The sequence below is a fragment of the Levyella massiliensis genome (assembly GCF_000308275.2).
GTDB classification, from domain to species: domain Bacteria; phylum Bacillota; class Clostridia; order Tissierellales; family Peptoniphilaceae; genus Murdochiella; species Murdochiella massiliensis_A.
The window spans coordinates 337,695-453,037 of sequence record NZ_HG529490.1 but is presented as its reverse complement, the minus strand read 5'-3'; the positions used below and the strand labels follow the sequence as shown (position 1 = coordinate 453,037).

At 49.3% G+C, this 115,343-nt stretch carries 103 protein-coding genes, 2 tRNA genes, 1 rRNA gene, 4 pseudogenes and 2 other annotated features (2 of these 112 cut by a window edge); of the genes and pseudogenes, 16 read left to right on the top strand and 94 right to left on the bottom strand.

What is annotated here, in order from left to right:
- The 4 genes and pseudogenes from BN98_RS02110 to folK all read left to right on the top strand — a co-directional run.
- A pseudogene (locus BN98_RS02110) lies at positions 1–22 on the top strand (integrase core domain-containing protein); its annotated part reaches 347 nt to the left of the window's first position; the annotation flags it as partial.
- A 295-nt stretch (positions 23–317) separates the two neighbouring features.
- The gene (folE, locus tag BN98_RS02105) at positions 318–872 is read left to right on the top strand and encodes a GTP cyclohydrolase I FolE (protein ID WP_040942625.1); all 555 of its coding nucleotides are present in this window, start codon (positions 318–320) and stop codon (positions 870–872) included.
- Positions 872–1,345, top strand: a complete 474-nt coding sequence (locus BN98_RS02100) for an HD domain-containing protein (protein WP_019189974.1) — start codon at positions 872–874, stop codon at positions 1,343–1,345. The genes folE and BN98_RS02100 overlap by 1 nt, the downstream gene beginning before the upstream one ends.
- Before the next feature lie 27 nt (positions 1,346–1,372).
- The gene (gene folK, locus BN98_RS02095) at positions 1,373–2,188 is read left to right on the top strand and encodes a 2-amino-4-hydroxy-6-hydroxymethyldihydropteridine diphosphokinase (RefSeq protein WP_019189975.1); all 816 of its coding nucleotides are present in this window, start codon (positions 1,373–1,375) and stop codon (positions 2,186–2,188) included.
- 98 nt (positions 2,189–2,286) lie between these two features.
- On the opposite strand, the gene folP is transcribed toward folK, so the two are convergent.
- The 28 genes and pseudogenes from folP to rpmF all read right to left on the bottom strand — a co-directional run bounded on the left by folP (position 2,287) and on the right by rpmF (position 30,987).
- Positions 2,287–3,264 (bottom strand): dihydropteroate synthase, encoded by a 978-nt coding sequence (folP, locus tag BN98_RS02090; RefSeq protein ID WP_019189976.1) that lies wholly within the window; start codon positions 3,262–3,264, stop codon positions 2,287–2,289.
- A gap of 1 nt (position 3,265) precedes the next feature.
- Positions 3,266–4,570 (bottom strand): bifunctional folylpolyglutamate synthase/dihydrofolate synthase, encoded by a 1,305-nt coding sequence (locus tag BN98_RS02085; RefSeq protein WP_019189977.1) that lies wholly within the window; start codon positions 4,568–4,570, stop codon positions 3,266–3,268.
- Between the two features lie 84 nt (positions 4,571–4,654).
- Positions 4,655–8,653, bottom strand: coding sequence for a PolC-type DNA polymerase III (locus BN98_RS02080; RefSeq protein WP_019189978.1), 3,999 nt, complete (start codon positions 8,651–8,653; stop codon positions 4,655–4,657).
- Position 8,654: 1 nt separating this feature from the next.
- Positions 8,655–9,707 (bottom strand): flavodoxin-dependent (E)-4-hydroxy-3-methylbut-2-enyl-diphosphate synthase, encoded by a 1,053-nt coding sequence (ispG, locus tag BN98_RS02075; RefSeq protein WP_019189979.1) that lies wholly within the window; start codon positions 9,705–9,707, stop codon positions 8,655–8,657.
- Between the two features lie 52 nt (positions 9,708–9,759).
- Positions 9,760–10,758, bottom strand: coding sequence for an RIP metalloprotease RseP (gene rseP, locus BN98_RS02070; RefSeq protein WP_019189980.1), 999 nt, complete (start codon positions 10,756–10,758; stop codon positions 9,760–9,762).
- A 9-nt stretch (positions 10,759–10,767) separates the two neighbouring features.
- Positions 10,768–11,559, bottom strand: coding sequence for a phosphatidate cytidylyltransferase (locus tag BN98_RS02065; protein ID WP_019189981.1), 792 nt, complete (start codon positions 11,557–11,559; stop codon positions 10,768–10,770).
- Positions 11,559–12,248 (bottom strand): polyprenyl diphosphate synthase, encoded by a 690-nt coding sequence (gene uppS, locus BN98_RS02060; protein ID WP_019189982.1) that lies wholly within the window; start codon positions 12,246–12,248, stop codon positions 11,559–11,561. The genes BN98_RS02065 and uppS overlap by 1 nt, the downstream gene beginning before the upstream one ends.
- A 46-nt stretch (positions 12,249–12,294) precedes the next feature.
- On the bottom strand, positions 12,295–12,846 hold the full coding sequence (frr, locus tag BN98_RS02055) for a ribosome recycling factor (RefSeq protein ID WP_019189983.1): 552 nt from the start codon (positions 12,844–12,846) through the stop codon (positions 12,295–12,297).
- Positions 12,847–12,867: 21 nt separating this feature from the next.
- Positions 12,868–13,578, bottom strand: coding sequence for a UMP kinase (gene pyrH, locus BN98_RS02050; RefSeq protein ID WP_412581484.1), 711 nt, complete (start codon positions 13,576–13,578; stop codon positions 12,868–12,870).
- A gap of 108 nt (positions 13,579–13,686) precedes the next feature.
- Positions 13,687–14,355 (bottom strand): translation elongation factor Ts, encoded by a 669-nt coding sequence (gene tsf, locus BN98_RS02045; RefSeq protein WP_019189985.1) that lies wholly within the window; start codon positions 14,353–14,355, stop codon positions 13,687–13,689.
- 17 nt (positions 14,356–14,372) lie between these two features.
- Positions 14,373–15,155: a 30S ribosomal protein S2 gene (gene rpsB, locus BN98_RS02040; RefSeq protein WP_040942506.1), complete on the bottom strand. Its 783-nt coding sequence runs from the start codon at positions 15,153–15,155 to the stop codon at positions 14,373–14,375.
- 184 nt (positions 15,156–15,339) lie between these two features.
- Positions 15,340–17,397: a type I DNA topoisomerase gene (gene topA, locus BN98_RS02035; RefSeq protein ID WP_019189987.1), complete on the bottom strand. Its 2,058-nt coding sequence runs from the start codon at positions 17,395–17,397 to the stop codon at positions 15,340–15,342.
- A gap of 13 nt (positions 17,398–17,410) precedes the next feature.
- Entirely contained in the window at positions 17,411–18,505 is a 1,095-nt protein-coding gene (gene dprA, locus BN98_RS02030; protein WP_019189988.1) for a DNA-processing protein DprA, read from the bottom strand.
- Positions 18,493–18,867: a YraN family protein gene (locus BN98_RS02025; RefSeq protein WP_040942622.1), complete on the bottom strand. Its 375-nt coding sequence runs from the start codon at positions 18,865–18,867 to the stop codon at positions 18,493–18,495. The genes dprA and BN98_RS02025 overlap by 13 nt, the downstream gene beginning before the upstream one ends.
- 82 nt (positions 18,868–18,949) lie before the next feature.
- On the bottom strand, positions 18,950–19,594 hold the full coding sequence (locus tag BN98_RS02020) for a ribonuclease HII (protein ID WP_019189990.1): 645 nt from the start codon (positions 19,592–19,594) through the stop codon (positions 18,950–18,952).
- Positions 19,591–20,472 (bottom strand): ribosome biogenesis GTPase YlqF, encoded by an 882-nt coding sequence (ylqF, locus tag BN98_RS02015; protein ID WP_019189991.1) that lies wholly within the window; start codon positions 20,470–20,472, stop codon positions 19,591–19,593. The genes BN98_RS02020 and ylqF overlap by 4 nt, the downstream gene beginning before the upstream one ends.
- Before the next feature lie 49 nt (positions 20,473–20,521).
- Positions 20,522–20,869, bottom strand: coding sequence for a 50S ribosomal protein L19 (rplS, locus tag BN98_RS02010; protein WP_019189992.1), 348 nt, complete (start codon positions 20,867–20,869; stop codon positions 20,522–20,524).
- Positions 20,856–21,572, bottom strand: a complete 717-nt coding sequence (gene trmD / locus BN98_RS02005) for a tRNA (guanosine(37)-N1)-methyltransferase TrmD (protein ID WP_019189993.1) — start codon at positions 21,570–21,572, stop codon at positions 20,856–20,858. Before trmD ends, rplS begins: the two co-directional genes overlap by 14 nt.
- Entirely contained in the window at positions 21,569–22,066 is a 498-nt protein-coding gene (gene rimM, locus BN98_RS02000; protein WP_019189994.1) for a ribosome maturation factor RimM, read from the bottom strand. The genes trmD and rimM overlap by 4 nt, the downstream gene beginning before the upstream one ends.
- Positions 22,063–22,296, bottom strand: a complete 234-nt coding sequence (locus BN98_RS01995; protein WP_019189995.1) for a KH domain-containing protein — start codon at positions 22,294–22,296, stop codon at positions 22,063–22,065. The genes rimM and BN98_RS01995 overlap by 4 nt, the downstream gene beginning before the upstream one ends.
- A 184-nt stretch (positions 22,297–22,480) precedes the next feature.
- Positions 22,481–22,723 (bottom strand): annotated as a pseudogene (gene rpsP, locus BN98_RS08555) (30S ribosomal protein S16); the annotation flags it as partial.
- Positions 22,724–22,754: 31 nt separating this feature from the next.
- Complete coding sequence (ffh, locus tag BN98_RS01985; protein WP_019189997.1) at positions 22,755–24,098, bottom strand: signal recognition particle protein; 1,344 nt, start codon at positions 24,096–24,098, stop codon at positions 22,755–22,757.
- Positions 24,091–24,462, bottom strand: a complete 372-nt coding sequence (locus BN98_RS01980; protein ID WP_019189998.1) for a sigma factor-like helix-turn-helix DNA-binding protein — start codon at positions 24,460–24,462, stop codon at positions 24,091–24,093. Before BN98_RS01980 ends, ffh begins: the two co-directional genes overlap by 8 nt.
- A 94-nt stretch (positions 24,463–24,556) precedes the next feature.
- Positions 24,557–25,474, bottom strand: a complete 918-nt coding sequence (gene ftsY / locus BN98_RS01975) for a signal recognition particle-docking protein FtsY (protein ID WP_019189999.1) — start codon at positions 25,472–25,474, stop codon at positions 24,557–24,559.
- Entirely contained in the window at positions 25,474–29,028 is a 3,555-nt protein-coding gene (smc, locus tag BN98_RS01970) for a chromosome segregation protein SMC (protein WP_019190000.1), read from the bottom strand. Before smc ends, ftsY begins: the two co-directional genes overlap by 1 nt.
- A gap of 39 nt (positions 29,029–29,067) precedes the next feature.
- The gene (gene rnc / locus BN98_RS01965; protein WP_019190001.1) at positions 29,068–29,769 is read right to left on the bottom strand and encodes a ribonuclease III; all 702 of its coding nucleotides are present in this window, start codon (positions 29,767–29,769) and stop codon (positions 29,068–29,070) included.
- Positions 29,759–30,748 (bottom strand): phosphate acyltransferase PlsX, encoded by a 990-nt coding sequence (gene plsX, locus BN98_RS01960; RefSeq protein WP_019190002.1) that lies wholly within the window; start codon positions 30,746–30,748, stop codon positions 29,759–29,761. The genes rnc and plsX overlap by 11 nt, the downstream gene beginning before the upstream one ends.
- Positions 30,749–30,804: 56 nt before the next feature.
- Positions 30,805–30,987: a 50S ribosomal protein L32 gene (gene rpmF / locus BN98_RS01955; protein WP_019190003.1), complete on the bottom strand. Its 183-nt coding sequence runs from the start codon at positions 30,985–30,987 to the stop codon at positions 30,805–30,807.
- Positions 30,988–31,137: 150 nt separating this feature from the next.
- Here rpmF and BN98_RS01950 point away from each other — a divergent pair, with 150 nt between their 5' ends.
- Entirely contained in the window at positions 31,138–32,277 is a 1,140-nt protein-coding gene (locus tag BN98_RS01950; protein ID WP_019190004.1) for a nucleotidyltransferase family protein, read from the top strand.
- Here the strand turns inward: BN98_RS01950 and BN98_RS01945 are convergent.
- The 7 genes from BN98_RS01945 to BN98_RS01915 are packed head-to-tail and all read right to left on the bottom strand — an operon-like array spanning position 32,249 to position 39,430.
- Complete coding sequence (locus BN98_RS01945) at positions 32,249–33,754, bottom strand: Mur ligase family protein (protein ID WP_019190005.1); 1,506 nt, start codon at positions 33,752–33,754, stop codon at positions 32,249–32,251. The genes BN98_RS01950 and BN98_RS01945 overlap by 29 nt on opposite strands.
- A 58-nt stretch (positions 33,755–33,812) precedes the next feature.
- The gene (locus tag BN98_RS01940) at positions 33,813–34,283 is read right to left on the bottom strand and encodes a hypothetical protein (protein WP_019190006.1); all 471 of its coding nucleotides are present in this window, start codon (positions 34,281–34,283) and stop codon (positions 33,813–33,815) included.
- Positions 34,284–34,306: 23 nt separating this feature from the next.
- On the bottom strand, positions 34,307–34,780 hold the full coding sequence (gene coaD / locus BN98_RS01935) for a pantetheine-phosphate adenylyltransferase (RefSeq protein ID WP_019190007.1): 474 nt from the start codon (positions 34,778–34,780) through the stop codon (positions 34,307–34,309).
- Positions 34,777–35,337 carry an RsmD family RNA methyltransferase gene (locus BN98_RS01930; protein WP_019190008.1) on the bottom strand — a complete coding sequence of 187 codons (561 nt, stop codon included), beginning with the start codon at positions 35,335–35,337 and terminating at the stop codon, positions 34,777–34,779. Before BN98_RS01930 ends, coaD begins: the two co-directional genes overlap by 4 nt.
- A gap of 28 nt (positions 35,338–35,365) precedes the next feature.
- Positions 35,366–37,417, bottom strand: a complete 2,052-nt coding sequence (locus BN98_RS01925; protein ID WP_019190009.1) for an ATP-dependent DNA helicase RecG — start codon at positions 37,415–37,417, stop codon at positions 35,366–35,368.
- A gap of 2 nt (positions 37,418–37,419) precedes the next feature.
- On the bottom strand, positions 37,420–39,066 hold the full coding sequence (locus BN98_RS01920; protein WP_019190010.1) for a DAK2 domain-containing protein: 1,647 nt from the start codon (positions 39,064–39,066) through the stop codon (positions 37,420–37,422).
- 10 nt (positions 39,067–39,076) lie between these two features.
- Positions 39,077–39,430 carry an Asp23/Gls24 family envelope stress response protein gene (locus BN98_RS01915; protein WP_019190011.1) on the bottom strand — a complete coding sequence of 118 codons (354 nt, stop codon included), beginning with the start codon at positions 39,428–39,430 and terminating at the stop codon, positions 39,077–39,079.
- A gap of 182 nt (positions 39,431–39,612) precedes the next feature.
- Between BN98_RS01915 and rpmB the strand changes: the two are divergent.
- Positions 39,613–39,798: pseudogene (gene rpmB, locus BN98_RS08550) on the top strand (50S ribosomal protein L28); the annotation flags it as partial.
- Positions 39,799–39,965: 167 nt separating this feature from the next.
- Here rpmB and BN98_RS01905 read toward each other — a convergent pair.
- The 13 genes and pseudogenes from BN98_RS01905 to gmk form a co-directional block, all read right to left on the bottom strand.
- On the bottom strand, positions 39,966–40,643 hold the full coding sequence (locus BN98_RS01905) for a thiamine diphosphokinase (RefSeq protein ID WP_019190013.1): 678 nt from the start codon (positions 40,641–40,643) through the stop codon (positions 39,966–39,968).
- Positions 40,640–41,296: a ribulose-phosphate 3-epimerase gene (gene rpe, locus BN98_RS01900; RefSeq protein ID WP_019190014.1), complete on the bottom strand. Its 657-nt coding sequence runs from the start codon at positions 41,294–41,296 to the stop codon at positions 40,640–40,642. Before rpe ends, BN98_RS01905 begins: the two co-directional genes overlap by 4 nt.
- Before the next feature lie 35 nt (positions 41,297–41,331).
- Complete coding sequence (gene rsgA, locus BN98_RS01895; RefSeq protein WP_019190015.1) at positions 41,332–42,219, bottom strand: ribosome small subunit-dependent GTPase A; 888 nt, start codon at positions 42,217–42,219, stop codon at positions 41,332–41,334.
- 14 nt (positions 42,220–42,233) lie between these two features.
- The gene (pknB, locus tag BN98_RS01890) at positions 42,234–44,192 is read right to left on the bottom strand and encodes a Stk1 family PASTA domain-containing Ser/Thr kinase (RefSeq protein ID WP_019190016.1); all 1,959 of its coding nucleotides are present in this window, start codon (positions 44,190–44,192) and stop codon (positions 42,234–42,236) included.
- The gene (locus BN98_RS01885) at positions 44,170–44,916 is read right to left on the bottom strand and encodes a Stp1/IreP family PP2C-type Ser/Thr phosphatase (protein ID WP_019190017.1); all 747 of its coding nucleotides are present in this window, start codon (positions 44,914–44,916) and stop codon (positions 44,170–44,172) included. The genes pknB and BN98_RS01885 overlap by 23 nt, the downstream gene beginning before the upstream one ends.
- Entirely contained in the window at positions 44,916–45,950 is a 1,035-nt protein-coding gene (rlmN, locus tag BN98_RS01880; RefSeq protein WP_019190018.1) for a dual-specificity RNA methyltransferase RlmN, read from the bottom strand. Before rlmN ends, BN98_RS01885 begins: the two co-directional genes overlap by 1 nt.
- Positions 45,951–45,994: 44 nt before the next feature.
- The gene (locus tag BN98_RS01875) at positions 45,995–47,287 is read right to left on the bottom strand and encodes a transcription antitermination factor NusB (RefSeq protein ID WP_019190019.1); all 1,293 of its coding nucleotides are present in this window, start codon (positions 47,285–47,287) and stop codon (positions 45,995–45,997) included.
- Positions 47,284–48,234: a methionyl-tRNA formyltransferase gene (gene fmt, locus BN98_RS01870; RefSeq protein WP_019190020.1), complete on the bottom strand. Its 951-nt coding sequence runs from the start codon at positions 48,232–48,234 to the stop codon at positions 47,284–47,286. The genes BN98_RS01875 and fmt overlap by 4 nt, the downstream gene beginning before the upstream one ends.
- Positions 48,235–48,353: 119 nt before the next feature.
- Positions 48,354–48,794, bottom strand: a pseudogene (gene def / locus BN98_RS01865) (peptide deformylase); the annotation flags it as partial.
- Positions 48,795–48,852: 58 nt separating this feature from the next.
- On the bottom strand, positions 48,853–51,039 hold the full coding sequence (priA, locus tag BN98_RS01860) for a replication restart helicase PriA (protein ID WP_019190022.1): 2,187 nt from the start codon (positions 51,037–51,039) through the stop codon (positions 48,853–48,855).
- Positions 51,036–52,217 carry a bifunctional phosphopantothenoylcysteine decarboxylase/phosphopantothenate--cysteine ligase CoaBC gene (gene coaBC, locus BN98_RS01855; RefSeq protein ID WP_019190023.1) on the bottom strand — a complete coding sequence of 394 codons (1,182 nt, stop codon included), beginning with the start codon at positions 52,215–52,217 and terminating at the stop codon, positions 51,036–51,038. Before coaBC ends, priA begins: the two co-directional genes overlap by 4 nt.
- Positions 52,218–52,424, bottom strand: coding sequence for a DNA-directed RNA polymerase subunit omega (gene rpoZ / locus BN98_RS01850; RefSeq protein WP_019190024.1), 207 nt, complete (start codon positions 52,422–52,424; stop codon positions 52,218–52,220).
- Positions 52,417–53,028 (bottom strand): guanylate kinase, encoded by a 612-nt coding sequence (gmk, locus tag BN98_RS01845; protein ID WP_019190025.1) that lies wholly within the window; start codon positions 53,026–53,028, stop codon positions 52,417–52,419. The genes rpoZ and gmk overlap by 8 nt, the downstream gene beginning before the upstream one ends.
- Before the next feature lie 137 nt (positions 53,029–53,165).
- Here gmk and BN98_RS01840 point away from each other — a divergent pair, with 137 nt between their 5' ends.
- Positions 53,166–54,938 carry an Rqc2 family fibronectin-binding protein gene (locus tag BN98_RS01840; RefSeq protein ID WP_019190026.1) on the top strand — a complete coding sequence of 591 codons (1,773 nt, stop codon included), beginning with the start codon at positions 53,166–53,168 and terminating at the stop codon, positions 54,936–54,938.
- 28 nt (positions 54,939–54,966) lie between these two features.
- Here the strand turns inward: BN98_RS01840 and BN98_RS01835 are convergent, their stop codons facing one another.
- The 25 genes from BN98_RS01835 to hflX all read right to left on the bottom strand — a co-directional run bounded on the left by BN98_RS01835 (position 54,967) and on the right by hflX (position 82,429).
- Positions 54,967–56,154 (bottom strand): peptidase U32 family protein, encoded by a 1,188-nt coding sequence (locus BN98_RS01835; RefSeq protein WP_242826669.1) that lies wholly within the window; start codon positions 56,152–56,154, stop codon positions 54,967–54,969.
- 34 nt (positions 56,155–56,188) lie between these two features.
- The gene (locus BN98_RS01830; RefSeq protein WP_019190028.1) at positions 56,189–57,889 is read right to left on the bottom strand and encodes a ribonuclease J; all 1,701 of its coding nucleotides are present in this window, start codon (positions 57,887–57,889) and stop codon (positions 56,189–56,191) included.
- Complete coding sequence (locus tag BN98_RS01825) at positions 57,886–58,146, bottom strand: DUF1292 domain-containing protein (protein WP_019190029.1); 261 nt, start codon at positions 58,144–58,146, stop codon at positions 57,886–57,888. Before BN98_RS01825 ends, BN98_RS01830 begins: the two co-directional genes overlap by 4 nt.
- Positions 58,143–58,562, bottom strand: coding sequence for a Holliday junction resolvase RuvX (ruvX, locus tag BN98_RS01820; RefSeq protein ID WP_019190030.1), 420 nt, complete (start codon positions 58,560–58,562; stop codon positions 58,143–58,145). The genes BN98_RS01825 and ruvX overlap by 4 nt, the downstream gene beginning before the upstream one ends.
- Positions 58,563–58,599: 37 nt before the next feature.
- Complete coding sequence (locus BN98_RS01815; protein WP_019190031.1) at positions 58,600–58,884, bottom strand: IreB family regulatory phosphoprotein; 285 nt, start codon at positions 58,882–58,884, stop codon at positions 58,600–58,602.
- A gap of 22 nt (positions 58,885–58,906) precedes the next feature.
- Complete coding sequence (alaS, locus tag BN98_RS01810; RefSeq protein ID WP_040942610.1) at positions 58,907–61,531, bottom strand: alanine--tRNA ligase; 2,625 nt, start codon at positions 61,529–61,531, stop codon at positions 58,907–58,909.
- A gap of 72 nt (positions 61,532–61,603) precedes the next feature.
- On the bottom strand, positions 61,604–62,020 hold the full coding sequence (locus tag BN98_RS01805) for an RrF2 family transcriptional regulator (protein ID WP_019190033.1): 417 nt from the start codon (positions 62,018–62,020) through the stop codon (positions 61,604–61,606).
- A 26-nt stretch (positions 62,021–62,046) separates the two neighbouring features.
- Positions 62,047–64,479 (bottom strand): leucine--tRNA ligase, encoded by a 2,433-nt coding sequence (gene leuS / locus BN98_RS01800; RefSeq protein ID WP_019190034.1) that lies wholly within the window; start codon positions 64,477–64,479, stop codon positions 62,047–62,049.
- Between the two features lie 67 nt (positions 64,480–64,546).
- Positions 64,547–65,926: an asparagine--tRNA ligase gene (gene asnS, locus BN98_RS01795; protein ID WP_019190035.1), complete on the bottom strand. Its 1,380-nt coding sequence runs from the start codon at positions 65,924–65,926 to the stop codon at positions 64,547–64,549.
- A 15-nt stretch (positions 65,927–65,941) separates the two neighbouring features.
- A complete protein-coding gene (locus tag BN98_RS01790) occupies positions 65,942–67,300 on the bottom strand; it encodes a replication-associated recombination protein A (RefSeq protein ID WP_019190036.1) in 1,359 nt (452 codons plus the stop codon).
- Positions 67,301–67,350: 50 nt separating this feature from the next.
- Positions 67,351–67,827, bottom strand: coding sequence for a transcriptional regulator NrdR (nrdR, locus tag BN98_RS01785; RefSeq protein ID WP_019190037.1), 477 nt, complete (start codon positions 67,825–67,827; stop codon positions 67,351–67,353).
- A 1-nt stretch (position 67,828) separates the two neighbouring features.
- The gene (ftsZ, locus tag BN98_RS01780) at positions 67,829–68,914 is read right to left on the bottom strand and encodes a cell division protein FtsZ (RefSeq protein ID WP_019190038.1); all 1,086 of its coding nucleotides are present in this window, start codon (positions 68,912–68,914) and stop codon (positions 67,829–67,831) included.
- Positions 68,915–68,923: 9 nt separating this feature from the next.
- Entirely contained in the window at positions 68,924–69,841 is a 918-nt protein-coding gene (locus BN98_RS01775) for a cell division protein FtsQ/DivIB (protein WP_084765233.1), read from the bottom strand.
- 9 nt (positions 69,842–69,850) lie between these two features.
- Positions 69,851–70,978: a putative lipid II flippase FtsW gene (gene ftsW, locus BN98_RS01770; RefSeq protein ID WP_019190040.1), complete on the bottom strand. Its 1,128-nt coding sequence runs from the start codon at positions 70,976–70,978 to the stop codon at positions 69,851–69,853.
- Between the two features lie 30 nt (positions 70,979–71,008).
- Positions 71,009–72,358: a UDP-N-acetylmuramoyl-L-alanine--D-glutamate ligase gene (murD, locus tag BN98_RS01765; RefSeq protein ID WP_019190041.1), complete on the bottom strand. Its 1,350-nt coding sequence runs from the start codon at positions 72,356–72,358 to the stop codon at positions 71,009–71,011.
- A 57-nt stretch (positions 72,359–72,415) separates the two neighbouring features.
- On the bottom strand, positions 72,416–73,384 hold the full coding sequence (gene mraY / locus BN98_RS01760; protein ID WP_019190042.1) for a phospho-N-acetylmuramoyl-pentapeptide-transferase: 969 nt from the start codon (positions 73,382–73,384) through the stop codon (positions 72,416–72,418).
- Positions 73,385–73,431: 47 nt separating this feature from the next.
- Positions 73,432–75,624 (bottom strand): peptidoglycan D,D-transpeptidase FtsI family protein, encoded by a 2,193-nt coding sequence (locus BN98_RS01755; RefSeq protein ID WP_019190043.1) that lies wholly within the window; start codon positions 75,622–75,624, stop codon positions 73,432–73,434.
- A gap of 18 nt (positions 75,625–75,642) precedes the next feature.
- Positions 75,643–76,245 carry an FtsB/FtsL family cell division protein gene (locus BN98_RS01750; protein ID WP_019190044.1) on the bottom strand — a complete coding sequence of 201 codons (603 nt, stop codon included), beginning with the start codon at positions 76,243–76,245 and terminating at the stop codon, positions 75,643–75,645.
- 1 nt (position 76,246) lies between these two features.
- Positions 76,247–77,200 carry a 16S rRNA (cytosine(1402)-N(4))-methyltransferase RsmH gene (rsmH, locus tag BN98_RS01745; protein ID WP_019190045.1) on the bottom strand — a complete coding sequence of 318 codons (954 nt, stop codon included), beginning with the start codon at positions 77,198–77,200 and terminating at the stop codon, positions 76,247–76,249.
- 9 nt (positions 77,201–77,209) lie between these two features.
- Positions 77,210–77,647, bottom strand: a complete 438-nt coding sequence (gene mraZ / locus BN98_RS01740) for a division/cell wall cluster transcriptional repressor MraZ (RefSeq protein ID WP_019190046.1) — start codon at positions 77,645–77,647, stop codon at positions 77,210–77,212.
- Between the two features lie 624 nt (positions 77,648–78,271).
- Positions 78,272–79,021: a prolipoprotein diacylglyceryl transferase gene (gene lgt / locus BN98_RS01730; protein WP_019190048.1), complete on the bottom strand. Its 750-nt coding sequence runs from the start codon at positions 79,019–79,021 to the stop codon at positions 78,272–78,274.
- A gap of 44 nt (positions 79,022–79,065) precedes the next feature.
- Complete coding sequence (locus tag BN98_RS07805) at positions 79,066–79,713, bottom strand: TIGR01906 family membrane protein (RefSeq protein WP_019190049.1); 648 nt, start codon at positions 79,711–79,713, stop codon at positions 79,066–79,068.
- Positions 79,710–80,435: a YebC/PmpR family DNA-binding transcriptional regulator gene (locus BN98_RS01720; RefSeq protein ID WP_019190050.1), complete on the bottom strand. Its 726-nt coding sequence runs from the start codon at positions 80,433–80,435 to the stop codon at positions 79,710–79,712. Before BN98_RS01720 ends, BN98_RS07805 begins: the two co-directional genes overlap by 4 nt.
- Before the next feature lie 5 nt (positions 80,436–80,440).
- Positions 80,441–81,085, bottom strand: coding sequence for an IMPACT family protein (locus BN98_RS01715; protein ID WP_019190051.1), 645 nt, complete (start codon positions 81,083–81,085; stop codon positions 80,441–80,443).
- Between the two features lie 33 nt (positions 81,086–81,118).
- Positions 81,119–82,429: a GTPase HflX gene (hflX, locus tag BN98_RS01710; protein ID WP_019190052.1), complete on the bottom strand. Its 1,311-nt coding sequence runs from the start codon at positions 82,427–82,429 to the stop codon at positions 81,119–81,121.
- Positions 82,430–82,598: 169 nt separating this feature from the next.
- Between hflX and BN98_RS01705 the strand changes: the two genes are divergently transcribed.
- From BN98_RS01705 to BN98_RS01695, 3 genes are read left to right on the top strand one after another with little or no spacing between them, the layout of a single operon-like run.
- Positions 82,599–85,592, top strand: coding sequence for a transglycosylase domain-containing protein (locus tag BN98_RS01705; protein WP_019190053.1), 2,994 nt, complete (start codon positions 82,599–82,601; stop codon positions 85,590–85,592).
- Positions 85,593–85,613: 21 nt separating this feature from the next.
- Positions 85,614–86,312 carry a response regulator transcription factor gene (locus BN98_RS01700; protein ID WP_019190054.1) on the top strand — a complete coding sequence of 233 codons (699 nt, stop codon included), beginning with the start codon at positions 85,614–85,616 and terminating at the stop codon, positions 86,310–86,312.
- Complete coding sequence (locus BN98_RS01695; protein WP_019190055.1) at positions 86,302–87,660, top strand: sensor histidine kinase; 1,359 nt, start codon at positions 86,302–86,304, stop codon at positions 87,658–87,660. The genes BN98_RS01700 and BN98_RS01695 overlap by 11 nt, the downstream gene beginning before the upstream one ends.
- Before the next feature lie 64 nt (positions 87,661–87,724).
- Here BN98_RS01695 and dusB read toward each other — a convergent pair whose 3' ends face one another.
- The 12 genes from dusB to BN98_RS01635 form a co-directional block, all read right to left on the bottom strand.
- Positions 87,725–88,735: a tRNA dihydrouridine synthase DusB gene (gene dusB, locus BN98_RS01690; RefSeq protein ID WP_019190056.1), complete on the bottom strand. Its 1,011-nt coding sequence runs from the start codon at positions 88,733–88,735 to the stop codon at positions 87,725–87,727.
- A complete protein-coding gene (locus tag BN98_RS01685; protein WP_019190057.1) occupies positions 88,728–89,594 on the bottom strand; it encodes a type III pantothenate kinase in 867 nt (288 codons plus the stop codon). Before BN98_RS01685 ends, dusB begins: the two co-directional genes overlap by 8 nt.
- Positions 89,595–89,618: 24 nt before the next feature.
- Entirely contained in the window at positions 89,619–90,239 is a 621-nt protein-coding gene (locus BN98_RS01680; RefSeq protein WP_019190058.1) for an ECF transporter S component, read from the bottom strand.
- Between the two features lie 66 nt (positions 90,240–90,305).
- Positions 90,306–91,928, bottom strand: coding sequence for a CTP synthase (locus BN98_RS01675; protein ID WP_019190059.1), 1,623 nt, complete (start codon positions 91,926–91,928; stop codon positions 90,306–90,308).
- 18 nt (positions 91,929–91,946) lie between these two features.
- Entirely contained in the window at positions 91,947–92,618 is a 672-nt protein-coding gene (locus BN98_RS01670) for a DUF5673 domain-containing protein (protein WP_019190060.1), read from the bottom strand.
- Positions 92,615–94,483 (bottom strand): ATP-dependent zinc metalloprotease FtsH, encoded by a 1,869-nt coding sequence (gene ftsH, locus BN98_RS01665; RefSeq protein WP_019190061.1) that lies wholly within the window; start codon positions 94,481–94,483, stop codon positions 92,615–92,617. The genes BN98_RS01670 and ftsH overlap by 4 nt, the downstream gene beginning before the upstream one ends.
- Positions 94,484–94,507: 24 nt before the next feature.
- A complete protein-coding gene (gene hpt, locus BN98_RS01660; protein ID WP_019190062.1) occupies positions 94,508–95,068 on the bottom strand; it encodes a hypoxanthine phosphoribosyltransferase in 561 nt (186 codons plus the stop codon).
- The gene (gene tilS / locus BN98_RS01655; RefSeq protein WP_195891098.1) at positions 95,065–96,564 is read right to left on the bottom strand and encodes a tRNA lysidine(34) synthetase TilS; all 1,500 of its coding nucleotides are present in this window, start codon (positions 96,562–96,564) and stop codon (positions 95,065–95,067) included. Before tilS ends, hpt begins: the two co-directional genes overlap by 4 nt.
- On the bottom strand, positions 96,564–97,223 hold the full coding sequence (locus BN98_RS07800; protein ID WP_019190064.1) for an FtsB family cell division protein: 660 nt from the start codon (positions 97,221–97,223) through the stop codon (positions 96,564–96,566). The genes tilS and BN98_RS07800 overlap by 1 nt, the downstream gene beginning before the upstream one ends.
- Positions 97,220–97,471: an RNA-binding S4 domain-containing protein gene (locus BN98_RS01645; protein WP_019190065.1), complete on the bottom strand. Its 252-nt coding sequence runs from the start codon at positions 97,469–97,471 to the stop codon at positions 97,220–97,222. Before BN98_RS01645 ends, BN98_RS07800 begins: the two co-directional genes overlap by 4 nt.
- Positions 97,472–97,504: 33 nt before the next feature.
- Positions 97,505–97,969, bottom strand: a complete 465-nt coding sequence (gene dut, locus BN98_RS01640; RefSeq protein ID WP_019190066.1) for a dUTP diphosphatase — start codon at positions 97,967–97,969, stop codon at positions 97,505–97,507.
- Positions 97,966–98,823: an HAD family hydrolase gene (locus BN98_RS01635; protein WP_019190067.1), complete on the bottom strand. Its 858-nt coding sequence runs from the start codon at positions 98,821–98,823 to the stop codon at positions 97,966–97,968. The genes dut and BN98_RS01635 overlap by 4 nt, the downstream gene beginning before the upstream one ends.
- A 242-nt stretch (positions 98,824–99,065) precedes the next feature.
- Between BN98_RS01635 and ypfJ the strand changes: the two genes are divergently transcribed.
- Entirely contained in the window at positions 99,066–99,935 is an 870-nt protein-coding gene (ypfJ, locus tag BN98_RS01630; RefSeq protein WP_040942503.1) for a KPN_02809 family neutral zinc metallopeptidase, read from the top strand.
- Between the two features lie 200 nt (positions 99,936–100,135).
- Positions 100,136–101,536: a sodium-dependent transporter gene (locus tag BN98_RS01625; protein WP_207636721.1), complete on the top strand. Its 1,401-nt coding sequence runs from the start codon at positions 100,136–100,138 to the stop codon at positions 101,534–101,536.
- A gap of 58 nt (positions 101,537–101,594) precedes the next feature.
- Here the strand turns inward: BN98_RS01625 and pip are convergent, their stop codons facing one another.
- Entirely contained in the window at positions 101,595–102,521 is a 927-nt protein-coding gene (gene pip, locus BN98_RS01620) for a prolyl aminopeptidase (RefSeq protein ID WP_019190070.1), read from the bottom strand.
- A gap of 159 nt (positions 102,522–102,680) precedes the next feature.
- Positions 102,681–102,908: a binding site (T-box leader), on the top strand.
- Between the two features lie 70 nt (positions 102,909–102,978).
- On the opposite strand from pip, the gene brnQ reads away from it, so the two are divergent.
- Together brnQ and BN98_RS01610 are read left to right on the top strand one after the other, a co-directional pair.
- The gene (gene brnQ / locus BN98_RS01615) at positions 102,979–104,334 is read left to right on the top strand and encodes a branched-chain amino acid transport system II carrier protein (protein ID WP_019190071.1); all 1,356 of its coding nucleotides are present in this window, start codon (positions 102,979–102,981) and stop codon (positions 104,332–104,334) included.
- Between the two features lie 142 nt (positions 104,335–104,476).
- Positions 104,477–104,549, top strand: a tRNA-Thr gene (locus BN98_RS01610).
- A 64-nt stretch (positions 104,550–104,613) separates the two neighbouring features.
- On the opposite strand, the gene BN98_RS01605 is transcribed toward BN98_RS01610, so the two are convergent.
- The 3 genes from BN98_RS01605 to BN98_RS01595 form a co-directional block, all read right to left on the bottom strand.
- Positions 104,614–105,129: a peptidylprolyl isomerase gene (locus BN98_RS01605; protein WP_019190072.1), complete on the bottom strand. Its 516-nt coding sequence runs from the start codon at positions 105,127–105,129 to the stop codon at positions 104,614–104,616.
- Between the two features lie 649 nt (positions 105,130–105,778).
- On the bottom strand, positions 105,779–107,833 hold the full coding sequence (locus BN98_RS07795) for a Cna B-type domain-containing protein (protein ID WP_019190073.1): 2,055 nt from the start codon (positions 107,831–107,833) through the stop codon (positions 105,779–105,781).
- 376 nt (positions 107,834–108,209) lie between these two features.
- Positions 108,210–109,172: a D-alanyl-D-alanine carboxypeptidase family protein gene (locus BN98_RS01595; RefSeq protein WP_019190074.1), complete on the bottom strand. Its 963-nt coding sequence runs from the start codon at positions 109,170–109,172 to the stop codon at positions 108,210–108,212.
- Positions 109,173–109,435: 263 nt separating this feature from the next.
- Here BN98_RS01595 and BN98_RS01590 point away from each other — a divergent pair.
- Positions 109,436–109,508 (top strand) — tRNA-Ala (locus BN98_RS01590).
- A gap of 200 nt (positions 109,509–109,708) precedes the next feature.
- The gene (rbr, locus tag BN98_RS01585) at positions 109,709–110,248 is read left to right on the top strand and encodes a rubrerythrin (RefSeq protein ID WP_019190075.1); all 540 of its coding nucleotides are present in this window, start codon (positions 109,709–109,711) and stop codon (positions 110,246–110,248) included.
- A 64-nt stretch (positions 110,249–110,312) separates the two neighbouring features.
- Here rbr and BN98_RS01580 read toward each other — a convergent pair whose 3' ends face one another.
- The 5 genes from BN98_RS01580 to rrf all read right to left on the bottom strand — a co-directional run bounded on the left by BN98_RS01580 (position 110,313) and on the right by rrf (position 114,891).
- Complete coding sequence (locus tag BN98_RS01580; protein WP_019190076.1) at positions 110,313–111,563, bottom strand: glycoside hydrolase family 3 protein; 1,251 nt, start codon at positions 111,561–111,563, stop codon at positions 110,313–110,315.
- Positions 111,553–113,205 carry a VWA domain-containing protein gene (locus BN98_RS01575; protein WP_019190077.1) on the bottom strand — a complete coding sequence of 551 codons (1,653 nt, stop codon included), beginning with the start codon at positions 113,203–113,205 and terminating at the stop codon, positions 111,553–111,555. Before BN98_RS01575 ends, BN98_RS01580 begins: the two co-directional genes overlap by 11 nt.
- A gap of 9 nt (positions 113,206–113,214) precedes the next feature.
- A complete protein-coding gene (locus tag BN98_RS01570; RefSeq protein WP_019190078.1) occupies positions 113,215–114,165 on the bottom strand; it encodes an SHOCT domain-containing protein in 951 nt (316 codons plus the stop codon).
- 13 nt (positions 114,166–114,178) lie between these two features.
- Positions 114,179–114,544, bottom strand: coding sequence for a zinc ribbon domain-containing protein (locus BN98_RS01565; RefSeq protein WP_019190079.1), 366 nt, complete (start codon positions 114,542–114,544; stop codon positions 114,179–114,181).
- A gap of 230 nt (positions 114,545–114,774) precedes the next feature.
- Positions 114,775–114,891: ribosomal RNA gene (gene rrf / locus BN98_RS01560) — 5S ribosomal RNA — on the bottom strand.
- Positions 114,892–115,008: 117 nt separating this feature from the next.
- Positions 115,009–115,343, bottom strand: a sequence feature (mutual gap in cmsearch alignment for this rRNA model is longer than 100) (it continues 1,620 nt past the right edge of the window).

Sequence of the window (115,343 nt, the reverse complement as noted above, 5' to 3'; positions counted from 1 at the left end):
CGCCCTATTGATGGCGGGTTAACCCGCCATCAATAGAGTAGCATACAGGAAATTCTCTCTCCTGTTTTTGGTCTCACATCATTTACAAATATACAAGAAGGCGTATCTGTTCGATAGCGATGCTTTCTCTCCGCCTGTCCCGACCAAATGCTCTCCTTGCTTCTTACTTCGACGCTTATTATTCTATAATTCTTTAAAGTTTATAAGTGTCATTTTTCCTTATTGGGAAAATCGTGTACAATGAAACCACTTCAGAGGTCGAATGGCATCATAGTGCGATTTTCGGCCTGAGCGGACGAAAGGAATTGGAAAACAATATGGATAAAAACAAAATTGAGCAGGGCGTACGGGCGATCCTGGAAGGTATCGGAGAAGATCCGAATCGTGAAGGGCTGTTAGAAACACCGGCACGTGTAGCACGTGCTTGCGAGGAGCTCTTTGCGGGGCTTCATACCACCGCAGAAAATCATCTTTCTAAAACGTTTGAATTTGTCAATGAAAATATCGTCATTGAGAAAAATATTCATTTCTATTCGCTTTGCGAACATCACCTTCTTCCCTTCTATGGCGAAGTAGACATTGCTTATATTCCGAACGGCAAGGTAGCCGGTTTGTCAAAGCTGGCACGTACCGTGGAGGTCTATGCAAAGCGTCCCCAAATCCAGGAACGCATGACGGAACAAATTGCTAATGCTTTACAGGATTATTTGGATGCTAAGGGCGTTTTGGTTGTTGCAAAGGCCGAGCATATGTGCATGACGATGCGCGGCATCAAGAAACCGGGAACGCAAACGGTGACGGCGTGTGCCTTAGGTAGCATTAAGGACGATGAGAACCTGAAGACCGAAGTATATCGTCTGATGAAAATGTGATGGAAAACACGAATCGCATCTATCATTCGCCTGCCTACGGGCAATATCTTAAACAATTAGAGCGCTTAGAGGCGGATCGCGTTTTTTGCCATCATGACCTGGCGCATTTTCTTAGCGTAGGCCGTATTGCTTATATCCTCAGCTTGGAACAGGGGCTCTCCGTTTCCAAAGATTTGCTTTATACGGCAGCACTTCTGCATGATTTGGGACGCGTGGATCAATATGAAAAAGGCATCCCCCATGATGAAGCTTCGGTGGAGATTGCCAAGGAATTTTTAAAACTTTGCGACTTCTCGTACGAGGAAAAGCAGCGTATATTACGCCTGATCGGTGGCCATCGCCATATGTCGGACGATCCTTTAGAGGCATTGTTTTATCAGGCGGATAAGCTTTCCCGTCCCTGCTTTTTCTGCCCTGCGCAACAGGATTGTCATTGGCCGGAAGAACGCAAAAACATCACGCTGCGCTATTAAGCAGGCACACGGTAAAGAGGAGGAACCATGGATCATTTATACATTAAAGATCTGGAAATCATGGCTAAGCACGGCGTTTTTCCGGAAGAGAAAGCGTTGGGGCAAAAATTTCTGGTTTCCGTGGACTGCGCCTATGATATGAAAACTGCGGCAAAGGATAATGCTTTAGAAAGTTCGGTTCATTATGGTATTTTATGTGCGGAGATTCATCGTCTGCTGACGGAAAATACCTATGATCTGATAGAAACCTGCGCTTACGTCATCGTTGAACATATCTTTTCTCATTACCGCTACGTATGCGAAGTCAGTGTATCCATAAAAAAGCCCTTTGCTCCCATCGGTCTTCCCCTTCGCTATCCGGAGGTGTGTATTACGCGCAAAAAACGTACCGCTTGGATTGCGTTAGGCAGCAATATGGGCGAACGAAAAGAACTGCTTGCCGAAGCCATTAAGGCCATGCAAGAAGCCGGACTTGTGGTGAAAAAAGAATCCTCGCTATATGAAACCAAAGCGTGGGGAAAAACGGATCAACCCGATTTTCTGAATCAGGTAATCGAGATAGAGACCTTTGAAGAACCGGAAGATCTGCTCTTGCTGTTGCAAAAGATCGAGCGGGACATGGGCCGCGTGCGTCACGAACATTGGGGGCCGCGCCCCATCGATTTGGATATCCTCATGATTGATTCATTGGTACTCTACAGTGACACGTTAAAAGTACCGCATCCCTACATGGAGGAGCGTGCGTTTGTATTAGACCCGTTATCGGAGATTGCTCCCTATCTGATCCATCCGGTGCTGCATCAGCAAATTCGTCAATTGCAAAAGGCGCTAAAAGAGAAATGAGAGATCGGGATTACGCGAATACTCGACACAAAAACGGCGGCGTTTCCTTATGAAACGCCGCCGTTTTTTCTCTTGACTTAAATTGAACGCCACATTTCTTACTTCTGATAGCTTCCGAAATTAATATCTTCCTGCGCATCCGCCAGGCGCACGGCATCCGCTACCAATGCAGCCATACGATGTTCCTCTACAGAATGGACACGCACGACTTCAACCCCTTCGCGTGCAGCGAGCGCGGTTAAAACCGCCGAAGCGGCATCACGATTGCGAAAACCGGCTTCGGTCTCTGCATCCACGTTAAATTCAGCTTCCTGCAGCATATTTACGATGAAGCGTTTACGCGAAACACCTAAGAACACGGCATAGCCCTGCGCATGAAGATCCGGCAAATGCTGAATCAGCCGCAGATTATCGCGTTTGGATAAACCGAAGCCGATGCCCGGATCCAGCATGATGTGTTCCTTCGGAATGCCGGCATCTTTTGCTAATGAAAGGCTTCTATCCAAATACTGTTTCAGCAGCACGAGAATATCCTTTTCTTCTGCAGCCGCTTTCTTCTCCTCCTTTGTAAAGGCGGCACCATCGCCAAAGGATGGGAATTTTTTACTGTTCGGATGATCGGGGCGAAGGACAACCGGATTAAACATAGCAATGAGTCCGGCATTATGTTCTGCCACCACCTTTGCCATGTCGGGATCCCCAATGAGACCCGTAATATCGTTAATAATATCAGCCCCTGCTTCGAGCGCTGCTTTGGCCACCGGCGCCTTCCAGGTGTCTACGGAAATCAGACAATCCGTTTTCTTGCGCAGTGCTTCAATGACCGGAACAACGCGGTGAATCTCTTCATCAATTTCCACATAATGCGAACCGGGTCGCGTGGATTCACCGCCGATATCCAAAATATCCGCTCCCTGTTGCAAAACCGATAAGGCATGCTGTACCGCTTTTTCCGTGGTATCCCATTGTCCACCATCCGAAAAAGAGTCCGGGGTGACGTTCACAATCGCACAAATCCGGCACGGATCCTCCGGGCGGAAGCAATGCCTTCCCAATTTAAATCGCAAATTCTCCACTTTATTTCTCCTTCTTGCAAAGGTAGCTGCGCACCACACCGATCATATAGAGCGATCCGACAAACACGATACCGCCGTTTTCTTTCGGGCAAAGCGCCTTTGCTCTCTCCCAAGCCTGCTCCAATGAATCAAACGCTTCGGCCGGTTTGCCCGTTGCTTCAATTTGTTTTGCCAAGTCCTTGGCGTCCATCGCCCGCGGATTATCCGGAGTAATGGTCAGCACGTGATCAGCCAGCGGCAGGAATTGCGCAAGCATTTCATCGATTTTCTTATCCGCTAAAATGCCAAGCACAAAGACCAGCTTGCGTCCCTCTAAAAAATCGCGCACGGATTGCGCAAATACCTTTGCGCCGCCCGGATTATGCGCTCCATCCAAGATGGTAAGCGGAGCATCCAGAATCTTTTCAAAGCGCCCCTTCCAGCGGGTCTTCTCCACTCCCGTAAGCATTTCCTCGTCCGTGAGCGAAAGCGCTCCATTTTGACGCAGCAGATCCAACGCCGTAAAAGCGACGATCGCATTGGCCACCTGATAATCTCCCATGACGGAAAGCTTGAGATGGCGTTTCTTTTCATGGTTATCCATCCAATCAAAGGCCTGTCCGTCGAGCGATGTGGTGTGATTTTCCACTGATGAAAAATCCGGAAGCACTAGCGCCGCATGATGCGACGTTGCTACCGCCTTAACCACTTCCTCCACTTCCCTCTCCTGCGGATAAAGTACAACCGGGCAATTGTCCTTAATAATACCGGCTTTTTCTCCGGCTATGGCGCCCAGCGTATTGCCCAGGAATCTTGTGTGATCTAACGAAATCGAGCAGATGACGCTGACCAAGGGAGCAGTGATGACATTTGTGGCATCCAATCTGCCGCCCATGCCGACTTCCAATACCACGATGTCCGTTTTTTCCGCTTGGAAGCACAAAAAAGCAAGCGCCGTTTCCAGTTCAAATTGGCTCGGCACATTCGCTCCTTCCGCCTCCATCTGCGCCACCGCTTCCGCAATGCGCGTGGTATTCTCGGCAATCAGAGCGTCCGATACGGGCTTGTTATTGATTTGAATGCGCTCGTTAAAACGCTCCAATGCCGGTGACGTATATAGTCCCGTCCGATAGCCGGCTTCTCTCAACATATTGGAGCAGAAAGCTGCCGTGGATCCTTTACCATTCGTACCGGCAATATGAATATATTTCTGTCCCAGCTGCGGATCGCCAAGGCGATGCAGCAGATCCGACACCGTCTCCAACCCCAGCTTTACGCCGAATTTTTCTCGTTGCTCATAAAAAGCAACGCTTTGTTCGTAATTCATGCAAGGCTCCTTTCAAAATCATTTCCTATTATATGCAGAGCGCGGAAAAAGGCGAAGGTGTTTTACAATAACAACAGTCTCGCCTTAAAACCCCGGGAAAAAGCTCATTTGATTACTTTCCGGCAAATCATCCAAGAGGCCGCGGTTAATCAGTGCCTGCATCGCACTGCGCGGAATGCCCGTGCGCTTTTTAAAATCGGCGCGAGAGATAAATTCACCATCCTGCATGGCTTCTTTGATCGCACAAGCATTGCTTTCCGAAACATCATCCAAGGCGGCAAGCGGCGGCAGCACCTCCATAGGACTTGCCGTACGGAAGACGGCGGCATCCGACGTTTCACGACGGATGGGCGCAAAGGAGAGTCCACGGGCGTACATCTCTTCAATGAGCTCCCACAGCGCGAATTTCCCGCCATCGACATTTTCATTTCTTTGCTTGGCAGCGCGCAGTTCTTCTAAATGCTGTTGTGCCTCTTCCAAGGAGGACACAAAAAACTCGGAGGAGAAAAGGCTCAGATGCTGGGTAAAGTAGGTCGCATAAAACGCCGCGGGTTGATGGACTTTAAACCAGGCAATGCGGTAGCTCATCATCACATAGGCAGTCGCATGAGCCTTGGGGAACATGTACTTGATGCGCTCGCAGGATTCAATGTACCAATCCGGCACGTTATGCGCTTTCATTTCTTCCGTAATACCGTCGGGAATGCCTCTGCCCTTTCGCACCGCTTCCATGGTTTTGAAGCTGTCCTTATCCTTGAGCCCCATGGAAATCAGATACGTCATAATATCATCTCGCGTACAGATGGCATTGCGCAGCGTTGTCTTGCCTTCGCGCACCAATTCCTGTGCATTATTGAGCCATACATCCGTTCCATGCGATAAGCCGGAAATACGGCACAATTCCCCGAAAGTGGTGGGATTCGTATCTTTTAGCATACCTCGCACAAAATTGGTGCCGAATTCGGGAATACCGAGTGTCCCGTCTTCGCTGTTGGAATAAGGTGCCTTAGCATGCAGAGCGTCCGTGGAACAGAAAATGGACATAGTTTCTTTGTCATCAAAGCGAATCGTCAAGGGATTGATATCGGTCATCTCTTCCAGCTGACGAATAATGGTCGGACTGGTGTGTCCCAGCTCATCCAGCTTCAACAGGCAATGATCCAGGTTATTGTAACTAAAGTGCGTCGTGCGGACATCGCTCTTAACATCATCGGCAGGATATTGAATGGGCGTGACATCCGTAATATCCATCTCCTTTGGCACGATCATTAGGCCGCCGGCATGCTGACCGGTAGTGCGCTTCGTGCCTTCCATGATGTGTTGCAACGAGCGGATCCGTGCCGGAGACAGATTCTTCTCTTCGTCGGGCACATAGAGTTGCTCTAAATATTTTTTTATAATCCCATACGCGGTTTTCTCCTGCACACCGGAAATGGTGCCGGCACGAAATACCTTCCCTTCGCCGAAGAGCTCCTCCGTATACTTGTGAATGGTGGGCATGTAGACGCCGGCGAAGTTCAAGTCAATATCCGGTTCCTTATCCCCGTCAAAGCCCAAAAAAACTTCAAACGGAATGGTGTGTCCGTTACGCTCCATTTCCGTGCCGCATTCCGGACAATTCTTGGGCGGCAAATCAAATCCGGATTCCACCGATCCGTCTTGGATAAATTCGCTGTGCTTGCAGTGAGGACAAACATAGTGCGGTATCAGGGGGTTAACTTCCGTAATGCCCGACATCGTCGCCACAAAGGAGCTGCCGACAGAGCCTCGCGATCCGACAAGATAACCATCGCTATTGGATTTCTGCACCAGTCGGCGTGCAATCACATAAAGCGACGAATAGCCGTGTCCGATAATGGAGGTGAGTTCACGTTCCAAGCGCTTACTGACGATATCCGGCAACGGTTTGCCGTATATCTTTTCCGCATTTTCATACGAAGAACTTCGCAATTCTTCTGCGGCGCCTTCCAGTTCCGGCGAATAGGTTTGACCGGGGACAGGAATAATCGTATCAAAGGAATCCGCAAAGCGACGTGGTGCTTTCACGACAATTTCTTCCGCCACTTCCGGAGGCAGGAAAGAAAAGGCCTTCAGCATCTCTTCTGTATTTAACAAGCGATAGCGACCGTTATAATCGAAATCAACATTGCGCTGGTAATTGACCAAAATATTGCGTGCGGCACGATCCCCATTATCAAGATAGCTGGGCGTTCCTACGGCAATAACGGGCTTGTTGAGCTCCTTTGCCAAAGCCAGCAGCTTGATAATGACCTGCTGGTAGTGTGCTTCATCGGCGACAAGCTCATGACGTAAAGCCAATGGCGTAAAGGAAGGCGGCTGCACGACAAAAAAGTCCACGGCATTGCCCAGTTCGTAAAGGGTATCCGACGGCATATCTGACGCAACCGCTTCAAACAATTTAGAGCCAAGAAGGCCTGACGCTGTCAATAAGCCGCGCTTAAGCTTTTCTAGGAGAGACGCCGGTAATCCCGGGCGGCCGTAATCAAAATAATCGATATTGGCGGCAGAAACGAGCTCATACAGTTTTTTGAGGCCGTCTTCTTTTTGACAGTACACGAGCAATTCGGATTCCGGATAACGTGATTTCGGATACTCGGTGGGAGTACTGTTCATCGTCTCAAACGATACGTCTTTGGCCTTCCACTCTTCCCAAAGGGTGAGAAAAGCAAAGCCCGTAGCCGTTGCATCGTCAATGGCACGGTGATGATGAAACTGCGGCACGTGTAATTCCTTGGAAATGGTATCCAGCTTATGATTCTTAAACTCCGGGTGCAGACAACGAGAAAGCCACAGCGTATCCATCCATATCGGTTCAAATGGCAAGGACAGACGTTTAGCGTTCTCACGAATAAAGCCCACATCAAACTGTGCATTGTGTGCCACCAAAACGCTACCTTCCGCAAATTTCAAAAACGCAGGCAGCACGGTATCAATGGAATCAGCATCGGCTACCATCGCATCGGTAATCGATGTCAACTCCGTTATACGAGGCGGGATGGAGCGATTGGGATTGACAAATTCCGAAAATTCGCCGACTTTAATTCCTTTTTCATAGCGTACGGCACCGATTTCGATAATGGCTTCGGTATAGCGGGAAAAGCCCGTGGTCTCCAAGTCAAAGACCGTAAAGGATTGCGGGTCTTCCTCGACAGAAACGTGATAGGGATTGGACAGGATGGGCAGCGTGTCGTCCAACAGCTTCGCCTGATATCCATAGAGTATCTTTATGTCACTCCCCTTTGCCGCCTTCGCTATGAGCGGATAGGCCTGTAATGACCCGACATCGGTAATGCCCACGGCGTTATGGCCCCATTGGCTGAGGCGCTTAACCAGCGCTTCGGCCTCAATGGTGCCTTCCATCAGGCTCATTTGCGTATGAACAGCGCATTCCACGCGCTTCTCGCGCGCAGGATCCGTACTCATCGGTGCATCGGAAAGTCGGGCTGCATTCACTAAAAAAAGCAACTGATTCGCATACGTGTCAAATTGCAGCTGTCCCCGCACACAGACGTATTGACCGTTGTGTAAAACATCATGGACGGCATCCAGTTCCTTCTCCTTGCAAAAAAACTTGGCACCCAAAGCGCCACCATCGCTATCAAAGAGATCAAAAAGCAAAATGACCGTACCGGACTTTGTCATTCTTTCCGTTAAATTCTGTACGGTACCACAGGTACAAATTTTTCCGCTCGTTTGCGTCACAGCGGACAACGCAACGGTTTCATCCTTCTTGCCAAAACGGCCAAAACTTGCAGCTTGTGTGGGGCTCTCCTTCTTTTCCATGGCCTCGATATGAACGGGAGCATCATAAAATTGATAAGCGGGCGACGGCTCTTCTTCATACCAATCCACTTTAACCGAGGCTTTAAAACGATCGGTGAGCGCCCGCGTGATGGCAGAAGCCTCGTTGGCTCCCGGGTGCTTACCGATCAAGAGAAAACGTGCCGTTTGATTTTGTGCATCGTATTGCACTTTTTTCAGGGGATAGTCGCAAAAAGGTTTCGCTTCCTTATTCCCCTGCGCAGAAGCATCGGAAAGCGCCAGTAACTCATAAAGTTGCATGTCAATTCTCCGTTTTTTCTATTTCTTGCAACAGGGCGTCTAAAAGCTGCTCCTCGGGCACTTGACGCAACACCTTTCCCTTTTTAAAAATTACGCCGCTGCCTTTACTGCAAGCTATGCCCAGATCCGCCTCCTTGGCTTCGCCCGGGCCATTCACGGGGCATCCCATAATAGCAATGCGCAAATTTTTATGCAGATGGGTCATTTCCTTTTCTGCGCGCGATACCAAGCCCACCAGATCCACCTTCGTTCGGGCACAGGTAGGACAGGAGACCAGATCAATGCCGCTTTGCCGTAATCCCAGAGATTTTAAAATTTCATTGCCCACGCGAACTTCGTCCACCGGATTGCCGGTAATCGAAACACGAATCGTATCGCCAATGCCCCTTAACAAGAGGGAACCGATACCGATTGATGACTTCACGCTGCTTGTAAAGAGAGGGCCTGCCTCTGTTACGCCAAGATGTAGCGGATAATCGGAAAGAGAAGAAAATAATTCATTCGCTTCCACCATGGTCTGTACATCGCTGGATTTAATGGAAACCTTCATTTGGTCGTAGCCGAAACGCTCCACCAGACGAATTTCCTCCAAGGCGCTATAAACCAACGACTCCACATTCACACCATGATATTTTTCAATCATTTGTTGATGCACAGAGCCGGAGTTGACGCCGATGCGAATCGGAATATTTTTGGCTTTGCAGGCGCGGACCACTTGTTCCACACGGTCCTCGTCTCCGATGTTACCCGGGTTGATCCGCAAGCAGTCGCACCCGTACTCCACCGCATAGAGCGCCAAACGATAATCGAATTGAATATCCGCAATAAAAGGTATATGCGTCTGTTCTTTAATGGCGACTATGGCCTTTGCATCTTCCAAGGAGTTTACAGCACTGCGAGATAGGTCACAGCCCGCTTCTTCCAGTGCCAATATTTGTGCCACCGTGGCTTTCACATCTTTGGTATCGGTATTGGTCATGGACTGCACCGTGATCGGTGCATCCCCTCCCACGGCAACACGGCCAACATGAATCTGTTTTGTATGAGAACGCATGGATCCTCCCTTATCTTCCATCCGTATAGAAAATCTGTATTAAAAGGTCACATCAAATGAGACGTAACACATCCTTAAAAGAGACAAATAAAATTAATCCCATCAAGAGCGCAAAGCCTGCTATTTTAATCCTCGATTCTACCTTCTGACTGAGCGGCTTCCCGCGCAATTTTTCCAGAACAACAAGCCACAGCGTAAAACCATCCAGTGCCGGAATCGGCAAAATATTGAAAAAGCCCAGGTTTAAAGAAATATAACCCGTAAAAAATAGCACATTCATCCAGCCCTGCTGTGCCGCCTTCCCTATCATGGAGACTACACCAATAGGACCGGAAAGCGCATTAATGGAGAGCGTTCCCGTGATGAGTTTCTGTAAGATGCCAAAAAGTGAAAAGAACGTATCCCACAGCATGGACCACGCTGCGCCGACAGCAGCCAAGAAATCAGTTTTTCGCGCCATCGATATGCCGATCAGGGCTTTGCCCTGCTCATGATTAGGACGTACCCCGAAAGTTTGCGAGGTATTATCGCGCAATACCGTAACCTGCAACGGTTTATTCTTCTGCCCGTACTTTTGTACCAATGTCTGCAGTTGCTCGGAGCCTTGTACTGTTTCTCCGTTTATGGCCGTGATACGATCACCCGCCAGCAGTCCTGCTTCGCGAGCGGGAGAGGATTGTGGAAAGCTCTCCACCACCGGCACCGGAATGCCTTGAAATCCCAGAAACAGCATGAAGCAGAGATACGCGATGATAAAATTCATCATCGGTCCGGCCAATATCGTGACAAAGCGTTGCCATGGCTTGGCATGCATGAAACTGGCTTCATCGTCAGATTCTTCATCTTCCCCTTCCATGGCGCAATAACCGCCGAGAGGGAATGCACGCAAAGAATACATGGTTTCTCCCTTCTGTTTTTGCAACAGAGCAGGTCCCATGCCGACCGAAAACTCCAAGACACGAATGCCGACGCGTTTTGCGGCGGCAAAATGGCCGAATTCATGAAATAAGATCACCACCAGAAAAACAAGCAGTGCAATGATGATAGTCATAAAGGCTCCTCAATGTTTTGTAAAAATGCGCACCATGAGCCAAACTGTGGGCAGCGCAAACTGCACCGAATCGAAACGATCCATAATCCCACCGTGCGCTTTCAGTAACGTCCCAAAATCTTTGATATTCATTTTACGCTTTAATCTTGAAGCGAATAAGTCGCCCACTTGGGCGGCTATAGATCCCGCCAGCGCAATCAAAAAAACTTTGTCGGCGGAGAGGGAGATATAGAAGAAAGGACGCAGTAATAAAGACAGCAGTATAGCTCCAATCAGTCCTCCGATGGCTCCTTCTCGCGTTTTTTTCGGGCTGATCTCTGTCAACGGCGTTTTCCCGAAGAAAAAGCCTGCCAAATACGCGAAGGTATCGGTGCCCCAGGAGACACATAAGATCAGCAACAAATAATTTTGTTTGACGGCCGGAAAGTTCAAGGTAAAGGAACTGAAGAAGGAAATGTAGATGGACACAAAGAGTGTGATAAACAAATCCTCAAATTCTCGATACGGATGCACCACGGATAGTACAAATAAATACATAAAGAATAAGACCGCCACGGCAAGTTGCAGTTCCGGCACTGCCAGATAAGCGCAAAACTGAAACAGAGCGTTCCCGATCAACATAATCCAGTGATTACGACCCGTTTTGGACGGATCCAGACAGTGAAACAGCTCTACAATCTCGAGAGAACTCAATACCAAAACAAAGAGAAACAGCAGTAGACGAGAGGAGGACAGAATCACGGAAAGAGTGACGGATAATATAATTGCTCCGACCAACAACCGTTCCTTAAAGCTTTTCATCAAACACCTCCAAAACGTCGGTTACGCTGTCCGAACCATTCGATCGCCCGATCCAGATCGGCAGGCTTAAAATCAGGCCACAACGTATCCGTAAAATAAAATTCCGTATAGGCCAATTGCCACAGCATAAAATTCGAAAGGCGCTTTTCACCGCCGGTACGAATCAAAAGATCCACAGGCGGCAGCCCTGCCGTATCCAAATAGCGTTCCAGCACATCAGAAGTCATGGCCTCCGAGGAGATACCATCTTCCATGGCGCGACGCGCTGCCCTTGCAATTTCGTCTCTTCCTCCGTAATTCAGGCCAATATTCAGCACAACGCCGTCATTCTCTGCAGTTTTTTCGATCCCCATCTTAACGCTTTGACGCGTAGCAAAAGGTAAGCGACGGATGTCGCCCATCACGCGCAATTGCACATGGCGCTGCATGAATTCATCGATATAGACTTTGAAAAAGCGAACGAGAAGTCGCATCAGAGCGCTCACTTCCTGTTGTGAGCGTTTCCAATTTTCCGTAGAAAATACATAGAGACTGAGTACGGATATTCCCTTTTCCTGCGCATAGCGAGCAATGCGCACAATATTATCCGCCCCGGCTTCATGACCGGCGGTGCGCTCTTGCCCTCTTGCGGTCGCCCAGCGTCCGTTTCCGTCTAATATAATTGCCACATGTTTCGGCGTGTCAGCCATTGTCTTCCCCTCTGGATAAGAGCCTCCCGAAGGAGGCTCTGCCAACTCAGATTTCCATGAGTTCTTTCTCTTTTTCTTTTCCGATGGTATCCAATTTCTCAATGAATTGATCCGTCAGTTTTTGTAGTTCCTGTTCTTCCGAATGACGGTCATCTTCAGAAAATTCTTTTTCCTTTTCCGCCTTGGCTATGGCATCCATTCCCTCACGACGTGCATTGCGCACCTCAATGCGTGCGGATTCCAGACGTTTATTCATGTCTTTGACCAAGTCTTTACGGCGTTCCTCCGTCAGCGGCGGGAACGGCAAACGAATCATTTTTCCGTCGTTGCTCGGCGTAATGCCGATGTCCGAAGCCAAAATGGCTTTCTCAATCGGCGAAATATTTTTCACATCCCAAGGTTGAATGGTAATCAGGCGTGCTTCCGGCACCGTAATGGTGGCCGCATGAGCGATGGGAGTCGGTGTACCGTAGTATTCAAACGTAACCTCATCCAAGATTTTCGGATTGGCACGTCCGGCACGAATCTTTGATAAATCTTCGCGGAAAGATGTTACCGCTTTTTCCATTTTGGTTTGAAAGTCCTTTTGCTGATACATCTTTTTCTCCTTTTCTAAGCATCAGGTAATAATCGTACCGATTTTCTCGCCCTTAGCCACACGCACCATGTTTTCGGGTTCATCAATGCCAAACACAACAATAGGCATTTGGTTTTCCATTGCTAAAGAAGTGGCCGTGGAATCCATCACTGCCAAACGCTTCTGCAAAACTTCGTCATACTTCAATTCATCATATTTTACCGCATCCGCATAGCGATTAGGATCCTTGTTATAAACCCCGTCGGTTCCCTTCTTGCCGATCAGAATGCAGTCCGCATCGATTTCACAGGCACGCAAAGCCGCTGTGGTATCTGTCGAAAAATACGGCAATCCGGTTCCGGCCCCAAAGATCACGATGCGTCCCTTCTCAATATGACGCATGGCACGGCGACGAATATAGGGTTCCGCCACCTCTTGCATTTGAATGGCCGTCTGTACACGTGTTTCAACGCCAATAGCCTCCAAAGCTGCCTGTACACGCAAGGCATTTATAACGGTACCCAGCATGCCCATATGATCTGACTGCGCCCGTTCAATAGAACCCGACGTGCGTCCGCGCCAAAAATTCCCGCCGCCTACGACAATGGCAATCTCAAAGCCTAAATCATGAACTTGTTTAATGGATGCACAAATGCGATCCACCGTAGCATCATCCAGGCCATTGTGTTCCGGCCCCGCCAGCGCTTCACCGCTCAGCTTCAGCACGATCCTTTTATAGTTCAGCATGGTCACCTCCATCTTTACTAATTTTACATGGGATGAGAACGTTTTTCAAATCCGATAAGACACAAAAAAAGGCTGTGGCAGAATGATTTTCCGCCACAGCCCGCAACGCTCTTTTTACAGACCGGCTTGTTTTGCCACTTCTTCGGCAAAATTATCTTCGCGTTTTTCCAGTCCCTCGCCGACTTCGTAACGAACGAAGCGTCGCACCACGATATTTTCACCAATTTTGGCGACCAATTCCTGGCGAACCTGTTCCACGGTTTTATCTGTCTGCAGAATATGCTTCATATCCATCAGGCAGATTTCTTCAAAGAACTTGTTCATGCGGCCTTCCACCTTTTTCTCGGCGACAAATTTCTTTTTGTCTTCCGGCATATTGGCAGGGCTTTCATTCATCGCCTGCTGAATTAAGATTTCCTTTTCATGAGCAACATCTTCTTCCGGAACATCATTGCGGCTGACGTATTTCGGATTCATTGAAGCTACCTGCATGCAAAGATACTTAACAAATTCCTGGAAATCGGCATTCTTAGCCACGAAATCGGTCTCGGAGTTAACTTCTACTAAAACACCGATACGACCCTGGTGTACATACGAACCGATCATACCTTCGGCAGCAATGCGGTTGCCCTTCTTCAGCGACTTTGCTTCGCCCTTTTCACGGAGAATATCAATCGCCTTGTCCATATTGCCTTCGGCTTCCATTAATGCCTTTTTGGCATCCATCATGCCGGCGCCGGTCATATCGCGTAATTCTTTTACTTGCGCTGCTTTAATTTCCATGCTAAGCCCCCTTGCTCTTATTCTGCGTCTTCTGCGTCTTCTTCGACTTCCGCTACTTCTTCAGATGCAGCTTCTGCGGTTTCATCCTCGGACGCTTCCGCATCATCTTCCATCTGCTCACCCTGGCGACCCTCAATAACGGCTTCTGCCATCAGAGAAGTAATCAGCTTCACGGAACGAATCGCGTCGTCATTGCCCGGAATCGGGAAATCTACTTCATCCGGATCCGCATTAGTGTCCAAAATAGCAACGACAGGAATGTGCAGTTTGCGTGCTTCATTAATAGCAATGGCTTCCTTCTTCGGATCCACCACGTACAGTAAATCCGGCAGGCCGTTCATATCTTTAATGCCGCCCAGGAAACGATCCAGTCTTTCTGTCTCATGCTGTAACTGTGCCACTTCCTTCTTCGGCAAGAGATCAAACGTGCCGTCTTCAGCCATTGTGTTCAGCTTTTCCAAGCGTTCAATGCTCTTCTTAATCGTCTGATAATTGGTCAACATACCGCCCAACCAGCGTTCGTTGACATAATACATATTAGCGCGCTTTGCCTGCTGTTCAATGGTGTCCTGTGCCTGTTTTTTCGTACCGACAAACAGAATCTTACCGCCATCCGCAGCCACTTCACGCACTTTATTGTACGCATTTTCAATGAGCCCCACCGTTTTGGACAAGTCGATGATATGAATTCCGTTACGTTCCGTGAAGATGTACGGCTTCATTTTCGGGTTCCAACGACGGGTCTGATGTCCGAAATGGACACCGGCTTCCAACAAACTTTTCATAGTTACAACTGACATAAAATCCTCCTGTGTTCTTCCTCCGCCTCTCTCAAATCATGCACGACCCTATGGGCACACTGCGCTACGATATTCAAAAGGCGTGCGATATACCGATTCAGTATACAATACTTCCCGTTTTAGTGCAACCGAAAACGCAGAAGAAATGGGTGTTCTATCCGCTTTCTTGCCTACGTCGTCTGCGTCATTCGTGATTGGCACACTTGTCATTATGACAATACACGCGATCCTCGCGTCGATTTTTCCGATGCAGCATCAGATCCCCGCATAGAGGGCATTTTTCACCCGTCGGCGGATCCCAAGTAGCGTAATCGCAAGCGGGATAGTTGCTACAACCATAAAACACTTTGCCTCGCTTTGAGACTTTCTCGATCAGATCCCCCTTGCCACACTGAGGACAACGTACGCCGGTTGATTTCACAATACTCTTCGTATAGGTGCAGTCCGGAAAATTGGCGCAGCCGATAAAATCGCCGTTACGCCCGTGTTTTACAATGAGTTTTCCGCCACATTGCGGACACGTTTCCCCTGTCTCCTGTACCGGCAATTTATAGCCGGTGTCATCGTCTTTTGCTTTCTTTAAGTCTTGAGCAAAGACCTCATAAAATTCTCTCATGAGTTCTCGCCAATCCACATCGCCATTGGCAATGTTATCCAATCGCTCCTCCATCTTGGAGGTGAAATGTTCGTTAATGATATCCTTAAAGTTGGCGCCTAAAAAATCATCCACTTTACGTCCCAAAAGAGTGGGATGGAATTGTTTTTTCTCCAATTCCACATAGTGACGAGAAAGAATGGATTTGATAATCGAGGAGTACGTACTGGGGCGTCCGATACCGTTTTTCTCCAATTTCTGTACCAACGATGCTTCAGTATAACGCGCCGGCGGCTGCGTAAAGTGCTGTTGTTTCTCAATGTGCTTGGCCTCGACTGCTTGTCCTTTGCTAAGCTCCGGCAACTCCACTTCCTTGTTATTGACCGGCCAGACGGCTTCAAAACCGTCAAACTGCGGTTCTACCCCATTTACGCGAAATAACTGTTGACCGGAAAGCAGTTCCACAGTGGTCGAGAGAAATTCCGAAGAAGCCATCTGCGATGCCAACGCACGTCGCCAAATGAGATCATAGAGACGAAATTGATCAGCAGTAAGATCAGTGCGAATTTGCTGCGGCACATAGGAAATATTCGCCGGACGCACCGCCTCGTGTGCATCCTGCGCCTTTTTATTGCCGCCATAATGAATGCCCCTTGTCGCGTATTTCTCCGAGAAATTTTCGGTAATATACTGTCTTGCCTGCTGCAAAAAGCTGTCCGAAAGGCGAGTGGAATCGGTACGCATATAGGTGATCAAACCGACCTGCCCGGCGCCTTTCAGAGGCACGCCTTCGTAAAGCTGCTGCGCAAGCATCATGGTCTTGGACGTGGAAAAGCCCAGTCGACGGTTGGCTTCCTGTTGCAAGGTAGAGGTGGTAAAGGGAGCATACGGCTTTTTACGACGCTTCTTTTTCACAACGTCATGCACCGTAAACGGCGATGACAAAGACGCAACCAACGCATCAGCCGCGGCTTCATCTTTTAATTCCCCTTTGTGCACTTTCTGTCCGTCCCATTCGCCAACCCAATCGGAAACAAAGGCAATGCGATTTTCATTATGATGCACATGAATGCTCCAGTATTCCTGCGGAACAAACGCTTCAATTTCTTTCTCGCGATCCACGATGAGCTTTAAGGCTACGGATTGCACGCGACCGGCAGATAGACCGCCTTGCACCTTATTCCACAGAATGGGAGAAATCTGATAGCCAACGATGCGATCCATGATACGTCTTGCCTGTTGCGAATTGACTAAATTCATGTCAATTTTGTGCGGCTGTGCCATGCCTTCCTTCACGCCTTGCGGCGTAATTTCATGAAAGCTTACGCGATTGACATCCTCCGGATCCAGGCCGAGAATTTGCGCTAAATGCCAGGAAATGGCTTCGCCTTCACGATCGGGGTCGGTAGCCAGAAAAACGTGTTTGGCCTTTTTACTTTCTTTTTTTAACTCTTGAATGGTCGGTCCCTTACCCCGTACATTGATATACTTGGGCTCAAAATGATTTTCGATGTCGACGCCAAACTGACTTTTCGGTAAATCACGTAAATGGCCTTTCGAGGCCATTACTTTATAATTTTTCCCGAGAATTTTAGAAATGGTCTTAGTTTTGGTCGGGGACTCGACGATGATTAAATTCGTTGTCATACTCGCCTTCCATCTACCGTGTCTCAAATTTTCCGTCACTGCGACGTGTGATCTTTCCCTTCATCTCCAGCGACGTCAGGCACATCCATAAATCGGACACGCCAAGAGGAAAAGCACGGGCCAGTTCATCGGCCCCGCTCGGTGCCTGACGAAGGATATCATATAGGGCGCCTTCCATGGCTGTCAATGTTTCACGAGCTTTTTTCGCCTCCTCAAAGGTGCGCGGCTTTAAATCATAGGCTTGCAGAATATCATCGATGCCGGTCACCAAATAGGCGCCCCTTTGAATCTGCGCATTGGTTCCTTCACTGCGAGGCTGCGAAATATTTCCGGGCACGCAAAACACATTCTTCCCCTGCTCACAGGCCCAATTGACGGTAATCATTGTTCCTGATCGTCGTTTGGCCTCAATGACCAAAACACCGTCCGAAAGTCCGGAAATCAGGCGATTTCGTGCAATGAAATGGTGTGGCAGTGGTAATACGCCGGGCGGATATTCGGAGAGCAGGCAACCGTCCTTTAAAATTTCCTCTGCGAGCGACCGATTGGCTGCCGGATAAATACGATCCAAGCCATTTGCCAGTACAGCCACAGTGGGACGACCTACTCGCAGTGCCGAGCGATGCGCCAAGCTGTCAATGCCATAGGCCAAGCCGGATACAATGGTGGCGCCCTGCATTGCCAGGCCTTCGGCGAAAAGATTGGTGCAAGAGACGCCATAGGCACTCGGATGACGCGTTCCGATCACAGCCAGACTGAAACCCGTTAATACGGATGGATCGCCGCAGCCGTACAGCACAAACGGAATTGGTTCAATCTCACGCAATCGGGCGGGATAGGCATCGTCCAAAATGGTTAGCGCCCAAAACCCTTTTTCCTCCCAGCGCTTCCATCGCGCAAAGTCCGGCGTGTCTTCCGGATGCGCAACAAGATAATCGCTACGCTGTTTTGCCGGCACATTACCTCGCGCCGCTATTTCGGTTTCACCATTCAAAAAAGCAACCATTTGCGGCGATGTTAAACCGCGCAAGCTCATCAGCAACAGATGCGAGCGATTGAGCGGCGGATCGAAGGCGGCCATCTTCTGTACGCAATCTAAGACATCCAACGCGAACTCTCCATCGGAAAGGCATTTTGCAAGACACGAATGCGGCGTTGTTGCAAATAGACTTCTGCCACATCAAAGAGGTAAACAGCATAGGGTAAGTAAGGGTGGCGTACCAGATAGTAAAGCGCCGTTAGACTGAGACGCCTGCGTTTCCACGCGCATACGGCTTCCTGCGGATAGGCATAGCGTGTGTTCGTGCGTGCTTTTACTTCAATAAAATGCAGTGTTTGGCCGCGGGCAGCAATGATATCGATCTCCCCATGGCGACTGCGAAAATTATGTTCTAAAATTTGATAACCGTGTTCCTGATACAACGCGGCTACGGCCTGTTCGGCATTTCGGCCTTGTAAGGTCGTACTCACGCTTTGATCATTTTTAGTAAGCAGTGTCCTCGGCGGTGTTGTCTTCCCGGGGGCTTGTAAGATCGGCGATTTTTTGCTCGATTTAGGGGTTATAGTCATGCAAGTCCTCTCCATGTAAAAAACTTCGGCGATGGAGGGGAAGAATGCCATAGCGGCGAAGGGCTTCGTAATGAGCCTTCGTGCCGTATCCTTTGTTAGAAGCAAAACCGTAGGCGGGATAAAGCGCATCATAACGGCGCATCAAACGATCCCGCGTAACCTTGGCGACAATAGAGGCGCAACTGATCGCATAAATGCGATCGTCGCCATGCACCACACTGACTTGCGGCAAGGTCGTATCAATGTGTTCCGCGTCTACGGCCACAAGATCCGGCGTAACCAATTGCCCATTCCGGTCCTTCAGCTGATGAAGCGCTTCCCGCATTGCCAAAAGGGTAGCCTGACGAATATTGATACGATCAATCATTCGTTCATCGCTTTGACCGATGCCCCAAGCGACACAATGATCCAAAATCACATCGTAAAGACGCTCCCGCTTTTTCTCGGAAAGCTTTTTGGAATCACGAATGCCTTCAATTTTTTCCCCGTGCGGCATGATTATAGCACAAGCAACCACCGGTCCGGCCAGCGGACCACGTCCCACTTCGTCGATACCACATACCAATTCTGTCGCATCAATTTTCAATAAAAGCTCTTGCAATGTCTCCGGCGTCAAATGGTCTCTCATATTGTTTCGCCCTTGTTCCCTTCGCGCTCTGCAAAATCGGCCGCGCGCTCCAACGTCAAAGCGCCAAAATGCAGTTTACGGAAATCGTCAATCATAATCTGCGCCGTACGCGTATAATCCACTTCTCCGCCTTTAAGAAGCGAGCCCGTATGTTGTGCTATGGCCTCCATGACAGCAAGAGGCTCGGCGGAAGCATCGCTCAAGGCGTAGCGCGAAACAATCGCCTCCGGTGCGCAGCGCAGGAGTAAGGTGAGTAAGGCATAGCCCACGTCTTGAAGAGGCAAAATGTCGTCGCGAATGGCACCGGTAAACGCCAGATGCAGCGCCTGTGTCTCCCCCAGTTTTTTCGGTAAAATCCCCGGCGTATCCACCAACAGCAGATTGGCATCGGTTTTAATCCATTGCTGTTGTTTGGTAAAGCCCGGTCGATCGCCGACAGCTGCCGATCGCTTCTTGGAGAGGGCATTAATAAACGTAGATTTCCCGGAATTCGGGATACCATAGACCAACATGCGCACTTCGCGATTGATAATGGAGCGCGCAAGACGCTTCTCCTGCTTTTCCTGCAATAAGCTTATGGCTTCCTCATAAAGACGTTTTGCTGGGCGCTCCTTGGAAGCGTTGATGGCAAGCGCCGTCTGTCCGTTACCGCGTAAAGCCTGTACCCATCTCTCCGTTTCTTTCGGATCTGCCATGTCCTTCTTGTTCAAGACAATGATGCGTTTTTTTCCTTTGGTAAGAGCGGCTAATTCCCGATTTGCGCTGGCAAAAGGGATGCGCGCATCCCGAATCTCACAGCAAAGATCGATCTGCCGTAATTTCTGTCGTATTTCATCCGTGGCTTTTTTCATATGCCCCGGATACCAGTTAATGCCCATCCTTGCCTCCTAAAAAAACAGCTCGCTGCAGGCAGCGAGCTGTAAGAAATTAATAATTCGTCTTTTCTCTGACCTTGGCCGCTTTACCCACACGGGTACGCAGATAGTTCAGCTTTGCGCGACGCACTTTACCTTTGCGGGTAACTTCAATTTTTTCGACGCGCGGCGAATGTACCAAAAAGACACGCTCGACGCCTACGCCATAGCTCAAACGACGCACCGTAAAGGTTTCGTTCGTGCTGCCACCTTCACGCTGAATGACGGTGCCTTCAAAAACCTGGATACGCTCACGGCTGCCTTCCTTAATGCGGTAGTGAACGCGAACGGTATCGCCGACACGAAATTCCGGCAAATCCGTCTTTGCCTGTTCCTGTTCCAATTGTTTAATGTAGTCCATGGATTCCTCCTTCATCCCGATTCTCCGCCATGTAACGGGCATAGAGATCCGGTCGTTTTCGTTTCGTATTTTCCAACGCATTTTCTTTGCGCCAGGCGGCTATCGCCTGGTGGTTCCCGCTCAGAAGAATTTCGGGAACCTCATGACCGCGAAATTCACGCGGTTTCGTATATTCATCGTACTGCAGCAAGGGCTCGACATGCGAGTCGCTCGCGGCGCTGTCGGGATTGCCCAGCACAGCATCTACCCACCGCACCACGGTATCGATGAGTACCATTGCCGGCAATTCACCGCCCGTCAAGACGTAATCGCCGATGGAGATTTCCTCATCCACATAGTGATTGGTAATGCGCGCATCAATACCCTCGTAATGGCCGCAAAGCAGCACCAAATGCTTCTTTTGTGCCAATTCGCGCGCCTTATCCTGTGTTAAAAGGCTTCCCTGCGGACTTAAAAACACGACGTGAGATTGGGGGCTTCGCACCGCTTCCAATGCATCATAGAGCACATTCGGCTTCATGAGCATGCCGGCCGCGCCGCCAAACACCGTATCGTCTACGCTGTGATGTTTATCCGTAGCATAGTCGCGAATCTGATGTGTGTTCAAGGTAATCAGTCCACGGTCCATTGCTTTTCCGATCACACCGAATTCATGAAGAATTTTGAAGAGGTCCGGGAATAAAGTTAACACATCGATATTCATTCCATTCCCCCGATCAGATGCACATGCATGCTATGGTTTGCCACATCCACTTGCCGGATAAATTCTTTTACCGCCGGCAGCAAGAGTTCCTTGCCTTCGGTCGTGCGAATCCGATAAAGATCCTGTGCGCGGTTTTCGATCACTTCTTCAAGAACGCCCAAAAGCGTATCGTCTTCACGATATACTTTCATGCCTTCCAGGTCCTTTACGTAGTAGTGATCCTTTTCCGGCGCAGGAAGCGATTCTTCTTCCACCAGCAGGTTCTCCCCCACTAAGTTTTGTGCTTCTTCCACTGAGGTAATTTCCTCAAACTGTAAAAAGCCAAACATCTCTTGTGCGCGAAACCGGCAAACCGTAAGCTTTCTTCCGGACGAGGTTTCCACCGCCATCCCCGCCGTAAAGCGGTTCTTGCGGGCATCCGCCATGCGGATCTTCACTTCGCCCCGAAGCCCTCTTGTTTTCAGCACCTGCCCTGTGACGATGCCTTCTCTCATAGCGAATCAATGTCCAGATTAACTTTGACGTTTTCTTTAATGGCACAGGCCTTGAGCACCTGACGCATGGAATTAGCAATGCGTCCCTGCTTTCCAATAACCTTTCCCATGTCGTTGGGATGGACACGCAAGGAAAGCGTAACGACACCGTTCTTGTCTTCCTCATAGATTTCCATCTCATCCGGGTGATCCACCAGACCTTTTGCCATGGAGAATAATAATTCTTTCATATCAGGCCTCTGGTTCTTTGTCTTCAGCCTTCGCTTCTCCGTCCGTCTCTTCCGCTTTCTCTTCTACTTTTTCTTCGACAACTTCTGTCTCTGCCACTTTTTCCTTTTTCGTGTCCGCAAAATCGACGACTTTAGCCTTCGCCTTGCGTTCCGTGGACAGGCCCTTAGCTACAACGCCCTCCGCTTCCATAACACCATATTCGCGGAACAGACGTTTTACGGTATCCGACGGCTGCGCGCCATTGGAAATCCATGTCTTAACCTTGTCCGCATCAACGCGGAACATACGCGGTTCCGAAATCGGATTGTAAAAACCGATTTCTTCAATGAAGCGACCGTTGCGTGCGCGGCGGGAATCTGCCACCACGATACGGTAGAACGGTGACTTCTTTGCACCCAAACGTTTCATTCTGATTTTAACTGCCATTCCATCCTCCTCGTTTTCTGCCTTCCAATTTTTATTTCATAAACGGATTTTTGAATAATGAACTCAAGCGTTTTTTGCCCTTTGTAAAACGGTTCATTTGCTTCATCAATTTCTTGGAATCTTTGAACTGTTTCAGAAGGCGGTTCACCATGACGGGATCATTGCCCGAACCCTTAGCAATACGGGCTCGTCGCGAATTCGTGATCATGTCCGGTTTTCTGCGCTCTTCATCCGTCATGGACGATAAGATTGCCTCCAGGCGTTTTACCTGTTTTTCGTCAATGTTGACGCCGGCAAGTTGCTTGGGATTGAGCCCCGGAATCAACTTAATCAGGTCTTCCAGAGGTCCCATGTTCTGCATCTGTTTTATTTGCTCCCAGAAATCATTCAGATCATACTTCTGAGAACGCATTTTGGCTTCCAGTTCCTTCGCCTTTTCCTGATCCACAGCCGACTGTGCTTTTTCAATGAGCGTCAGCACATCGCCCATACCCAGGATTCGATTGACCAGCCGGTCAGGATGAAATTCTTCCAGTTGGTCCAGCTTTTCTCCGGTACCGATGAGTTTGATCGGTTTCTTCGTCACCGCGCGTACGGATAGTGCCGCACCGCCTCGAGCATCGCCATCCAATTTGGACAGCACCACACCGGTTAGATCTACGGCATCGTTGAAGGTTTTGGCCACATTGACGGCTTCCTGGCCGGTCATGGCATCCACCACCAGCAGCGTTTCCGTCACGGGAACCGCCTCTTTGATGCGTTGTAACTCCTGCATCAGCGCTTCATCAATCTGCAATCGACCGGCGGTATCGATGATGAGCGGATCATGTGCGGTGCGCACGGCTTCCGCATAGGCAGCCTTAGCAATATCCACCGGATCTGCATCCGACCCGCGTTCAAAAACTGGCGTCTTTACCTGTTCCCCGACCACCTGCAGCTGTTTAATGGCTGCCGGGCGATATACGTCGCAGGCCACCAGCATCGGGCGACGCTGTTTTTTTCGATACAGATTGGCAAGTTTTGCCGCATGTGTCGTTTTACCGGAGCCCTGTAAACCGCACATCATGATGACGGTAGGCGGTTTCTGTGCGCTCTTGAGCCCCATATCTTCATCGGACATGAGATCAATCAACTGTTCGCGCACAATCTTGACGACCATCTGGCCCGGCGTCAGGGATTTCATGACATTTTCACCAACGGCACGCTCTTTGGTTTCTTTCACGAAGTCCTTAACGACCTTGTAGTTAACATCCGCCTCCAACAACGCAAGGCGGATTTCACGCATGGCCTGGTCGACATCTTTTTCATCCAACTTTCCCTTTTTGGTCAATCGGGCAAAAGTGGCCTGGAGGCGTTCGGCGAGATTGTCAAACATGCATTCCTCCTTCATCGCGGTCGCGAGTACGTTCCAAAGAAGCCGATAAATGCTTTAGAGCATCCTGTGCCTTTAAGCGCAGCGCCGTATCTTCGGAATGTAACGCTTCCTTCAGCACAGGAAGTGCTTCCTGTGCCCGTTTTTCCGTTTCCAATATCCGCAAGTGCTCTTCTAAAAAAGACATCTTTTTCACCGCACGTGCGATCTGTGTGGAAACGGCCTGCTTGGAAATAGCGCGCAGCTCAGCAATTTCGGATAGCGATAAATCATCGTAATAGTAGGCTTCACAGAGACTTTGTTGGGTTTTTGTCAGTGCAAACCCATAGATCTCATACAGTAAGCCGATGTGTACCGCTTCTTCCATAACTACCTCTCTGCAAAAAAATAGCACCATTCCAAGGAACAGTGCTATTTTAAGGGCTTTAGGACCCTGTGTCAAGTTTTTTTGTTTGACAGGCTTACGAAAATATGGCATCCACAAAAGGTTCTACGGAAAACGGTCTTAAGTCATTCATCTGTTCCCCCACGCCGATAAACTTCACCGGCACCTTCACCTCTAATTGCAGCGGGAAGACCACGCCGCCCTTCGCAGTGCCGTCCAATTTTGTGAGAATCAGCCCGGTAATATTCGTAACCTTATTAAATTCTCTCGCCTGCGAAATGGCATTTTGCCCCGTCGTCGCATCTAGGACAAGAAGGGTTTCCAGCGTTGCTTGTTCATATTCGCGCGCAATAATGCGATATATCTTTTCCAGCTCCTGCATGAGATTCTTTTTGTTATGTAGGCGACCGGCTGTATCACAGATGAGAACATCTGTGCCGCGTGCCTGGGCGGCATGAATGCCGTCATAAACAACGGAAGCAGGATCCGCTCCCTCCTCACGACGGACAATGTCTACGCCCGCACGATGGGACCATTCTTCCAGCTGATCGATGGCTGCCGCACGAAACGTATCTGCAGCGCAAAGCAAAACGGATTTCCCCTGTTGTTTCAGATGATTAGCCAATTTTCCGATGGTTGTCGTCTTACCGACACCATTGACGCCGATCACGAGAATCACCATGGGATGACCCGGTTCTTCGATCAGAGCGGTTTCCAAGTTGGCGGCAAGCAATTTTTCTTTCATGATCTCGACCAAGCGCACCCGCACCAGCTGCGGATCGCGAATGTGTTCCTCCGCCACGGCATCGCGCAAGGCATCAATCACCTCCATCGATGTCTCAAAGCCCATGTCGGCCGAAACCAATGTTTCTTCAATTTCATCGAATAATTCGTCATCAATGGTTGCGCGACCGTTAAAAAGATTGTCAAGAGCTCCGCCGATACTGTCTCTGGTTTTTTGCAGGCCTTCTTTCAAAAAGTCAAAGAGTCCCATCACACGTCCTTTCTCATGGCTTGATCTGCCTCATCTTCAAAATCCTTAAACCGCAGCGATACCACATGCGAGAGGCCTTCCTGCATGGTTACACCATAGAGCGTTTCCGCCAACTGCATCGTTGACTTGCGATGCGTAATGACAATGAATTGCGTTTCATTACAAATGCTCTGCAAATAGTCCACATAGCGACCGATATTGGCTTCGTCCAAGGAAGCATCAATCTCATCCAAAATGCAAAACGGCGTAGGATGAATGGAAAAGATGGCAAATAGCAGGGCCAACGCCGTCATGGATCGTTCTCCGCCGGATAACAGATTCAGACTCTGTAGTTTTTTGCCGGGCGGCTGCGCTTCAATTTCGACACCTGCCGTTAATACATCCGTACCATCCAGGCGCAAATGTGCCTGCCCTCCACGGAACAGGATTTGAAAAATACGATTGTATTCCTCATTCATGCGACGGAAACTGTCCGTAAACATTTCCTCCATCGTCGCATCCAACTCGCGGATTAAATCTTCAATGTCCTGGCGTGATTTTTTGAGATCCTCCATCTGTTGCTTCAGAAAATCCAGTTCTTCGGCAATTGCTTGATATTGCTCGATGGTTTCGACATTGAAATACCCGATTTTTGACAGTTTTTCTTTCAGTTCCAGCACCTGTTGACGAGTGGTTTCCACCGGCACCAATGTGCGTAAGCGCTCTTCGACCATCTCCGCAGAGAGATCATATTGTGCACGGTAGTCTTCCAGTCTTTGCTGTTCCTGCTGCTCTTTTTGTTCCTTCTCCACCTGCAGGCGATATGCTGCATTCTGTAGTTCCTGCAGTCGCTCGTTTTTCTGTGCCTGCTGTTGCACGATTTGATCCGCCTTCTCGTGCTGCATGCGATGATCTTCAGTCAATGCATCCATTGCCCGACGTTTTTCTTCCCATTCCGCCTTCCATTGCAGGCGATGGGCTTCCCCTTCGCGCATCAAAACGCGGCTGTTTTCCACCACCCGTTCGGCTTCCTGTTTTTGTTCGGTGCGAAATTGCTTCTGCTGCTGTAAGGTGCGTAGCTGGGTTTGTTGTTCCTCTAAGCGACGAGAGCATTGCTCAAGATCTTTTTTGTAGTATTCTTTTTTATTCTCCAGTAAAGCCGCTTCTTTTTCCTTGCCCTGTCGCAACTTCAGCTGTTCCTGTTCTTGTTCCTTCCAGGTATTAAAGGCAGAGAGTGCTTCCGTCTCACGGGCTTTTAATTCCGCTTCCTGTTTTACAAAGGCATCGGCCACAAAGGCATCCTCGCGAGAAAGGACCGCTGCCGCTTCTTCCTGCTCGCGTTGCTTTTCCATCATCGCAAGGCGCAATTGTTCGAGTTCGGCGCGCAATTTTCGCTCGAGCGCCTGATCCTCTTCCAAGCACCCCGACAGGCGATCTCGCTCGGCCATCTGTTCACGTCGCTCCTCTTGTGCTTTTTGAAGGGCCAAAGCATTTTCTTTATCGCTTGCTTCGCACGCAGCAATCGTCTTCTGTAACGCTTCCAGCTCACGATCGCGATTTAAAAGCGACGCTTCATTGCGGCGATGCACGGTACCTCCGACCATGGAGCCCCAGGTATTTAATACATCACCCTCCAGGGAGATCAGGCGATTGTGTTCATTGCCGCGATGCGATAAACGCAGGGCATCGTCGATCGTGCGCACAAATGTGGTCCGCGCCAGAAAATGTGTGACGATGGCGTCAATATTGTCATCATAACGTACCGCATCTACGCCATTACAGAGCGCTTCGGGAGCATCAGAAAGCACAGGCTGCGAACCGCGGATGCGATCGATCGGCAAAAAGGTCACACGACCGAGATGCCGCTCCTTCAAAAGTTGAATGAGTACTTTTGCATCCTGTTCGCTTTCTACCACCACGTTCTGGAGAGCCCCACCCAGCGCCACTTCGACAGCGGTTTCATAGCCCGGTTCTACCCGTATCAGGTCCGCCAAAGGACCGATAAGATGCTTTTTAATCGAGGGATCCTGATCGGCGCTGCGCAACAGATTTTGCACGGAACGCTGGTAGCCTTCATATTGTTGCATGAGCGCATGCAACATCTTTTCTTGCGTTAAAGCACCTGCGCGCTTGGCGTCATTTTTCCGCTTCTCTTCCGTCAACCGATCCGTTATCTCGGTTAAACGACGCATTTCTTCCTCGCAAGCAGCACGTGCCTTATGACGCGCTTCCTGCTCATGCAGTTGCTCTTCTAATGCCTTTTCCTTCGCATCGCGCTTTTCGGTAAGTGCGTTGTGTTCCTCCGCAAGCGTCTTTGCCAATGCCGTTTTCTCGTCTTTTTCGTGTTGCAACTGTTGCTGCGCTTTTTTTGCTTCTTCTCGACGATAGGCTAACACCGAAAGTGCTTCGCGCAGACGGCGTAATTCGGCCTCCGCTTCCTGCGTTTTTTGAGCAATCGCCGGATCGGCAGCGCCCATCTCCTCTGTCAGATGGTCTGCCTGATCAGAAATCTCTTTTAACGTCTGTTCGAGACGTGCCTTTTCCTGCCCGATCGTATCAATTTGTGCCGAAATCGCGCGTTCCTGCTCTTCCGCTGCCTTTTCTTCTGCATCCAAGCGGGCAAGATCCTGCTCGTAAAACTGGATTTTTTCTACTGCCACACTGTGTTGCGTTTCCTCTTTCTGCAGGTCACGCTCCAGTTTGCTCACGGCTTCCAACAAGGTTTGCCGTTTCGATTCATAAGCATGCAAAAACGTCTCATACGGACGTGCTTTTTCGGCCAACGCCGTCAGTTCATTTTTCAGCGCTTCCGTTTCTGCGGTGTTCAAGTCCAAATCAGCATTAATCTTTGTGAGTGCTTCACGCGTCACCTCTTGCTGCCGTTTGAGCAAAGACAACTCGTGTTGCTCCAATTCCCCCATAAGACGGCGACCGCGTTTCGCATTGTCCGCCTGTCGTTTTAAGAGACGGGCTTCCTGCTCTTTGAGATCCAGATCACGCGTTACTTCATCCAACTGCCGTTCGGTGCGATCCAAACGTTGCAGGGATTCCGTTTTTTTATACTTGAATTTCGCAATACCTGCCGCCTCTTCAAAAATGCTGCGACGATCTTCGCTTCGTGTACTCAGGATCTCATCAATGCGCCCCTGTCCGATAATGGAATATCCTTCCTTGCCCACACCGGTATCCAAAAACAGTTCATTGATATCCTTGCGACGCACCTGTTGATTGTTGATAAAGTATTCGCCTTCGCCGTTGCGATACACCTTTCGGGCAACACTCACTTCTTCATAAGGAAGCGCAATCTGTCCGTCGGCATTGTCAAAAATCAAAACCACTTGTGCCAAATTCATGGGCGCTTTTTTGTCGGTGCCGTTAAAAATAACATCTTCCATGCGACTGCCGCGCAGCGCTTTGGCCGACTGCTCGCCCAATACCCAACGCACGGCGTCGGAAAGATTGGACTTGCCGGAACCGTTCGGGCCCACAACGGCCACAAAATCATCATTAAATTGTAATGTGGTCTTTTCTGCAAAGGATTTAAATCCGTACAGTTCCAATCTCTTCAGTCGCAATGCATTTCTCCGTCTTTATTCTTTATTCAATGGCTTTTCTTATTTCTGTTGCTTTTTAAGGTGCAATAAAGCCTTATGTGCCGCATCCGCTTCGGCTCGTTTTTTGCTGGTCCCTGCGCCTTCCGCCATTCTTTCTCCGTCAATTTCCACCGCTACGCGAAAATGGCGTGCATGAGACGGTCCGCTTTCTTCTAAAACGATATAGCGCTGTTCCAGTCCATTATGCAAAATATAGCGATGCAATGCCGATTTGGCGTCCGTATCCACGGAAGAGGCTTCCAGTTTATCATGCATGGCATCCAGTTTATCGGTAAACCATGGCCATAAAAAATCCATGCCGCCATCCAAATAAATCGCACCGCAAACTGCTTCAAAGGCATCCGCTAAAAGCGAAGGTTTCTCTCTTCCGCCTTGCATTTCTTCCCCATGCCCGAGCTGCAATAGCTCGGAAAGGCCGATGTTTCTTCCCAAGCGGGCAAACGAAGCTTCGCAAACCGCCAGTGCACGCTTGCGGGATAATTCACCTTCCGGATCCTCCGGATGATGCCGGAAAAAATGATCCGTCGTAATGAGTTCTAATACGGCATCCCCCAAAAACTCCAGTCGCTCATTGCTCTCGGGATAGCGCTCAGGCGCTTCATTGATGAGTGACCGATGCACCATTGCCAATTCCAACAAGGAGGGATTATGAAAATGGTAGCCCAGTTGCTCCTGAAATTTTTCAAGTTCATCAGCTTTCATGGTCACTCTCCTTCAGCGACGTCTCAACTTCTTCAATCACGCCGCTTTCCGCAAAATCCAAGGCTTCCTGAATGGCTAGTGCAAAGGTCTCGGCGTTGGAATTGCCATGTGCTTTATAAATTGGCTTACGTGCTCCGAGCAACGGCGCGCCACCATGCGCCCGATAGTCCATGGAAGCAAATGCTTTCTTTAGCGAGCTTTTGATCAGCAAGCCACCCATTTTCGTTTTCCAGTTTTCATAGAGCACATTTTTCAAGGTTTTCAGCACGAATTGTGCCGTGCCTTCCATGGATTTCAGCGCCACATTGCCGGCAAAACCGTCTGCCACCAGAACATCATAATCAGCAAAAAGCACATCACGGGCTTCAATATTGCCGACAAAATTAAGCGGACTTTCCTGCAATAAGCGGTAGGCTTCCACTGCCCGCTTGTCTCCTTTTTCTGCTTCAGCGCCGACGTTTAATAAGCCGATGCGCGGATGCTCTTTTCCAAGTGCCTTACGCGCATAGATCGCGCTGATGGTAGCAAACTGCAAGAGCATGAGCGGGGTCGTGTCCATCGTCGCGCCGGAATCCGCTAACAAAACACTGCCGTTTTGATGTGGCACGGTGGGAACCAGGCACAAACGCTCCATTCCGGGCAGACGCTTAGCCAAAAAATAGCCACCTGCCAGCAATGCTCCCGTACTTCCGGCCGAGAGGAGAACATCTCCATCACTATTGAGGCGCTGATAGGCCAACACCAGGCTTGCCTTTTTCTTGCGGCGAATCGCAAATACCGGTGATTCGTCATTGGAAATGCAGACGTCCGTGTCCACAATTTCCACGCGTCTTTCGGCGCCAAGTGCCGGTTTTAATACAGAAGCAGGTCCGACCACAACACAGTTAAAATTGCGCTCTTTTAGTGCCAATTTAATGGCTGACGCCACCATGGACACGCCGGCATCAGCGCCCAGTGCATCAATTATGATTTTTGTCATGTTCTCCCTGCCTTCTCTTATTAAAAAAAGGTGCGGAGTGTTCCGCACCTTTTCGGTTACTCACCGATTTGAATAACTTCTTTTCCATCATAGTATCCGCAATGCGGGCAAATGTGATGCGGTAATTTTGCTTCGCCGCAGTTCGGGCATTTTACCGTCGCATATGTCTTCAAACGATAGGAAGAAGCTCTTCTCTTGTCTCTTCTTTGCTTTGACGTTTTTCTCTTGGGTACTGCCATCGGAACACCTCCTTCTTCCTGATTTTGGATTAGATTAACACAAGAATTATAAACAGGGAAAAAGGCGTTGTCAAGCATTCTCCTCTGCGACTCCTGCAAAGAAGCATTATAATCAATGATAAGAATAATTTCCAATCCAAAGGAGAAGCCATGACAAAAAAACAAGGTGCCTGCGGCATCGTCTGCGAATGGAATCCGCTGCATGCCGGGCACATTCGCCTCATTGAACGCGCAAAAACCGAATATTCTGCCGTGGTGGCGGCTATGTCCGGCCCCTTTGTACAGCGAGGTCTCCCTGCTGTGACGGATAAGTGGACGCGCGCCGCACAGGCCATTCGTCACGGTGTGGATCTGGTGTTGGAAGTCCCGCAGGGTTTCGTATTACAAAGCGCAGATCGCTACGCAGCGGGGGCAATACAAGTCTTAGCCGCCGTACCCGCCGTTTGTGCGATCGCCTTTGGCGTGGAGGAAACGGCTCTTCGAGAAGCGCCTTTTTCAGAAAATGCAACCTTCGAAAAAGACCTGGTTCGTCGACTGAGGCAAGGTTTGTCGTATCGCCGTGCCTTTTCGTTGGCAAGTGGCAGAAATTGGTTACCAAATCAAATTTTAGCCAAACAATACGAAAAAGCCTTGAAAGAGCAAAATCTCTCGTGGGAAATTCTGAAGGTGGCGCGTCCTTCCACGTCGCCCACGGCAACACAGCTGCGCCACGCGCTCCGTTCTCTACGAGAAGAAAGCATCGCTGCAAAAACAGATGCCAATTCAGATCAGCTTTTGCAACATCCTGCTTTAAAGGATCTTGCGGATCCCGCTATCGTTCTCTCTCATCCGTTGGGCGGATCCATAGAGAAGCTGTTCTACTATGTGCAAGCACGTACCATTTTGGATCCGCTGGATTTTTCGTGCTCTCCTCACTATGAGGCGGGCATGGAATATCGCTTGGAAGCGGCCCTGCAACAGGCTGATTCACTGGAAGGCGCCATTAATGCCGCTTCGAATAAACGACAGTCGAAGTCCCGTTATCGTCGTTTGCTTTTGACGACTCTCCTCGGCATCCAAAAGACAGACATTGCTCCGCTATCCTATGTTCGTCCCTTGGCGTTTAATCGTACCGGCGCGGCATTACTGCGTGACGTCGTCCTGCCCGTCTATCAAAAAACGCCCGGGCGCTTGCGTCCCGGAGCGTATGATCCCTTATTTTTGACGGACCAAAAGGCCCAACGTCTCTACGAATGGCTCTACGATCTCGAAAATCTGGATCTTACTCAGTCTTTTTATCATAAGCGGTAAATAAAGGAGTAAGGATGCTGCGATCATCGCCATAGGGGCGAGCCACACCATCCACGTACATCGTGGTCTCATTACCTCGGCCCAATAACAGTAGCATCGACTTTTTTCCATTTTTGGCATATTCTTTCGCATAATCCATAGCCTTTTCTATGGCGGCTTTGCGATCGTCTATCGTTTCGTACGGCGTTTGCCGAATGGACTTTTCAATATCGCTATAAATACTTGACAAGGGTTCCGCGTTGGGATCATCCATTGTTAAAATGATGCGATCGGCGTACGTATCGGCAACACGTCCCAGGTCAGCGCGGCGATTCACAGCCTTTCCACCGGTGGAGCCGAATACCGTAAGCATCGCACAATCGGGAAATTGACGATGCGCTGCTTCAAAAACAGCAGAAAAGCTGACGCCGTTGTGGGCAAAATCTATGATGGAGCGGATCATGCCGTCTCCCGTTGACAGAAATTCCATGCGCCCCGGGATGTGCACCGATTCTAAAGCGCCTGGGATCTCTTCGGCCGGCACGCCCGCTTCCAACGCCATCGTCACGGCTACTGCTGCGTTTTGCATGGCATAGTCTCCGATTTCCGGCAAGTGCAGAGGAATAGACTTGCCATCGGCCTGTACCGTAAACGAAATCCCTTTATGATGATCGTTTATGGTCGCAGTAACATCAGCATCGCTCTGATTGCTGAAGCCTACGCGCACAATCTTTTTACAGGAGGCCGCGGCGGCTTCAATCTCTTCGCGGTGGTCGCTGTTGATATTGATAATGGCAATATCCGATTGGGAGAACAGCCGCAATTTGGACTGAAAATAATCCTCAAAATTCGGATGTTCGATGGAAGAAATATGATCCGGACTGATGTTTAAAAAAGCACCCATAACAAAATGAAGGCCTGCCGTGCGTTCCACCTTTAAGGCTTGAGAGGATACTTCAAAAGCCACGTACCGAACGCCGTTTTCCACGCAACGTGATAAGATCGCATAAAGCTCGAAAGGCTCTGGTGTTGTCAGCGTGCTGGTTTTCTCTTCCCCGCCGTCAAAGTTGGAAATGGATGTCAGAAAGCCGACCGGTCCAAGATCATGCTTTTTGCAGTAAGCCGACAAAATGGACTTGAGATACCAAACCGTAGAGGATTTCCCCTTGGTTCCGGTTACTGCCAATAGTTGCAGTTTTTTCTGCGGATCGCCATAAAAAAGCCGCGCACAGGGGGCCAGTATATGGCGCATATTATCCACGAGAATATGCGGTACGCCTTCGCCGAAATCCGTCTCTGCCACATAGGCCACCGCGCCCCGCTCCAACGCCTCCTTCAAATAGGATGGCTTAAAATGATTCCCCTTACAGAAAAACAAAGTGCCCGGCACGACCTCTTTGGAATTATACGAGATAGCGCGTATTTCGACTCTTTCCTGTGCTGCTTGGCAAACATGTTCGCCCATGGCCATTTGAAAATCATGCAGTGTGAGTGCCATAATTTCTCCTTAAAAAAAAGAAGGATGGCGCAAGCCATCCTTCTGCCCGAGTTATTCCCTACTTCAGCTCGCTGCGATTGTGATCCAGTTCGGCAATCACAGAATTTAAATTGTCCTGCGTATTGGATAAGATTTCATCAACATAGGCGAACACGCTCTGTCGTATCTGACGGGATTGTTCTTTGGCCTGTTCGATCATAGCTTCGCCCTTCTTCGTAGCTTCTTGTGTGATGCGATGGTCATTCACCAGCTCGTTGAAGCGTTTTTGGGTATCCTGATCGGATTCCGCTGCGCGTTGCTTCGCCTGATCGATAAGCTGCTGTGCCTGATCATTGGCTTCCTGCAGAATGCGATCTCTTTCTTCGTTCACCCATTTTGCCTGACGAATTTCTTCCGGCAAACTGGCACGGATTTCTTTAATAATCTCAAAAATAGTATCCGGATCAATGGCTACTTTCTTAGATAAAGGAATGCTCGTCGCATCATCCATCTCGTCTTCCAGCTCTTCAATTAATTGCAAAATATCCATGGCTTCCTCCTGATGAATGCCCGCTACTCGAACTTCTTCCGAAGTCTTTCCGCAACGTTTTCCGTCACCATGCCGGAAACGTCTCCGCCGTAGCTTGCAACTTCGCGCGCAAAACTCGAACTGACATAAGAATATTTACCATCCGTAAACAGAAAAATCTCTTCCATATCACTGTACAGCGAATGATTAAGCAGCGATAGCTGCCGCTCATAGAGAAAATCCTGTGAAGTGCGAAGCCCACGAATCACAGCATCCGCCTTCTCTTCCCGTACAAAATCCACCAGAAGTCCGGAAAATAACTTTACGGAAACATTGTCATAATCATACATCAGTTCCCGAATCATTTCAATTCTTTCCTCCGGTGTAAACAGCGGTGGTTTTTCTTGATTGATGAGCACGGCTACGATAACTTCATCAAATAATTTAGCGGCGCGATAAATGAGGTTCAGATGCCCTTTTGTAACGGGATCGAAGCTCCCCGGAAAAATGACTTTCATACTTCCTCCTTGAACATACGTATGAGCTGGCTGCGGTACGCCCGCTGAAACACTAAACGAAAGCCGTACATCTCCGTCTCTTCGGGCTCCGTTTCTCCGCGCTTAAGGCCGGATTCCACGATGATCAGGCCGCCTTTCTTCATGCGATTCAGACGCCGCAGTAAAGCAATGGCTTTCTCTTCCATATGAAAACCGAAGGGAGGGTCCAAATAGACATAATCAAATTGCGTATCGCAATCCGCCAGCGCACGGCGATAATCGCACAATAAGACCGTACTTTCCTCTTCATGACCTGTCTTCCGGATATTTTCGCGTAAAATCGCTCCCATACTGCGGGACTTTTCACAAAAAACAACACGTCCTGCACCGCGCGATAAAAATTCAATCCCGATTTGTCCCGTGCCGGCAAAAAGATCCAATACCACGGCATCTTTTTGAATGGTTTGCAACACATCGAACACCGATTCCTTGGTTTTGTCCTCCGTCGGTCGAGTACGGTCGTGTTTTCCGGGCGGCAACAATTTCATGCCGCGATTGATTCCGGTAATGACATGCATAACGCTCTCCCTTCTCTTCAGGATTTGATTAATTCAGTGTAATCGTACGCACACGCTGAAGCAAGGTATACAGTCGATTTCCGAGCGCTTTCGGCAGATCCTCCGGTCGGTCTAAGGCCCGTTTCTGTGTCGTAAGCCAGTCTTCTACCTGCTGTCTCGCCTCTCGCATGGCCAGGTTCTCGTCCTCGGAAACAAAAAGGCCGTGTTGCTCCGTGCCCAGTCGATCGCCTGCGCCGCGGCTTAGTAAATCTTCTTTTGCAATCAGCCATCCGTCCTGCGTTTTCTCAAGAATCTTTAACCGTTCTCGATGCGACTGCCCTGCCGTATGCAGCATGAGGATACAATAGGCATTTTCCTTGCCGCGACCGACGCGCCCGCGAAGCTGATGCAACTGAGCCAAGCCGAAACGCTCTGCACCGGCAATCATCATCACTGTCGCATTAGCCACATCAATCCCGACTTCAATAACCGTCGTCGCAATGAGCAGATCCGTTTTTCCCCGATAAAAGCGCGCCATCGCCTCCTCTTTATCGGCCGCCGATTGTCTTCCTGTCAATATATCCACGGTGATCGTCCTACCGCGTTTTTCCCCTTCTTCGTCCATCGCTTTTCTTACGCGTTCAAGCGTTTCCGCCACCGACCAGTACTGCCAGTCCGACTCTCCGCTGTCGATCAGAGGACAAACAATGTATGCCTGCCGACCTTTGGCAATCTGTCCGGCGATGGCGCGATAGCAGGCGCCTTCCGAGCGACGATCCACAACGCGTGTCGTGATCGAACCACGTCCAGGCGGCCGATCCGTTAAACGTACCAGATCCAAATCGCCAAGCTCCACAAGATGCATTGTACGCGGAATGGGCGTAGCACTTAATACCAACGTATTGGGTTCTTCAAGCTTTTCCTGCAGCTTTGCGCGTTGTCTGACGCCAAAGCGATGCTGCTCATCCGTAATGACCAAGCCGAGATGTGAAAAACGCACACGCTCCTGAAAAAGAGCATGTGTACCGAAAAAAATACCTGGTTTTCCTTCACGTGCTGCGCGTTCGACCCGCTCTCGTTCCTCGTTCGGTGTGGACCCGGTCAACAGATAGATCGGATGAGAAAAAAATGAACGCGCTTTTTGAGCGTGCTGCTGCGCAAGCACTTCGCTAGGTGCCATAAAAGCCACGCCGGATCCGTTCTCTAAGACATGAGCCGCCGCAAGAAAGGCAACGATGGTTTTCCCAGAGCCTACATCCCCTTGCAACAGAGTGTTCATCGGTTGCGATGATACCAATTGCGTTATAAGCGTTTGAACGGCTTCTTCTTGGGTCTTCGTCAATACAAAGGGGAGGCGCTCTCGATACGCTTCGAGAGAAACGCGCGGAAGCGGTATACTGTGCTTTTGCTGTCTTTCCTTGGCTAAAAAGTGGCGCAACAGCGCTGTTTCCAAGGCCTCGCGCTTTAGCCGTTCCTTCTGTGCCTGTTGAGCGATGGCTAAAGAAGCCGGAAAATGAAGTGCCTCAAGTAACGATTCCAGCGGATGCAAACCAAGCTCCTTTTGCCAAGTAACCGGCAGAGGATCTTCGACGAGATCCCGACACTTTAAGGCTTCACGAATCGCTTGACGACGTACGTTATTCGTCAGTCCTTCGGTTAACGAATACACTGGAAAAATGCCTAGGAATGCCTGCGCTTTCGAGTCGTCAATCATTCCGACTTGCGGATCATAAAGCACGTTTTTTTCCGCATCATAGGAACCGTAAAAGTAATAATCGCTGCCGATGGTAAGGCCGGCGCTACGATAGGGTTGATTGTGCCATACCACCTCGACGCTTTCCGTAGCATCGGCAATCGATCCGCGCAAGAGAGAACGTCTTCCTCCCAAACGCACCGGGCGTGCCAGACGCGTCAAACGTGCCCTTACTACCTTTCTTTCGCTATTCGTATCTTGTGTCAGTGCCGATACTGTTATCGGCTTCGAGCGATCTTCATAGCGTATGGGAAAGTCCAGTAAAAGGGCTTCTACAGACAACAAACCCAAACGAGCAAACAATGCTGCCCGTTTGGGTCCGATTCCTTTTAAAGCCGTGAGTTCCATGATTATTCCATTGAGAAGATATAGGGGTATACCGGTTGACCGCCGTGTAAAAACTCTACTTCGATATCCGGCCATTTCTGTGTCAACGCTTTTTGCAAGGCTTCCGCCTTACTTTCCTCCGCATCCGAGCCCACATAAACCGTGAGCAGCGTATACGCCGGTTTCCAGTATTTTTCGACCAATTGGAGTACCAGTTGCTCATCTTCGGGCGCCGTCATGACAATTTCATTGCCGATAAGACCAATGCGATCGCCTTTGTGGATTGCCAGTCCGCTGATTTCCGTATCGCGTACCGCATAGGTCACCTGCCCCGTAACAACATCCGAAAGACTGCTCTTCATCTGCTCGAAGTTATCTTTCGCCGTGGCCGTATCATCAAAGTTAAACAGAGCCATAATCCCTTCCGGCATGCTTCGCGAAGGAATCACATACACCTGTTTTTCCGTCAATTCCTGCACCTGCTCCGCTGCCAGAATAATATTCTTATTATTCGGCAAAATGAAGACGGACTGCGCCGGCACGCGCTCGACCGCTTCGAGTAAATCACGTGTCGAAGGGTTCATGGTTTGTCCGCCGGAGACAATTTCATTCACCATCATGTCTTTAAAGAGCGACGTGAAGCCTTCGCCCATACATACGGCAACAAAGCCGAAACGACGCAAAGGTTCCTTCGATTTTTCCGGCTCTTGCGGCCGGATCGGTTCCGAAACGACTTGCACTTCTTCACTTTTGCGTACAGCATGCTCCCGCGTGCTTACCACATGCACTTCAAGTATTTTGCCTCTTTTATCCTGGCTGTTTAAAAGCTTGATCGGGGTATCCGTATATGCTTCTACATGAAAACCTCGATCGATGTGTTCAATGGTATGCAACACCCCGTAGTGCTCCAGATGACGCAATAAACGCGCTTCTTCAATGTCACTGATGTCAAAGCTGACAAAAAACTCTTTCTCTGCTTTCAGTGCATTGTCGCGCCCTTCTTCCGTCGTCTCCACATGCGGCGCTTCCGCTTTAGACTCCTCCAGAAGCGCTTTCAGATTTTCGCCCGACAGCGATTCCACAAAACCGCAAAGCAAATAGACAAGCCCCTGTCCGCCTGCATCCACCACACCGGCTTCTTTTAGTTCTGCCAGCATTTCCGGTGTCTGTTGCAGCACATGATTGGCATAGCGCAAAATATCTTTCAAAAAGAGCAGAATATCGTCGTATTCGCCCCTGTTTTTCTGTGCAAATTCGCTCATGGCACGTGCAATCGTAAGAATCGTGCCTTCTGTCGGCTGCATGACTGCTTTATACGCCTTCGCACGCGACGCTTCAAACACGTCCGGAATATCGGAAAGAAGGATTACTTCCTTGCCCTTAAGCGCCTGCGCCATACCACGGCACAGCTGCGACAGAATAACGCCCGAATTACCTCGTGCTCCCATCAAAGAGCCGCTGCCCAGCGCTTTTGCCAGCGCTTCTATACTTTCCGGCGCATGTTCTACCGTTTCCACGGCAGATTTCATCGTCAGACTCATGTTCGTGCCTGTATCGCCATCCGGAACCGGAAACACGTTTAGGGCATTCACTTCCGCTTTGTGGAAATCCAATACTTCACAGGCTTTTTGAAAGCCTGCTTTCAGTTGTTTTGCATCAATCCGTTCCACATCCGCCCCCTTATACACGCAAGCCTTGCACCATGACATCCACAGAGCTCACGGTAAGGTTCGTTTTGGATTCCACATTGTATTTCACTGTATCGATGATGTTCTCAGCTACCATGGAAATGCGTACTCCGGATTCCATAATGACATGCAGTTGAATCACAACGCAATTTCTTCCACTGCTGATCACACGTACGCCGCGGCTCATATTCTCCAAGCGCAACAAACGATAAATATTATCGCGGGAATCGCGGGCAGCCAGACCGACAACCCCATAGCATTCCATGGTTGCCTGGCTCGCAATACGTTCGATTACATCATCTTCTATCGTGACGTCACCATATTCATTAATAATTTTTGAAGACATGGCTCCTCCTTTGTATGCATACAAGTTATAGTAATTATAGCATAATAAAAACAGCCTTTGTTCCTCCTTACCCTTTGTCTTTTTCCGTAAAAGTGCGGATAAAATGCATGGAATCATTTGCTAGAGGCTGTTTGGTTTGTTATAATACCCATGTTAAGTAAAAGTATGGGCAGGAGGAAAGTATGTCGAGAGTTTGTGGTATTTGTGGAAAATCGAAAGCAGCCGGTAACAACGTTACCTTTTCGCATAGAGGCATTCGTCGTACGTGGACGCCGAATCTTCGTCGCGTCCGTGTCTATGATGAAAACGGGACCCCGAAGCGTATGTACGTCTGCTCCCGTTGCTTGCGTTCCGGTTTAGCCAATCGGAATCGTCCGACCGATTCCGTTTATACGGTAGAAGAAGCGAACACGGAAGCTGTTATTGTTGAAGAAACGCAGGAAGCGGTTACCGAAAGCGCAGAAGCAGAAAATTAAAATACAAAAAAACAAAGAGAAAGGGAGTGCGTTCGCACTCCCTTTTTTGTACGAATTTTTCATCCCTGCGTTTTTCGATCTCGAGATTGAAAACAAAAAACGCCCGTGCCTTCCGCACTTTCTACAACCACTACATTCTCTTCGCTCAAAATATGATTCGATATGCCAAGTGATGAACCGGCTTCCAATATTTCACGATCCAATGAATATTCAAATCCGACAAGGCTTAAACGCACACTTCCCGAAAAAAGCATAAAGGAGGTGTACCATTCTGCCGTTCGTTTCGGCAATCGATAGGTGCCCGGCCGTAAATAACGAACACAATTATTTTCTGTGTACTGGATGATGGACATTCCCTGTTTTGCAAAGCGTTCCATCATCGCAATATTAATCATACTGTGGTCCAGGCGCGATCCGATGGCGCCAAAAAGAAGCACTTCGTTAAAACCGTGCTCCAGGCAATACGAGAGCGCTAATTCCGTATCGGTTTGATCTTTTTTTACCGGAAAGCGCAAGACTTTTCCCGCTTTTTCATAGTGTTTGAAGTGCGCATTCTCTGGCGATACACGAGAAGAGTCAAAATCCCCCAGCAATAGATCTGCTTCGCGGTCAAGGCTCAACAACACATCGAAGCCACCATCCGCGCATAGCACCATGTCTGTGCTGTCCAGTAAATGGAGAAGCTGTTCCGGCTCGGGAAGGCTCTCGCCCGCCGCAATAACACCTGCTCTTTTCATTTCCCAAGATGCTCCTGAAATGCCCTTGCCGCTTTTTCGGTATCCTTACCGAAGACCGCCGAACCGGCGACAACCCAATCGCAGCCCGCTTCAAGCACCTCATCCACATTGCCGAGATTAATACCACCATCCGCTTCCAGAATAATGGGACGGCCTGAAGCCTCAATCATCGCCTTAACCTGACGAATCTTGGGCAGCATCGTGGTGATAAAAGATTGTCCGCCAAAGCCGGGATTCACACTCATGACCAGGACGAGATCGAGATCCGGTAATATACTTTCCAATACCGAGGCCGGTGTGGCCGGATTCAAAGCAACGCCTGCTTTCATGCCCAGAGCATGGATCTCCTGAATGGCACGATGCAGATGCGTCACTGCCTCCCAGTGTACGGTAAGCAATTGACAGCCGGCTTTTTGGAACGCCGGAAAAAGATACGAAGGCTCTCGCACCATCAAATGCGTATCAAAAAACAGGTCCGTATGCGGCCGCAATTTCGCAATAACCCCCGGCCCGTAGGAAATATTTTGCACAAATTGACCGTCCATCACATCCAAATGCAGATGCGTCACGCCGGCTCGCTCCACAGCTGCCAGTTCTTCCTCGAGACGATAAAAGTCCGCCGATAATAGCGACGGCACCAATTGGCGTTCCATGACTCTCCCTTTCCGTTCCCTTCGCTCCGGATTCTTTAAGAGCGATTTTCGATTTCCGCATATAGTGCTAAATAGGACGCATAGCGTTCAGGTGCCATGTTCCCGCTTTCCACTGCTTCTTTCACCGCACAATGAGGCTCTTTTCGGTGGGTACAGTTCCGAAACCGGCACATTGCTTTGTAACGACAAATTTCCGGAAACGCCTCTCCCACTTCCGCCGGTGATGCAAAATCGCGCAGATCCAAAGAGGAAAAGCCCGGTGTATCAAAGATATAGGCCTCTTCGCCAATGTGAAACAGACGACTGGTCCGTGTCGTCTGTTTTCCGCGTGCTGTCTTGGCACTGAGGGATCCGATCACTATGGAATCTTCGCCGCTCAAGCGCCGTATCAGCGTACTTTTTCCGGCGCCGGAAGGTCCGGCGATGGCGGTGAGCTTTCCTGCCAGGGCTTCTTCCAGGGGCGGAACGCCGCTGCCATCCATAGCGTTAATCGAAAAAACAGGATAACCCGCTAAGCGATAGCGCTTGACCCAAGCGTCACGCAAGGATTCATCGGTGCGATCCATCTTATTAAAGCAGAGGAGTACCGGAAAGCAACGTTTCTCCAACACCACAAGAAGCTTATCCAGTTGCAGGGCATTTACCATGGGCTCTACTAACGTTTCTACCACCAACACCTGATCCACATTAGCAACCGGCGGGCGCAGAAGGCTGTTCTTGCGTGGTAATATTTCCGTGATCGTGGCCTCCTCATCCTGCTCCGCCTTGGTCCAAATCACATAATCGCCAATCATGGGACGAATGGATTTATCCCGAAAAACGCCACGGCCTTTCGCGAAAAGTGAAACAATGCCTTCTTCGTTTCCCTCCGCCACAATCTCATAGCGGTCCTTTTCCGATGAAATAATATGACCCTGCGGCACATCGCCTCCTTGTACTATTTATCTCTTCCACCGTTCGTGTTTTGTCTGGCCGTATCGGCAGGAACGCCGTCGATATAGGTTGCAAACTGTGCCCCCTCCAGCGCCTCAACTTTGGCGGAAATATAACCTTTGTCATTGACATCCGAGGCATAAAAGACTTTTTTATAAACAGGTTTTTCACGAGACTCGTTCAGATCATAAATGGTCACTTCAAACTTCTTCTTACCTGCGGGCGGATAGATGCTCGTATAATAGATCATCTTACGCGCGGCGTTCGCTTCCGAAGAATCCGAGTTTTGTTTGCCCATGGATACCGTAATGGAAATCGCACTGTTTTGTTCCACCTGCGTACCAGCTGTGATGGATTGCGCAATCACCGTACCGGAAGGATAGGTGCTGAAAGCAGTGTTCAGTTTCCCCAATTTAAGACCGGCCTCATTGATCGCGGCAAGAGCCTGATTCTGTGTCTTATTAATCAACACCGGCACAACCGTCATCACCGCTTCCTGTCCGCGACTGATGATCAGATTAATACGTGCGCCCGTCTCCGACTGAGCATTCGCCGCCGGATCCGTGCGAACGACCTGGTCTTTCGGTACGTTGGCGTCAAAGGCAAAGCTGGTTTGCCCGATGCGGAAGCCCTCTTCTTGTAGTTGCTTCACCGCATCATCCCGCAAGAGACCAGCTACATTCGGTACAGCCTTGTGCATTTTACCCGTGCTCACGACTAAATTGATCGTCGTGCCCTTCTCCACCGGGGTGCCGCTCATAATGCTCTGATCAATCACAACGCCTTTTTCGATTTCATCATCGGCTTTTCGTTGCTTTACGACGCCGCTTAATCCATCCTTTGCCAGCAAATCCAAGGCCGCCTGTTCATCCAAATTGATGACAGCGGGAACCATGATGCTACGCTCCTTTTCCGCCTGTTGCCGTTGGAAAAAGAAGAACAAGAGACTGAAAAGAGCGATGATTCCAACGACTGCCAACAAAGCAATGGTTCGCATCATCGGACGTTTGCTGTTGTCTTCTTCCGGTTCAATGTTGCCACGGCTTTGATACACGGCTTCCGGTGGGCCCGGTTTTCTCTCCACACGTGGTTTTACTGCTGCATGCGTCACCGGAGGCAAAAACATGGTGTCCTCTAACGCATCATAGTTGTCCAACGCATCCGCCAGCTCTTCTGCCGAAGCAAATCGATCCGAAGGATTTTTCTCAAGACAGCGCAAAATGATACGATTCAGTCCCGGATGCAACGCCGGATTTCGTTCGATCGGAGGGATCGGCGCTTCCTGAATCTGTTTCATCGCGATCCCTACCGACGTTTCCGCATCAAAAGGCACCGCACCAGTGGCCATCTCATACATCACCACACCCAGCGAATAAATATCGGACTTAACGTCCACTGCCTGTCCCTTGGCCTGTTCCGGCGAAATATAATGCACCGTGCCCAAAATATTGTTGGTCAACGTCACCGTCGATGCCGAGGTAATGCGCGCAATACCAAAATCGGCAACCTTGATGTCACCGGTTTTCGTGATAAGAATATTAGCCGGCTTAATGTCTCGATGCACCAAATCATGCTCGTGAGCACGTTGCAGCGCCAGCGCAATTTGACGTCCTGTCTTGGCAATGACAGCCGAACTCATCGTGCCGTGAGCCTGAATGGCTTCCTTTAACGTAGTGCCTTCAATCAGCTCCATCACAATGTAATGCAACGTGCGATCCTCAATCGTTTCGCGACCGACATCATAGACGTTTACAATGTTGGGATGGTTCAGCGAGGCTGCCGCCAAGGCTTCATTTTCGAATTTTTGTACAAATTCCTCATCTTCAAGATATTGTTCTTTGAGGATCTTTACGGCGACTTTACGCTTCAGCACCAGGTCTTCCGCTTCATAAACATAGGCCATACCACCATGCCCAATGCGTTGCGCCAGTCGATAGCGATTATTCAGCACAATCGGATTCATGGTCATCTCCTATGTCGTACAAGGTAATCGTAATATTATCCGCACCGCCATTGTTTTTCGCCTGTTCCACTAAGGTTTCACAGGCCATACGCACATTGCTTTGTTCGCCGAGAATCGATGCGATCGCGGCGTCCTCCACCATTTTGGTTAATCCGTCACTGCAGAGCATGATGCGATCCCCCTCTGCCAGCGCAATCTCTCGCGTATCCACGTCAATTGCCGGATCGGTTCCCACGGCACGCGTTAACGTATTGCGATCCGGGTGAACCAATGCCTCTTCCGGGGTCAACAGGCCCTGTCGAACCAGATCCGCCACCAAAGAATGATCCTGTGTCAATTGATGCAGCGTTCGATCGCGGAAGAGATAAATGCGGCTGTCCCCTACATGCGCAATCGTAAGCTTATCACCGGTGACGACAGCACAGCAGATCGTCGTACCCATACGACGATATTCCGCCACGTTTTTGCCTTCCTCATAAATAGCAGTATTGGCTGCCTGTACAGCTTCCGTCAGAAGACGAGCATAATCCTCACGCTCTTTATAGGCCATGAGATAATCTTGTGTATTCTCAATGGCCATGGACGCCGCTACTTCACCTGCATTATGGCCGCCCATGCCGTCCGCCAGCAACAACAGCGAAAAACGCGGATGAAAATAATTGGAAAATCTATCCTGGTTCATAGCGCGCAAACGCCCGACATCTGTTATGGAATAGGTATGCATTAACCCCTTCCCCTTCCTTCATACATTATGCGCAACTGCCCGCATGCCGCATCAATATCGGCACCGCGTTTTTGTCGTACACTCACATGCACGCCACCATCCTCGAGCGCCTTAGCAAAATGGCGAATGGCAGTGGTTTCGGCAGCTTTACCGTCATATTCATCAATCTCATTTAGTGGGATGAGATTGATATGAAATCCCGGTCCCGCTAAATGCTCGCAAAGCCAAAGCAAATCCTCTTTACGATCATTTTCTCCCTGAATTAAGGCATATTCAAAACTTACGCGCCTGCCGGTATAAGAAAAATAGTCCCGACATGCTTCGAGAATCTGGTCAATGGACCACCGCTTGGCCACCGGCATCGTACGTTGCCGCCGTTCATCTGATGTGGCATGAAGCGAAATGGCTAAATTGATCGCCAAATCCTCCCCCATGAGTCGTCGAATCCCCGGAACAATCCCGGATGTAGACAGCGTAATATGCCGCTGGCTAAGATTCTTTCCTTCCGGAGCGGTAATCAGTCGAATAAAGCGCATCACCTCTTCATAATTATCCATCGGCTCTCCGATGCCCATGAGTACGATACGGCTGATATTGGCTTTTTCCCACTCTTCCACGCGATACACCTGTGCCAAAATTTCTTCGGCTTGCAAGCTACGTCCGAACGGCGCCTTTGTCGAGGCACAAAATGTACAGCCCATGCGACAACCGACTTGCGAAGAAACGCAAAGGGTATTGCGATCCGCATAGGGCATGAAGACCGTTTCAATGATGGAACCATCTTCTAAGCGCAACAGATATTTAGCGCTGCCGTCGCGTGAACGCAGGACCTTGACGGCCTCTGCGGTTCGAATCGGATAGGCGGCTGTCAACGCGCGCACGGCCTTGGGCAAAACGTTGGCTTTCTCTACAGAAAGTCCGCGCTCAACATGAAAATAGTGAAAAAGCTGTTTGCCGCGAAAAGCCGGCAAGCCCTGCTCTTTTGCCCATGCACAGATCTCTTCCGGCAAGTAAGCATTGAGCGCTCGTTGCATAGCGTCCTTCCTTTCTTCGTCATTATACCATTCTCCCGACCGGCTTACCTCTGACGCCGAAATCGCGCCATAAAAAAGCCGTCTGCTTGCTCATCCAATGGGGAATAACGGCAAACATCCTTATCGCCAATCGCTTCCGCAGACCAAGCATCGGAAAGAGAAGCAATGACGTCTTCGTTTTCCATTGTCCCATAGGTGCAGGTGCTGTAAACCAGACGGCCGCCCGGTTTGACATAATGCGCGGCCGTATGCAAAATTTCTTTTTGTAACGTCTGTAACGCCGGCAAATCGGCCGGCTGACGGTTCCAGCGTATATCCGGTTTGCGTCCTAAAAGGCCTAAGCCGGAACAGGGCGCATCCACCAGCACCACATCAAAAGCACCCCGCCACTCCTGACGTTCTTGACGGGCATCCCCGGTCACCAGTTCCAAATGAGTTTGCATGCGTGCAGCATTCTCCCGTAAATAACGCATTTTTTCGGGCACAGCATCATTCGATACCACGGAACTTCCCGGTGCCAATAATTTCATAGCGACTGATTTTCCTCCCGGAGCGGCACAAAGATCCAAAATCCGAGGTTTCTCCATGCCTTCAACGGCAATCTCCGCCACCCGCACGCCGGGCTGGGATTGAATGGAGATGCGACCGCTTTGAAACGCATCGGTTTCGGTAATAGCGCCGCCATCGCATAAAAGACAATGCTCCGAAAGAGTGCCCTTTCTCACATGGGGCAGAATCGTAGCAAGCTCCTCTTCGACCGCATCCCTATCGCAGGAAGGGGCGACAAAGAGACTGATGGGTGCCGGCTGGTTTTGCAGACGCAAAACGGATTCCCAAGATGCCGGTGCAAAACACGTCGCCAAATAATCCGCCATCCAATCGGGAAGCGAATAGCGTACCGCCGGCGGTAACGAAGACGTGTCGCTCAAAAGCAACTGTATTGCCTCCTCCTTACGCCACAGAGCACGCAATACCGCATTGATAAAGTTTTTCTGAGCCTTTGCCGCGGCATGCGCCAATGTTACCGTTTCATTGATCGCTGCATGAGAGGGCGTATGCAGGAAAAAGAGTTCATACGCTCCCATGCGCAACAAATTGCGCACGCGCAGCTTCTGCTTTTTCATAGGGAATTTCGAAGCGTCATCTAATAACGTATCCAACAGGCGGCGATTCTCGAGAACGCCATAAACCAGCTGTCGCGAGAATGCCCTATCACGCGGATCCGAAAGCAAGCTATCGGAGCGATTGAGACACCGCTCCATCGATTCCCCTTCTTTTTCACTGCGGCATAGAGCAGCTAAAGCAATGCCGCGCGCCGAATGTTTTGCCGGCATCATTTCCTCGCTTCCGTGTCCCAGGGCGTAATACAAGTACCGACAGGAATGGTATGACCATTTAAAAAGGCTTCCGTTGCCATCGCTTTTTTATTCGGTGCTTGAATTTCATCCACCACCAGCAGGCCATCTCCCGTTTGTATCGCAATACCATTTTTATCCGCCTGCATAATTTCGCCGATTCGCCCTTTCTTATCGGCCTGCGCGGCATGGGCTTTATGAATTTTATACGTTTCTCCATCCAGCAAAAGCTTGGCCCCCGGCCAGTCCTTTACCGTACGGATGCGCCACAACAAGGCCTTTGCACTTTGTGAAAAGTCCAATTGACCATCCGTTTTTTTGATCTTTTCTGCATAGGTTGCATGACTGTCATCTTGAGGTATGCGCGCATCAAAGCGCTCTTTATAGTGACGCAGCGTGTCCAACAGTAACGATGCGCCAAGACGACTTAAGCGTTCAGTAATCTCTGTCAGATCACTGTCTCCCGTCGTTAAAGAAGCAGTGGCAAGCACATCGCCACCGTCCATCGTTTCATTAATCAACATCGCGCTCACGCCCATGGTTTCTTCACCGTTCAAGAGCGCACGCTGTATGGGCGCCGCACCGCGATAGTGAGGCAAGAGTGAACCGTGAATATTCACAATGCGACCGGCATAGGCGTCCAAAAGGGCTGAACCGATTTTCTGTCCGTAAGCGATGACCACGAGAAACGCGGGATCAGCTTTTTCCAATTCCTCCCGGACCGATGGGCTGTTCACGGATTCGGGCGTTAACACCGGCAGTTCCCACTGTAAAGCGGCAGCCTTTACCGGAGTCGGTGTGCACTTACCGCGAGATCGCTTGCGATCCGGTTGAGAAACGACCAGCACGACCTCCATATCTTCCGCTTCTTGTAACGCTTGTAGCGCCGGTAACGCGAAATCAGGCGTGCCGAAAAATGCAATACGCATTACGCCTCCTCGTCTTCAGCTGCCGACGGTGTTTCTTCTACATCGCTCTTTTCCGGTAGCAAATGATGCTCCTGCATATAGGCAATCTGCTCGTCGCTCGGGTTCTCCATATCGATGACCTCGTCTACCAGGTCGCGGAACAGAATGCCGTTCAAATGATCGATCTCATGGCAGAGGCAACGGGCAAAGAGGTCTTCGGCTTCCACCGTCTGCTCTTCTCCGTTTTCATCTGTATAGCGTACCGTAACGCGCTTGGGACGATACACCGTCCCATTAAAATGTGGCACGGAGAGACACCCCTCAATATCCAATTGTTGTTCTTCGGAGCGCTCCAGGATTTCCGGATTTACCATTTTATACGGTCCTTCTCCGACATCCACGGTAATCAGGCGACGTAAACGTCCTACTTGCGGAGCCGCCAAACCGACGCCCTGATCGGCATACATGGTTTCTAGCATCGCATCCAACAGTGCCTTTACATGCGGCGTCACTTCCCGCACGGGTTTTGCCTTTTTACGCAGGATGGGGTCGCCTTCCAATCGTAATGTTAATAAAGCCATAGTGTTCCTTTCTATCTTTTACGAGTCGTCACAAGGGCGAACTCCGGTATCGGTCGAATCAATACGTCGTTAACGGATCCAACGTCACAGTAATCCATAGTCTCTCTTCCGTCGGGAAAGAAGAAAGAATCGCATGCCCTACCGCCTCCAAGCGTGCGCGAGAGGCATGCCACAGTTGCAAGGAAAAGCGATAACGTCGATTCATGCGTTCAATAACGCTTGGAGTCGGCCCATCGCAAGCCACATCTGAAAAGTGCATATCCAAATACCGACGGATGGCATGTCCTTTTTTTAACGCCTCATCCCGATATACGCTGCTCAGCTGAATGTGTAAAGCGTGGCAAGCCGGCGGGTAGCCGTTGCTTTGCCGAAACGATATCTCTTTCTGATAGAAGGCGTCTACGTCATAGGTTGCCGCAGCCTGCAGGGCATAATGTTCCGGCGTATAGGTTTGGATAAACACCTCGCCCGGACGATCCGCACGACCGGCACGACCCGCCACTTGGGTGATCAGCTGAAATGTACGCTCGGCGGCACGCAGATCCGGCAAGTTGAGATTCACATCCGCACTTAAAATGCCCACCACGGTCACACGCGGAAAATCAAAGCCCTTGGCGATCATTTGCGTACCGACCAGAATATCAATGTTTCCTTCCAGCATCCCCTGATAGACCGCTTCATAAGCCCCTTTTCGCTGCATCGTATCGGCATCGGCCCGACGCACACGGGCCTGTGGAAACAGACGACGCACTTCTTCTTCCAATTGTTCGGTTCCCGCGCCGAATTCCCGAATGGCTTTACTTCCGCACTGCGGACATTGTCTGGCATATGCTTTTTCTCTGCCGCAATAATGGCAAATGAGTTTGTCGCGATGTTTGTGATAGGTCATGGCCACATCGCAGGCATCACAGCGATACACATACCCGCAAGCACGGCAGAATACAAAAGACGTATGCCCGCGTTTATTCAGAAATAAAATGATCTGTTCTTTACGTTGCAACGCCGCGTGCACGGCTTCATAAAGCGCGCGTGAAAACATGGAACGATTGTTATGTTTTAATTCCTCGCGCATATCTATAATATGGGCTCTCGGCATGGGCAAATTATGGATGCGTTGCCGTAAATCCAGCCGAGTCAATTCTCCCTTTTCGGCGCGATATAGTGTTTCCATAGAGGGCGTCGCTGAGCCTAATACCAGGGAGCAATGATGATAGTGCGCACGAAATGCAGCAATGCGATCCGTATGATACTTCGGATTCTTTTCGCTCACGTAGCTCGATTCATGCTCTTCATCAATGATGATCATGCCCAGATGCGGAAAGGGGGCAAAGATGGCGCTACGCGCTCCGATGGCGATGGAAACGTCGCCACGGACGATTTTCTCCCACTCTTCATAACGCTCCGCCTGCGACAGACGGGAATGCAAAATGGCCACCTGACGACCGAATCTGCCTTCAAAGCGAGCAATGGTCTGCGGGGTCAAGGAAATTTCAGGCACGAGCACAATCGCCTGCTTCTGTTCACGCAATGCGCGCTCCACCAATTGCAAATAAATTTCGGTCTTGCCGGATCCGGTGACGCCGCAGAGTACATAGGCGCCCGTTTCGGCTGTAATGCGATCAAAGACTTCCTGTTGCGCCTTTGTCAGCGTCTGGGAAGCATATTCCGCAGAGAGCGGTACATCGCGCCGCGCGATGCGTTTTTCGCGTTCGTCTATCCAGCCCAGTTCAACCAAGCGGGACAGAGTCGCACGGTCAGCACCGGTCTCCTGCTGCAGGGCTTTTCCGGACCGTTCCCCTTCTCGGAGAGCTTGCAGAACCTTTTTTTGACGCAAAGCGCCGGAGCGAGGTTTTACCTCTTTGCCCTCTTCCGTCAGTACATAGAATGTTTCCATCTTCGGGCGATAGGCACCCGGTTTTCCCGGAGGTAAAACCGTTTGAATGGCTGCCGTATAATCGGAAAGATCATGGTCCACCATGTATTCGGCTAATGCCAAGGATTCTGCCGATACCGGGGAAGGCGCAGCAATCCACGACAAAATCTCTTTTGTCGGAAAATCCGGTTTTTCCTGCTCCAACACCCGAAGCACCATCGCATGTCGAGGACGATTGCCCTTGCCAAAAGGGACGGAACAAAGGGCACCGCGTACGGCTCCTTCCTCCAGTGCACGCGGCACAGCGTACGTGAAGGGGCGATCCGTTTTTCGCGTATTGGTCGATAGCAATACTTCGACGTACAAGCTCATCGGAGTAAATCCAGAATTTGATCCGCTACCTCCTCTTTCGAGAGAATTGGCAGCGATTTTTCGACTTCTTCCCCGAGAATGGTCACAATATTGGTGTCATAATCAAAAGCAGCGCCTTCTTTGGTTACGTCATTGGCTACGATAAAATCCAATTGCTTCTTTTCCATCTTCTCGCGGGCATGCTCCAGCACCTTTTCTGTTTCCGTCGCAAAGCCGATGACGACCTGATCGGTTTTCATGCCGGCAAGCGTCCGTAAAATATCGGGCGTATCCAAGACGGAAAAAGCACGTACTTTACCGTCATCCAAGCCTTTGATTTTCTGCGTCTGTTCCTCTACCGGTCGAAAATCTGCCGGAGCAGCAGCCATAATGAGCACGTCCGTTGCCGGAAATTCCTTTTTCAAGGCCTCCAACATATCCTCTGTCGATTCCACCGGAATATCACGCACATGGATCGGTACCGGAACTTTTATATCGCCATGAACCAAGGTGACTTCCGCACCGCGCTTCTGCGCACGACGTGCAATGGCAACGCCTTGTTTGCCGGAAGAGTCATTGGTCAGAAAACGCACCGGATCCAATCGTTCTTTGGTTGGGCCGGCCGTGACCAAAATCTTGGTACCGGCTAAATCTTTTTCGGTAAAGAAAGTGTCCAGCGCTTCAAAAAGTTCTGTGGCTTCCGGCATGCGACCGGTGCCGACTTCCTGGCAGGCGAGCCATCCCTCGTTGGGATACAGCACATGGATCCCGCGTTTCTCAAGAATTTGTAAATTCTCCTGCGTTGCCGGATTTTGATACATCACCACATTCATAGCCGGCGCCACTATGACGGGACAATGTGCGGCCAAAGCAGTGGCGGAAAGCAAATCATCCGCCATTCCGTGCGCCATTTTTGCCAATACATTGGCCGTTGCCGGCGCAATCAAAAAGGCATCCGCTTCACGCGTGAGATCAATGTGCGGAATGAAACCGTCACTCTCTTCAAAAAGATCCGTGTACACCTTATGTTGCGACATCGTTTGAAAGGTCAGGGGTGTCACAAAACGCGTCGCGCTTTCGGTCATAACTACATGAGTTTCTGCCCCTGCTTTATTGAGGAGGGACAAAAGCTCCAGTGTTTTATATATCGCAATGCCTCCGGACACCCCGACGAGTATGCGTTTCCCCGATAGACTCATTTATTCCTCCACGGATTCCTGATCCACCTTGGTCACACGGTGCTGCATAATTTCATCCAGCGCCACCGTAACCGGTTTTTCGCCTTTACTGTCCACTAACGGCTTCGATCCGTCCGTTAACAGACGTGCCCGTTTCATCACCATGACGCAGACGTCATAGCGGCTCGGACTGATTTCGTTCAATTCTTGAAATGATGGATTAATCATGAAATTCCTCCCAATAATTTTCAATCAATTTGGCATCGATGCGATGATTCTCGGCATCGATAATGTGCGATACCATTTCGGCACAACGTGAAACTTCGTCGTTGACCACGGCAAAATCATAGTCATGCAGCATGGATATTTCTTTCTTTGCATTAAACAAACGCAGATGGATGCTGTCCTCATCTTCACTGCCGCGTTTACGAATGCGTGCCTCGAGATCATCGCGATGCGGCGGCAACAGGAAAATGAAAACACCGCCGGGCATATTTTGTTTGACCTGCATGGCGCCTTGCACGTCAATCTCTAAAATAACATCTTCCCCTTGTTCCAATTGCTCCATGACATAGGCTTTCGGTGTGCCGTAATAATTGCCATGCACCTGTGCAAATTCCAACAAGGCGCCTTCATCAATCAGTGCGTTAAACTCTTCTTTGGTATAAAAGAAGTAGTTCTCCCCGTCCTTTTCCATCGGCCTCTTCTTACGCGTGGTTGCGGAAATACTGACCTTCAGATCCGGACGCATCTTTTTGAGTGCTTCGCAGACCGTGCCCTTCCCCACTCCGGAAGGACCGGAAATGATAATCAAATGTCCTTGGCGTCGCATGTCTCCTCCTTTATTTCTTGCCTTAAGTGTAACGAACTTTCGTGTACATCGCCAAGAAAATAAGACAACAATGTCATATTTTCTTTTCCGGAGTCATTAGAAACGGATGGTATAATATCCTAAGAAAGGAAGACACCATGACTTTTGACGGAATTACCCTGCATGCGGTCGTAGCGGAGCTCAAAGCGAAGCTCTTGAACGGTCACATAAAAAAAATCAATCAAATCGGCCCTTCGCAAATCACCATGTCGTTTTATGCGCACGGGATGAATCAATTACTCTATTTATCCTGCGATTCCTCGAGCGGCCGCATACATTTAACCGAAAAGAAATATACCAACCCGCTGACGCCTCCAGACTTTGTCATGCTCTTGCGCAAACATCTGGGCCAGGGAAAGCTGATCGGCATCGATCAGGTCGGCTTGGACCGTACGGTTGCCCTGCGCTTTGAAACGCATAACGAGCTGGGTGATACGGTCATAAAAAAGTTAATCCTGGAAATTATGGGGCGCCATTCCAATCTGATTTTGGTAGATCAAAATGAAAAGGTGGTGGAAGCGGTGCGACGGGTCTCTCACGATATGAGTCGCGTGCGCCAAATCTACCCGGGGAAACGCTATGAAGTCTTCCCTGCCGATAAACAGGAAGTTTTGGCGGATCACCCTTCGGTGTCAGAGCTCGTAGCAAAGGCACAAGAAACGGAACACGGTGGCATGACCGTTAAGAAGATTTTCTACGGCTCGTTGACAGGTTTTTCGCCATTGGCTTCAACGGAGCTTTGTGTCCGCGCTGATGTCGATCCCGCTATGCCCATTGGTCAGCTCACAGCGGACCAAATCCAAGCGTTGGATGCCGAACTTTGTGCATGGACTGAAGCCTTGCGCACAGATACTTATCATCCCGCGCTGTATCGCTCTCCCAAGCTGCAAGCCTACCCCTTTGCTTTGACGCATTATGGCGCGCCGGAAAAAGAATCCGATTCCATCAGTGCGATGATAGACCTTCAAACCGTAGAAACCGCTCGTGACGATGGATTCGGTCAGAAAAAGGATCACTTGCGCCATCGCCTGGCAGAGATTCTGGAGAAGAAAAATCGAAAGCTTGAAAATCTCAAAAAGGACGAGGCGGAAACCGAAAATCGTCAAACAATTAAGGAAGAAGCGGATTTGCTTGCCGCTTATGCGCACACCGTACAAAAAGGGCAAACAGAAATTGTGGTGGATGACTTTTTCCACGACAATACAAAGCGTTCCATTCCCCTGGATCCCAAAAAAACAGGCCATGAAAATATGGACGCTAAATACAAGCATTTTTCAAAGCTCAACACCGCACATAAGATTTTATTAAAGAGCATCCCGCAGTTACAAGGAGAAATTCAATATTTAGAACAGCTTGGAGAAATGCTGGAGCAAACTGAAGACAGCGGATCGCTCAATGAAGTATGGGAAGAATTTGAACGAGAAGGTTTGTTGCCGCGCAAAAAGCGCCATAAAAAGGCAAACCGTTCGACGCCCCTGCCGCCGCGTGAGTATACGACACGCAACGGATTGATCATTCTCGTGGGCCGAAATAATTTTCAAAATGATCGTTTGACATTGAAAGTTGCCGATAAAGAGGACTATTTCTTCCATGCGAAAACGGTGCCCGGCGCACATGTGATCCTGCGCTGCGGCGGAAACGAACCGTCACAAGAGGATATACAGGCTGCCGCATGGCTTGCCGCCAAATATTCCTCCCAGGCGCAGGAAAATGCCGTGGATATTGATTTCACACAAAAGAAACACGTGTACAAAGCGAAAGGGGCGAAACCAGGCATGGTCTACTACAAGGAATTCCAAACCCTAACCATGAATCCCCAAGCCACACCCGACTTCTTTCGCGTGACGGAGAAGAACGAAAACGAAGCTTAGCGGGACAATTGTTTCAAGCAAAGCGGCGTCAGCATTTCTTCCTTCGCAGCATGTCTCCAGCTTCACAAGGGCCCGGGAGATTCACTGTAACAATGGTCTTAGGCGTCTTTGCCCTATCAACTCTTTCACCGTCCGTCGTTACTATCGTCGTCGGCGACCAGTTGAGAAAATCCCCCTTGGCACGCATGAGTTCCAACGCATCTCCAAGAGAAAATGCATTTCGCACCTCGACCTCCATCGTCTCGGTATCCGGATGAACGGCTTTTACAACGCCTACAAAATCGTAATCCTGAATATAGGAAGTGGAGGCATAATTCTGCCCCTCTGCACCGGGATTACCACGCAAAAAGCCCGTCGTAAACGCACGATGGCTTGTTTTCGAAATTTCCTTCATACAGTCGTCGATCACAGCGTCATTCCAGTTTCCCTCGGCGATGGCGTCTAACGCGCGCCGATAGGCATGCACAATGGTCGCCACATAGTATGCGCTCTTGACGCGCCCTTCGATTTTAAGGCTGGATACGCCGTTATCCATCAATTCCGGCAGATACGGCAAAAGGCACAGATCCTTGGAGTTCATGATGAAGGTGCCGTTCTCATCTTCTTCAATGGGAAAATATTCACCGGGTCGCGTCTGTTCCATCAGCGCATACTTCCAGCGACAAGCCTGTGCACAATCGCCACGGTTCGCATCACGACCGGTCATATAATTGGAAAGTAAACAACGTCCCGATATCGATATGCACATGGCGCCATGTACAAAGGCTTCCAGTTCCAACGATGGATCAATCGCCTGACGAATGGCGCCAATCTCCTGTAAAGACAATTCTCGCGCCAAGACCACCCGTTCTGCGCCCTGATCCCCCCAAAATTGCACGGTGCGTGCATTCATGAGGCTTGCCTGTGTGGAAATATGAATGGCAAGCTTTGTGGATTCCCGAATGACCTGAAAAACGCCGGGATCGGAAACAATCACCGCGTCCACGCCCATCGCTTCCAACGATTTGGCCATCTCCACCAAACCGTCAAAGTCGTCATTATGAGCAATGATATTCATGGTGACATATACTTTGGCGCCCTTCGCATGGGCCAAGGTCACCGCTTCTTGGATGGCTTCCGGGCCGAAATTTTTGGATGCCGTGCGCAGTCCGAAGCGTTCGCCGGCAAGATAGACTGCATCGGCGCCGAAATGTAGGGCCGCTTTTAATTTTTCCATATCGCCTGCTGGCGCCAGCAGTTCTACCGGCCGATCAGGCCTCATCATGCCCATCCGTTTCCATAATGATGGTGAGAATCATCGGATTACGCTGAATCTCTTTGTATACATAGCTCTTGACTTCTTCACGAATGCGCGATTTCAGGAAAGCCCAATCGGTAATGTTTCGTTTCTGCGCATCGCGGAAAATCTGCGACACGATGCCTTTCATTTCTTCGATCAAATCAACATTATCCTTCATATAAATGAAGCCGCGAGAAATCACTTCCGGGCCGGCGACCATCTTGCGTGTCTTGCGATCCACGGTCACAACCAAGGCGATCATGCCGTCATCGGATAGACGCTTGCGGTCATTAAGCACCACAGAACCGACATCACCGATGCCCAGCCCGTCGATTAGAATCTTACCGGCCTGTACTTTTTCATCCATATTAGCCACGACGGCATTACCCACACGATTAAATTCAATCACGCTGCCGTTCTCTGCCATTAAAACATGTTCTTCATCCATGCCCAGATCCAGCGCCAATTTTTTATGCGTCAGCATCATGCGCGGTTCGCCGTGGGCGGGAATGAAGTATTGTTCCTGTACCAGAGAATGCATGAGTTTGATTTCTTCCTGGCAAGCATGCCCGGAAACGTGGACGTTTTGCAGCGAGGAATAAATCACTTTACATCCGCGCAGCATCAGCTGGTTAATCATATCACCGATGCCCTTTTCATTGCCGGGAATCATGGAAGCGGACAGAATAATGGTATCGTCCGGTCCTACCTCAATCTGGCGATGGGAGCCGTTGGCCATGCGTGACAGCGCACTCATGGGTTCGCCCTGTGATCCTGTGATCAGAAGGCATACTTCGTCGGGTTTGTATTTGTTGACATCTTTAATATCAATAAGCGTTTTGCTTTGCACTCTCAGATAGCCCAACGCACTCGCGACGGCCACGTTGTTTAACATGGAACGGCCGGATAAAGCGACTTTGCGTTTATTCGCTTCTGCCGCATCAATAATTTGCTGAACACGATGTAAATTCGAAGCAAAGGTAGCTACAATCAAACGTCCCGTCGTGTTCCTAAAAATGCCGCGGAAGGTTTCTCCGACGCTACGTTCACTCAAGGTATAGCCCGGTCGTTCCACATTGGTGGAATCGCTATAAAGGGCCAGAACCCCTTCCTCGCCCAGTTCGGCAAGACGATGGATATCTGTGGGTTCGTGGTCAATGGGCGTAAAATCAAATTTAAAATCGCCGGTAAAAAGAATGGTACCTACCGGATTGTGCACGGCAATGGCACAAGCATCGGGGATGCTGTGCGCCACACGAATGAATTCGCAATCCAATTCGCCCAGACGCAAAACATCGCCAGCTTTCACATATTTAATGCAGGAGGGGTTTAAGCCGTGTTCTTTGAATTTATTCTCCAGCAATCCACCTGTCAATCTCGTACAATACACATTCGTAGGCAATTTCTTCAAGACATACGGCACCGCGCCGTAGTGGTCCTCATGCCCGTGGGTCAAAAGAATGCCGCGCAACTTCTCCTTGTTCTTTTCCAAGTAAGAAATATCCGGGATCACCGTATCCACACCGGGCATGTCCTCATCCGGAAAAGTCAGCCCTGCGTCGATCACAATCATATCATTGCCGTATTCGACGACCGCCATATTCTTTCCGATCTCGCGAAGACCGCCGAGTGGAATCACTCGAAGCCTCTTTATATTCGATTTTGTTTTCAAACCTGATCCTTCCTTTCCTGTTCTTTTTCTATCATTAAATCCTCGTAGGCTTCCATCACCTCATCGAGTTCTTCTTCGGATTCCAAGGCCGCAAAGACCACCTCATCTTTGTCGGTAAAATAGCGCAAAAAGAAGGAAGAGCCGTCATCGACGTCTTCCATTAAGCAATAATCTTGATCATTCAGGCGAAACGTAGCCAGCAATGTCATTGGCACTTCTTTTTCACCATCATGTAATACAATCTGTTCACCGGTCATTGTTGTTTACTCCGTCTGTCCAGCCACTGCTGCAATATAAACGTTGCGGCAACGGCGTCTACATGTTTCTTACGATTTTCACGGCGCACACCGGTTTTCATTAACACCTGTGAGGCCGATTTCGTGCTCAATCTCTCGTCTTGATATTCTATGGAATACCCTTTTTTCCGCAGTTCCGCCCCAAAACTCTGTGCTCGGCGTGCCGAATCACTCAACTGATTGTTCATGTGCTTTGGCAAGCCGATCACAATTTCACGAACATCCTGTTCTTGTATCAAGCGTTCCACCGCCGCTAAGTCTTGCGACAATTGCGTGCGCTTGAGAGTACTATGAGCCTGCGCAATAAGATAGGTGGGGTCACTGAAAGCAATCCCGATGGTTTTTGTTCCGACATCCAATCCCATTGCGCGACTCATATTCCCTCCGAAACGTTCGTACAAGGCCGACGATTCCTCAATCTTCCTTTCCGTCCTCTGACGGAATGCGATGCCCTTTCAAATAATAGGTTAAAAGCGCCTCGAGCAGTTCATCCCGATCAATCTGACGAATCAGTTTGCGGGCACCATTAAAGCTTGTAATGTATGTCGGATCGCCGGAGAGAATATAACCGATAATCTGGTTTTCCGGTGCATATCCCTTTTCTTTCAATGAGGCATACACACTTGCCAAAATTTCTTCCATGTTGTGCCGTTCTTCAATCGGCGTGAAAAGCATTGTTTCGCTGAAATCTTTCGACATCTCTGCCTCCTAACCAGTGTGGTTACGACAATTTACCTTCCACCCATCCGCTTAGCGATTGTAATGCCTCATCAATCTTTGCGGGAGTTTTGCCGCCGGCGGTAGCAAACTGCGGGCGACCGCCGCCGTTACCTCCGGTGATTTGTGCCAACGATTTAACCAAATCGCCGGCTTTTAATCCTTTTTTGACGAGATCCTCTGCCACGGATACTACCCAATACACTTTGCCGTCGGTTGCAGCAGCCAGAGCAATTACATAGGAGTCGTACTGTTCCTTGAGGGCATCGGCCAAGTCCTTCAATTCGTTCATGGATTTACCGTCCACGCGCTGACCGAGGACGCTGACGCCCGCAATTTTTTGAACATTTCCATTCAACTGTTGCGACAGTTCGCTGGCCATTTTCGACTGGAAAGTCTCAATTTCGTGCTTCATGGTCTTATTCTCATCCAAAAGGGTTTGGATACGCTGCAATAAATTCTCCGCCGGTACCTTCAGAAGATCTGCCAATGCTTGGCGATCGGCTTCTTCCTCCTTATAGCGGGCAAGAGCGGCACGACCGGTCACGGCTTCAATACGTCTGACACCGGAAGAAACGCCCTGCTCCGAAAGAATATGGAACGCCTGCAACTGTGCCGTGTTATCCACGTGTGTGCCACCGCAAAGTTCCTTAGAAAAATCCCCCATGGAGACCACACGCACTTCATCATGATATTTATCTTCAAATAAGCCGATAGCTCCTTCGTCCATCGCCTCCTGTAAAGGTAATACCCGAGTTTCGACCGGATACGATTCGAAAATAGCACGATTTACAATTTTTTCGACTTTTTGCAGTTCCTCCGCCGACATGGCTTCGTAGTGCGTAAAGTCAAAGCGCAACCGCTCCGGGTCGACTAGAGAGCCGGCTTGATTAATATGATTGCCAAGCACCAGGTGTAATGCCTTATTCAACAAATGGGTGGCAGAATGGTTACGTCGGATATCTTCGCGACGATCCTTCTCTACACAAGCTTGTACGCAATCGTCGGCGTGCAAAGTGCCTTTGCGCACGGTAATGCTGTGCATGAAGATCTCGTTTCTATCTTTCTTGACCTGCTCGACGTCCGCTTCCGCCTCGTCCTTTTTTAACGTACCTTTATCGGCCACCTGACCGCCGCCCTCGGCATAAAACGGCGTACGATCTAAAATAGCAATGCCCTTTTCGCCTTCCGAGAGGCTCTTGACGCGTTCCGTTCCGCGATATAACGCCAGGATGACAGATTCGTCTTCAAGCGTAACGTAACCGGTAAACGCCGTAGAAGGCAGATCTTCCGCATGAATGGTCTCCTCTGTGTCCCAGCCGCTCGTTTCTTTGCGACGCTGACGAGACTGCAGACGCTGTTCCTCCATGCGCTTGCGGAAATCCGCTTCATCCACTTGTTGTCCTTGTTCTGCGGCAATTTCACGCGTTAAATCGATCGGGAAGCCGAATGTATCATAGAGGCGGAATACGCGTTCGCCATCCAGCACATTCTTCCCCTTCTCTTTGGATTCGGCAATGATACCCTCTAAGAGCTCCAGCCCCTGATCAATGGTCTGCTGGAAGTTTTCTTCTTCGCGCTCCACAATGGTGAAAATACGTTCTTTGCCTTCCAAAATTTCCGGATATTCCGCCCCGTAGACCTTCATGATTTCCGTGATGGTCTTGCGCAAGAATTTTCCTTGAATACCAAGTAATTTTCCATAGCGCGCGGCACGGCGCAAGAGGCGACGCAGCACATAGCCACGTCCTTCATTGGACGGAACCACGCCATCCGACACTAAGAAAGTAATAGCCTTGGAATGATCGATGATAACACGGAACGATTCATCCGCTTTCGGATCTTCACCGTATTGTTTACCGGAAAGGTCATGAATCACCGAGCGTAGCCCTTGAAATTCATCCAACTCGAAAATATTGTCCTTGTTCTCACAGACCAACGCCAAACGCTCCAGACCCATGCCGGTATCAATGTTCGGATGATCGAGCGGTACATAAGAGCCGTCCGCTTGACGATCGAATTGCGTAAAGACAAGGTTCCAGATCTCCATGAAGCGATCGTCGTTATCCAAAGGAGACGTACCTTCTCCGTAGCTGGGACCGCGATCGTAGTGAATCTCCGAGCAAGGACCACAGGGCCCCTGTTCCAGTTCCCAGAAGTTATCTTCCTTCCCCAGGCGCAATACATGATCCGGCGCTACACCGATGGTTTTCGTCCAGATATCATAGGCTTGCTGATCTTCCTCAAAAACGGTGATCCATAAACGATCCGGTTCTAAGCCGATTTCTTCAGTTAAAAACGTCCACGCCCAAGAGATCGCTTCCGGCTTAAAATAATTGCCAAAAGAGAAGTTGCCGAGCATTTCAAAGAAAGTGGCATGCCGTGCGGTTTTACCCACATTGTCGATGTCCGCCGTACGCACGCATCGCTGCGAGCTGGTAGCACGATTATGCGGCATTTTTTTCTCGCCCATGAAATAGGGCTTTAAAGGTGCCATACCCGCATTGATCAGAAGAAGACTGTCGTCCCCTTCCGGGATGAGCGAAAAGCTCACCAGACGTGTATGTTCACGGGCTTCAAAAAAATCCAGATATTTCGAACGGCACTCATTCATTCCAAGATATTGCATCGTCATCCTCTTATTTTCTTCCTTCACTGCAGTTTTTCTGCTCACGTTCTGCATTCCGATTCTGTCCGGTTACTACACGGCAAGGGACATCTCCACCATGTCCGCCAACGTCAGGTCTTCAATGGAGCGATAGATGGCCTCGTTCATGCGATTGATCACAAGGCGCGTAGGACAATTGGTAAAGCCTCCGGGGCAATCTCCCGCTTTGACACAATCCGCCAGCCAAAACTTGCCTTCCAGCGTATTGAGCATGTCCAAAACGGTTATGTCTCTCGGGTCGCGAGCGGTCGTATAGCCGCCTTTTGCGCCCCGTATACTCTTCACCAAGTGATCGCGTTTCAGTAAGCGCATCAATTGCTCCAAGTAGGATTCACTCAGCAATAAAGCATCCGCCATTTCAGAGAGAGGAACCGGACGCCCTTCTCTCTCCTGTTCGGCAATATAAGTCATCGCTCGTAAACCATATCGACTGCGGGTTGTTAATTTCATCGTACTTTCCTAACTAATACCAAGATTTATTTCACCACCAAATTCAGGATTTTGTTGGGAACAAAAATCACTTTGGCCAATTTCTTGCCTTCCAAATAGCGAGCAATGCTCTCTTCTTTTTGTGCGGCTTCCACGGCTTGTTCCTGTGTGGCTTTTAACGGTAACACGACTTTGCCGCGCACTTTACCGTTAATTTGAATGGGCATTTCAGCGTAGTTTTCACTTAGCTTATCGTCCTGATATTCCGGCCAAGCGCCATCCGTCGCAATGTGTCCCGTAAATCCGGCGCGCTCCCATAACTCCTCCGTTACATGCGGCGCCACAGGGTTTAATAACAGCAGGAAAGTTTTCCATTCCGTGCGCGTGACGCGTTCTTTGGCGCGTAATGCATTCGATAATGTCATCAGCTGTGCGATCGCCGTATTGAACTTCAGCGTTTCAAAATCCTCAGTGACCTTTTTAATGGACTGATGGAAGAGCACTTCCGTCTCTTTATCCATGGATTCGTCTTCGGTCAGCAAATCGGCCATCTTCCAGACGCGCTCCAAAAATTTGCGACAACCTTGCACGCCGCTTTCTGTCCAGTTGGCGCTCTTTTCAAAATCACCGATGAACATTTCATAAGTGCGCAACGTATCAGCACCGTATTCTGACACAATTTCATCCGGATTGACCACATTGCCGCGAGACTTGCTCATCTTTTCGCCATTGTCGCCCATGATCATGCCGTGGGAAGTGCGCTTCGCATACGGTTCTTTTGTGGATACAACACCGATATCGTAGAGGAATTTATGCCAGAAACGCGAATACAGCAGATGCAATGTGGTATGCTCCATACCGCCATTATACCAATCCACCGGTCCGAAGTATTGTTCGGCTTCCTTCGACACCAGTTCCTGATTATTGTGCGGATCCATGTATCTTAAATAATACCACGAAGAGCCTGCCCATTGGGGCATCGTATCCGTTTCACGACGTGCCGGCTCGCCGCAGATCGGGCAAGTCGTATTGACAAAGTCTTCCATCTCGGCCAGCGGAGACTCTCCCGTTGCCGTCGGCTGATAATTCGGTACTTCCGGCAATAACAGAGGCAGCTGTTCCTCCGGGATCGGTTGCCAACCATGTTCCTCGCAATACACCATCGGAATGGGTTCGCCCCAATAGCGCTGACGACTGAACACCCAGTCACGCAATTTATAATTCGTTTGTGGCTTGCCCAAGTGCTTCTCCGTTAAAAACGCAATCATCTTAGCGATGGCGTCTTTGACAGACAGGCCGTTTAAGAAGTCGGAATTCACCAAGGTCCCTTCGGAAACGTCCGTAAACGCTGCTTCCTCCACAGGCACCGGAGCACCTGCCACCACTTCTACAATGGGCAGATCAAATTTCTTGGCAAACTCCCAGTCGCGCGAATCATGCGCCGGAACCGCCATAATAGCACCGGTACCATAGGTCATGAGAACATAGTCCGAAACCCAGATCGGAATTCTTTTGCCATTGGCAGGATTCACGGCGCAAACGCCCTTGAGCGCCACACCGGTTTTATCCTTGTTCAGTTCCCCGCGTTCAAAATCCGATTTTAACAGCGCCTGCTGCTGATAGGCTTTGATTTCATCCATGTTTTCAATGGCATCGGCATACTGTTCCAGCATCGGATGTTCCGGGGCAACCACCATGTAAGTCACGCCGAACATCGTATCGGGACGTGTGGTATAAACGGTCAGCACATCCTCGGTTTCTTTATCGCCCGCCACCACGGCAAAGTCTGCCTCAGCACCGTGCGAGCGACCGATCCAGTTGATCTGTTGCTGTTTAATCCGCGGCGTATAGTCCACTGTGTCCAAGTCGTCAATCAAACGATCCGCATAAGCCGTGATCTTTAGCATCCACTGATCTTTTACGCGATGTTCGACTGCCGTGCCACAACGCTCGCAAGCGCCGTTAACCACTTCCTCATTTGATAAGCCGACGCGGCAGCTCGGGCACCAGTTAATGGGAACTTCCTTTTTATACGCCAGACCGTGTTTTACCATCTGGATAAAAATCCATTGTGTCCAGCGATAATAGTCCGGATCCGTGGTGTTGATGACACGATCCCAGTCAAAGGAAAAGCCAATGGAATCCAGCTGGTCACGAAAGTGTTTTATATTTTTACGTGTCACCTCCGCCGGATGAATTTTATGCTTAATGGCATAATTTTCCGTCGGCAAACCGAAAGCATCAAACCCCATCGGATACAGCACATTATAGCCTTGCAAGCGACGCTTCCGCGAGACAATATCTAACGCCATGTACGGGCGCGGATGGCCGACGTGCAGCCCCTGCCCGGAGGGATAGGGAAATTCAACCAAGGCGTAGTATTTCTTTTTGCTCGGATCCAAGGTGGCGTGAAAAACATCCGTCTTTCGCCAAAATTCTTGCCATTTTTTCTCGATCACTGCGGGATTATAGGTTTCCATTGTACCCTTCCTTACTCTTCCATTTCGTTTCCACACTTTTCCTACGCGTGCGACTAAGCTGCACCACTTATCGTAAGCTTTTTACGGTACGCGGATACGGCACCACGTCACGAATATTTTCCATGCCGGTCACATACATCACGCAGCGTTCAAAGCCCAGGCCGTAACCGCTGTGCACGCAGCCGCCAAAGCGACGTAAATCCGTATACCATTGATAGTCTTTTTCAGCAATGCCTTTATCCTTCATCTGCTGGAGCAATACGTCCTCGCGTTCTTCACGCTGTGAGCCGCCGATAAGCTCCCCGATGCCGGGCACCAACATATCCGCACAAGCCACCGTTTTTCCGTCGTCATTTAATCGCATATAGAAGGATTTAATTTCTTTCGGATAGTCCGTTACGAAAAGCGGTCCCTTAACAATCTCCTCCGTCAGATAACGTTCATGTTCGGATTGCAGGTCACAGCCCCATTGGACGGGAAATTCAAAGCGATCATTCACTTTTGAAAGAATCTCGATCGCTTCGGTATAGGTCATGCGCGCAAAATTCGCTTTACGCACCAGATCCAAGCGTTCCTTGAGTCCCTTATCAATGAAGCGGTTAAAGAATTCCATTTCCTCCGGCAGTCGTTCCATGACGGCGTTTAAAATGTGCTTCATCATGGCTTCGGCCAAATCCATCATATCCGTCAGATCCGCAAAAGCTATTTCCGGTTCAATCATCCAAAATTCAGCCGCATGACGCGTCGTGTTCGAATGTTCGGCACGGAAAGCCGGTCCGAAGGTATAGACGTTGCGATGGCTCATAGCAAAGGATTCCAGCTCCAACTGACCGGAAACCGTCAGATGGGCCGGCGTAGCGAAGAAGTCTTCTTTATAGTTCACTTTGCCTTCTTCCGTCCGTGGCACATCGTTCAGATCCAGCGTAGTCACCTGGAACATTTCCCCGGCGCCCTCCGCGTCCGAGGCAGTTATAATCGGCGTGTGCACATAAGTAAAGCCATGGCTGTGGAAAAACTCATGGATGGCATAAGCAATTTCACTACGTGTGCGAAACACTGCCTGGAACGTATTCGTACGCGAACGCAGATACGGGAACTGACGCAAAAACTCCATACTCTGTCGTTTATTCTGAATGGGATAATCTTCGGAATTGCTGCCCAAAAGTTCTACTTTTTTTGCTTCCAGTTCAACGGGCTGCGGAGAATTGGGCGTCACTTTCAATATTCCGTCAACGGCGATGGAGCTGCCGTTAGGAATATGCGTCACCTGTTCGTAGTTTTCAAGCGACGGGGTGATCACCACCTGCAGCGGCTTAAAAAAGGTCCCATCGTTCACCATGAGAAAACCGACATTTTTGGAAATGCGCGATTGGCGAATCCATCCATCGATATGGATGCATTCTCCTTCATGGGCTGACGCTTCGCGATAACACTGTTTAACTTCCATGCTTCCTCCTTATGCTCATCGTTGCTCCCGGTCGTTCTCCGACGTTCCGGAAGACGGCTCCGTTTTTTTTAAATTCTTTAAATATTGTTTTAGGTTGGCTTCTTCCCCGCGATTCACCGGGTGATAGAAAGTATGTCCTATTATTTCATCCGGCAGGTAATTCTGCAAGACGTAGCCAGTCGGATCATTATGCGGATAGCGATAAGTAAGTCCTCTGCCTAAGGCTTCTGCCCCGGCATAATGAGCATCCTTAAGATAGGCGGGAATATCACCGGGCGGATGCGAACGTACATAGGCAAGTGCTTCATCAATAGCCAGATACGAGGCATTACTCTTTGGGGACGAAGCCAAGAAAGTCGTCGTTTGTGCAAGGATAATACGTGCCTCCGGCATACCAATGTGCGATACCGCCTGATAGCAACTCACCGCATGAATGAGCCCCAAAGGCTCGGCATTGCCGATATCCTCACTGGCCAAAATCACCAAGCGACGTGCAATAAAGAGCGGATCTTCCCCTCCGGCAAGCATGCGCGCCAGGTAATAGATTGCGGCATCCGGATCTGAGCCGCGCACGGATTTGATGAACGCAGAAATGGTATTGTAATGTTCCTCATCGCCCTTATCGTACTGAATGATTTTGGTTTGCATACTCTCGCGCACATCATCCAGCGTAAGATGCACCTTCCCCTCTTTGGGCGGGGTGGAAAGGACAGCCACTTCCAGTGAATTTAACAGCACTCGCGCATCGCCGCCTGCCGAAGCGACGAGAACTTTCTTCGCTTCCTCGTCCAGGACGACTTGAAAAGCACCCAGACCGCGTTTTTCGTCCTGCAGAGCGCGTTCTAGCACAGCGTCCAAGGCTTCAGGCGCCAGCCACTTAAGCTCCACCACCTGACAACGCGAAAGAAGCGCCTTATTCACCTCAAAAAATGGATTCTCCGTGGTCGCGCCGATCAGTGTTACCGTTCCGTTTTCCACATGCGGCAACAGCGCATCCTGTTGACTCTTGTTGAAGCGATGAATTTCATCGATAAAAAGAATGGTGCGCACGTGATCAAAGAGCAGCGCCTGTTTCGCCTCATCAATGACGCTGCGAATGTCCTTGACACCGCTGGTAACGGCGCTTAATTGTTGAAACGCGCGATGGGTGCGTTCCGCAATAACGTGCGCAATCGTCGTTTTTCCGGCTCCGGGCGGGCCAAAAAGAATCATGGAGGGAATGCGATCCGCCTCAATCAATCGGCGCAGCGATTTCCCCGGGCCCAAAATGTCTTCTTGTCCGACAATTTCATCCAGGGTGCGGGGCCGCATCCGATCAGCAAGCGGCGCGTTTTTTTGATTTTCGCGCTCCTGTTGTCGCTCGAGTAAATCCATTTCCCACTCTCCTGCTAAAAAAAGCAGGCGATCCGAGGGATCGCCTTCGCTTATTCGTCCTTACTATCTTCCGCCTGTTCACCTTTCAGGCTGTTCAGCTCTCTATAAAAGCTGTCAACATCTTGAAATTCACGGTATACCGATGCAAAACGCACATACGCCACTTGATCGATCTCTCGCAATTGGTCCATAACCAATTCACCGATATAGGCGGTTGTGACTTCCCGCTGATTCAAATGGTTGAGCTGCGTTTCAATGGCATCCGCTGCCTGTTCCAGTCTTTCTACCGGCACCGGCCGCTTTTCTGCGGAGCGAATCATGCCGCTCAAAATCTTTGAGCGCATAAAAGGCTCGCGGTTTTCATCTTTTTTAATAACGACAATCGCCTGGTCTTCGTAACGCTCATAGGTCGTAAAGCGTTTCTTGCACTTCAGACAGGCACGACGCCGACGCACTGCCTCATTATCTTCCGTCGGGCGGGAATCAATGACTTTCGTATCGGGAAAGCCGCAATACGGGCATTTCATGTTAACGATACTTTCTTAAGAATTCCGGAATGTCCATGTCGTCCGCTTCGACTTCACGACGCTTCGGCTGTGTTTCATCCGCGCTGTGCACTTCTTTACGCACCGGCGCATCATCCTTTGCCGTGACCTTGCGATTATCAAATCCCGTCGCAATTACCGTAATCTTAATATCATCGCCCAAGGATTCGTCCGCACCGGCGCCAAAGATGATATTTGCATCCGGATCGACAGCTTCGCGAATCATTTCAATGGCTTCATTGGCTTCGAAGATGCCTAGGTCTGCCGCGGTGACGTTAACCAGCACAGCTTTGGCCCCGTCCACGCTCGTTTCCAACAACGGGCTCTTGACCGCTGCCTTGGCGGCGTTGACGGCACGGTTTTCACCGCTAGCAATACCGATGCCCATGTGTGCAATGCCTTGATCCTTCATGATGGACTCCACATCCGCAAAGTCCAAGTTAATGATGTTCGGCACGGCAATTAAATCGGAAATGCCCTGAATACCGTTCATCAATACCTGATCCGCCATACCGAAAGCTTCCACCATAGAGGTGCGACGTTCCGCGACCTGCAACAAGCGATCATTCGGGATGACAATCAAGGTATCCACTTTATCCTTCAGTTTATTGATGCCGCTCTCGGCCTGTGTCTGACGTTTACGTCCTTCAAAACCGAACGGTTTCGTAACCACGCCGACAGTTAAGATGCCCATCGAACGGGCCGCTTCCGCCACGACAGGTGCTGCGCCGGTGCCTGTGCCGCCGCCCATACCGGCAGTGATGAAGACCATATCCGTATTGGCCAACAGCTCCGTGATATCGCTCTTGGACTCTTCTGCCGCTTTCTCACCCACTTCCGGGTTTCCGCCGGATCCGAGACCACGCGTTAATTTCACACCGATTTGCAGCTTTTTATCGGAATCCACAACATCCAGAATCTGACGATCCGTATTGACCGCAATAAATTCAACGCCTGCCAGCCCATGCTGTTTCATGCGGTTTAACGCGTTATTGCCGCCTCCGCCGACGCCGAGGACCTTAATTTTAGCAAGACCGTCATTGTTTAATTCCATGTCGAAAGTGTTCATGACTCCCCCTCAGTTTCCTTCCGTTTCTTCCTGTGATTCCGATGATTCCGGCAACACCTGTTGCCCGTTTTTGGTGACTACAATCGGATGTTTCCCTTCATCCAGGAGTATTTCCTGGGCATTTACCCCTTTATTTTCCACTTCTTGCAGCACCGCAGCTAAATCCGTGAATTTATGAATGATATCATTGGGTGCGCCAAAGCGAATTTCTATATCATTATACATTATAACAATGGCTTGTGGCTTTTCAAAACGAACTTTTGAAACCTTTTCGGCCATTCGTGTTTCATGCAAGGTGGATAAGAAGTCCAATTCGCGCGAATCTTCAAAAAAGTCCTCTCCCAATCGCATGGAGGCAAGCTCCTTTTCCAAGGGAATGGGTTTAATGCGGTTAAGATCCGGATTGTAATGGTCCGTAATTTTTCCTTGCGCATCCACATAATACTGCCGTCCGGCGTAGACAAAAACGCCCAGCACATAGGATTCCTTTACATGAATCACCAACCGATCCGGTAATTCCCGTTCGAAGGTCACATCGGCCACGCCTTCAAGAGCGCGAGCGCGTTCCCTCCACTTTTCCGCCGGAAAGGTGAGGATGTTCTGATTGGTATCCCCCAGTGCATGCACCAGATCTTCATCTCGGACGACACGATTGCCATCCACGCGGACCGAATGAATCTTAAAAAATGGAGCCTTCAACAAAAATACGACCATTGCTGCCGCGAGCGCAAGCAGGAGCAGCACCGTAGGAAGGATAGTCCTTCTTCTGCTCATGTTCACTCGTTTCCTGCGGCGATCGTCTTGACGCATACTGCGCATCCCCTGCGCCGTTTGACGAGTCGAGCGGACGGTACGACTCTTATCTCCATGAGAATGAGGGCCGACCGGTGGTCGCGAATTCGGTTGTCTTCCTTGGTTTTGGCGCATGAAAGCCTCCTACGCGTCCCGCGAAATATTTAACAGGATTCCCGCCATCAAGCTCATAATCACAAGAGAACTGCCTCCGTAGCTGATAAAGGGCAGCGTAATACCGGTGGTAGGAATCACGCCGATTGAAACTCCGATATTGACCATCGCCTGAAAGCAGATGAGAAAGGTCAAGCCGCTTGCCAGCATGCGACCGAATGATGTTTTGGCTTTGCCGGCTATCTTAAGACCTCGATAGGCCAAAAAGCAAAATGCAGCAATGACAAGAAAGGCACCGAAAAAGCCTAATTCTTCCGAAATAACAGCGAAAATGAAGTCGTTGTGCGGCTCATCAGCCAGGTAATCAAATTTTTGTACGCTTTTTCCGTAACCTACGCCAAAAAGGCCTCCCGATGCCACAGCATACAGCGATTGCAGCAGTTGCCAGCCGCTACCCGAGGGATCGCGCTTCGGATTCAATACGGACAAAAGGCGTTCCAAGCGATAGTTACCGGGGCGCGGCCAAAAGGCATAGAGAAGTCCGACGGCTGCAACACCCAGCATCGGTAAAAAATGCCACAGACTCATGCCAAAGACGAAGTAGGTGAACAGCAAGGTTGCGCTGATTACGATGACCGCGGAAAAATTCGGCTGTAAATAGATGGGCAAAATCGTAATACCGATAAACAAAAGGACGGTAATAAATTTGCGCAATGAACCGTTTTCTTCAGGGCGTTTGTCGGATAGCATCGTTGCCAATAAAATTAACGATGCGATTTTTAAGCCATCCGACGGCATGTAGGTGACGGGGCCCAGATGAATCCAGCGATGTGCCTGGTTAATCGGATATTTCAGACCCGGTACCCATACCAGTAGGCAGGACAGCAACGCAACAACATAAAGCGGCATCGCGAAGCGGCGATAGAGGCGATAATCAATATGCGAAAACAGGAACATCACGAGAATGCCCAAAACAGAAAAAATAGCATCGCGCACGAAGTAGTACTTGGCATCCCCGAATTGTTTCAAGGCGTAGGGCGCACTGGCGCTAAACACCATGAAGGCGCCAAAAACAGACAACAGAATGATCAGCCATACCAGCCCCCGATCCATACTGCCTTTTCGAATGATTTTTCGATTATGAGCTGCCCTGCGCATGCATACTCCGTTCTAATGCTTTCTAATGCTTCATCCGTTATTTGCGTTCTTTTTTCTCCACGCCTCAACAATAGCGCGAAACTCATCGCCGCGTTCCTCAAAGCGTTTATATTGTCCCCAGCTTGCGCTGGCAGGAGAAAGTAATACCAGATCTCCCTTTTTAGCTTCTTGAAACGCAATTTCCATGGCCTTTTTCAACGTTCCGGCGATGACCGTACGATCGCCCCAGCCGCGTTCCTTTGCTTCTCGGGCAATGCGTTCCGCCGTCTGCCCGATAAGAATCATCATTTTCCCATGCGGGCGCATGGCCTCATACATATCATCATACGATATATGCTTATCATATCCGCCCGCAATGAGAAGAACCGGCTGGTGAATGGCGGCAAGCGCCGTCACGGTAGCATCCACATTCGTTCCCTTGGAATCATTGATGTAGCGAACGCCGTTTACCATGCCCAAATCTTCCATGCGATGCGCAATCGGACGAAAACTGTCCAGTGCCTCGCGCAAGACGTCTTCGCTCACGCCCATATCCCTCGTAATGGCAATGGCAAAAGCAGCATTATGGATATTGTGTTCTCCCCAGAGATGCCAGCCTTCTCCGCGACGCAGATGGTCCAAATACGGATCGTGATACGTTACGTGATGGATCCGCGCCTTCGTACCTACTCTGGCAACGGTTTCTTCGATGGTCGGATCATTTTCCTGAATCCAAAGATCATCTGTCGCCTGCTGATTACGCGTAATATGGGATTTGGCTTCGGCGTAGGCCCCAAGAGAGCCATGCCAATCCACGTGATCCTCTGAAAGATTCAAAATAGCAGCTCGACGCGGCATAAAGGTGTCTGCCCCTTCCAGCTGAAAGCTCGAACATTCCACGATGAACGTCGTGCCTTCCTCTGCTTCCTGCATGCTCGTCAACACCGGGAGGCCGATATTGCCACAGGCGGTTACTTTCCGGCCATCATGCTGTAGGATCCAGGCAACGAGCGATGTCGTTGTCGTCTTGCCATTGGAGCCGGTGATAGCCACCACATTTTCTCCGCCAAAGAGGCGATAGGCCATTTCAACGTCCGTGATCACGGACTTACCTTCTCGGCGTGCACGCTGCACGAGCGGCTTTTGAAACGAGATGCCCGTGCTGCGCAAAATAAAGGCATAGGGATCCAGAGAAATCGCATCCACGTCTTCAATAATCGCAATGGATTCCGGATGAGGCAGAGTATTTAAGTACGCCTGATCTTGCTCGGACAATCCCCCGTCCACGTAGAGCGCAAGCTCAGCTCCAGCTGCCGGTAAAGTTTTGAGGGCGGATTTTCCGGTAACCCCCAAGCCGTACAGCAACACTTTTTCACCTGTAAGGGTGTGCTTAAATTTCATGTTCAGCTCCTTTATTTGTCGGATGGAATGTTTTGCCGCCAATCGCGAAAAACGTAGCTACCAAATTTGATAGGTTAACAGGCACAGCAGCACGCTGATCAGTGAGAACGCCGCCGTAATCTTCTCTTCCGGATATCCCTTCAATTCAAAGTGATGATGAATCGGCGTCATCAGGAAGATGCGCTTGCCGCCAGTATGTCGATAATAGGTGACTTGCATAATCACCGTTAACGCTTCAATAAAGTATAAGCCGCCCAATACGATCAAAAACGGCAGGCGGTTCATCACCATGAGAATAGCTGTCAGCGCGCCGCCGATAGCCATGGAGCCGGTGTCTCCCATAAATAGCGATGCCGGATGACTATTGAAGAACAAAAAGCCGATCAGAGAGCCCGCCATGAGTACCGCCGCAACGCTAGCAGCCGGTTTGTTACCGGCGGTACCGATGTTTAAGAGCGCCAGCGTAATGAATACCGGTAGCGAAACGCCGCCGCACAAGCCATCCAGCCCATCTGTTAAGTTGGTGGCGTTCACGGTGCCGACTACGATAAAGGCAAGCAGAGGAATACTCAAAATCCCCAGATGCCATTCCCAGCCAAAGAAGGGAATTTTTTGTGTGCCCAAAGCCGGGTCTAGTATATACACCACGGCCAGAAGAATGGCGGAAAACGCGAACTGTAAAATCAATTTCTGTCGCGGTGTGAGGCCTTCGCTCTCGTGCTTCATGACCTTTTCCAAATCATCCAGGAAACCGATGCCTGCAAATCCTAACGTGCAGATGGCAATGAGAGCGCTCCAGGCATTAAAGCCGCCGAAGGCAAACAACAATACCGTAAAGACAGCGGTAAAAGCTACGCCGCCCATCGTCGGTGTACCCTGTTTTTTATAGTGGGCCTTATTGCCCTCCTCACGTATTTCTTGTCCGATGGACTCACGCTTGGAAAAGTGAATCCAAAAGTATGTGGCAACGGTAGACAGCAGGATTGCAATAATACCTGCCAACACCAACGACTTTGAAACGAGCATCGTTCCCCCTTCTTCCTATTTGTTATATAGCTTTCCTAAGTATCCTCTTATTGAGAGGACGCACTACCTTTTGCTTCTGTGGATTGTGCTTCTACATTAATAATGATGGGCGTGTCTTTTCCGGCAATTGCTCCCGCTTCCGGGGTTTGCGTCCGAATTACGCCTTCTTTCTCGCCATTGATAGAAAGAGAAATCCCCGTTCCGCCCAGAAGCATCTGTGCTTCGCGTACGGATTTCCCCGTCAGATCCGGGGCTTTATAAGACTGTTTTGCGTCCGGCCGTAGCTCGATCGTTGTTTGTTCTGCCTTTATCGTGCCTGGTGCCGGATTTTGCTCTTCCACCAACGTGAAATCATTCATCGCACCGTAGACACTACAAGAAAAGCCCGCATTGTTCAAGAGTTTACGCGCTTCTGCCACGGTTTTCCGGCAAACGTTCGGAACCACTTTTCCTTCGTTTGACGGTTGTGTCGCTTTCTTTTTTAAGGCCACTAATTGTTCCAGAATACGAGCACTGACTTCGCCGGCCACTTCGCCGCCAAAGGTCTGCTTGGTCGGGTTATGAATCATCACGAAAAGGGCCATTTCCGGCTTATCGTACGGATAGAAGCTATAGAGCGACGCAATTGTTTTGTCGGTGTACTTACCGTTTTCCAAAAGCAGCGTCGTACCGCTTTTACTGCCAATCGATAATTCTTTAATTCGCAGTACCTTAGCGTGCGATACCTCCGTCGTACTGAGCAAATACTTGCGCATCGTAGCGACGGTTTCCTGGGAAAATATAGGATCCGTGATACTTTGCTGATAGCGGGACAGTGTCTTGCCTTCCTGTGAAGTCGAAGAACTGAAAAAATGCGGCGTGCGATAATAGCCGCCGTTGATTACGGTATTGGCAGCTGTCATCATCTCAAGCGGTGTCAAAGAGATGCCGTGTCCAAACGACATCGTCTGCATTTGAATCTTATCTAATTTACCCACCGTTTGCGGGAAAAGGGAGGCTTGCTCGCCTGGTAAATCAACCCCCGTGATCCCGCCCATATGCAAAGAACGCAGATAGGAAAAATAGTTATTGACACCGATATTACGCACGATTTGTACAAAGGCCGGGTTGCAGGAGTTGTTTAGCGCCTGCTCCAGCGTTTGGATGCCGTGCGGATGTGATTCGCGCCAGCAATGCACCCATACCCCCGGAGCAATTTCAATCTTTCCGGTACAAGTGTAACGTGAATCCGGCCGCGATGTCTTTGTTTCCAAGGCGATAGAGGCTGTGAGCGTCTTAAAAACGGACCCCGGCTCATAGAGCGTGGTAATGGCGGGGTTCTTCCAACGCGCATAGAGCATTTTCATGCGCTCTTCTTCCTTCATGGCTTTCCATGCGGCTTCGCCCTTATCGTTCACGGGCGCATAAGGTGTATTGGGGTTAAAGGTGGGCGCACTTTCCATAGCAATAATCTCACCCGTATTGGGATTCATAAGAATTGCTGTGCCGGAATCCGCTTTAAATTCGCTCAAGCCTTTGCGCAATTGTTCGCTTACAATGCGCTGTGCCTCCAGATCCACGGTCAAATGCAGATTTTGCCCTTCTTCGGAAGCATAGTTTTCTACCGATTCCGTCGGAATAATATTGCCGCCCAAATCCCTTGATGTTGTAGTTTGTCCGCCCTTACCGCGCAATAAGGCGTCATACTTCGACTCCAAACCATAGATGCCGCCTCCCTCATTATTCACAAAGCCTAAGCTTTGCGCCATGATATCCTGATTGGGATAAAAACGATCCGGTTCCTGCACTACGCGGTACGCCTGGAGTCCTGAGCTTTGCAGCTGATCGATTTCACTTTGCGTTAACTTCGTTTTCAGCGCCACATCATAGCGATTCGAGGAAAGCGCCTTTTCGACTTCTTCTTTTTCCATGCCTAATATGTAGGCCAATAATTCCACGGTTTTCTTTTTATCTTCCGCTTTTATCTCTTTTGGAAACACATAAACCGTATTTACCATCACCGACACCGCCAACGGGCGATCCGCACGATCGTATATCGTCCCGCGCTTAGGCTTGACCGTTATAGTCCTGCGCCGCTGTGCCAGGGCTGCTTCTTGATAACTTGAACCAACCACTACCTGCAAATAAAAAAGCCGAGCAAGAAACAAAACAACGACGAGAAGCGCGCAAAGGAAAACGACGCGAATCCGTACCGATGAATGGTCTTGTCTCGGCTGATTTTTGAATTGATTTTTACTCATAGCCTCACTCCGTCCGCATTACTCCTTGTGCTGCGGATTGGCCGCAAGCGTTTTGGTTTCCTGCGATTCGGCTGCGGTTTGGTTTTTCATCACCGTCGAAGGGTCACGAGCTACGGAGAGCTTTTGCTCTTTGGTTGGATACTGCATGCCCAATCGACGTTTCGCAAGTTCTTCTATGCGGGCAGGTTCCAAGTACGGAGCCAACTGCATATTCAATGTGTCTCGCTGTGCTTTCAATTCTTCAACTTCCGCTACCGTCGCACGAACTTTACGATTCACTGCTGACATTTCATTATAGCGCAGCAGACTCGAGAGTAGCAATACAAGGGTTGCCACGGTACACAGGCACACCGCAATCCAGTACACAAGCCGTAGGCGGGAATGTGTCTGTGTGCGAGAAGCGCTACGCACTGCGCTTGCTTGCGATACTCCACTATGCGGTCTGCTTTGTGCCTGTACGCCGATGGCTGCCGTTCCGGCACTGGTGCGTCGTGAACGAGTTCTATGCCGGCGGGAAACTTCATCAGGGTATCCGCCCCTCTTTCTGGGATGAATGACGGAGAGCTTTTTTCTTGTTTGTGGGATTTCATACTCTAATTGTTGACGTACCGCTGCATCCATTTCACCCCTCCTGATTTTCTTGGCATCGTTCCAACACCCTTAACTTTGCGGAACGAGCTCTCGGGTTGGCTTCCAACTCTTCCGGGGAAGCTTCGATCGGTTTGCGTGTGACAAGGCGGAAGGGGCTTTGCACGTCCCGTGCTTTGACAGGAATCTGCGCAGGAATTGCTTCTCCCTTTGCCAACGTCCGAAACGCATTCTTTACGATGCGATCCTCCAGCGAATGGAAAGTGATCACGCACAACCGCCCCCGCGGCGCTAAGTGATCGGCTGCCTGTGTCAGACACTGTTCCAACGCGTCCAGCTCGTGATTTACTTCAATACGAAGTGCCTGAAACACCCTTCTTGCAGGATGCTTATCCTGCATGCGCACTTTTTTAGGGATGGCTTTTTGAATGACCTTGACCAGATCGAAGGATGTTTCAAGCGGCTTCGTACGTCTGTCAACTACGATGAACTGAGCAATCCGCTTCGACCAGCGCTCTTCACCGTACTGATAAAAAATTTTAGTCAGCTCTTGTTCCGAATAGCTGTTTACAATGTCGCGCGCGGTGGGCATCTCTTTGTTTTGATCCATACGCATGTCCAGCAATGCATCTTCATGGTAGGAAAATCCACGTTCCGCCGTATCCAGCTGATACGAGGAAACACCGATATCCATAAGAATGCCGTCCGCTTTTTCCGTGCCCAATGTCTGAAGAATATGTCCGAGATTCTGAAAGTTATCGTGCACAAAAGCGATTTTCTCTGCCCATGGTGCGAGATTAGCCTTTGCCGCTGCTAAGGCTTCTTCGTCCTGATCAATGGCCAACAAATGACCGTTGGTCAGTTGCTTCACAATTTCACGGGAATGGCCTCCCCCTCCCACTGTTGCGTCCACGTAGAACCCGTCCGGTTGAATGGATAAGGCGGCAATCGTTTCTTTTAAAAGAACCGGTATATGCGAAAATGCCATGTCGCCTCCTTAGAGATCAATCCCATCGTCATTGAGGGTCTCGGTCAACGCATCCAAATCCATGGCATCCGAAGAAACAAATTCATCCCATTTCTCTTTCGCCCAAATTTCAATGCGATCCGAAACGCCAATGATGACTACATCGCGTTCGATGGCAGCGAAGGCTCTCAGCTGTGGCGGGATGAGAAATCGGCCTTGCTTATCACAGCCGACTTCCATTGCCCCGGAATAAAACGCACGTGAAAAGTTACGTGCCGCTTTTGCCGTTAAATGTAACTGACTGATCTTACGATCCATGATCTTCCATTGAGTCCGATCGTAGATGAAGAGACAGCCGTCCATACCTCTTGTGATAAAGAAAGTGTCGGAGAGTTCGTCACGAAAACGGGAAGGGAGCGATACGCGCCCTTTTAAATCCACGCTGTGGTTGTATTCTCCGATGAACATCCCACTTTCCTCCACTTTTTACCACTTTCTGCCTTCTCAATACCATTCTAGACAAGAGAAAAGGGTTTGGCAAGTGTTTCGGCATAAAAAAAGCGCCCGGAAGGGCGAATTTCCTTCTTTGCAGCGTGGTGGGTTAAATATTCTCCTTTTGCCGGAGATGCTGCTCTTCTCCGTGCGTCGGGGTGAGGATTCCGTACACCGGGATGAGGGTTCCGTGCACCGGGGTGAGGATTCCGTGCACCGGGCCGAGGAGGCCGTGCGCACGAAAAAACGCAAAATATGGACAAAAAGCCGTTGGATACAGTGGTTATTGAAAATAAAGCAATTTGTACTGTAGAAAAGGAGGAGTAAATACAGTGTTTTTTTCAATAACGACAATTTGCACTGTAGAAAAAATGAGGAAAATACAGTACTTTCGCTAAAAAGAGTAATTTGTACTGTAAAAGAAGGAGGAAAAATACAGTGCTTTTTCCATTAAAGAACAAAAGTACTGTAAAAAAGGAAAAATAAATACAGTACTATTTGCAGCCATGGCAAAAAGTACTGTATTTGGAGCCTTAAAACTACAGTGTTTTTTAGCTGAAAAGCTTTTTACACTGTAACATGTACTAAAAGGGCGTCGTATTATCCCTTCTTCCCTTTCTTGGAAAGCACGGCAAACCAGATAAGGCCAAGCAGCAATCCGGCAAGAGCCAACAGCTGTGCAACGCGCAAGCTGCCGAAATACAAGCTGTCTGTGCGAAACCCTTCTACGACAAAACGCAGCAACCCGTATAACACGAAGTACAGCATCGTTGTCTGTCCGTCGGTGCGAGCGCGTTTGCGCAAGTAGTACCACAGAAAGAGGAAGATCAAAAAGTCTCCCGCGGATTCATAAAAAAATGTGGGATGATGCGGTTTGCCATTGATAAGAACTGCCCATGGAACGTCGGCAGCATAACCGTAGGCTTCATTATTAAAGAAGTTCCCCCATCGTCCGATGGACTGCGCCAGAGGAAGGAAAGGAATGATACAATCAGCAACGCGCAGAAATGGCAGTTGGTGACGTTTCAAATAAATCCAGCTCACCAAAATCCCCATCATGACGCCGCCTTGAATGGCAAGGCCTCCGGATCGCAAATTGATAATGTCAAAGAGAGAATGGAATCGCTGCGGTTCAAAAATGACATACCACAGACGAGCACCCACGACGCCAAGTGGTAAAACCCAGAGCGCCAGATCAGAGATCACTTCTCCGTTCATCCCCTTGTGCTCCATCTCGCGGCTGCTTAGCCAGACGCCTAAGAGCATACCGATGACGATCAATATGCCATACCAATGCACGCCAATACCAAAAAGATTGAAGGCAATACCGTCTCCTGTATATTCAAACATAGGCTTCTCCCTTCCTATAGGTCTCCTGCGGTTATCGTCTAACTTTACACCCGACTTCCCTCTTCACGGCGATGGCCGGCCAAAAACCACAGTCCCTGACCAAGCAGGCATAACACTATAAAGCGCACCGCTATCCCCTTTGCCAAGCCGACGAAAAATGGCGTCGGCATCATTTGAATCATAAGATCAGTTTCCGGATTTAAGAGCCAGAGATCATTGCGAAAGAAAATATGATGAAAGGTGGTGAACAGCGTATCCCATTGGGTCCAAGCGAAAAACGCCAAAATGATCAGTAGTACAAACACGACTGTCTGAGAACACAGGGATGCACTTGCCGAAGCGGGATTTCTCTCTTTCTTTCGAAAGATCAGCAAGGCGGCCGCTCCTGCTGCGCTCAACAGGCAGAGCAGGCGCGCTAATGAGAACAGTGAAAACACATCCGTCATGTGCGCACACTCCCGCTCGCCGAAGTTTCTCGTCATCAGGATCGGCTCTCCGGTTTTAAGATAGTGCACGATATCGGCATTGACTTTGTCCAAATCGTCCTGATTTTTTCCCGTAGCCTCCACGATGGCGTGCTCTTGCTGAAAGGCATGATAGCTGTCCGTATCATAACTAACAGCAAAAATAGCAATGCCCAAACTAAAAAGCGTCAGACATAAAGCAAAGAGCACACCGCCGGCGCGTTTCATTCCTGCTCCCAGTTGGTGTAAACATCCTGAACATCGTCATCATCTTCCATGATGTCGATCAATGTTTCCATATGCTTGATATTTTCCGGATCCTGAATGGTCACCGTATTTTTCGGCAAGTAGCCTGTCTGCGCCACACTGAAGTTATAGCCGGCTTCGACCAAGGCATCATTCACCGCAGCGAATTGCGTCGGGTCCGTCAAAATCATAAACGATCCGTCTTCATGGCGAACATCCTCTGCCCCTGCCTCTAACGCGGCCATCATGACCTCATCTTCATCCTTGCCTTCATCGTCCGTTACCAAAATACCTTTAAAGTCAAATTGGAACATGACCGAACCCGTCGTACCAAGATTACCGTGGTACTTGTCAAAATAATGACGCACATTGGCGGCCGTACGGTTCTTGTTGTCCGACAAGCAAGAAACGATCACTGCCACGCCTTCCGGACCGTACCCCTCATAAACGATATTCGTAAATTCCTGGCCGTCCAGATCACCCAAGCCCTTTTTAATGGCGCGATGAATATTATCATTCGGCATATTTTCCGCTTTCGCCTTTTCAATAGCCATTTTCAAAGAGGAATTATAATCCGGATCGCCACCGCCCTCGCGCACAGCCACCATGATCATGCGGCTGATTTTCGTAAATGCGCTGGCGCGTTTGGCGTCTTCTTTACCTTTAACGTTTTTAACTTTACTCCATTTATTATGCCCTGACATATTCCCTACTTTCGTTCTAATGGTTCTCCGAGTGCATCCACGGGACAGAAATGCGTTTCACCCGTTTTCCACTCCAATTTTCCCCTTGTCAAATTTAACAGTGTCGTATGAATCTTGTCAATCTTTGCCTCCGGGAGACAATAGCAAATACGCACGTCTTCGGCATACTGCCGATCCAATTCCCAAAATGGTGCCATTGCATAGTCGCACTTGCCCTGCTCCGGATAGGCATAACGCACGACAACCTTCTGAAAAGGCGCATACTCTGCCGGAATCGCCTCCTTTATTGCTGCGCTGCAAGCCTGCGTATAAGCGCGTACGAGCCCGGCCGCTCCCAATTTTATACCACCAAAATAACGAACGACAACCACTGCCACGTTGCAGAGCGTTTCACGTTTCAGCACTTCCAGCATGGGAATGCCGGCGGTTCCACGGGGTTCGCCGTCATCATCGTATTTCTGATGCGAGGCGTCCACTCCGAGAATATAGGCGCTGCAACGGTGTGTTGCCATTGGATGCTCCTCACGCACCTGCTGCAGAAACTGTTCTGTTTCCTCAAGCGATGTAATCGGCGTAGCAATGCCGATAAACTCTGATTTTTTTATCGTAAAACGGGCTTCCCCCCGTTTCCACAAACTGCGATAGCTCATGGAGCACCGCCTTGCTGTGATGAAGCAAAATCATCACCCCCCCGACAATACGCCTTCGTCCTTATCCGACGGAGAAACCGCATCGTAAGCCGGCGAAAAAGTAGTCGCCCTTTCTCGACGGAGCAGGCGCAAGACATACCCTTGTTCGGTGCTTTTTTCCTCCAGCACGGTACCACTTTGACGCACGGCATAAAGTGCCTCCGCTTGTGCATAGGGAACGCATACGGTTTCTTCGCCTTTTTCTCCAAACAGCCGCGTCAGAATGGCGTCTTGAAGCTTTAGGATATCCGCTTCCCTGCGTGCGCTGATCCAAAGCGTATCTTCCTGTGGCGTCACGCCTGGCTCACTGCCCTTGTCCGCTTTATTCATGACAAATAAAACAGGAATGTGCTCACCGGCCTCACGCGTCATGTCTTGTACCGTTTTTACACGCTCTGCGACCCCTTCTTCACTGCAATCCACGACATGTATGATGAGGTCCGTGCCGCGTATTTCTTCCAGAGTACTCTCGAAGGGAGCAATGAGTTTCTTCGGTAAATCATGGATGAAGCCAATCGTATCCGCCAGCAAATAGGGCGGTTCTCCCGTTTCGGCAATGCGGCGCATGTGCACTTCAAGCGTTGCAAACAAGCGATCGTCCGCGTAAACCGTTTTATCCTTTTCCCCGAAGCGTTCCAAGAGAGCATTCAGAATCGTGGATTTTCCGGCATTGGTATAGCCGACCAAACTCACGATGGGAACGGCAGATTGCCGTCTTTTTTTACCGGCTTCGTGCTCCTGTTTTTGCACCGCTTCCCGTCGGGCACGCAAGCGCTTCATTCGCTCGCTGATGGCACGCCGATCCGTCTCCAGCTTCTGTTCGCCGGGTCCTCGCGTACCGATACCGCCGCCCGTACGGCTCATGACTTGCCCGTAGCCACGCAGATTCGGCAAGCGATACGCAAGCTGCGCTAATTCGACATCCAGCTTGGCTTTTACGGTACGCGCTCGAAGCGCAAAGATATCCAAAATCAGATCCACGCGATCCAGAATCTTGCACGGAATGGCGTCTGACAGATGAGAGCGCTGCGATCCTGTGAGTTCCTGCTCGAACACCACCATGGCAATATCCTGCTCCTCCACAAAACGCGCGATCTCCTCCACCTTCCCCTTCCCGATCAAGGTGCGGGGATTGTAACGCTCTACGTTTTGCTCCAGGATAGCAATGACATCGCCACCGCAGGATCGCACAATTTCCTTCAATTCGTGGCGACGGCGCGCTTTTTCTTCTTCATTTTCTTGCAGGAACACAAATGCCAAAACGGCGCGTTCCCGTTTCTTATCTTTATACGTCTCGTTCTCCATAGTTTCCCTTCTTTTCCCTGCTATTTTATCATAAGCAGGAAGCGAGCCGCGAAATCAAGGCCATTCGCCAACTACGCAAATCGTATGGCATTATGGTAAAATAAATGCAATATTAAGGAACGCTAACCCATACCATTACGACAAACAGACGAATTCATAAGGGGGAACTATGGTGCCACATACCATGAAAAATATAGGAAAAATTGCTGCCATTTTTGTGTTAAGCTTTTTGATTTTTTTAGCCATTATTGGTGGCTATCTGGCGGGATCCATGTTGGAGGTTGCCAAGGAGGCGCCGAAAATGAATGCGGATCTCTTACTGTCGGGTTTAAAAGAAAATTCCCAAATTGTGGATGCCAAAGGAAATCTGATTCAACAGATCGAAACCACGGAGTACCGCAAAGTAGTTCCTTATGATCAGATTCCAAAAAATCTTATCAACGCCTTTATCAGCGCCGAAGATAAACGCTTTGCCAGCCATGACGGCGTAGATCTCTACGGCATTGCCGCTACCGTCCGCGATTTCTTCCGCTCCGGCGATCTGCGCGGTGCTTCCACCATCACGATGCAATTGGCACGTAATGTATTCCTGAATAGCGATGTGAACTGGAAGCGTAAAATTCAGGAGATTTATTTGGCCTATCAGATTGATGACCAGCTTAGCAAACAGCAAATCATGGAATCCTACCTCAATCGTATTTTCTTCGGACAAAATGCCTATGGCGTACAAGCCGCTTCTCAAATCTATTTCTCCAAAGACGTGAAGGATTTGTCGCTCGCACAGTGTGCAACTCTGGCAAGCATCGTGCCGGCTCCTTCGCATTATTCCCTATATAAAACGCTACGTCCTTCCGAAGTCACAGATGAAACGATACTGGACGAAACCGAGATTAACGGCGAACGCTATCTTGCCATTTACAATCCGCCGGCATACAAACGAGCCCACTGGGTACTCGGGGAAATGAAAAAAAACGGATTTATCTCGGAGCAGGAATACAAAGATGCGCTCAATACCAACGTTGCCAAAACCATCAACGCGCCGGAAAAACGCGCTGATAATGTCTCCACCTATGTGACGGATCTCGTGAAGGAGCAGACCATTGACATTTTGATGGATACGCAGAAAATCTCGCGAAAGCAGGCACGACAGATGCTCATGTACGGTGGTCTGACCATTACGTCGACACTAAATATGGATCTGCAACAAAAATTACAAGAATCCGTTTCTGCCATTAGCAGCTCTCTGCTTTCCCCTACGGGTGACTACTCGCCGCTGGCATTGGATCTTAAATATGACCGGGCCGGCAACTTAATCGGACGCGATAACTCCCTGCTCTATTATCGCCGCGCTAACCTGATGGATAAGAAGGACCGTGTGATTGTACCGGCTTCCCAGTTCCAGGTGGATAAAAAGGGCAATCTGATCATCAAACGTGGCCTGCTCCGTGGTTACAGCGGCTATATCGATATTATGGATTATTTCGATTTCGATAAAAATGGCGTGCTGCACACGCACCAAGTAGGAACCATTCCCATTGATGAAAAATACCTAAGCGTGGATGATGCGGGCACCATGCACATCGCTAAGGCCTTCCTGGATTCTAATAAGACGCCTTTCTATGAAGTGCGTAAAGATGGCGCCATGATCTTAAACCCGGACTACTACGATTACGATAAAGTTGGCGTCAAGCAACCGCAGATAGCCTTTACGGTACTTGATACGGCTACCGGTGAAGTGCGCGCCATTATCGGCGGACGCGAACAAGATGATCGTCATTTCCTGAATCGTGCATCCAGTTTCCCACGCCAACCCGGTTCCTCCATAAAACCGCTGGCAGACTATACCGGTGCTTTGGCACTGGGCTTTAACCAGGGCGTAGCCATGGACGATGCCCCCTTCACCATGCAAGAGGATCAGCCGTGGCCGGCCAACGTTGATGCCCGTTATCGCGGCATGATGGCCATGCAGGAAGCCTTAGTGCGTTCCTCCAACCCGGTAGCCGTTCGTTGGCTCAATAAGATCGGTCTGGCCACATCCAAGGAATATTTAACCCGTTACGGCATCATCAATGCGGAGCATCCGGATCGCGATCATTTCGTGGAGGCATCCGAAGACGGACAAAACAACGATGAAAACCTGGCCATGGGCATCGGTTCCATGTCACGCGGTCTCACAACCATGGATATGGCCGGAGCCTATCAGGCCATTGCCAATAACGGAACACGCATCCCCGCCATGAGCATTTCGAAGATTACCGATAATCGCGGCAAAGTGTTTTATGAAAATAAACATCAAGCGACAGAGGTCTTGGCGCCGGAGGTTAACTATCAGCTGATCGATCTTTTAAAACATGTTGTAAGCGACGGCTTTACCAATCGCACCTTACGCAGTCGCTCTATGGCTTTAATCGGTAAGACCGGTACCACCAGTAAAAATATGGACTTCTGGTTTGCCGGGGCCACTCCCTATTATGCGACTGCCGTATGGGTCGGTGCAGATAACGCTTTGATTTCTATGAAAGGCGACTCGCGCATCCCGGCAAACATCTACGCCACGATGCATACCATTCTGCATGAGAATTTAGAGGCCAAGGATTTTGCAATTCCTAAGGGTGTCTTCGAAGCGGAAGTTTCAAATATCACCGGTCAAAAACCCACCTCCGCCACACGCGGTGGTAACGGCGTTTTACGCATACTCGTGAGCGAGCAAACGGCTCCCAAGAGCGATGATACCGGCTATGTCTACCGCCAGGTGGATGTGCGCAACAATCTTCTGGCCGCAGACAGTACCCCTGCAAGGTTGCGTGCGTATCGTTCCTTTATTGATGTGGGCTCGGATTATGATCCTAGCAAATTCAATAACATCAAGCCGGAAGATTGGGCGCGTCGCGTGCCGACACGGTATTCGGATTTGGGCAGCTTCATGCCACCTGAAACCTTTACAAAAAATGGTCTGACCACAATACGCGAATACAACCAAATTGACGGCAGCTATACGGAGACAACCAAGATGCCGGATGGTACGACGCAAGTCATTCGCTATGATGCGCTCGGTAAAGAAATCGGAAAGAGCGTGCTACCGGCTGATTCCTCCGGTGGCAATGTTTCCGGCGCTATGTCGCATCGCAATCCATCTGCAGAGCGCGCACCAAGAGAACATTAACGGATAATCCGGGAGGCAGGCATGGAACCACGAAAAATATTACTGGTAGAAGACGAAGAAGGCATTATCAATATCGAAAAAGCCTATCTGGAAAAAGCCGGCTTTCAGGTCGAAAAAGCGATGGACGGCAATGAGGCGCTCGAACAATATACGGCCTTCGCTCCCGACTTAGTCGTATTGGATCTGATGTTACCAAAAAAATCCGGTGAAGAAGTTTTACAAAGCATTAAGGAACAAAAGGATACACCGGTCATTATCGTTTCCGCCAAATCGGAAGAAGATGACCGTGTAGAAAATTTGCGCAACGGTGCCGATGACTATATGGTAAAGCCCTTTTCTGCGCGAGAGCTTGTCGAACGCGTGCGCGCTATCTTGCGTCGTACCCCGTCCAGGGAAGATGAAAAAATGCTACAAACGGCCGATGGACGATTGCGCATTGATATCGAATCCATGCGCACCTTTGTAGAGGGCAAAGAAGTCCATTTGACGAAAAACGAATTTTTAATTGTGCAGACTTTGTTTACGCACCCCAATAAGATCTATACGCGCGATGAAATTATCGAAGTCACCTTCGGAATGGATTATGAAGCCTTTGACCGCGCCATTGATACCCATATCAAAAACATTCGCCAGAAGATTGAAGCGGATCCGAAAAACCCCGTCTATATCCGCACGGTTTATGGTGTCGGGTATCGCGCCGGAGGCTTTGATGAAGCTTAGAAAGCGTCTGAGCCTTTCGATTATCATCATCGTCTTCGTAACGATGGCGGTCATCGCCTACGGCATGCAACGCGCCTACTCCAATTCCTTTTATAGCTATCTGGAGAAAGAAGAAGAAGTACGTCTCAAACGCATTGTAAACGATATCGCTACCATTGCACGCACCGAATCTCTTGATTTGACCTCCGAAGGCATCAACGACCAACTGCAGCTTTATGCGCGAGACTCCAATATCAACATTACCATTATGGATAATGAGTCCTCCATCATTGCTAATTATCATGGCCTGATTGAAAATGCCGACGCTGATATTCAAGTCGACCAGTATAAGCTCGTGGATCATACCGGTAAAAAGCTGGGATCGATGCTGGTGACCTATGACCGCAGCAACCCGGCGCTGACCAGTGCGCTGCATGATTTTCAAAGGCAATCTCTGGGCTCTACCCTTCTGGGCATCGTTGTCTTTGGTATAGTGGCCATTCTTTTCAGTTATTTCTTTTCCAAGCAGATTACCACGCCGATCGAAAATTTGCGTGTGGCCGCCGAGCGCATTCGCAATAATCATTTTGATATAAGTCTTCCGGACTCAGGCTTTGATGAGATGCAAAGTTTAAATGCCAATATGCAATACCTGGCTTCTTCGCTCGGACAACAGGAAAAGGCGCGTCGCAGCTATGCACAAGATATTTCTCATGAGCTGCGGACGCCGTTAACCAATATGCAGTTGCATGTGGAAGCCATGAAAGACGGCATCATTCCGGCAGACCAGAGAAATCTCGAGATGATCGAAGCAAACATAACACAGTTGACTCTTCTGGTAGAACGCTTAAAGAATACCTTCCGAGAGTCCTCCCTGGTGGCGGCGGAAGACATTCGCTTCATCGATTGCTCGCAACTCACTTCACGTGTGCTCGACAGCTTTGAACCGCGTATCGCACAGAAAAACGGTACCTTCCGCCGTGCCATTGATCCCAATGTCAGCTTACAGACGGATGAACGACTGTATTCGCAAATTCTCAGCAATCTGCTCTCCAACGCAATCAAGGCCATTGAGGATGGCGGAAGCATTCGAGTGGCACTCAATACGGATCGCAAGATGGTGTCGCTCACCGTCAGTGATGACGGCATCGGCATAGCGCCAAAAGATCTGCAACATCTCTTTGACCGCTTCTACCGCGTGGACTCTTCCCGCAATCGCGCCGTCGGCGGTCAGGGTTTGGGTCTGGCCATTACGCGCAACATCGTTCAGCAATTGGGTGGTCATATAGAGGTCACCAGTAAAGTCGGCAAAGGCACAACTTTCCGCGTACGATTACCCGGCGAATTCTTCAAAAAAACAGAGGGCTGACCGAATGGGTCGCCCTCTGTCTTTTTTTGCTATTTGACAAGGCCTGGACATCTTAGCGCTCGATTTATCGTGCTTCCTGCACTCGCTTCAAAAAGAACGCCAATGCCTCACGAATCTCCGCCATCGTTGTCATTTGCATGATGGCGGATTTTGTTTGTGTCGCGCCGAAGTAACCGCTGAGATAGCAAGCCATTTGCTTACGCATCTCAAGGATGCCGCGCTTTTCCCCGCGCCAAGCGATCTCTTTCGCATAGTGCTCCAAGAGAACGTCTATCATTTCCTCCGCAGCGGTCGGCGCATAGGTACCGCTCGTGCAAAATTCATGAATCTGGCGAAACAGAAAGGGATTCCCCATGGCGCCGCGACCGATGGTGATACCATCGCAGTGCGTCTGTTCCCATAACGCCACAGCATCTTCGGGCTTGAATACATCGCCGTTGCCGACCACGGGAAGGGACACATGATCTTTTAATCGTGCAATGGCTTCCCAGTCTGCCTTTCCGGCATACATTTGCTCACGCGTGCGGGCGTGAAGTGTTACCTGACTAAGCCCCTCCTCCTCCGCAATATGAGCAATTTCCAAAAAATTAATAGAGTCGGCATCCCAGCCGAGTCGCATCTTCACGTACACGGGCTTTTCGGACGCTTCGCGCATGGCATGAAAAATCGCAGCAACTTTTTCTGGCTCGCGCATCAGTGCGCTGCCTTCCCCGTTCTTTACAATCTTCGGCGCGGGACAGCCCATATTGAGTTCCACGGCGCAAAAACGAGAATCGTTATTCATATGCTCGCGAATGACGCGGGACAAAATTGCCGGGTCTTTGCCGAAGAGCTGCACAACCAAGGCGCCTTCATCTCCCTTTGTTAGCAAGCTTTGCGTGCGGGCGCTGTCATAGAGCAGGGCCTGGGCACTAATCATCTCCGTGGTAGCGCCGTCACAACCATAACGAAAGCACAGCTCGCGAAAGCTGTGGTCACTGACGCCGGCCAGCGGGGCGAGTGTGATAAAACAGGAAACCGGCTCCTTGCGGCCGCCGGTTTCATCAACAGATGCTTTGTCATAGTAATTAAGCATGTTGCTTTCCTTCATGGTGCACATCTCGTGCGTTTTCCAACGCTTTGGCTTTCACCGTGCGCAAATAAATCAGGCGCAGACCGAGTAAATTCAAATCCTTGTTGACGGTATCCACGTATTTGGAATGCTTGGAAAGCAGTGTGGAAAAACCGCCTGTAGCTACGACCAATGGTTTTTTATCGGTTTGCATTTTGAGCTCTTCCAAGATCCCTTCCGTAATCCCGTCGATCAGGCCGATGAAGCCGCGCACTAAGCCGGCCTGCATCGCGTTCACGGTATTCGTAGCGATGATCTTATCCGGATGCGTCAGTTCGACACGAGGTAATTTGGACGTACCACGCGTCAGCGCTGCTGCAGAGATACCGATACCTGGCGAAATCGTTCCGCCGATGTATTCGCCGCGTTCATTGACCACCTCGTGTGTAATGGCCGTACCGATATCAATGATGACCAAAGGGCCACCGTAAAGTGCATAGCCGGCGACAGCATCGGCAATACGATCCGCTCCGACTTCACGAGGATTATCCACGCGCAGCAACAGTCCTGTTTTTGTGCCTTCGCCGACGATCATCGGCGTAAGCTTTAAGAATCGCTCCGACATCGCGCTCATCTGATGGACCAATTCCGGTACCACCGAGGACAGGATGACGGCACAGATCATTTCACGCGTATAATGAAAGTGGCGCATAATTTGTTCAATTTCAATGCCATATTGATCCGATGTTTTCGTGCTGTCCGACTTAATGCGCCATTGATGAATGATGACGTCTCCTTGAAATAGACCAAAAGTGATATTCGTGTTACCGGCATCAATGGCCAATAGGAGAGAACGCTCCTTCGGTTGTTGCTGAGTATCCATCTTTATTCCTCGTTCAATTCACCATCAGGCCTTCGCGGAGTTTTGGTCGTTGTCCTCGCCGATGCGCAATCGACGTTCTCTGCCTTCCAATACGCGAGCGATCGGCGTAGCTACCACGGCCGCAAGAATGGCTTCAGGAATCCCATTCCCAATTACCGTTGACATAACCATCGCAGCAACGGCCTGCGTTGTAATATTTTTAACTTCAGCCACGCGACCTGCGTAAATCAGATACAGAGTTCCCATAACCATTAGCGTGTGCATCACAGTTCCGATCAGTGCCGGCAACGAATAATGCACAATCATATTCTGCTTTTTCCAGCGCGTGGATAAATAGCCCACAATCACGCCAAAGAGCACACGTGGAACGACACTGATGAGCGGATTGGCAAAAGCGAAGGACATCGGTCCCGAAAGGCCTTGCAAGGCACGTAGCATCGAGTTTAAGCCAAAAGCTAACCCCAGGATGAAACCATACGGTACGCCTCCCATGATGGCGCCCAACACAACAGGAATGTGCATGGTCGTAATTTGAATGGGACCGATCAATACATAACCAAATGGCAAATAGCTTAGAACCAGCATCAATGCGATCAGTACGCCCAGACGGGCCATGTTACGTCCGTTAAAAAATCGTTGATTCATTTTTTCCTCCGATCCGGCTCACAAAGGATGCCGGTCTGTTCGGGCTATGCCCCGATTCCCCCGCTATTATTTGGATTTTTTCGCAGAGGACTGTTTTCTATTCTCCAAGCTTGCCCGTACCAATCCCGTAAACAGTGGATGTGGTGCATTGGGGCGAGACTTGAATTCAGGATGGAATTGCGCACCAATAAAGTACGGATGTTTCGGAATCTCAATGATTTCCATCAGGTTCTTTGCGAGCTGAATGCCGCTAAAGACCACGCCATTCTGCTCAAACATCTCTTTATATTTATTATTGAATTCATAACGATGGCGATGGCGTTCCACAATGTTTTTCTGGCCATAAAGCTGATGTGCCAGCGTATTTTCTGTCAGCGCACAGTCATTGTTGCCAAGGCGCAACGTGCCGCCGCGGTCGATATTCTCGGATTGTCCGTCCAAGAAGGTGATGATCGGATTCTTCGTTTCCGGATCAAACTCCAGCGACGAAGCATCTCGGATGCCCAGCACATCGCGTGCAATCTCAATGCAAGCGATCTGCATACCCATGCAGATGCCCAGATACGGTACATTGTTTTCCCGAGCATAGCGCACGGTTTCAATCATGCCGTCTGTACCACGCGATCCAAAAGCACCGGGAATAATGATGCCGTCATAGGCACTTAAGATTTCTTTGGCATTCTTTGCCTTTACGGTCTCGGAGTCGATGTAACTTACTTCGACATTTGCGCCGATATGATAGCCGGCATCACGCACGGCTTCCACAACCGAAAGATAGGAATCGCCAAGGGCGGTATATTTGCCTACTAAGGCAATCGAAAGCTTTTCTTTCGCCGACTTAAAAGACTCGCACATCTTGGCCCAATCTGCCGTATGATCTTCACGCGTCTTCAAATGGAAATGACGCAGAATATATTGATCCAGCCCCTGCGCCTTGAAGACCAAAGGCACTTCGTAGATCAAATCCACCGTTTTGGATTCTACCACCGCTTCACGGGGTAAATCGCAGAACAGACAAATTTTCTCATACACATCTTCCGTAATGGGATGATCCGCGCGCAAAATGAAGACATCCGGCTTAATACCGTAACTCATCAGTTCCTTAAAGGAGTGCTGTGCGGGTTTTGTCTTTAATTCATCCGTGCCTGGAATTGTCGGAATCAACACCGTATGCAAGAACATCACATCATCGGAATTTTCGGAATGGATCTGACGAATCGCTTCGATGAAGGGTTGTGATTCAATATCGCCCACCGTCCCACCGATCTCTGTGATAATGAAATCCGCTCCCGATTCTTCTGCGACAGAGTAGATCTTTTCTTTAATCTCATTGGTCACATGCGGAATCACCTGCACGGTTTTGCCTTCGTAATCACCGGCTCTTTCCTTTCGGATGACATTCGAATAGATACGCCCGCTCGTAACCGAAGAGTTCTTGGTCAGTTCCTCATCGATGAAGCGCTCATAGTGACCCAAGTCCAGATCCGTTTCGCCACCGTCGCGGGTAACAAACACCTCACCGTGCTGGTAGGGGCTCATTGTACCCGGATCCACATTGAGATACGGATCAAACTTCTGCATAAATACCGAATAGCCGTTATCCTTGAGCAATCTGCCCACGCTGCCTGCGCTGATGCCTTTGCCGATACCGGAAACGACGCCACCGGTAACAAAAATAAATTTTGCCATGCTCCCCCTCCTGCGTTATTACTTCTCCGGAGCCTCTTTCTTATCCTCTTCGGACAAGGCTTCGTTTTCTCCGCTTTCTTTGGCTTTATGCTCATCCTCAGTTTTCTTGTTCTTCTTACGATCCAAGGCTTCCTTTTCTTCCAGCCATGCCGATTCTTTTCCCAGCTTAAAAACGCGAATCCGCTCATTAATCTCCGTCATATGTAGACGACCGATCTGCAGAACCTGTCGTGTTTCGGCTTTCCCGCGCTCTTTCGTAATGATGACCAAGTTGCCGGTTTTCGTATCCCAAGCCCATTTGCGCATTTCATTCCAGGTAATATATTTATTATCCGCAAAGAGGCCTTCCGGCGATACGATCACGCGATTGCGCGATGAAAAATAGAACGTAATGCCCAACAATACCATGATCAAGCCACGGACGTATTCGCCCTGCCAAGTCATCGTTAGTATACCGAACAGTATGATAATGCCCATCAATACGAGGTTGATGGATTTCGGACGTGTGGCATAGGAATATTTCGGTTGCTGCAATTTCTTTTCGATTTTAATGCCGCGGAATACCTGATACAACAGGAAAAGAAGCATGCCGACATAGAGTAAATCGATTACCGTAAGCGTTGTGCCGAGAAGATGAATGCCCGGCATCTGGCCTGCTTGTTGTGTTTGTTTGGCTGCTTGCGAACTCATAATGCAATTTCCTCCTTTTCCTCATACGCCACACCGTATTCTTGGAAAAGCTCCTCAAATTCCGCCGCGTGCATCGTTTCTTTTTCCAATAAGCGTTTCGCCAATGCGTCAAGCATTTCCCGATTCTGACGCAGGATCTCCATAGCCTTTTCGAGCGCATTCGTCATGATCGAGCGCACTTCTTTATCAATGGCCTGCGCTGTCTCATTCGAATACGCACGAACCTGTCCCAAATCGTTGCCTAAAAATACATTGTTTTTGTTTTCTTCGTAGGTGACGGGACCGAGAGCTTTACTCATGCCGTATTTCACCACCATATCCCGTGCCATCTGTGTTGCTCGTTCAATATCGTTCGAGGCGCCGGTGGAAATATCATCCAACACCAGCGCTTCTGCCGCTCGTCCGCCGAGGAAGGTTACAATTTCCGTCAGCATTTCATTGCGCGACATGAATTGGCGATCGTCATGTGGCAAAAAAGAGGTGAACCCGCCGGCATAACCGCGCGGTACAATCGTAATCATATTCACTTTATCCGTATTCGGCAGGGAGCGCGTTACAATCGCATGGCCACCTTCATGATACGCCGTAAGCACACGTTCCCTTTCAATCACTTCACGGGATTTCTTTTCCGGACCGGCTACCACTTTAATGGCCGCCTCCTCAAAGGTATGCATATCAATCACGCTCTTCCCTTCGCGTGCGGTAAGAAGCGCTGCCTCATTGGTCATATTTTCCAAATCCGCCGGGGTAAAACCTGCCGTCTGGCGCGCGAGGGCATCATAATCAATATTTTCCGCGGTCGGCTTATTGCGCGTATGCACTTTCAAAATAGCCTCACGCGCTTTGGCATCGGGCATACCCACCATCACTTGTCGATCAAAGCGGCCCGGGCGCAGTAACGCCGGATCCAAGATGTCCGGACGGTTCGTTGCCGCCATAATGATAATACCTTCGTTTTTATCAAACCCATCCATCTCAACGAGCAATTGGTTGAGCGTTTGTTCGCGTTCGTCATTGCCACCGCCAAGGCCTGCCCCGCGGCGACGTCCCACCGCATCAATTTCATCCACGAAAATAATGCACGGTGCATTTTTCTTGCCTTCCATAAAGAGGTCACGCACTCGGGACGCACCTACGCCGACGAACATCTCAACGAAATCCGAACCGGAAATCGAGAAAAACGGTACACCGGCTTCTCCGGCAACTGCCTTAGACAGATAAGTCTTACCGGTTCCCGGAGGGCCTACTAACAGAACGCCCTTCGGAATGCGAGCACCTAAATTAATGAATTTACGCGGGTTCTTCAAAAACTCGACGATTTCTTGTAATTCTTCTTTTTCTTCTTGTAAGCCTGCCACATCGTCAAAGGTAACTTTTTTGCCTTTATCCTGATGCAGCTGCGCTTTACTCTTTCCAAAGCTGTTCATGCCACTGTTTTGCATGGAGGTGCGCTTGAAGAAGGTATACATCATAAAACCGATCAACCCCAAAAAGAGCATATCCGGTAGCATCGTCAAGAACGGATTCGGTTCCGGAATGGACTGAAAGGCCATTTCCACGTTTCCCTCTTCCACCTGTTTACTTACATGTTCCTGATAAAACGTGGAAAAATACTCCTGCGGAATAACGACTTCGAAGGGCGTATTGGCTTTATCTTTGAGAACGCCACGCAGCTTGTCTCCCTGGTAAACCAGGCTTTTGACGTCTCCTTTGTCCAAGTGCGTAATTAATGCATTATGCGACATGGACGTTTGCGCTGACTTATTCGCATTAAAAAACATAAAAATCAGTGCAATCATGAGAAGCGGCAACAGATAGCTGATGAGCATTCCCACATTGTTACGATTCGGGGTTTTCTTATTCATTCCACTTTCCTTCCCTGCCAAACACTAGTCACGATAATAAATCGGATTGAGTGTGCCGATGAACGGCAAATTCCGCAATTTCTGATTAAAGTCCATGCCATAACCGATCACATACTCATCCGGAATATCAAAACCGACATAATCGCCTTGAATATCCGTCACCCGACGTTCTGCTTTGTTGAGCATGCAGGCAACCTTCACACTGTGAGCGCCACGCGATAGCAGATTATCTACGAGATAACTGAGGGTATAACCTGTATCCACGATATCTTCTACAATCAGCACATTCTTGCCCATTATGGCTTGTTCTAAATCTTTAATAATACGCACATCGCCACTGGAAACGGTGTTGGAGCCATAACTGGAAACCGACATAAAATCAATCTCCACATCCAGTTTAATTTGTTTTAAAAGGTCGGCCATAAACACAGAGGCACCCTTCAAAATCCCCACCACGAGTAAATCCGCATTTTCCTTCTCGTAATCTTTCGTGATGGCTGCGCCCAATTCCTCAACGCGCGCTTGAATTTGTTCTTCGGTGAACAGAATGCGATCAACGTATCTCAGTAAATTATCTCCACTCATACCCTTCTCCAATTTATGGTCACCATTGCTTGCCCGACCTGTACTTTTCGCACTGCACTGCGTCCTAATCCGGGAACCCACAGAATATCTTTTCCATCGGTTACGACCGGCCAGTGTTTTCGCAATAGCGATGGGACGTGCCAGGCATTCCACATCTTTCGCAGCGGTTTTTGTCCGCCGCCAAATTTAATAAAAAGATCCTCCGACAGCGCAAAACGCCATTCCAAACCGCTGAGTCCTTCTGCATTCAGGGCACAGCATGCGGCAGGCAGAGACGCCAAAGAGGATACCGTAGCAGGGGTCGCCTGTGCTTGGAATGTCATCGTCCAAAGGCCAAAACGACTCGTCACCTGCTGCATATGGGATTGAATCGGAAGAGAAAATGGGGTTTCCTCCTCCGTTTCGAGAGTCATAAAACGCTTCTGCTTTAAAGCGTGTACTCCCTCGAAATCAGTTAAAAACATGATACCATAAAGTCCGAGCCATTTACCCGTCGGTTTCGAAAAATAGCCACGAATCTCTTCAATATCACGAAAGAGAAGGGAAATCGGCTCTATTTTTTTGTCTTTTGCCAAGGAAAAGACCCATTGACGGATAACACGGCGTTGTAGCGCTATCGGCAGCGCTAAAAACGCCTGGCGCGGTAAAGCCATGCTTTTTAGCAGATGGGCATTGCGCGCCAGAAGGGAGCCAGAAAAAGGATCCTGACCTGATTTCGGTTCAACCAGCTTTGCCAAGCAAGCAGCCGCCGTGTCTTCCATATAATCGGATTCATCCGCCACAATGACACCCAAACGAAGAAGAGCATCATCCAACGCAGGATTCACATCGTTACGCAGCTGCGGCAAAATATCCAACCGCAAGCGATTACGCGTCGCCTCTCGCTGCCCGTTCGTTGCATCTTCACGCCACGATTGCTGTCTCTCTTGCAATGCACCAATAAGCTTTTGTTTGGGCACAAAGAGGAAGGGGCGCAGGAGCCAATACGATCTGCGTTCCTCACACGGACGCATGCCGGCCAAGCCGTCCGTACCGCTCCCCCGGCAGATGTGGAGCAATATGCTCTCCGCCTGATCTTGGGCGTGATGCGCAAGAAGCAATAGGGGTTTTGCTTGGTCTGAATCGTGTTCGTTTCGGATCTGCTCTTCAAAAAAAGTATACCGTACGTTTCGAGCAGCCGTCTCAATGGAAGTGCCGGTGTCTTTTGCGTGTTGCCGCACGTCAAAATGACCCACGGCCACGGATAAACCGTGATCTTTCGCCCATGCGCACACAAAGGCTTCATCCGCATCGGAGGCTTGGCCGCGCAAACCATGGTTCACATGTAAGAGCACGGGGGCTTCGGGTAAAAAGCCTTCCTGCCACAACGCATCCGAAAAGGTGGCAAGCGCCATGGAATCCGCTCCACCGGAGACAGCGCAATATAGGCGGCGTGGTACCGTCAGAAACGGTTTAAGCAGGGAGCGAAGCGCCGCATAGCCGTCTTCACGCTCCATCATTGCTGCGAGGATTCAACCGGCCGTTCCTCTGCCGGCGCTGTCGTGCCATAGCCCTGTGCCGATTGATCCGAAGTGCCTGTAGCCTCTTCCGACAAATTGGATTGTGACGCCGGCGGTTGATTCGACTGCTGTGCACGATATTTGGCCAGCGCTTCCTCATTCACCTTTACCTGTCCGTCCTTCATCTCCATCAGAATTTCATTCGGACGCAACATGCCCAATTTTTCATGCGCATATTTTTCGATAAATTGATCGGTATTCACAATTTCGAGCTGACTTTTCAAATCGTTGACCGAAGTCTGCAGCGCTTCTCTCTGCGCTTCTAACGAAGACTGCATAGCCTTGGTTTCACTCAATTGATGCGATGTGCTGCGCAAGGTCAGTGCGGTAGGAATGAGAATGATCAGAAGCAGGGCTAAAAGAGCCAATACACCAACGCTGGAGCGGTTGAATGTGGTCCTTTTTTTATGGCCACGTGCGGTGCCGCGCGCCTTTATAACAGCATCGTTGCGGAAGTTTCTTTCTTGCTTATGACCGCTACGATTACCGGCGTAGCGAACGTTACGAGTTTCTCTTGTGTTTTCCGATTCCTGCCATGCCCGACGGCTCTTACGGGAGGGATCCCCCTTGGGCAGAATGGATTTAAATTGGCTCATTCCTCTTCTCCTATCAATCGATACATATCCTGTGCCTGTTCCTTGCGCACCGTTTCCGGTACTGACGCCACCTCGAGCGTCATTTTTTTATTGCCAAACGCAATTTGAATCATGTCCCCCGGGGCCACATCCGTACCTGCTTTAGCCACACGACCGTTTACTTCAATACGGCCGCCGTCAGCTGCCTCTTTGGCCACCGTTCTTCGTTTTATAATGCGTGAATTTTTTAAAAATTTATCTAAACGCAAAAAAGCCTCCTCTTCTGCTTCGAAACGGATCCGTTAGAACCGACCACTGGAACCGAAGCCTTCCTGCCCGCGTTTTGTATCGCTTAAATCCTCACTCCACTGCAAATCCGCCTGCACATAAGGGATAATTACCATCTGTGCCACACGCTCGCCCGGTTCCAGGCGAAGCGGCTCGATCCCGTGATAATAGAGCGGAATGCGAATTTCGCCGCGATAGTCCTCATCGATAATGCCAATGCCGTTCGATAGCATCAGCCCTTTACGTCCGAGCCCGGAACGGATGGCAACAAGGCCAAATGTCCCCCGTGGAAGTTCCACATGGACACCGGTAAAGACATCGGTATGTTCTCCCGTATGCAATTCTACCGCCTCTTCGTTCATAAAGGGTAAATCCATCCCCGCCGCAAAAGCGTTAGCATACGCAGGCTTTTTTCCGGTTGCGCGGTATCGCATCACCGTTTTTTTCGGCTGCTTCGATTCCGGTTGCGTTTCTTTCATTCTTTCCTCTTCTCTAATGCCATGGCAACGCCCTCTGTCGTTTTGACCGAATGGCTGTTGCTTTGTAACACCCTATCGATCGCTTCGCAAACGCCATCGTCTCCGGCGGAAGCCACCACAACATCGGCGCATGCTTTCAACGATGCATGCGCATTGGCCACTGCAAAGCCGATCTTAGCTTCCTGCACCATAGACACATCGTTTAAATAATCGCCGATAGCTGCGATTTCCTCCCGATCCATTCCCATGGCCTCAGCCAAAACGGTAATACCGTTCCATTTGGAAACGCCCTTTGCCGAAAGTTCCAGCTTATGACGTGAAGATGTCGTCACGTACACGCGCTCATCCGCCTGCCAACGCTGCCAATCTTTTTCATCGGGAGCGCCCCAAGGGTAGTAGTTGAATTTGGTAACGGTCCAAAGCGGCAGTGCTTCCGGATTAAGACGTGTCGGCAAGATGCCGGTCTTTTTTTGCACCCATTTAGCGATGCCTTCAAAGCGCACCAATGGTGTCCATGACGGGACAAAACAGCGATCTTTTTCATACGCAATGAAAAAGCTGTGACGTTCTTTTGCCTCGCGCAACAGATCTTCCAATGCGGAATGATCGATGCCCGCACACAAAAGTTCCTGCCCTTCTGCTGTGGTCACTACCCCGCCGTTGGAGGTGATGGTCGGAATCACCAGATCGTGCTTTTTCAAAATCTTCAAAGCATTGGCCAAGGGCCGTCCGCTCACGAGCGCAAACGTAACGCCTGCCTGTTGCAGACGCCGAATGGCATCTACATTTTTCTGCGAAATGTGGGTGCCGGGTGACAGGGTCCCGTCAAAGTCCGAACAAAACAGTCGAATCATGCGCCCTCCTATCTGGTTTAATAATACCATAGACTTTTGTTGGGAAAAGGCGCAAATGGATACTTCTATGGAATTGTTGTCGGCTTGTCCTTCTTTTTCCCGCATACACAAATTATGCCGTAAAATGGGCATAAGAGAAATAGAACACGAAAGGGAGACTTGAACCCGTCTCCGAAAAAGAAGCATAACGGTATGCGATATAGCCTTACTGCAATACCGTATCAGCGGGAAGGATGGAAACGATGAAGTGGAGAAATCGAGAAGGAAGTTCCAATATACAAAGCGGCGGACGCGGCGTCGGGAAAGCAATCGGGGGCGGCAGTCTTCTTCTGGCTCTGGTGGTGTTTTTGCTCACCGGTAATCCGCTGGCGGCACTTAACATCGGCTTAAACAGCCCTGTACAAGCACCGGCTTCCGGCCATCAGGAAGAAATTCAACTCAATGCAAAAGAGAAAGAATTGTATCAATTTTCTTCCGTCGCACTAAAAGATACGGAAGATGCCTGGACTAAAATTCTTAAAGACTATCGCCGCTCCTATAGTCCCGCAAAAATGGTCATTTTCCAGCAAGGTATTAAAACCGGATGCGGTGTTGCCAGTTCCGGTACCGGTCCGTTCTATTGCGGTCGTGATCGTAAAGTCTACATGGATTTGTCCTTTTATGACACACTGCTTAAAGATTTCAGAACAAAAAATAATAAATTCATTTTAAGTTATGTGATTTCCCACGAGATCGGTCATCACGTACAAAATGAGCTGGGCATTCTGGATGAAGTGAATAAACAGCGAGCCCGCGTGAGTGAAAGGGAACGCAATGCCTTGACCGTACGTTTGGAGCTGATGGCCGACTATTTAGCCGGTGTCGTGGCACGGTATCAGCAGGAGAGCGGCTATTTGGAAGATGGCGATATTGAAGACGCCATTCAAACGGCCTGGTCCATCGGCGATGATACCATTCAAAAACGCGTGCAAGGCCATGTGACACCTGAATCTTTCACGCACGGTTCCAGCCGACAGCGCATGAAATGGTTCAAAAAAGGCTACGAAGCCGGCAATCTGGACGGCTACAACACCTTTGATACGAAGCGGTATCCGACCACAGATTCCCTATAATCCTTTCGTAACAGAGCTTCGACATTGGCATGTCGGAGCTCTTTTTTTGTCACGGCTGCCCTCCATCTCAAAACAAATTCTGGCATTCCTGTTCATAACGTGTATAATACTAAAAATACGCAACCGAATACGCAGGTCGACTTGGGATAAATCGCCTGAGGTCGCGTTTTTTTTTACCAATTTAAAGGAATCGAGGCTTTATCGTGAAGAAAAAATCAGGATTTACAGGGCAAATCGGCTTTGTGTTTGCAGCGGCAGGCAGTGCCATCGGTGTGGGAAATCTTTGGCGTTTTCCCTATCTGGCAGCAAAGGACGGCGGCGGCGTTTTTCTGCTTGTTTATCTTGCGCTCATTCTGACAGTCGGTTTCGTACTCCTGACAACCGATTTAGCCATCGGTCGCCGAACCGGGAAAAGTGCTGTTCATGCGTATGAATCGATGCACAAGAAATGGAAATTTTTAGGTATTTTGACTTTTCTTGTTCCCGTGTTGATTATGACGTATTACTCCGTCATCGGCGGCTGGGTGCTCTACTATATTCGTGTTTTCTTAACCGGGAATTTGCAGTCGGCTTCAAATGGAGGCTTCTTCTCATCCTTTATCTCCTCTTCCGCATCGGTATGGTACAGTCTGCTGTTCATGGCCCTTACGGCGCTGATTGTCTACGGTGGCGTGGAAAAGGGAATTGAGCGCGTTTCCACCATGATTATGCCCGTACTCCTCGTGATGGTGGTCGGCATTGCTCTCTATTCTCTGACCTTGCGTTATGAAACACCGTCCGGAGAGCTGCGCACCGGATTACAGGGCCTTTTTGTCTATCTCAAGCCGAATTTTAACGGCATGACGCTTTCTCGCTTTTTACAGATTGCCTTGGACGCCATGAGCCAACTCTTTTTTTCGCTCAGCGTATCCATGGGTATCATGATTACCTACGGCTCGTATGTGAAAAAGGATGTGGATTTAAATAAATCCGTCTCACTCATTGAATCCATGGATACCGGTGTGGCAATACTTGCCGGAGTTATGATTATACCGGCCGTCTTTGTTTTCTTGGGATTGGACGGAATGTCAGCTGGTCCCGGCCTCATGTTCATCTCCTTACCAAAAGTATTTTTTCAAATGCCTTACGGTGGCCGAATAATCGGACTGGCCTTCTTCTTTTTGACCGCATTTGCCGCTCTGACTTCTTGCATCTCGGTATTGGAATCCATTGTGGCGAACTGTATTGAAATCCTGCACACCGATCGCAAGCGTACCACCATTGTTCTTTCCGCGATCTATCTTGTGGCAACTGCCGTGATCGCCCTAGGCTACAGTCGCTTTTACGTGGAAGTCCCCCTACCCAACGGCAGCATCGGGCAGCTTCTGGATATCATGGACTACATCAGTAACAGCTGTATGATGCCTCTGGTTGCCTTCCTTTCATCGATATTCATCGGTTGGGTCATGAAACCCTCCTGGATCCTTGAAGAAGTTGAACGTGGCGGTAGAGTGTATCGACGCAAACGCCTTTATGCGGTCATGGTGAAATATTTTCTGCCCGTCATTATGTTCATTCTTTTCCTGCAATCCACAGGACTTTTGAACAAGCTCATCCAGTGATGCCATGTGTCCCTTTCATAATCGGCAAAAGCCTCCCGTTTTCCACGGGAGGCTTTTTTTATAACGTTGCTAGGATCTCTTTTAATTTCTCAAACATCACCGTATCATACGGACTGTGCCCGCCGGCTTCCACCAAGTGTAATTTCGCCCTTGGCGATGCCTTCGCCAGCGCATAAGCGCCGGAGGGCGGACAGATGACATCATAGCGCCCCTGCACGATATCCATAGGAATATGCGCATAGGTCTTCGCATTTTCCAACAAATAATTATCGCTCGGATAAAACATATGATGATAAAAAAAGTGGTTTTCCAATCGTGCAATCGAACGTTCTTCATCGCTAAGCGTTTTAGGATCCGGAAAATGCGGCAGCAACGTCACAAGAGAATCTTCCCATTTTGCCCATCGCCGAAAGGCTTCCTCTTTTCTTTCTTCATCCTCTCCCGTCATGGCTGCATGGTATCCGTCCACCACATCCGTCTCTTTCGAAATAAAATCGCGGAAATAGTCATATTGCTCGGGATAAAAGGCGCCTGCTCCGCCGCGATACAGCCAATCCTCATCGGACTTTCTGCCCAAAAACACACCGCGCAGAATCATGTGACGAATACGATCCGGATGTAAAATGGCATAAGTTAATGCCAGCGAGGAACCGTACGAACCGCCGAACACCACCCAGGTATCAATGTTCAAATGCGTGCGAATGGCTTCTATATCGGCCACGCCGCTAAACGGCGTATTTTCTTCCACCGATAAAAACGGCCGGCTTTTTCCGCAACCGCGCTGGTCAAACAGAATCACCCGATACTTTTCGGGAGCAAAAAACGTGCGACAGATCGGCTCGATATGGCCGCCCGGACCACCATGTAAAAAAATAACCGGAATGCCTTCCGGATTGCCGCAATCCTCAACATACAAACGATGCGTAGCATCCACCGGCAAGTGAAACGCCTGACGTACCGGCATATCGTTCTGAATCATTGCCATCAGTTCTCCTTCTTTCTATGCGCAGCACCATACTCGGTGCTTTAAGAGATCGTTTCGCTCTAAGAATTGTAGTCATTCATAAGCAGCCTTGGCAAGTCTTAAAAAAATCTTGACCTGTCATTTTAAATGCTTTAAAATGACAAACCATAAAAATCAATAGAAAAACCTATAGAAAAAACGAGTACGTTTGGAGAAGATCACAGAGAGTAAGCGTTTGGTGAAAGCTTATATCGGAAGCAGGCGGAAAATCCTTTTTCTCGGTGCAAGTCTGAACTACAGTAAGATTTGTCGCAGTGGTATGCGTTATCAATACCCGGCATTGATAGATGCTAGAGTGCTTATTTCGATAAGAAAAAAGGTGGTACCGCGGAAAATTTCGTCCTTTGTCTGTACAGACAAAGGACTTTTTTTATTGATTTTTATAGGCAAAATCCACAGGAATTTATAGGAGGAACATATGTCCAAATTATCCCGAAGTCAGTTTTTGCAACTTTCCGTCATGCTGTTCGGCCTGTTTTTCGGCGCCGGCAACCTCATCTTCCCACCCTTGCTTGGCAATCAGGCGGGAAGCGCGATGTTTCTTGCGTTATTAAGCTTTGCCGTCACGGCCGTTATTTTTCCCGTTCTCGGCACTATTGCTGTCGGAAAAACGGGTGGCCTATCCGTGCTGGCCCGCCGCGTCGGCCCCCTCTTCTCCATCGTCTTTACGACGGCGATTTACTTATCGATCGGCCCCGGTCTGGGTATCCCGCGTGCCGGATCGGTGCCATTTGAAATGGCCATTGCACCCTATCTGTCAAATGATGTCTCCCCGACTTTGGTACGCCTCGTCTATACGTTTGTATTCTTTTCCACCGCCCTTTGGATCTGCTTCAAGCCGAATCAATTGGTAAAGCGCATCGGTAAATATTTAACGCCGGTTTTATTGGTGTTAATCGTAGCCATGTTTGCGCGCCTGATGATGTTACCGAAATCCGTCGCCCCTGCTGTCGGCAATTACGCAAAGGCGCCTGTCGTACAGGGCTTTGTGGCCGGTTATGGCACCATGGACGCCATTGCTGCCCTGAACTTCGGCTTTGTCATCAGTATGGCCGTGCGACGTTTCGGCATCAAAGACGACCATCGTGTCACGCAATATACGAAGCATGCCGGAATTATAGCCGGACTGATGCTTTTCCTCGTTTACGCAATGCTTTCCATGATCGGTATGATATCCTCCGAAACCCTGGCCGGCGCAAAAAACGGTGCCGTCATCTTGAGCCATTCCATGCAGATTGCGCTTGGAGATTTCGGTCTGGTGCTATTAGCTAGCATCTTCACACTGGCGTGCCTCACCACCTGTGTTGGCCTGATCACCTCCGGTGCGGAATATTTCCATCATCTCTTCCATGAAAAGTTGTCCTACCGCACCTGGGTCATCGTATGGACCGGTTGTTCCTTCCTAACGGCCAACTTCGGACTCAATACCTTGCTTGCTTACTCTGTACCGCTTCTTACCGTCATCTATCCGGTATCGCTGATATTAATCGTGATGGGCATGACGCAGGAACGTCTGCACTTCGGTACACTCTCCTATCGCGCCGCTGCCTTCGTCTCTGTTCTTTTCCCGCTATTTGATATGTTGCGCACTACCTTTTCCCTGCAGCTAATCCCGAAAAGTTTGTACGCCATGCTCCCCTTATCGGAAAACGGTCTCGGATGGATGGTACCGACGCTTTTCGTATTGCTGGTTGCCTGTTTGGTAGAGAAATTCTTATTGCCGACGGAAAAATCGCAAATCGCTACGCCGCTTACTGACAACGTTCAGGCGTAACCGTGACGATGCATCGCATTTACGGGTCATCTTCAGCTGTGCCTGTTTTGGCCCGTAAATGCCGGTTTTGCCGACGGGCACATTTTTTCCACTTTAACTTGCAAGGTTGCGTATCGCTTGTTATAATAGGCAAGTAATTCTCGCCGGCATAGCTCAAGTGGTAGAGCATCTGAATCGTAATCAGAGGGTTGAGGGTTCAAGTCCTTTTGCCGGCTTAGAAAAAACCGCTTGGAATTATGAATTCCAAGCGGTTTTGCTTTATCCTTACGTCTTTCGACCTTATTGCTTCTCCGGTTCCGGATAGTCTTCTCCGAATGTCTCAACCGTGACCTTTTGCATCACCACTTCTTCGAGTGGACGATCCCCTGCGTCCGTATCTGTTTCAGCAATGGTATTCACCACATCCATGCCTTCAATAACTTTTCCGAAGGCCGCATATTCGCCATCCAGATACGGTGCGGCTTTATGCATGATGAAGAACTGGCTGCCCGCTGAATTCGGATCCATCGCTCGAGCCATGGAGAGCACACCCGGTTCATGCTTAATGGCATTGGCAAAACCATTGTGGGCAAATTCGCCGGCAATGCAATATCCCGGACCGCCCATGCCGGTACCTTCCGGATCGCCACCTTGAATCATAAATCCCTCAATGACGCGATGAAAGATCAGGCCATCATAGAAGCCCTTCTTCACCAAGGAAACAAAATTGTTCACGGTATTCGGCGCTTTTTCCGGATACAGCTCCGCCTGAATCGTGCCCTGCGCGAGCGTAAACGTTACGATTGGATTTTTCATATTGTCCTCTTTCCGGGAATTCTCTTCCCTTTATTATTGAGGCATCCTATTGATGCTGTTGCGACATACCGACTGAAGTTTCTGTCGGCGAATCAAGTCACTTTAGTGTACCATGCTTACATCCTTTCGCACAGCATCCGCTCGACGTTCGCAGGTTTTACTCGTTTGAAGGATGAGTTTTTCCGTATTATCGCAAAAAGAAGAGCGCCGTTATCGCAACGGCGCTCTTTGGTTTCGGTTCGAAGTACTTTAATACTGTCATATCAATGTTATGCTGATATCCTATTCAATTGTAATCAAAACCATGTTTTCTTTGCCGGATACACTCAATCTATGCACACAGGCCGCTGCCTGATCCGTTCATAGAAACTATTGATTTCCTTTTCTCCGTTCACCGATCCGTCAAGAAGAACGCTGTGCACAATACCCTGTTACGGAAAGTCCGTCTCTCGCTATCTGGTACTTCTTGCTAAATGCAGGGTCATGCTTGGGTTTTGATAGTCAGGCTCTTGAGGGAATTCGGTGATTCCCTCAAGAAAGAATGTTCAGTGTCCAAGGGTCTCACCTCCTTCTTTCTTTGTTATTCCTATAGTACCCGGAAAAAGATTCCCTAAACAGAAAACGATAATTCTTTGTGTTTTTCTCCTCGTCAATGCGTCGATTTTCTTTTCTTCAATATAACTAAACTGATAGCCGTAGCAACGAAACCAAACAAAGCGACATCCAAGATGTGATTTTGCATTTCCCCGGTCTTTGGAGCGTTAACGTTTGTTTTCGTCGGCGTCGGTGTTGGCTTTGGCGTCGGTGTCGGCATAGGCGAAGGTGTCGGCATAGGCGTAGGTGTCGGCGTAGGCGAAGGTGTCGGCGTAGGCGTAGGTGTCGGTGTCGACGTTTCCGGCGGATCTTCCGGCGTCTGAGGAATATCCGGGACATCGCTCGTCGAGTCGGAGCTAAGTGGCAACGAGCTGCTCTCGCTGGAAGAGGAGGAGATTGTTGGTGGGGTGAAAGAAGTTTTCTTTCTATTGGTAATAATAAAGCCGCCGGCCGCATCTCCGGTAATCGTTGTCTGATATCCCTTCAAAGGTGTTTCAGTAACCGTATAGGCAATTGGATTTTCGTTATCATCATTAGTCAATAGCTGGTTAAATGTCCACTTCCATTGATCGTTTGCGGTCAGCTTCTTCGTCTCTTTTACCTTGCCATTTGCTAAAAGCTGGATTTCCACTTCCTTCGCCGCCCGGCCTTTCCAGATTTTTTGTACGGAAACGGAGGTGTAAGGGTTTAGCGACCATTTTCCATAGATGATTTCGTCCTTTGTCACAGGCGCCTGATCCGTGATAGGCTTCGTTAACTTTTCATCATCGCACCAACCGGAAAACGTCCAAGTTCCTTGGCTATCGGTCTGTTTGGATAATTCAGGCGACTTCGCGCGAGGTGTATTGAAAAGATAGTTGTTCTCGTCTACAGGCGCTGGTATCCCTTGGGGAATGTCACCCACAAACGCGTAGCGCACCTGGTGATAAATCGGCTGCTTTATGCGAGTCACGTTAACCGTTTCGCTCTTTGGCTTCGCCGGCGGAGTGTACTTCACGCTGTCGCCGCCGATGCCTTGAATGACGCCTGTAAAATTCTTCCTTTGCGTATAGAACGTATACGTAAAGCCCGTTGTCGCGCCGGTGCTAAACATCACCCAATTATCTCGATCATCACCATCAGGGTTCCCATCATCATCCCCTATCGCATCATAGAATTTGTCGTTCGTTGCATCGTAGTCCAACTTCTTTCCCTTAAGAGCATTATGTGATGCAGGAGATTCCAACTTAACCGCCTGTGTAACGTCAACATCCACAAAAACAAGAATGGGAATGATGGAAATCGGCTCGTCCGTTCCATGTTTTAAAAAGTCCACTTGAATAGTGAGATCGTCGCAGGAATAGTAAATTAACGGTTTGGCCGGGTCTATATCATGTGCAGAATGGTTTTTATTGGGCTTAAGTTCGGTTTTTTTGGCTTCGCCCTCTTTATACGGTGTGTGAACGAGATCAATCCTTTTAATCGTCAGCTTAAAATCAACCCATTTATCTGTAGCGCTATCCTGCAAGACCTTTTCATAGCGAAGCGTATCGCCCTCAGTCAGATAGCCAGGATTTTTAAGATTCGTCTTGATTAGCTTCGTCTCAGAACTCGGCGTAACCACCGATGCGGCGGACATTCTTTGTACCATGAGGGCCAACTGCTTATCCTTAGAAAGTTGTTTTTCCTTGTCGGTTAAAATAAAATTCTGAATATCCCCAAACGTCCACTCTGTCCCCTGGATGTCCTTGAATGAGTCTTTCAATAGCGTTTGATAATCCATATTATTTTTCTTCTGCGCGTTGATGGCGTTATCCAGTGCCTTTATAGCGTCTGTATTGTTGCTCTCGATCGTTGTCTTAGCAGCCGTTAATGCTGTAGCCTTTCCAACGTAAATGGGATCGTTTTTTTGATCGGTAACATTGACCGTTACGCCAAGAGCGGTTGCTTCCTCAATCTTATCCTGCAAAGCCTTCTGATTCTCAATGATCAGGTTTCCCTCGGCATCGTAGTTCACTCCGGGTGGATCTGCTACCTTTTCCGCCTCAACATTATGCGGAAGCATCCCCGCCACCATGCTGACGATCAGCAGCAGCGAGAGTAGTACCCCCCATCGATTTTTGCGCTTCATTTCTAACTCCTCCCCTCACAACAGACTTATCAAACGTACTCTCCTCGACCAGGGTCATATGACCGTAAATTTCAGTTCAAGTATAGCATAATCGCCGATCTTATGCGCGAAATGGTCAGGCGAATTCGATGAGCATATCTATAGAGATACCATTGATGTGAGACCAAGAAGATAAAAAGAGAGAATTCTTGTGCAATGAAAGTATCAACCAAACAATGAAAGGAAGCGCGATTTAAATAAATCAAATTGGTTGCCTTTGTAGACCTTGGGATGGTTAGCGCTCACGGAATATGGGTGCGCCGCGGGCAAATTACGGCGGCTTTTCCAGGTTTTGTCTTTTACCACCGTAAACGCCTTTCTTCAAATCACATAGACTCTATATCGACTTTAAGATGTAGTTAATGTCATCATAGCGCGAATCATCCGACTGCGATCCGATGCTGAGAATCAAATATTCTTTATGGTTTTTTTCAAACAGTACAATGATATTGAAGTCTTGATCCAGGGAACCCGTCTTAATGCCCTTTACCGCAGGATTATAATTAGGATCCTTGGGATTTAAAAAATGATTCGTGTTCTTCCATGCCTTCTGCGTACCATCGCTAAGCGTCACGGCGTAATTCGACTGTGACACAATCTTTCGAAACCACTTCTTTTTTAAAAGCAAATCGCTGACATCTTTCAGCTCGGATACCGTGGTCGTTCCTTCATAATCATAACCACTCGGATCATAGAGATGCGTGTTCTTCCACCCTTGTTTTTGGATATAGGCGTTTAAGTCCTTCAAATATAAAGCGATGCGTTCCTTCGAAGTCTTTGCCTTCGGATGCTTTACTCCGCCCCAATAGTCCGCTACCACGTAGGCCGCATCATTACCCGAAGGTACGAGCATCGCTGCAAAAAGGTCCTGCAACGTATAGGTTTCACCGGCTTGCAGTCGGGCTACCGATGAACCTTTCTTGACATGACTTAACGCAGCTTTCGTGACCTGGACCTTTTGCTTCAGATCCGCCTGTTCCGAAACATACTCAACTGTAAAGAGCTTCGCCAAACTGGCAGGAGGCAGCGGTTTGTGTTCGTTCTTTAATATAAAGGCATCATCGCTTTGCCGATCGATAACCAGTAGGGACTTGGCATTATAGGCACCATGCTCCTTACTCTGCCATTCCCACGTCATATGATGAATTTTATCTTTCACTTCTCTCAAGTTTTCCGGCTGCTTTGCCCATATAAAAAAAGCAAAGCCCAGTATCAATAAAGAGAGTGCTGCCCACCAAAACACATATCGCTTATTCGCGCATTTTTTCGAGGAATGGCCTTTTTTACTGATTTTTCTCATATTTCCAGCTCCTTTTTCTTCTTTTACTCACTTTTACCATAGCGATTTTAGAAGGTCAATGAAAGAAATTATTAAGATGGTGATGTCTCGCGTTGCATGCCCCCTTCTGCAATTTGACACGATTATCAGCCACTCCTAGCTCCCACCGCCGATTCGGCACGCCCTTCGCCCCTTTCATCGCCTCTACTTCAGAAAAAATCGCTTTTTTACGATTTTTCCCTTGTCGAATGCAGATCCTTTCGCTATAATAGGTTCATCGCCTCGGGGAATTAGCTCAGCTGGGAGAGCGCTTGAATGGCATTCAAGAGGTCAGGGGTTCGATCCCCCTATTCTCCACTTGAAGAAAAAAGTCGAACTCGGTGATCGAGTTCGACTTTTTTATGTCATATGCTTTACTGACGTCTTCTTTCGACATGACTTCCATAAACCTAATTTTCGTAGTGTAGAATGAAAATTTTACTTTTCTTGTTGTGTTTTCAAATACTTGGGTACATAAGAACGGTACCAATGAAGCATTATGTTTTAAGGAGTGAATTATGGCCAATAAATACGCAGGAACACAAACCGAGAAAAACTTACAGGCGGCTTTTGCTGGGGAGTCTCAAGCCACTAACAAGTACACCTACTTTGCTTCCAAAGCAAAGAAACAGGGCTTTGAGCAGATTGCAGCGCTGTTTCTGAAGACAGCAAGCAATGAAAGAGAACATGCCAAACTGTGGTTCAAAGCGCTGGGAGGCTTGAACGACACGGCACAAAATCTGGCAGATGCTGCAGCAGGCGAAAATTACGAGTGGACGGATATGTACGACGGCTTCGCAAAGACCGCGGAAGAAGAAGGCTTCCCGGAGCTTGCCGAGCAGTTCCGTGGGGTAGCTGCCATTGAAAAGCATCATGAAGAGCGCTATCGCGCATTGCTGCACAATGTGGAAGCAAAAGAAGTATTTGCCAAGAGCGAAGTTAAGATCTGGGAATGCCGCAACTGCGGACATATCGTCGTGGGAGAAAAGGCTCCGGAAGTTTGCCCGGTATGCCATCATCCGCAAGCATTCTTTGAGATTGCCGCTGAGAACTATTAATTCAAAAAAAAGCAACAGCAAAGAGCATTCGGCGAAAGGGTCGGATGCTCTTTTTCTGTTTTCACTAAAGCCTTTGCGTCTTGACGCGGAGAATGCGTCGAAGCGAAGTGTCCAGGCGTGATTCCGAGATCTGTTTATGATTGACCGCTTGAACAACCGCCTTTACCGCCTTATCCAAATCGTCCGGCATCAATATCATATCCGCGCCGGCTTGAAGAGCGGAAATCACTGCTTCTTCCGGGTCGTAGTTTTCGGTAATGGCCCCCATATTGATCGCATCGGTAATCAAGATGCCTTGGAAATGCATCTCATTACGCGCTAAGTCCATCATAACTTTTTTGTTGAGCGATGCCGGCTGCTCTCCAAAGGCTTGCGGATAGCTGACATGGCCGACCATAATAAAGGGACAGTTCTTAGCGATGGCGTCCTGAAACGGAACGAGATCCGTTTGACGAAGTTCTTCCGGCGTACGGTGTGAAACCGTACGGTTGGAATGCGAATCCTCTGACGTGGAGCCGTGCCCCGGAAAATGCTTATAGGCAGGAAGAACATCTGATTTTTCCAACCCTTGGCAAAATGCCGCACACATTTTAGTCACCAGGGACACATCTGCGCCGAAGGAGCGACTCTTCAGCAACGCATTGTCAGGATTGGAGAGGACATCGGCAACCGGCGCAAAATCGACATTGAAGCCGAGCGTATGCAATTTTCCGCCGATCTGCGTCCCAATTTTTTCGGCTTGCGTAGGATCCTTCGTAAAACCGATCTCTCGCATCGGTGGGATGGGCGTATCGGAAAATGCCGGCTGACTGAAAACGCGAGAGACCGAACCACCTTCTTCGTCCACACAGAGAAAGAGTGACAAACCGATGCGGGCTTTACTGATACTCTGCATCTTCTGCAGCATTTCCTGCGTCTGTTTTGGATTTTTAAGATTTTCTCGATGATAGAGAATGCCGCCCACCGGCAAACGATTAAATGCCTTTTGCGTTGTCTCTCCTGCCTGCACCACCGTTCCGGAAAAATGCGTCAACCCTTCCGGGGTCACGCAAAACAGCTGTGCCGCCTTTTCCTCCAACGTGAGTTTCTGCAAATATGCTTCCGCTTTTTCATCCCAATCCGCATCGCCCGGCGTAGCATCGAAAACGGGCAAAGCAGAATGCGAGGTATCATTCAGATTCTCCTCCTGCTGGTGCGATAGGCCTTGCTCGATACCTTTCTCCTCGGTTTTTGCCGCATTGTCGCAAGATGTAACAACAAAGGTAAGGCAAAGCAATAGGGCAAGCGAAACCCATCGCCACCATTTACTGTTCATATTCACACAGATAGCCCATCTTTCCAGCCATATAGGCATCGCCGGCAGAAGTGACTTGATCGCGTTGATCATTCCACGACCAAACATCCTTAATCTTCCAAAGCATCAGATAGAATTCCGGCGTCCCGTCCAGATCGTTACGTGACGGCTCGCCCGGATACCATACCGCATAGTCAAAGGGTTCGCCGGTAATCCAATGTCCGAATGCGCTGCCATTGCGCACCGATGTATATCCGCCGATCCACAAATAACGAATGCCTTCTTTATCGGCCAACTGCGTACAAGTGTCCATTTCACTCTGCGAAGTGATCGTTGCTAGATGCCCTCCCCGTGCCCGGGCGGCGTCATTGGCCTCTGTCCAAGTAAAGTCGCCTCGAATGATTTCATAGCGACTATTATGTTTCACGACTTCCTGCTTTTTGGCGGGTGTGAAATGTACCATTTGAAACGAAGCGCCCATCGGAGATTTTCCCCCACCATTTTTGTTTCCGTTATTGCCGGAGGCCTTGCCTTTTGCAGCATCCACCACTGCTAAAGAAATCGATCGTTCCGAGAAAGCATCCGCATCTTTGACGGACTCGTACTCCACCGTATAGAGATTTCTTTGATCCTGCGAAATCGTATTCAAAATCTCCTTCATATCCGGCAGTTGATCAATCGTCCAGCAGTGGCCGTTGGTTGCCGTAGCTATTTCATTGAGCGTATTCGCATCCGCTTCGCTCGTACCAATCAGATACACAGGCACATTAAGCTTTTTTGCTAATGAAATTACCTCGTCCAAGGAGTGCGAGCTGGCGTTTTCGATGCCATCCGTAAAGCAAATGACACAGTTGGCTCCCGGACGGGCTGCCGCATTCTGAACGCCCGTGTATAGCGCATCGTAGAGCGCCGTTCTCCCATAGGCCGTCATGTTGCGTATGCCGCCGTGTAACAGAGAAGGATCCCCGGTTAAGGTGGTCATGTACATCAGATACGTATCAAAAGAGATCAATTCTGCCTTGTCGCCGACCGAAAAATCTAAGGAATTTACAAAGTCATCGAGAATGCGCTGCATTTCGCTTAATTCATCAGTCATGCTTTCGGATTTATCCATCAGCAATTCAAAACCGATACCTTCTTTTTGATTGATTTGTTGAATATTGCGTACCGTGCGTTCTATTTCTTTGCCGCTACCGATGCATTCTCGAATGCCCGCTGTCGGGGATTCGAGCACCACATCTTGGTCGTTCTGATCGCGAATGGACACATACAATTTCACTAACGGGTATTGACTGACATCGGTAGAAATCAATTTCATATCCCATGTTCCCGCGGCTTGTCCCAAAGCTTGGTAGATGGACTGATAATCTTTCAGTTGATCCGCAGACCATGTCGCGTTTAAGCCAAAAGCATTGTTTCCTCCCGCCTCAGAATTTTTGTTCTTAAAGGGAGAACTAATGGTGTTTAATACGCCGGCATAATACAGGATGAGAATCACTGAGAGAATCCCTACCGCAATCACTGCAAAGATCGGAAAAACAGCCACTGAATCGTTGTTTTTATCTTGGGGTTCCGATGCCACTTTTGGGGGCACGGGTGTACCGCAACGCGGACAAAATTTTTGCTTCTCATTCAGAGGAGCACCACAATGTTTGCAAAACATAGTCCCTCCTCAACGGATGTAATCCGATGGTTCATAAGAATTCAAAATTTTCTCTTTCGCCTTTTCATATTCTTTTGCTGTCAATATCTCTTCATCAAATAATGCCCGCGCTTCTCGTACACGATCTGCCGGATGCATGAGTTTTGGTTTATCGATAATCTCTTCCTGTTTTATGGTCTTATTCAGGGCATTGAGTCCGGATTCCTTCCATTGCGAAAGGGCATCGCGAACAGGTGAAAGGTTGAAGGGAGTGTCAAAATGCTTGCCTTTTCCAGTTGCAACGCTCTTCCCCGCTTGAAGGTTTTTTCCCACTTGTGTTGTGTTATCGTTTTGAATAAATGGCAACGATTCGCCGTTTTCAGCGTTATTAATTTCAAAAACGGATACCGCTTGCCACCATCGCCCTAAACCGTAATAAATATATAGTTGAATGATCCCTACTACAAAAAGATAAATAAGCCCGAATACTAGGATCGCCATGTAGTCGGAAGCGAAAGACAGCATTCCCGCATACGGTAATAAAGAAGCAATTGTTAGTGCATCGCTGGCCAAAAGGGCGGTAAAAGGCACCCACCAAATGCTGAGAGCTCCTTGATAACTAATCCAGCGCAGTAGCATAATCGACAAAAAAAGTGCCGCGACACCTTGAAGAAGATCCGTAAGCTTGAATCCACCGAATAAAAAAGATCCTAAACAAAGGAGAGCATTGAGCAGGTAAAGTATGCCGATGCCTGTCGGCTTACCCTTGCGCAATAAAAGCCACAAAATGGCAACTACAGAAAAAGGTATGACGTAAGAAAGAACCATAGGAACAATGTACGGCGTGACATAAGCGCCTAATGAAGATGATACGGCTAATATGCCTATTATAATTATTGAAACGACAGAAAGTACAATCAGCGCCAAACATAAGGTCGAAACCGACTTCAAATAAGTATTATCCTTATATGGATTCTTCATCTTTCATCTCCCTCTACAGATAGGGCAGTAATTTTGCCTTTTGCGTCTTAAATTCTTCCTCTGTCAAAATGCCTTCATCCCAAAGTTGTTTAAACTTACGCAATTCATTAATAGCTTCTTGGGAGGTTATAGACGTAACAGGCTGTGAAGCCACTGAAAAGTTCGTGGCGTTCGAAGAAACCGACGTCTTAGGCGAAGCAACAGGCGTTGAAATGTCGATAGGCTGCGCTGTCTTCTTAGAAATAGTTTCCGTTACAACCTCAGAAGATGAAACTTCAACAGCTTCCTTTAAATTTTGACCGCAATTGCCGCAAAAAATGTCTTCCGGCGAAATAACGGCACCGCACTTCGGACAAAAGCCCTGCTTTACATCTGTCATACCACGCCACCTTTCCAAAAAACGTTCTAAATTCGCCCGATGTTTTAAAAACAACATCACTTCAAAAGCAAAGTAGCACAGAATGCCAAAAACAGGTTCGAAAAAGATTCCAAAAAAATTCTAAAACTGCTGCGGAGAGAAAATATTAAAAACTCGAAGAAACATCCTTACGCAGAATCAAAGCCGAGTATAAAAGCATAAAAAAAGAGCCCCATCCGGGGCTCTCCTTTAATTGGCGACTACCTACTCTCCCAGGCCGTTTCCAGCCAAGTACCATCGGCGATGTAGGGCTTAACTTCTGTGTTCGAGATGGGAACAGGTGTATCCCCTGCGCTATCGTCACCATATTGACTTGTCGTTGGAACAAGTCCTCTCCATAACAATGACTCACCTAATCTTAGGCGGTCGAAATAGCTTCCAAGCAATTCGCTTGTTTAGCCATTTCCCAATCGTAATAGGTATTTCTGGTCAAATATTCGAGAGATTAGTATCAGTTAGCTCCACGCATTACTGCGCTTCCACCTCTGACCTATCAACCGTGTTTTCTTCACGGTCTCTTAGAAATCTCATCTCGAGGGGGGCTTCGCGCTTAGATGCCTTCAGCGCTTATCCCTTCCGAACGTAGCTACCCGGCTATGCTCTTGGCAGAACAACCGGTACACCATCGGTTCGTCCATCCCGGTCCTCTCGTACTAGGGACAGCTCCTCTCAAATTTCTTACGCCCACGCTGGATAGGGACCGAACTGTCTCACGACGTTCTGAACCCAGCTCGCGTACCTCTTTAATGGGCGAACAGCC

Excerpts from the sequence above, each read along its gene's own strand:
- folE (WP_040942625.1), top strand. The coding sequence starts at position 318 with ATGGATAAAAACAAAATTGAGCAGGGCGTACGGGCGATCCTGGAAGGT.
- BN98_RS02100 (WP_019189974.1), top strand. The coding sequence starts at position 872 with ATGGAAAACACGAATCGCATCTATCATTCGCCTGCCTACGGGCAATAT.
- folK (WP_019189975.1), top strand. The coding sequence starts at position 1,373 with ATGGATCATTTATACATTAAAGATCTGGAAATCATGGCTAAGCACGGC.
- BN98_RS02085 (WP_019189977.1), bottom strand. The coding sequence starts at position 4,570 with ATGAATTACGAACAAAGCGTTGCTTTTTATGAGCAACGAGAAAAATTC.
- BN98_RS02080 (WP_019189978.1), bottom strand. The coding sequence starts at position 8,653 with ATGCAACTTTATGAGTTACTGGCGCTTTCCGATGCTTCTGCGCAGGGG.
- ispG (WP_019189979.1), bottom strand. The coding sequence starts at position 9,707 with ATGCGTTCTCATACAAAACAGATTCATGTTGGCCGTGTTGCCGTGGGA.
- rseP (WP_019189980.1), bottom strand. The coding sequence starts at position 10,758 with ATGACTATCATCATTGCACTGCTTGTTTTTCTGGTGGTGATCTTATTT.
- BN98_RS02065 (WP_019189981.1), bottom strand. The coding sequence starts at position 11,559 with ATGAAAAGCTTTAAGGAACGGTTGTTGGTCGGAGCAATTATATTATCC.
- uppS (WP_019189982.1), bottom strand. The coding sequence starts at position 12,248 with ATGGCTGACACGCCGAAACATGTGGCAATTATATTAGACGGAAACGGA.
- frr (WP_019189983.1), bottom strand. The coding sequence starts at position 12,846 with ATGTATCAGCAAAAGGACTTTCAAACCAAAATGGAAAAAGCGGTAACA.
- tsf (WP_019189985.1), bottom strand. The coding sequence starts at position 14,355 with ATGGAAATTAAAGCAGCGCAAGTAAAAGAATTACGCGATATGACCGGC.
- rpsB (WP_040942506.1), bottom strand. The coding sequence starts at position 15,155 with ATGTCAGTTGTAACTATGAAAAGTTTGTTGGAAGCCGGTGTCCATTTC.
- topA (WP_019189987.1), bottom strand. The coding sequence starts at position 17,397 with ATGACAACGAATTTAATCATCGTCGAGTCCCCGACCAAAACTAAGACC.
- BN98_RS02020 (WP_019189990.1), bottom strand. The coding sequence starts at position 19,594 with ATGAGAGACCATTTGACGCCGGAGACATTGCAAGAGCTTTTATTGAAA.
- ylqF (WP_019189991.1), bottom strand. The coding sequence starts at position 20,472 with ATGGGCATTAACTGGTATCCGGGGCATATGAAAAAAGCCACGGATGAA.
- rplS (WP_019189992.1), bottom strand. The coding sequence starts at position 20,869 with ATGGACTACATTAAACAATTGGAACAGGAACAGGCAAAGACGGATTTG.
- trmD (WP_019189993.1), bottom strand. The coding sequence starts at position 21,572 with ATGAATATCGATGTGTTAACTTTATTCCCGGACCTCTTCAAAATTCTT.
- rimM (WP_019189994.1), bottom strand. The coding sequence starts at position 22,066 with ATGAGAGAAGGCATCGTCACAGGGCAGGTGCTGAAAACAAGAGGGCTT.
- BN98_RS01995 (WP_019189995.1), bottom strand. The coding sequence starts at position 22,296 with ATGAAAGAATTATTATTCTCCATGGCAAAAGGTCTGGTGGATCACCCG.
- ffh (WP_019189997.1), bottom strand. The coding sequence starts at position 24,098 with ATGTTTGACAATCTCGCCGAACGCCTCCAGGCCACTTTTGCCCGATTG.
- BN98_RS01980 (WP_019189998.1), bottom strand. The coding sequence starts at position 24,462 with ATGGAAGAAGCGGTACACATCGGCTTACTGTATGAGATCTATGGGTTT.
- ftsY (WP_019189999.1), bottom strand. The coding sequence starts at position 25,474 with ATGGGACTCTTTGACTTTTTGAAAGAAGGCCTGCAAAAAACCAGAGAC.
- rnc (WP_019190001.1), bottom strand. The coding sequence starts at position 29,769 with ATGAAAGCTGATGAACTTGAAAAATTTCAGGAGCAACTGGGCTACCAT.
- plsX (WP_019190002.1), bottom strand. The coding sequence starts at position 30,748 with ATGACAAAAATCATAATTGATGCACTGGGCGCTGATGCCGGCGTGTCC.
- rpmF (WP_019190003.1), bottom strand. The coding sequence starts at position 30,987 with ATGGCAGTACCCAAGAGAAAAACGTCAAAGCAAAGAAGAGACAAGAGA.
- BN98_RS01950 (WP_019190004.1), top strand. The coding sequence starts at position 31,138 with ATGACAAAAAAACAAGGTGCCTGCGGCATCGTCTGCGAATGGAATCCG.
- BN98_RS01945 (WP_019190005.1), bottom strand. The coding sequence starts at position 33,754 with ATGGCACTCACACTGCATGATTTTCAAATGGCCATGGGCGAACATGTT.
- BN98_RS01940 (WP_019190006.1), bottom strand. The coding sequence starts at position 34,283 with ATGGATATTTTGCAATTAATTGAAGAGCTGGAAGACGAGATGGATGAT.
- coaD (WP_019190007.1), bottom strand. The coding sequence starts at position 34,780 with ATGAAAGTCATTTTTCCGGGGAGCTTCGATCCCGTTACAAAAGGGCAT.
- BN98_RS01930 (WP_019190008.1), bottom strand. The coding sequence starts at position 35,337 with ATGCATGTCATTACCGGAATCAATCGCGGCATGAAATTGTTGCCGCCC.
- BN98_RS01925 (WP_019190009.1), bottom strand. The coding sequence starts at position 37,417 with ATGGAACTCACGGCTTTAAAAGGAATCGGACCCAAACGGGCAGCATTG.
- BN98_RS01915 (WP_019190011.1), bottom strand. The coding sequence starts at position 39,430 with ATGTCTTCAAAAATTATTAATGAATATGGTGACGTCACGATAGAAGAT.
- BN98_RS01905 (WP_019190013.1), bottom strand. The coding sequence starts at position 40,643 with ATGAAAAGAGCAGGTGTTATTGCGGCGGGCGAGAGCCTTCCCGAGCCG.
- rpe (WP_019190014.1), bottom strand. The coding sequence starts at position 41,296 with ATGGAACGCCAATTGGTGCCGTCGCTATTATCGGCGGACTTTTATCGT.
- pknB (WP_019190016.1), bottom strand. The coding sequence starts at position 44,192 with ATGAATCCGATTGTGCTGAATAATCGCTATCGACTGGCGCAACGCATT.
- BN98_RS01885 (WP_019190017.1), bottom strand. The coding sequence starts at position 44,916 with ATGCATACCTATTCCATAACAGATGTCGGGCGTTTGCGCGCTATGAAC.
- rlmN (WP_019190018.1), bottom strand. The coding sequence starts at position 45,950 with ATGCAACGAGCGCTCAATGCTTACTTGCCGGAAGAGATCTGTGCATGG.
- BN98_RS01875 (WP_019190019.1), bottom strand. The coding sequence starts at position 47,287 with ATGATGCCGGCAAAACATTCGGCGCGCGGCATTGCTTTAGCTGCTCTA.
- fmt (WP_019190020.1), bottom strand. The coding sequence starts at position 48,234 with ATGCGTATTGCATTTTTCGGCACGCCTGATTTCGCGTTACCGGCGCTA.
- priA (WP_019190022.1), bottom strand. The coding sequence starts at position 51,039 with ATGAGCTTGTACGTCGAAGTATTGCTATCGACCAATACGCGAAAAACG.
- coaBC (WP_019190023.1), bottom strand. The coding sequence starts at position 52,217 with ATGAGTCTATCGGGGAAACGCATACTCGTCGGGGTGTCCGGAGGCATT.
- rpoZ (WP_019190024.1), bottom strand. The coding sequence starts at position 52,424 with ATGATTAATCCATCATTTCAAGAATTGAACGAAATCAGTCCGAGCCGC.
- gmk (WP_019190025.1), bottom strand. The coding sequence starts at position 53,028 with ATGCGACGCCAAGGACATTTGATTATCATTTCCGGTCCTTCCGGAGTG.
- BN98_RS01840 (WP_019190026.1), top strand. The coding sequence starts at position 53,166 with ATGACTTTTGACGGAATTACCCTGCATGCGGTCGTAGCGGAGCTCAAA.
- BN98_RS01835 (WP_242826669.1), bottom strand. The coding sequence starts at position 56,154 with ATGGAAAAATTAAAAGCGGCCCTACATTTCGGCGCCGATGCAGTCTAT.
- BN98_RS01825 (WP_019190029.1), bottom strand. The coding sequence starts at position 58,146 with ATGACCGGTGAACAGATTGTATTACATGATGGTGAAAAAGAAGTGCCA.
- ruvX (WP_019190030.1), bottom strand. The coding sequence starts at position 58,562 with ATGAGTCGCGCAATGGGATTGGATGTCGGAACAAAAACCATCGGGATT.
- BN98_RS01815 (WP_019190031.1), bottom strand. The coding sequence starts at position 58,884 with ATGTCGAAAGATTTCAGCGAAACAATGCTTTTCACGCCGATTGAAGAA.
- alaS (WP_040942610.1), bottom strand. The coding sequence starts at position 61,531 with ATGCAATATCTTGGAATGAATGAGTGCCGTTCGAAATATCTGGATTTT.
- BN98_RS01805 (WP_019190033.1), bottom strand. The coding sequence starts at position 62,020 with ATGAAATTAACAACCCGCAGTCGATATGGTTTACGAGCGATGACTTAT.
- leuS (WP_019190034.1), bottom strand. The coding sequence starts at position 64,479 with ATGGAAACCTATAATCCCGCAGTGATCGAGAAAAAATGGCAAGAATTT.
- asnS (WP_019190035.1), bottom strand. The coding sequence starts at position 65,926 with ATGGAAGTTAAACAGTGTTATCGCGAAGCGTCAGCCCATGAAGGAGAA.
- BN98_RS01790 (WP_019190036.1), bottom strand. The coding sequence starts at position 67,300 with ATGGATTTACTCGAGCGACAACAGGAGCGCGAAAATCAAAAAAACGCG.
- nrdR (WP_019190037.1), bottom strand. The coding sequence starts at position 67,827 with ATGAAATGCCCGTATTGCGGCTTTCCCGATACGAAAGTCATTGATTCC.
- ftsZ (WP_019190038.1), bottom strand. The coding sequence starts at position 68,914 with ATGAACACTTTCGACATGGAATTAAACAATGACGGTCTTGCTAAAATT.
- BN98_RS01775 (WP_084765233.1), bottom strand. The coding sequence starts at position 69,841 with ATGCGCCAAAACCAAGGAAGACAACCGAATTCGCGACCACCGGTCGGC.
- ftsW (WP_019190040.1), bottom strand. The coding sequence starts at position 70,978 with ATGCGCAGGGCAGCTCATAATCGAAAAATCATTCGAAAAGGCAGTATG.
- murD (WP_019190041.1), bottom strand. The coding sequence starts at position 72,358 with ATGAAATTTAAGCACACCCTTACAGGTGAAAAAGTGTTGCTGTACGGC.
- mraY (WP_019190042.1), bottom strand. The coding sequence starts at position 73,384 with ATGCTCGTTTCAAAGTCGTTGGTGTTGGCAGGTATTATTGCAATCCTG.
- BN98_RS01755 (WP_019190043.1), bottom strand. The coding sequence starts at position 75,624 with ATGAGTAAAAATCAATTCAAAAATCAGCCGAGACAAGACCATTCATCG.
- BN98_RS01750 (WP_019190044.1), bottom strand. The coding sequence starts at position 76,245 with ATGGATGCAGCGGTACGTCAACAATTAGAGTATGAAATCCCACAAACA.
- rsmH (WP_019190045.1), bottom strand. The coding sequence starts at position 77,200 with ATGGCATTTTCGCATATACCGGTTCTTTTAAAAGAAACGATTGCCGCC.
- mraZ (WP_019190046.1), bottom strand. The coding sequence starts at position 77,647 with ATGTTCATCGGAGAATACAACCACAGCGTGGATTTAAAAGGGCGCGTA.
- lgt (WP_019190048.1), bottom strand. The coding sequence starts at position 79,021 with ATGTTTGAATATACAGGAGACGGTATTGCCTTCAATCTTTTTGGTATT.
- BN98_RS07805 (WP_019190049.1), bottom strand. The coding sequence starts at position 79,713 with ATGAAACGCGCCGGCGGTGTGCTCTTTGCTTTATGTCTGACGCTTTTT.
- BN98_RS01720 (WP_019190050.1), bottom strand. The coding sequence starts at position 80,435 with ATGTCAGGGCATAATAAATGGAGTAAAGTTAAAAACGTTAAAGGTAAA.
- BN98_RS01715 (WP_019190051.1), bottom strand. The coding sequence starts at position 81,085 with ATGAGCTATCGCAGTTTGTGGAAACGGGGGGAAGCCCGTTTTACGATA.
- hflX (WP_019190052.1), bottom strand. The coding sequence starts at position 82,429 with ATGGAGAACGAGACGTATAAAGATAAGAAACGGGAACGCGCCGTTTTG.
- BN98_RS01705 (WP_019190053.1), top strand. The coding sequence starts at position 82,599 with ATGGTGCCACATACCATGAAAAATATAGGAAAAATTGCTGCCATTTTT.
- BN98_RS01700 (WP_019190054.1), top strand. The coding sequence starts at position 85,614 with ATGGAACCACGAAAAATATTACTGGTAGAAGACGAAGAAGGCATTATC.
- BN98_RS01695 (WP_019190055.1), top strand. The coding sequence starts at position 86,302 with ATGAAGCTTAGAAAGCGTCTGAGCCTTTCGATTATCATCATCGTCTTC.
- dusB (WP_019190056.1), bottom strand. The coding sequence starts at position 88,735 with ATGCTTAATTACTATGACAAAGCATCTGTTGATGAAACCGGCGGCCGC.
- BN98_RS01685 (WP_019190057.1), bottom strand. The coding sequence starts at position 89,594 with ATGGATACTCAGCAACAACCGAAGGAGCGTTCTCTCCTATTGGCCATT.
- BN98_RS01680 (WP_019190058.1), bottom strand. The coding sequence starts at position 90,239 with ATGAATCAACGATTTTTTAACGGACGTAACATGGCCCGTCTGGGCGTA.
- BN98_RS01675 (WP_019190059.1), bottom strand. The coding sequence starts at position 91,928 with ATGGCAAAATTTATTTTTGTTACCGGTGGCGTCGTTTCCGGTATCGGC.
- BN98_RS01670 (WP_019190060.1), bottom strand. The coding sequence starts at position 92,618 with ATGAGTTCGCAAGCAGCCAAACAAACACAACAAGCAGGCCAGATGCCG.
- ftsH (WP_019190061.1), bottom strand. The coding sequence starts at position 94,483 with ATGAATAAGAAAACCCCGAATCGTAACAATGTGGGAATGCTCATCAGC.
- hpt (WP_019190062.1), bottom strand. The coding sequence starts at position 95,068 with ATGAGTGGAGATAATTTACTGAGATACGTTGATCGCATTCTGTTCACC.
- tilS (WP_195891098.1), bottom strand. The coding sequence starts at position 96,564 with ATGGAGCGTGAAGACGGCTATGCGGCGCTTCGCTCCCTGCTTAAACCG.
- BN98_RS07800 (WP_019190064.1), bottom strand. The coding sequence starts at position 97,223 with ATGAGCCAATTTAAATCCATTCTGCCCAAGGGGGATCCCTCCCGTAAG.
- dut (WP_019190066.1), bottom strand. The coding sequence starts at position 97,969 with ATGAAAGAAACGCAACCGGAATCGAAGCAGCCGAAAAAAACGGTGATG.
- BN98_RS01635 (WP_019190067.1), bottom strand. The coding sequence starts at position 98,823 with ATGATTCGACTGTTTTGTTCGGACTTTGACGGGACCCTGTCACCCGGC.
- ypfJ (WP_040942503.1), top strand. The coding sequence starts at position 99,066 with ATGAAGTGGAGAAATCGAGAAGGAAGTTCCAATATACAAAGCGGCGGA.
- pip (WP_019190070.1), bottom strand. The coding sequence starts at position 102,521 with ATGGCAATGATTCAGAACGATATGCCGGTACGTCAGGCGTTTCACTTG.
- brnQ (WP_019190071.1), top strand. The coding sequence starts at position 102,979 with ATGTCCAAATTATCCCGAAGTCAGTTTTTGCAACTTTCCGTCATGCTG.
- BN98_RS01605 (WP_019190072.1), bottom strand. The coding sequence starts at position 105,129 with ATGAAAAATCCAATCGTAACGTTTACGCTCGCGCAGGGCACGATTCAG.
- BN98_RS07795 (WP_019190073.1), bottom strand. The coding sequence starts at position 107,833 with ATGAAGCGCAAAAATCGATGGGGGGTACTACTCTCGCTGCTGCTGATC.
- BN98_RS01595 (WP_019190074.1), bottom strand. The coding sequence starts at position 109,172 with ATGAGAAAAATCAGTAAAAAAGGCCATTCCTCGAAAAAATGCGCGAAT.
- rbr (WP_019190075.1), top strand. The coding sequence starts at position 109,709 with ATGGCCAATAAATACGCAGGAACACAAACCGAGAAAAACTTACAGGCG.
- BN98_RS01580 (WP_019190076.1), bottom strand. The coding sequence starts at position 111,563 with ATGAACAGTAAATGGTGGCGATGGGTTTCGCTTGCCCTATTGCTTTGC.
- BN98_RS01575 (WP_019190077.1), bottom strand. The coding sequence starts at position 113,205 with ATGTTTTGCAAACATTGTGGTGCTCCTCTGAATGAGAAGCAAAAATTT.
- BN98_RS01570 (WP_019190078.1), bottom strand. The coding sequence starts at position 114,165 with ATGAAGAATCCATATAAGGATAATACTTATTTGAAGTCGGTTTCGACC.
- BN98_RS01565 (WP_019190079.1), bottom strand. The coding sequence starts at position 114,544 with ATGACAGATGTAAAGCAGGGCTTTTGTCCGAAGTGCGGTGCCGTTATT.